A 113,794-nucleotide genomic window follows, 5' to 3' on the forward strand; every position below is an offset into this window, starting at 1 on the left:
CAACGGCCCGGAGGGTGGCGGGCAGGACGCCCGCCATAAACTGCCAGGCATCAGACAAGTGAAGAAGCCCGTCCGTCAGGACGGGCTTTTTTGCGTGTGTGGTAACTGTAAAACCGTAGGCCTGATAAGCGCAGCGCCATCAGGCAACCGGCACCGCCGGATGGCAGCTTCGCCTTATCCGGCCTACAAGGTGCGTGCTTTCTCTAACCACCGCAAAATGAAGGCAGAAATCTGCGATACATCATTAAGATCCAAAACGGGTACCGCTACGGCAAGTGGAATATCACTGGCAACCGCAATAACATGCTCATCAAGAATTAATTCTTCCTCGCTGTTCCCACATCCCTGACGAAAAAGTAAGATCTTCGCAACTGCTTCGTGTTTAAACCCTTCTACCAGCACCAGATCCAGTTTTGATGCATCCATCCGGCTCACCAGCCATGCCAGATCCAACTCTTCTTGCTCCGGCGTTTCCGTCATTAACGCCCAGCGCTGCTGACTGGCAACCAGCGTCTGTGCCGCCCCGGCTTTACGCAGCTCGTAGCTATCTTTACCCGGCTTATCGACATCCATATCATGATGGGTATGCTTAATCAGCCCTGGCCGAATACCGTGCGCACAAAGTGCTGGGATCAGTTTTTTCAGCAGTGTTGTTTTTCCCGTGCCGCTCCACGCGGCAATGGCGAGTAGCGGTATCATGGTCTCTTTTGCCATTTCGCGAGTTCCTCCGGCGTGTTGACGTTCACAAATGCCTCCTTACAATCGCTGAAATCAACGGCGTGTCCGCCTACCTGGCGCATAAAAATCATTACCCGCCGCTCGCCTGCTTGCAAATAATCTGTCAACTGGGGCTCAACGGCACGATTAATCAACGCGATCGTTGGATGATCGCGTTCTCCATCATGAACCCAAACCACGGGTGCGCCATGACGCTGCGCTGCTAAACGATCGACCAGGTTGTGGGGGATACAGGGATTGTCACAGGGACAAAACAGAAACCAGTCGCCTGCTACCTGCTGAAAAACGGAAAGCATACCCGCCAGCGGACCGGGAAAGTCAGCGATTGAATCCGGAATGACTTTCAGGCCGCTGGCCTGGTAGATATCCAGATGGCGATTAGCACTAATGACGACCGTAGCAAGTTGTGGCGCGAGCGCGTCGGCAACGTGTCGCCAGAGCGGTTTCCCGTCCAGTTCAAGCAAACCTTTATCCGCACCTCCCATCCGCCGGGCTTTACCGCCTGCTAGCACCACGCCGGTTATTACTTCATCCAGATTCACCGATATCGCCTCTTTTATTGTGGGATTGACCCTGCTACCGTGTCTGTATCAAGAATAAGGAGCACAGCTATGAAATGTAAACGCCTGAATGAAGTCATTGAACTCCTCCAGCCAGCCTGGCAGAAAGAGCCTGATCTTAATCTGACGCAATTTTTGCAGAAACTGGCGAAAGAGTCAGGTTTTGACGGCAAACTGGAAGATTTAACTGATGATATCCTGATCTACCATCTGAAAATGCGCGATTCCGCCAAAGATGCCGCCATTCCAGGGATTCAAAAAGACTATGAAGAGGACTTTAAAACGGCGCTTTTACGCGCCCGCGGCGTTATTAAAGAGTAAAACCTTGTAAGCGGCGCCACCGAAATCGTCACGAAATGATATCCTGAATCATTCGTAGTATTTTCCGGATGATGGGATGAACGACAACGCTTTTACTTTCCAGACGCTACACCCGGAAACCATCATGGATGCGCTGTTTGAACAGGGGATCAGGGTGGATTCCGGGCTGACTCCACTAAACAGTTATGAAAACCGCGTCTATCAGTTTCAGGATGAAGACCGTCGACGTTTTGTCGTTAAGTTTTATCGTCCTGAACGCTGGTCTGTTGATCAAATTCGGGAAGAACACCAATTCGCGCTTGAACTGGTGAAGGATGAGGTTCCGGTTGCCGCTCCGCTCGCGTTTAATGGCCAGACGCTGCTAGCGCATCAGGGCTATCATTATGCCATTTTCCCCAGCGTAGGCGGTCGTCAGTTTGAAGCAGATAATATCGATCAGATGGAGGCGGTAGGGCGTTATCTTGGCCGATTGCATCAGACGGGGCGAAAACGTCCTTTCACTTTCCGGCCTGACATTGGGCTTGCAGAGTATCTTTTTGAACCTCGCCAGGTATTCGAAGATGCCGCACTGATTCCCTCCGGGCAAAAAGCGGCTTTCCTGAAAGCCACTGATACTCTACTGTCTGCAGTTACCGAATGCTGGCGCACCGATTTCGCCACGCTGCGATTGCACGGCGATTGTCATGCCGGCAACATTCTATGGCGTGATGGGCCGCTGTTTGTCGATTTAGATGATGCCCGTAACGGTCCGGCGATACAGGATTTATGGATGCTGCTGAACGGCGACAAAGCCGAACAGCGAATGCAGCTTGAAACCATTATTGAAGCTTATGAAGAAGTTAGTGAGTTCGATACGGCTGAAATTGGTCTCATTGAACCTTTACGCGCCATGCGTTTAGTTTATTATCTTGCCTGGTTGATTCGTCGTTGGGGCGATCCTGCGTTTCCAAAAAACTTTCCCTGGTTAACAGGGGAAGATTACTGGCAGCGACAGACAACGACTTTTATTGAGCAGACTAAAATTTTGCACGAACCCCCTTTACAATTAACGCCAATGTATTAATCGGAGAGAGTTGATCATGAAAAAGATTTGGCTGGCGCTGGCTGGTATGGTTTTAGCTTTTAGCGCCTCGGCAGCACAGATCAGCGACGGTAAACAGTATATCACGCTGGATAAACCGGTCGCTGGCGAACCCCAGGTACTGGAGTTTTTCTCCTTCTACTGCCCACATTGTTATCAGTTTGAAGAGGTGCTTCATGTGTCTGACAATGTGAAGAAAAAGCTGCCGGAAGGCACCAAAATGACCAAGTACCACGTTGAGTTCCTGGGGCCGTTGGGCAAGGAGCTCACCCAGGCATGGGCGGTGGCGATGGCGTTGGGTGTAGAAGATAAAGTCACGGTCCCGCTGTTTGAAGCCGTACAGAAAACCCAGACAGTACAATCTGCCGCGGATATCCGTAAAGTGTTCGTTGATGCGGGCGTCAAAGGCGAAGATTACGATGCGGCATGGAACAGCTTCGTGGTGAAATCACTGGTTGCGCAACAGGAGAAGGCCGCGGCTGACCTGCAACTGCAGGGCGTTCCGGCGATGTTCGTCAATGGCAAATACCAGATTAACCCACAAGGCATGGATACCAGCAGCATGGATGTTTTTGTTCAGCAGTATGCTGATACCGTGAAATATTTGGTTGATAAAAAATAAAAAGAACGCCGGTCACTGACCGGCGTTTTTATAAGATGTTTTAATCTCTTCTATCTGTATATCTTTCTTATCCCACAGCGTATTAAGCCAACGTTGAAAACGGCGTTTGAATGTTTTGTCGTTCACGTAATCGCCGTGCAGTTCTTCATTTATGGGTTCCAGTTGCACCCGAATAACAATACGCGTCAGCCTACCGCTTAGCATATCGTAGAAGGGGTGACTATCGTTGTTTGGGTAACACAACGTAATATTAAGCAGCTTATCGAACTGTGAGCCTAAAACATTAATCGCCATTGCAATCCCGGCTGCTTTTGGCGGCAACAGATGTTGATAAGGTGAATGCGTTTGCTGACGTTTCTCATGCGTAAATCGCGAGCCTTCAACAAAGTTAACGATAGTGGTGGGATACCGACGAAACTTTTCGCAAGAGCGACGAGTTGTTTCAACATCTTTGCCGCGTCGATCGGGGTGTCGGAGCAGGTAGCTACGGGAGTAGCGCTTCATAAACGGCATATCTAATGCCCAGCACGCCAGGCCGATGAACGGCACCCAGGCCAATTGCTGTTTAAGAAAGTACTTATTCATTGGGATATGCTTGCGGAACAGAACGCAAAGCACAACGATATCGGCCCAGCTGCGATGATTACAAATCAGTAAATACCAATTTTTCTTGCTCAGCCCTTCTAACCCTTCTACATCCCATTGCAAGTGCGGATTAAGGCGTAACAGCGCTGCAAGACCAGCACACCAGCAATACATCATGAAATTGCAGAAAATGGAGACCTTGCGCCAGATACCGGGAACAGGCAAAAGAAGCTTTACCATACCGGCAATGATGATTGGTACGGAGCAAACAATAGTGACCAGGATGGTCAATACGATACTCAATGGGAGCGTGATAGCCGCGAGTATTCTCGTCATAATAAATTATTCAAAAGTTAGCCATAAACGGTGCGCGAAAAGGGCGCAAGAGGCTGATTCTATCAGAAAACGATGCTAATGATGGCGCTGAGTGAAATAGAAACACTCGTAACAACTATCCACATTATGATAACGGCATGAATCAGATAATCAGAAAAACGTGATGTTAACAACTCATTGAAAATAATGGGTAATTATTAAGAGGAGAAGGCTATCGCGCTGATTTTAAAGTAATGGTAAGAATTTACACACAAAGTTATCCACAGTTTTTTTTGCGAGCGATCCTGAAGATCGACAAAACTTTTCCGCAAATGCGGCGAAAAACTCAAGTTTTCCTCCTGTATGTGGCATCCTTTAACCATAATCTGTTAAACAGGCACGGACATTATGGTTCAGATCCCAGAAAACCCACTTATTCTCGTAGATGGCTCATCCTATCTCTATCGCGCCTATCATGCGTTTCCGCCGTTAACCAACAGCGCGGGAGAACCTACGGGCGCAATGTATGGTGTCCTCAACATGTTGCGCAGCCTGATCATGCAGTATCAGCCGACGCATGCTGCGGTGGTGTTTGACGCCAAAGGAAAAACCTTCCGTGATGAGCTCTTTGAACATTACAAATCGCATCGTCCTCCGATGCCGGATGATCTGCGTGCGCAAATAGAGCCGTTACATGCCATGGTTAAAGCCATGGGGTTACCTCTGCTGGCGGTCTCTGGCGTAGAAGCGGATGACGTTATCGGTACACTGGCGCGAGAAGCGGAGAAGGTGGGGCGTCCGGTATTAATCAGCACCGGCGATAAAGATATGGCACAGTTGGTGACGCCGAATATTACGCTGATCAACACCATGACTAACACCATCCTCGGCCCGGATGAAGTCGTTAATAAGTACGGCGTGCCGCCTGAGCTGATTATCGACTTTCTGGCGCTGATGGGGGACTCCTCGGATAATATTCCGGGCGTGCCAGGCGTGGGTGAGAAGACGGCGCAAGCCTTGCTTCAGGGATTGGGCGGCCTGGATACGCTGTACGCCGAGCCGGAAAAAATTGCCGGTCTCACTTTCCGCGGCGCCAAAACGATGGCCGGTAAATTAGCGCAGAATAAAGACGTAGCGTACCTGTCTTATAAACTCGCCACCATTAAAACGGATGTTGAGCTGGAGCTGACCTGCGAACAGCTTGAAGTGCAGCAGCCGATTGCGGATGAACTGCTGGGCCTGTTTAAAAAATATGAGTTTAAGCGCTGGACGGCGGACGTTGAGTCAGGCAAGTGGCTACAGGCAAAGGGCGCGAAACCGGCGGCCAAACCGCAGGAAACGGTCGTTATTGATGAATCGCCCAGCGAACCGGCAGCGGCGCTCTCTTATGAAAATTATGTCACGATTCTGGACGACGTTACGCTGGAAAGCTGGATTGAAAAGCTGAAAAAAGCGCCAGTTTTTGCTTTCGACACGGAGACCGACAGTCTGGATAATATCGCCGCCAACCTGGTGGGCCTCTCGTTTGCTATCGAACCTGGCGTTGCCGCGTATGTACCTGTCGCGCATGATTATCTGGACGCTCCGGATCAAATCTCCCGCCAGCGTGCTCTGGAACTGCTGAAGCCGCTGCTGGAAGATGAAAAAGTGCGCAAAGTGGGGCAAAACCTCAAGTACGATCGCGGCGTCTTGCAAAATTACGGTATTGAGCTGCGCGGTATCGCCTTCGATACCATGCTTGAGTCTTACATTCTGAACAGCGTCGCCGGACGCCATGATATGGACAGCTTGTCCGATCGTTGGCTGAAGCACAAAACTATCACCTTTGAAGACATTGCCGGTAAAGGTAAAAACCAGCTCACCTTTAACCAGATCGCACTGGAGGAAGCGGGGCGCTATGCGGCAGAAGATGCGGATGTCACGTTACAGTTGCATCTCAAAATGTGGCCTGAGCTCCAGCAGCACAAAGGCCCGCTGAATGTTTTCGAAAACATCGAAATGCCGCTGGTGCCGGTACTGTCACGCGTTGAGCGCAATGGCGTAAAAATCGATCCTGCCGTCCTGCACAAACATTCGGAAGAAATCACACTACGTTTGGCGGAACTGGAAAAGAAAGCGCATGACATTGCGGGCGAGGCGTTCAACCTGTCCTCGACGAAGCAGTTGCAGACTATCCTGTTTGAAAAGCAGGGTATTAAGCCGTTGAAGAAAACGCCTGGCGGCGCGCCGTCAACGTCGGAAGAGGTGCTGGAAGAGCTGGCGCTGGACTATCCGCTGCCGAAAGTGATTCTGGAGTATCGTGGTCTGGCGAAGCTAAAATCCACCTATACCGATAAGCTGCCGCTGATGATTAACCCGAAAACCGGGCGCGTCCATACGTCCTATCATCAGGCGGTAACGGCGACGGGACGTTTATCGTCCACCGATCCGAACCTGCAAAATATTCCGGTACGCAATGAAGAAGGCCGCCGCATTCGTCAGGCATTTATTGCGCCTGAGGATTATCTCATCGTGTCTGCGGACTATTCACAGATTGAGCTGCGTATTATGGCGCATCTTTCCCGTGATAAAGGGCTGCTCACGGCGTTCGCCGAAGGGAAAGATATTCACCGCGCAACGGCGGCGGAAGTCTTTGGCTTGCCGCTGGATAGCGTGACCGGGGAGCAACGCCGAAGTGCGAAAGCCATTAACTTTGGCCTGATTTACGGGATGAGCGCCTTCGGTCTTTCTCGCCAGCTTAATATTCCGCGTAAAGAGGCGCAGAAGTATATGGATCTCTACTTCGAACGCTATCCTGGCGTGCTGGAATATATGGAGCGCACCCGCGCTCAGGCAAAAGAACAAGGCTATGTGGAAACGCTGGAGGGACGCCGCCTTTACCTGCCGGATATTAAATCCAGCAACGCGGCGCGGCGCGCGGGGGCGGAACGCGCGGCGATCAATGCTCCCATGCAAGGAACGGCTGCCGATATCATCAAGCGCGCCATGATTGCCGTCGATGCCTGGCTACAGGCCGAGCAGCCGCGCGTGCGGATGATTATGCAGGTACACGATGAATTAGTGTTCGAGGTGCATAAAGACGACTTAGATGCGGTATCAAAACGTATCCATCAGTTGATGGAAAACTGCACGCGTATTGATGTGCCGTTGCTGGTGGAAGTCGGTAGCGGAGAAAATTGGGATCAAGCGCACTAAGCATTTAAGGAATAACGCGCTTTTTTCGTAATTAAGCAACATAAGCACGGGGGTTTTGTGATGGGTATTAGAATTCCCTATGTAAAGAATGAAAAAAAATTACGAAAAGGTCTTTCTGTGTTGCTCAAAAAAGAGTAAAGTTATTCACGTAGGGTACAGAGGTAAGATGTTCTATCTTTCAGACCTTTTACTTCACGTAATCGGATTTGGCTGAATATTTTAGCCGCCCCAGTCAGTTTATGACTGGGGCGTTTTTTATTGGGCGTAAGAAAAGTTTCGCTCGCACCGTAGGCCGGATAAGACGCGCAGCGGCGCCATCCGGCATAGCGGATGATTATTCCCCGTCCTGAATCTCTTCGACCGGTGCCAGTTCGCTAAACCAGCTATCCAGCTTCTGACGTAACTTATCCACGCCCTGCTTTTTCAGCGAGGAAAACGCTTCTACCTGCACATCGCCATTAAAAGCCAGCACGGCTTCACGTACCATATTCAACTGCGCCTTGCGCGCGCCGCTGGCCAGTTTGTCCGCTTTGGTCAGCAGAACCAGAACCTGGATATTGCTCTCTACAGCCCACTGGATCATCTGTTGGTCGAGGTCTTTCAACGGATGGCGGATATCCATTAAAACGACTAAGCCCTGTAGGCTTTGACGTTTCTCCAGATATTCCCCCAGCGCGCGTTGCCACTTGCGTTTCATCTCTTCCGGGACTTCCGCGTAGCCATAGCCCGGCAGGTCGACCAACCGTTTGCCATCTACGACTTCAAACAGGTTAATTAATTGGGTACGGCCCGGCGTTTTAGAGGTGCGCGCCAGGCTTTTTTGGTTGGTCAATGTGTTCAGGGCGCTGGATTTGCCTGCATTGGAACGGCCAGCAAAAGCCACTTCAATTCCGCAATCGGAAGGTAAATGGCGAATATCAGGCGCACTCATCACAAAATGCGTCTGTTGATAATTCAGGTTAGTCAAAGCGGTCGTCTCCGTCAGTCAAAGCATTGTGGCGATTATACCTGAACGCCAGCAAAAGACGGATTTTTCGGCGCGGCGGTGCTGTAAGTAAAAGCCATACGCTTTGTGAGACATTGACCATTGCACTTATGCGACATGACAGAGTCGTTGTCAGGCTCAAAGCCAGTTAATATAGTTAAATCATGAATTTATAGAAAGGTAATTGTCTGAAAAAAAGGGATTTGCCGTGTCGGTATCTTGTGAGTTTACCCCAAAAGAGTAAAGTAATGCACATAGCGAGGACGCTAACAGGATCAACGACTCAGGATGAGGGTCAGGAGCGCCAGGAGGCGAAGACACAGGATTGTCAGGAAGACAAACGTCCGGAGACGTTAGTAAAAGGAAATGGAAACAACATGGAATGTTCCAGGCTAAGGGAAAAACAGGGCGTGTTGATAGCCAACAGGGATGGTGGAACCCGTTAAGGGTCGTGAGTCAAGAAAAAAGGCGGCAGATTACTCTGTCGCCTTTTTTCTTTGCTTGCTTTCTGCTAGATTCCGCCTCAATTCTATACTGAATAAAACGGCTTAAAGATCTGACATCATGAAAAAACCAACCTCTGCACCGCGCAGTAAAGCCTTTGGCAAACAGCGTCGTAAAACGCGTGAAGAGTTAAACCAGGAGGCGCGCGACCGTAAACGCCTGAAAAAACATCGCGGTCATGCGCCGGGAAGTCGCGCGGCGGGCGGCAATTCCGCTTCGGGCGGCGGCAATCAGAATCAACAAAAAGATCCACGTATTGGCAGTAAAACACCTGTTCCATTGGGCGTGACTGAAAAAGTGACCCAACAGCATAAACCGAAAAGTGAGAAACCTATGCTTTCACCGCAGGCGGAGTTGGATTTACTGGAAACGGATGAGCGCCTGGATGCGCTGTTAGAACGTCTGGAAGCGGGCGAAACCCTGAGTGCGGAAGATCAAGCCTGGGTAGATGCCAAACTGGATCGTATTGATGAACTGATGCAGAAGCTTGGTCTGTCTTACGATGACGACGAAGAAGACGACGAAGAGGACGAGAAGCAGGAAGATATGATGCGCCTGCTAAGAGGCGGCAACTAACGGGTTTACACCGTGGGCTTGCCCGTCCTGCTTATAACCCTTCCGGTTATATGTTATCTGGTGTGGTTATTCGTTAAACTACAGCGATTGTCGCGGCGACAGAAATGGCTGCGCAGCCGGCTTGCCGCCCGTCATGGCGTGAAGCCGGTACGCCGTACCCGCCAGAGACGCCATCGGAAGGAGTGAGCATGTCTGAACAGCAAATAGACTGGGATCTGGCCCTGATCCAGAAATATAACTATTCCGGGCCACGATATACCTCGTACCCAACCGCGCTGGAGTTTTCTGAAGACTTCGAGGACGCCGCATTCTTGCAGGCTGTGGCGCGTTATCCTGAACGTCCGCTCTCGCTGTATGTGCATATCCCGTTTTGTCACAAGTTGTGTTATTTCTGCGGCTGCAACAAGATTGTCACCCGCCAACAGCATAAAGCTGACCAGTATCTTGACGCGCTTGAGCAGGAAATTCGTCATCGCGCGCCGCTGTTTGCAGACCGTCATGTCAGCCAGCTTCACTGGGGCGGCGGTACGCCTACTTACCTGAATAAAGCGCAAATCAGCCGCTTAATGACGCTGTTGCGTGAAAATTTCCACTTTAATACCGACGCGGAAATCTCGATCGAAGTCGATCCCCGTGAAATTGAGCTGGATGTGCTCGATCATTTACGTGCGGAAGGTTTTAACCGCCTGAGTATGGGCGTGCAGGACTTTAATAAAGAGGTGCAGCGCCTGGTTAACCGCGAGCAGGATGAAGAATTCATCTTTGCGCTGCTTAATCACGCCCGCGATATCGGCTTTACCTCGACTAATATCGATTTGATCTACGGTCTACCGAAACAGACGCCGGAAAGCTTCGCTTTCACGCTGAAGCGTGTGACGGAACTGAACCCCGATCGTTTGAGCGTCTTTAACTATGCGCATCTGCCAACGCTTTTTGCCGCCCAGCGTAAAATTAAAGATGCCGATTTACCCAGCGCGCAGCAGAAACTGGATATTTTGCAGGAGACCATCGTATCGCTTACTCAGGCTGGTTATCAGTTTATCGGGATGGACCATTTTGCCCGTCCGGACGACGAACTGGCCGTCGCGCAGCGCGAAGGCGTGCTGCACCGTAATTTTCAGGGCTATACGACCCAGGGCGATACCGATCTGCTGGGGATGGGGGTTTCTGCTATCAGCATGATTGGCGATGGCTACATGCAGAACCAGAAAGAGCTGAAGCGTTATTACCAGCAAGTGGATGAGCGGGGCAATGCGCTATGGCGTGGCATTACGCTGACCCGTGATGATTGCATTCGTCGCGATGTTATCAAAGCGCTGATTTGTAACTTCCGCCTGGATTTTAACGCTGTCGAACAGCAGTGGGGTTTGCATTTCGCTGAGTATTTTGCCGAAGATTTGCAGTTACTGTCGCCGCTGGCGAAAGATGGGCTGGTGGATATTAGCGAGAAGGGAATTCAGGTGACGGCGAAAGGTCGTTTGCTGATCCGCAATATCTGCATGTGCTTTGACGCGTATCTGCGCCAGAAAGCGCGGATGCAGCAGTTCTCGCGCGTCATTTAGCCGGGTTGCCCGGTGGCGCTGCGCTTACCGGGCCTACACGTTGCGACAACCTGTAGGCCGGATAAGCATTAGCGCCATCCGGCACATTGTCAGCTGAACAGTCCCACCAGCGCGGCACACAATACGGCGGCTAGCGCAGTTTGTGGCGTGTGGCTGTCGACCGCTCCACTCGATACCAGATTAATAATAGATTCTAACATAATGAATCCCCCCGTTTGCCGGGCATGATCATACTGAACTCATCGGAACAGTAAAGCGCAAAATAGCAGCGTTTTGCGCTCAATTATTAATCTTTACACTCGCGGGTAATACTTACTCCATTCCCAGCTCTTTCAACTTCCGCGTTAGGGTGTTTCGCCCCCAACCGAGCAGCCTGGCGGCTTCCTGTTTATGACCCTGCGTATGGCGTAACGCCGTGGTCAGTAGCGTTCTTTCCAGTTCTGGCTGCGCTTCAGAAAGCAGGTTTTGATGACCGGATCGCAAGGCGCGGTCCGCCCATTGCGCCAGTAATGTAGCCCAGCTATCCGGCGGCAGGTGGGACGGGCTATCCGGCGCCGAGGCTTCAAACAGTTCGCCCGGTAAATCCTGGATCAATACCTCCTGTCCGGCGGCCATGACGGTGAGCCAGCGGCAGGTATTTTCTAACTGACGCACGTTACCAGGCCATGCCAGGCGCGTTAACGCCGTTTCGGTTTCCGGATGTAATAATTTGGCTTCCACGCCTAATTCACGGGCGGCGACCTGCAAAAAATGGCGCGCCAGGCGCGGAATATCCTCACGGCGCTCGCGCAACGGCGGAAGATGGATACGAATCACGTTCAGGCGGTGGAACAGGTCTTCGCGGAATTTCCCTTCCTGAACGCGTCGTTCGAGGTTCTGGTGGGTGGCGGCGATAATGCGCACATCCACTTTTACCGGCGCGTACCCGCCCACGCGGTAGAACTGTCCGTCAGCCAGCACGCGTAACAGACGAGTCTGGACATCCAGCGGCATATCGCCAATTTCGTCCAGAAACAGCGTGCCGCCGTCAGCCTGCTCGAAACGGCCCTGCCGGATGGTATTCGCCCCGGTAAAAGCGCCTTTCTCATGGCCAAACAGTTCGGATTCAATCAAATCTTTCGGGATGGCCGCCATATTGAGCGCGATAAACGGCGCTTTGGCGCGTGGGCTATGGCGATGTAGCGCATGGGCGACCAGTTCTTTACCGGTTCCTGATTCGCCGTTAATCAGCACGCTAATCGAAGAACGCGACAGCCGACCAATAATGCGAAACACATCCTGCATGGCGGGCGCTTCGCCTATCATGTCTGTTGTCGGGCCGTTAACCTCGATATTACGCGGCTGCTGCTGCTCCTGATAGTGGCTAATCGCGCGCTCGACCAGAGCGACGGCTTCATCAATATCAAACGGTTTAGGCAGATAATCAAACGCCCCCTGCTGATAGGCGCTCACGGCGGCATCTAAATCGGAATGCGCGGTCATAATGATGACCGGAAGCATCGGGTGACGCTGTTTAATCTGCTTTAATAGCGCCAGCCCGTCCATTCCCGGCATTCGGATATCCGACAGCAAGACGTCCGGCGTTTTACTGGCCAGCGCAGCCAGTACTTCATTACCATTCTCAAAAGTGGTACAGGTCAACCCTGCCCCGGCGAGAGCACGTTCAAGCACCCAACGGATGGAACTATCATCATCGACGACCCAGACTATTCCTCGTTGCATAAACACCTCTATTTCCGAATCGGCAGGTAAACCGAAAACTCGGTATGCCCCGGCCAACTGGTAAATTCAATTTTGCCGGCGTGTTGATCGATAAGATTGCGGGCGATAGATAACCCAAGCCCGGTGCCGCCTTCGCGACCGCTGACCATCGGGTAGAACAGCGTATCCTGTAAATGGGGAGGAATGCCCGGCCCATTGTCTTCAACGTCTATACGCGCCGCCAGGCGATAGCGTTCGCCATGCAGCGTTAACTGGAAGGCGGTACGGGTACGCAGCGTAATTTCGCCGCCATCCGGCCCCAGCGCCTGCAAGGCATTGCGGACAATATTCAGCAGTACTTGCTCAATTTGTTCCGGGTCATGCGGCAGTTCTGGCAGACTGGGGTCGTAATCGCGGATAAGCCGGACATTATCCGGCAGTTCCATCGACACCAGCGCCACCACGCGCTCCGCGACTTTATGTATGCTCTCGGTAATGTGCATTCCCGGGTGCTGCGGCCCCAGCAAACGATCGACAAGGTTGCGTAGCCTGTCGGCCTGTTCAATGATGACTTTGGTATATTCCGTTAGCGCCGGGTCGGGCAGCGCCTTGCTGAGTAGCTGCGCCGCGCCGCGCAGGCCGCCGAGCGGATTTTTGATTTCGTGCGCCAGACCGCGCACCAGATCGCGGGCGGCGATTTGCTGCGCGTGCTGCAACTGCTCCTGACTCAGACGACGCTGGTTATCCATCGGTGCCATTTCGAGCAGTATAAAATCGTCGGGCAGACGTTGGGCGGTCAAAGAGAGAATATGCGAGCGACTATCAATCACCAGCGTCACTTCGTTATCGGTAAAGCCTTGCCCTGCCGCTAAACTTTCGCGCATCAGGTCAATGTTTAACGAAAAATAGCTCAACAGTTCAGGTAACGGCGTCCCGAACAGTTTGCGTGAGCTTTGCGCGAGCAACTGCTGCGCGGCAGGGTTGGCGTAATGGATTGCCAGCGCGTCGTCGACCACCAGCACGCTGTTGATTAACGAATTGAGGATCTGCCCAGCATCGGGCTGTATGCCGCTTGCCATTCAGCAGTCTCCTGGAAAAGGTTGCACCATTTTAGTGCATTATAGCTTTTTACCACTAAAAAGCGCGTGAGATCAGATTGTTGGTGGAGAAAAAAGCCCATCCTGGGATGGGCTGAAAGTTTCCACGGCAACTCAAAAACTCCTGACGCCTTTCACGCTGCTGCTGCGTTGGCTGCCTTCGCTTACCCCAGTCTCATCGCTATCTATGCTCCTGGGGATGTGCTCAGTTGCCGCCTTGCAGCAACGCGAAATTCGTCGGATCTTTAATATACGATTAAACGCTGTAGTACAGCTCAAACTCTACCGGGTGCGGGGTCATACGCACGCGGTCATCTTCTTCGCGACGCAGCGCAATATACGCATCGATCGCTTCATCCGTGAACACGCCGCCTGCTTTCAGGAACTCGCGGTCCAGGTCCAGCGCGTTCAGCGCTTCTTCCAGAGAACCCGCTACCTGTGGGATCTCTTTCGCTTCTTCCGGCGGCAGGTCATACAGGTTTTTGTCCATGGCTTCGCCCGGGTGAATCTTATTCTTAATCCCGTCCAGACCGGCCATCAGCAGGGCGGCAAAGCACAGATATGGGTTAGCCGCCGGGTCCGGGAAGCGAACTTCGATACGGCGCGCTTTCGGAGACGCCACCACCGGAATACGGATGGAGGCGGAACGGTTACGGGCGGAGTAGGCCAGCATCACCGGCGCTTCGTAACCCGGGACCAGACGCTTGTAGGAGTTGGTGGTCGGGTTCGCCAGGGCGTTGATGGCTTTGGCGTGTTTGATGACGCCGCCGATGTAGTACAGCGCCTGCTCAGACAGACCGGCATATTTGTCGCCAGAGAACAGGTTGGTGCCGTTCTTCGCCAGCGACATGTGGCAGTGCATACCGGAACCGTTATCGCCGAACATCGGTTTTGGCATAAAGGTCGCGGTCTTACCGAAGCGGTGAGCCACGTTATGCACGACATATTTGTAAATCTGAATTTCGTCGGCTTTTTTGGTCATGGTGTTAAAGCGGGTCGCCACTTCGTTCTGACCTGCGGTCGCTACTTCGTGGTGGTGCGCTTCAACGACCAGGCCCATCTGCTCCATGACCAGACACATTTCAGAACGGATATCCTGCGCGGAGTCGACTGGCGGAACCGGGAAATAACCGCCTTTCACGCCCGGACGATGGCCTTTGTTGCCGCCTTCGTACTTGGTAGAGGAGTTCCAGGCGCCTTCAATATCGTCAATCGCAACATGTGAGCCGGAGATAGATGCGCCGAAGCGGATGTCGTCGAACAGGAAGAATTCAGGTTCCGGCCCAAACAGGACGGTATCGGCGATACCGGTCGCGCGCAGGTAGTCTTCCGCACGTTTTGCGATGGAACGTGGGTCACGGTCATAACCTTGCAGAGTGCCAGGCTCCAGGATGTCGCAACGGATAATCAGGGTAGAGTCCGCGAAGAACGGGTCGATAACCGCAGTGGACGCATCGGGCATCAGCACCATGTCGGATTCGTTAATGCCTTTCCAGCCGCCGATAGAGGAGCCGTCAAACATTTTGCCTTCTTCAAAGAATTCGGCATTTACCTGATGAGCAGGAATCGTGACGTGCTGTTCTTTGCCTTTGGTATCGGTGAAGCGCAGATCGACAAACTTCACTTCGTGCTCGTTCAGCATCGTCAAAACGTGTTCAGCGGACATACTTGTACTCTCCCGGATTGGTCATGGTCGGTCGTCGTGGTAACGAGATCTTCAATTCTGCTGGCCGTGTCGCCGTAAAAATATAAAGCGAAATCTGTGCCAACTTTCACATTGCCCCAAAAGGCGTTATCATGCGCACCATCGTGCAAAAGGGCTGCACCACGGTGACTATGTTGCACCAAAATAGTGCTTCAATGTGAACATTAAGCACCACATTGGTGCAATAGAACGCAAGCCACCCTTTTAACGCTCCGTGAAAGCGATCACAAAGAGACTCTGCAATACTTGTTTGCGGAGGATGTTTGTGATCCTGTTTTGTAGTGCGATTAATCCGTGTACAATAACGCGCTATTTCTAATGCCTGAGGCAAAGTTGTGATCGAAAATTTGCGTAACATCGCCATCATCGCGCACGTTGACCATGGTAAAACTACCCTGGTTGATAAGCTGCTCCAGCAATCCGGTACGTTCGACGCGCGTGCCGAAACTCAAGAGCGAGTGATGGACTCCAACGATTTGGAGAAAGAGCGTGGTATTACTATCCTCGCTAAAAACACCGCTATTAAATGGAATGATTACCGTATCAACATCGTTGATACTCCCGGGCACGCTGACTTCGGTGGTGAAGTAGAGCGCGTCATGTCCATGGTTGACTCTGTGCTGCTGGTGGTTGACGCATTTGACGGCCCGATGCCGCAAACGCGCTTCGTGACCAAAAAAGCCTTTGCTCATGGCCTGAAACCTATTGTGGTTATCAACAAGGTTGACCGTCCTGGCGCGCGCCCTGACTGGGTTGTTGACCAGGTATTCGACCTGTTTGTTAACCTCGACGCGACCGACGAACAGCTGGACTTCCCGATCATCTACGCTTCGGCGCTGAACGGTATCGCGGGTCTGGACCACGAAGATATGGCGGAAGACATGACCCCGCTGTATCAGGCGATCGTTGATCATGTTCCGGCGCCGGACGTTGACCTCGATGGTCCGTTGCAGATGCAGATCTCCCAGCTGGACTACAACAACTATGTTGGCGTTATCGGCATTGGCCGTATCAAACGCGGCAAAGTGAAGCCGAACCAGCAGGTCACTATCATCGATAGTGAAGGGAAAACCCGTAACGCGAAAGTAGGTAAAGTGCTGACGCATCTGGGTCTGGAGCGTATCGACAGCGATATCGCCGAAGCGGGCGATATCATTGCGATCACCGGTCTGGGCGAGCTGAACATTTCCGACACCATCTGCGACCCGCAGAACGTTGAAGCGCTGCCGGCGCTGTCCGTTGATGAGCCGACCGTGTCTATGTTCTTCTGCGTTAACACCTCGCCGTTCTGCGGTAAAGAAGGTAAGTTTGTGACTTCTCGTCAGATTCTTGACCGTCTGAACAAAGAGCTGGTGCATAACGTGGCGCTGCGCGTTGAAGAAACCGAAGATGCGGATGCGTTCCGTGTATCCGGTCGTGGCGAACTGCACCTGTCCGTGCTGATTGAAAATATGCGTCGTGAAGGTTTCGAACTGGCGGTTTCCCGTCCGAAAGTTATCTTCCGTGAAATCGACGGTCGTAAACAAGAGCCGTACGAAAACGTGACGCTGGACGTCGAAGAGCAGCACCAGGGGTCTGTCATGCAGGCGCTGGGCGAGCGTAAAGGCGACCTGAAAAACATGAATCCGGACGGTAAAGGCCGCGTACGTCTCGACTACGTGATCCCAAGCCGTGGGCTGATTGGTTTCCGTTCAGAATTTATGACCATGACTTCCGGTACGGGTCTGCTGTACTCCACCTTCAGCCATTACGACGATATTCGTCCGGGTGAAGTGGGCCAGCGTCAGAACGGCGTACTGATCTCCAACGGTCAGGGTAAAGCGGTGGCGTTTGCGCTGTTCGGTTTGCAGGATCGCGGTAAGCTGTTCCTGGGTCACGGCGCGGAAGTTTACGAAGGCCAGATTATTGGTATTCACAGTCGCTCCAACGACCTGACGGTAAACTGCCTGACCGGTAAGAAACTGACCAACATGCGTGCGTCCGGTACGGATGAAGCGGTGATCCTGGTTCCGCCAATTAAAATGAGCCTTGAGCAAGCGCTGGAGTTCATTGATGACGACGAACTGGTAGAAGTCACTCCAACCTCTATCCGTATCCGTAAACGTCACCTGACGGAAAACGATCGCCGCCGTGCGAACCGTGGTCAGAAAGAAGAGTAATTAACGTTCTTACGGATAAAAACCCTGTCGAAATGAAAACTCGGCGGGGTTTTTTTATTCACATTGATAAAGAGATAAGGTTGCCAAAAAATCAGCAATCGCTGGCGTATTATGCCGACCAATGACAATGGTCAGTGAGCGAAGCTTTGGCAGATCTTCATCGGTTAACATCAAATTAATGAGTGTTCCTGGGTTAATTCATTGCCCCAATCAATATTAAATCGCTTATTCATTTGTTTCCCTTCTCTATAAGCATGAATACGGTAAAACGCTTTGTGAATATTATCATGGCGCTTAGGGGCAGGATATCGGGAGTCTGGTTCAGGATGAATGAGCGGGCAGAACAACTACCCGCTGTGATGCAGATTCGGAAAATAGAGGCGATAATATCAGAAGAAATACTTCGCCCCGATACGAATCTGGTTTTGCTCTCTATGGTAGGGACCCACGTTACGATCTAACCAGCGTAATTCAAAGTAGGGCAACCAGTGTTCATTGATACGATAACGGAAGGTATTAGTGATTTCCCAATGATGCTTCGTACCATTACTACTATTAAAATCATTAACGTTATAAAAATAGTGTGGTTCAAAGGTATAAGAAAATTTATCGGTAATGGTAAAATTCCAATAGTTACCGATTTCATAGCTGTCATTATTATCCAGTTCGCCATTCAAATCGGTTGAACTATAATTATTGTGATTATATCGGTTACGTACCGTAAGATTAAACCACGGGGTAAATTTATAGTTAACATCCAGATAGACGGCGCCGCCGGAACCAATGCTTTTGTCGTTTATTAACCCCCCTGGCTGAATGGTTAATTTATCTGTAGGTTTAAATAACGGATACCAGCCCTCAATCTCATTATAACCGTGCTTTAATTCATCATCACGCTGTAGCGTATAGGTATTGGTCAACATAATTCCGGCCCCCATATCGGAGTTATAGCCGACGCGCAGCATAAACTCCATTTGGTCAGACGCCAGGTTATAGGCCTCACGGTTTTCTACATAAGCGCCAGCAAAAACAGAGGTGGATATTACTGAAGTTAATATCACTAGAGTATTCAGAGATTTCATAATAAATCCATTTTTCAAATATAGGGAAGCCGCCATCCATCGGGATGGATAAAGCGGCAAGCGTCGTTTAATTATTTACAGTAGAAATACTTTGTTTATTATTAGTCGCGACAATTTGATTACCTGTTTTCTTTCGTTGGGCAATTTCCTCGATAATAAAAGCGAAACGTTGTTCATTGAGCTTATAAAAAAAGCCCATCGTTAGTGCTGCGATAATGGCAAGACCGCAAGGCCATAAAAAAATGAGCTGACGCAAACCAAGCAACGTGGTGTCACTTTGAGCTATGTTGGGGATATAACCGATTTGCGTCAGCATAATACCTGGCAAAAAGCCAGCAAGCGCAGCGGAAATTTTGCGGGAAAAGGTATAACCCGTATACACCGAGCCTTCAGCGCGAATACCCGTTTTCCATTCACCGTAGTCAACCGTATCCGGAACCAGCGCCCAGTTCAGGCTGTTGACGAAAGCGGTACCGAAGAAGGCGATACAAGAGAAAATAACAAACAGGAATGACGTTCCACCCCAGATAAAATTCAGGATATCGCCAACGGCCCACAATATCAGACCACCAAGATAAACCTGTTTTTTCCCGAAGCGTTTTACCGCAGCAGGTACTAATAAAACACCAATCAGGATACAGCCCATGCTGAAAAAACCCATCCATGACAACAAATGAATATCGTTCAGCACGTACTGAGTGTAATAAACCTGAATGGCCAGCTTGATATTAAAGGCGGCCAGCGTGCACAAATTGGCGACGCAGAGCACCAGCAGCGGCGGATTACGAAAAATCGCGCAGAAGGATTTCAATATGCTGGGTTTATGCGTGTCAGGCACGGTTTCGATATACCGTTCTTTCACCCCGCTAAAGCACCACCACATGCTGAACAGCCCGCAGACCGAAAAAATGACTGCTGCAATCAGATAACCCAGCGAAGGGGAACGGGTAAACAGCGCCTGAATGGGCATAAAACCTACGGTACAAAGAAGAAGGCCAATGGTAGCACCGCCTTGTCGCCATGCGGCGAGCTGGGCGCGCTCATGCGGATTTTTGGTAATAGCGGGTACCATCGCGCCGTATGAGCAGTTCATCAGGCTGTAGAACAGACCGAACAACATAAACAGCACCGTCGCGAAGGCTGTTTTAACGGGTAAAGTAAAGTGAGTGGCAAAGAATTGCGCAGTAGCAACCAGAGCGACCGGAAATGACGCATACAGAATAAAAGGCCGAAACTTTCCTTTTGCGCCAATATTACGGCGTGAGTCCAGCAATACGCCGGTGAGCATATCGGTAAAAGCGGTGAAGAATTTCGCCACCAGAAAGATAATTCCACCGTAATATGCAGGCATCCCGAGTTCATCGGTATAAAACTTCAGTAGATACAGCGTACCGATACACAGCATCAGATTTGAGCCGAAATCGCCCACGCCATAGGCGCATTTTTCCCGCAGGCTCAACTTTAGCGTTAGCGGATCATGATTAGACATAATCGCCTCTCAAAACGCCCCGCAGGGCGTTATATTTTATTGTTGTTAAACCGTATGTTTCCGGGCCTCAATCTCTTCCACAATTCGCACGTACATCTTCTCGTTGAGGTTGTAGAAACAGCCCATCGCAATAATGGTGATGACCGCCAGCACGCAAGGATAAATAAAGATCAACTGGCGTAGGCCTTCGACGGTGCCTGCCGATTGCACCACATTCGGGATATAACCGATTTGCGTCAGCATCCAGCCGGGGAAGAACCCTGCCAGCGCCTGGGAGACCTTACGGAAGAAGGTGAAGCCGGTGTAAACCGTCCCTTCCGAGCGGACGCCGGTGCGCCATTCACCGTACTCCACCGTGTCGGAAACCAGCGCCCAGTTCAGGCTGTTGACGAAGGCGGAACCGAAGAACGCCAGGCAGGAGAAGGCGACAAAACTGACCGAGCCGCCGCCAAAGAAGTAGTTGAGCAGATCGCCCGCCACCCATATTAACAGCCCGCCGATATAGACTTTCTTCTTGCCAAAACGCCTTACTGCGCCGGGCATCAAAAAGACGCCGATAAAAATACAGCCCATGCTAAAGAAGCCCATCCAGGAGAGGAGGATCGGGTCGTTAAGAACGTACTGTGTGTAATAAACCTGAATCGCCAGTTTGACGTTGAAGGCGCCGAGAGTACAAAGGTTGGCGATACACAGAATAAACAGCGGACGGTTACCGGCGATGGCGCGGAACGACTGCAATAATCCGGGCTTTTGCGCGTTATCGACAGGTTTCACTTCGACGTAGCGCTCTTTAACGCCGGCGTAGCACAGCCACATAAATAGCAGGCCAAACAATGAAAATAGCGTGGCGGCGAAAATATAGCTGAGCTGGGCATTGCCTTCGATCAGGTTCATGACCGGCACAAAGCCAACGGTACACAGCAGCAGGCCGAGAGTGGCGCCGCCCTGACGCCACGCGGCAAGCGAGGCGCGTTCATCCGGGTTCTTGGTAATCGCGGGCACCATCGCGCCATACGAGCAGTTCATCATGCTGAAAACCAGCCCGTACAGCATAAACAGTATCGTTGCGACGACGGTTTTTCCCGTCACCTCAAACGGTGTGCCGACAAAGTTAGCAATCGCCAGTAGCGTTACTGGAAATGCCGCGTAAAGCACGAACGGGCGGAATTTGCCCTTCGGACCAATTTTACGCCGCGAGTCGAGCATAATGCCGGTACCCATATCGGTAAATGCGGTAAAAAATTTGGCGATCAGGAAAATGATCCCGCCGTAAGTCCCTGGTAAACCCAGCACATCGGTATAAAATTTGAGTAAATAGAGGGTCCCGATATCTAACAGGATATTGGAACCTAAATCCCCCAGTCCATAGGCAAGTTTTTCTTTAAACGGCAAGCGTAGGGTTGCCGGATTCGATGATGTTTGACTCATTATTCTTCTCCATCTGCCCGCAGGTTTCCCTGCGGGCGAGCCGTATTAGATATTCCGTAAAGAAGCAAAAAGTAAAGCCCACTCGCTCTTCGCGCGATAGAAGACCGGCGGCTTGCCAATGGGCGCATCCACGGTAATTTCACCGCCGTGGTGAGCTTCGCCGGTCCAGATATTCACCCAGTGATCTTCCGGCAGATACAGCGTCCAGTCGCAACGCCCCTGCTCGTGAACCGGCGCGACCAGCAGATCCTGACCGAGCAGATATTGATATTTCAGGGTGTAGGTTGCGGCATCGTTCTCGTAGTGCAGGAATAGCGGACGCATGACCGGCAGACCGGTAGCCGCGTTTTGCGCCACCGCCTGCTTGAGATACGGTTTCAGCGTGGTAAAGACGGTGGTCATGCGGGCAAAGTGGGCAATAGTTTCCGCGTCGCCGTCAAACTGCCAGTTATCGCCGGGGCGGTTGCCTTCATGGGTGCGCATCATCGGCGTAAAGGCGCTGAAATCGCACCAGCGCAGCAGCAACTCTTTGCTGCGTTTCATGTCAAACAGGGTGGTGTAGCCGCCGATATCGCTGTGATGCAGACCATGGCCGGTCATCGCCAGCGACAATGCCGCAGGCACTACAGAGGCCAGACCATCATCAAGGCTCCAGTCAACGTTCTGGTCGCCTGCCCACATCATGGTGGAATATTTCTGACTGCCGGTGTAACCCGCACGCATAAAGAACAGGATCTCGCCGAGCTTGCCGGTCTCCTGTAGCGCTTCGTAGTTACATTTCGCCCAGAGCGCAGGCCAGGCGTTATGCATGATCTCGGCGCTGACGCCGTTGTGCAGATACGTGTCGGTCGGCAGATATTCGCCGAAATCCGCCATCCAGCCGCTGCAGCCGAGCGCGATCATGTTCTTTTTGATGACGTCTTTGAACCAGTCGTAAGCTTCAGGATTGGTCAGATCGACCACGCCGCCATAGAATTCGCCAAACTCGACCAGATAGTCGCCGCCCGTGGCGTCTTTCGCCAGATAGCCGTGTTTCGCCGCCTCAGCGCAGAGGTCTTTATCACTGGCGACGTATGGGTTGATATAAGAGAGGAACTGTACGCCTTCTTCTTTCCACTGTTTGATACGGCTATCCAGTTGCGGATAGTTGTCGCTATTCCACTTCCAGTTCCACATCACGCGCTTGCCAAAGGAGGTCATGCGGATACCGGACCAGTCCTGCGCCCAAATACCGTTCACTTTTACGCCTGCGTTGCGCATGGTATCCAGTTTTTGCTGGCAAACTTCCGTACCGCCCTGAATGCCTAGCGTGACGCCGTTGTAAACCCAGTCCGGCAGCTCCGGCTGGCGACCTAACAGCGCAGTCAGTTTTTCCAGCAGGGCGATGTAGGTGTCGGCACACTCAAAACGCAGCGTAGTTTTATCTTCCCACAGCGCCAGTTCGTGATACTCCGGCGCGCTGAAGTCGAAATTCATATAGCAGCTATTATCGACGTGGCAGTAATACTTCTGCGTGCTGACAAAGGTCGGTTGCGGGAAGAAGGTCCAGTAATAGTCGCCGCCGGCATTCTCTTTACAGTCTGCCTGCCAGGTGACATAGCTGGTTTTATTACGGCCAACGCCCTGTTCGCTGGTCCACAGCGGGAACGGCTTGCCGCGCAAATCGAAATAAGAGAACTGTTCGCCGCAGCCGTAGATATGGTCGTCTGGATTAGCCGCGAGGCGTAACCAGATACGGTTATGGTGCAGGTCGTCGTTTTGCAGATCCAGCTTCAGGCGTCCCGCCTCATCGGCGGAGATGCGAAGGGTGGCGCTAATTGTTGCGCCACGGCTGAATTGTACCAGCCAGCCGTCGGGTAGCTCGCTGACCGTGGCCTCCGTTAATGCAATCTTCTCGTTAAGTTTGTCTTTGATGCTGAAGTTGCCGCGAAACATGTCAATGTCGGCAACGCCCGCGCCAATCCACAGACAGGGATTTTCGGTGCTGTGGCGTAAAATCAGGCGCTGCTGCCAGTTAAGCGCAAAACCATCCTGTGATGTTGTCAGTTCAAAATCGGTTGACCGTTGTGGTAGAGAATTCATTGTAATCTCCGTGAATGTAGGGTAATTCGGTAATCCATTTGGGCTAGTCGCAGCCGATGGAAAAATGCAGTTGATGGATCGCTTTTGGGGCAAGATGAATCAGCGCGATCCCGGAATTAAATGCATCGGGCGGGCAGCTCATAGGCTCTACCGCGAGACCTTTTCGGCTGAGTTTTTCGCCGGTATAGATCTGTAGCCAGGGTTGATTGCTGCGTAAAAATGTAGACATGTTCTGCGTTGGGCTGGTAAGTCTGACCTCCCACTCAGCCGGGGTAGTCGCGGTCTTAACCGCATGATCAAGGCGCGTTTCGCCGAGCAGGCATGATGCGGAAAAATCCCTGCCTGCGGGCAATTCTTCGCTTGCAGGCAGTGTTAATACACAGCTATCGATGCTTTGCAGATTACAAGTCAAATAAGGATGTGCGCCCGCGCCATAAGGGGCTGATTCATCGCCAATGTTTTGCGTACGAATCAATACGCGCAGCCCACTGGCGGCATCTAACCGATAAATTACTTCCGATATCAACGCAAAGGGATAGCCGTAAGAGGGCGGCAGAAAAATCGTTAGCGACGCTTCCGTCGCCGACTGATAATTAATCTGCCAGTCTCGCCAGGCTAACAGACCGTGAATGGCGGTCTGCGAAACCGGGTCGTTAACGGCAAGCTGGAAAACCTTGCCGTTATAGGAGTAGCAGCCATTTGTCACGCGATTGGGCCAGGGAATCAATACTTTCCCCAGATGCGCCATGGGTATTTCTTCCGGTTTATGCGGGATGACCACATGGCGTCCATGATGGGTCAGTTCCGCCAGACCTGCGCCAACCGTGACAATTTTCGCCTGGTAATGGCCCGCATTAAGCTGAATAGTTTTTCCACCGCTGTGCATGGCTGCCATCCTCATGACCTATTTCGCGTTGATATCCAGGAGACCCGCCGCGACCGCTGGAGCCAGGCCCGGCGCCAGTGGCAGACGAGGAATGACCAGGCAGTGCAGCAGATGGTAAATATCTTGCTTGCCGTCCCACACTTTGGTGGTCACTTTGTTATCGGCGTCCAGCTCTTGCCACCAGGAACCATTTTCATAGTCCATCAGGTACTTAATGCAGTAGTCCCACCATTTCTGATACCACTCTTCATACTGGCTATCGCCCGTCAGGGTGTAGAGGGCGTAGGCCGTACCCATCGCTTCCACAATCGGCCAGCGCACGCGTTCACGTACGATAGGTTTACCGTCCCAGTCGACTGAGTAGACAAAGCCGTCTGCGCCATCTGGCGCCCAGGCGTCGCGGATAGTGGCATGGAACAGACCTTTCGCATCCTCCAGCAGCCAGGCGGGTGGCGTTTCGAAGCGGGCTTCCAGCGCAGCATGGAGATGGAGCATCAGACGGCCCCACTCAATCCAGTGACCTGGCGTACCGCCGTAGGCGCGGAAACGGTGGGCAGGATTATCTTTGTTGTAGTCGCGGATAGGGTTCCACTGTGAATCGAAGTGCTCATTGACGCGGTAATCACCGTTGCGCGCTACATCATGAATAATTACCGACGCGATACGCAGTGCGCGATCCAGCCATTTTTTGTCATGGGTAACGTCATAAACAATCAGGAACGCTTCGACGGCGTGCATATTGGCGTTGCCGCCACGGTAGTCTTCGGTTGTGCTAAAGGCTTCGTCCCAGGACTCCAGGCACATTTGCTCTTCTTCACTCCAGAAGTATTTCTCAATCACTTCTATGGTGTAATCCAGCAATTTTCTGGCTTCAGGGTGCCCGGTCGTGACGGCGCTGGCCGCGCCCAGCAGGGCGAAGAAGTGTTGATAACCCTGTTTAGAGGCATCTACCACGCCCTGATCGTTAACGCAGGCATACCAGCCGCCGTATTTTTTATCGCGCAGCGCGCCGTTCATGGCTTTGATACCGTGATCGACCAGATCATAAGCGCCCGGTCGGCCCATCGACGCCGCCACGGAATAAACGTGCAACATACGCGCCGTGATCCAAAGATGGGTGCCCATCTCTTCTTTGATTTGCCCTTTATTTCCCAGCCAACCGAAGCCTGTCGGCACCACGGCGTTTTTACCGAAATTAAAGATGCGGTCGGTTTCCTGCTCCAGCCAGCGGTTGTGGCTCAACGTGTTAAACCATTTCATTCTTTCATCCTCGTATTAACGACGTTTTGCCATCATTTCATCGACGATCTCGCCCAGACGTTGCAATTTAGGCGCGGAAACATCACGTAGCATCAGCTCGGTATCCGGTAAACCAATCACTGATGACCAGACCGCGCGTCCCGCCAGGAACCCGGATGCGCCAGCTTCCATGGCGACCCTGACCGCGCGAGGGAACAGTTTTTCGTCCACACCGGAAGAGAGGATGACCCACGGCATATTGATATGCCCATTCAGGCGTTGTGAGGCGGTAAGAAGATCGGAACGCGCGCCTTTGCCGTAGAGCGGCATTTCAACTTTGTAAAGATCGGCGCCGCTGTCGCCCAGCTCTTTGGCCGCATCGATAATCGCCTGCTCGCGATCGAACTTGTCGCCGCAGCGCGGCGGACGTACAACCGGTTCGATAATGCTCAGCAAACCATTGGAGTGACATAATTCATTGAATTCTTTGACCATATCCAGACGCTGCTGCGCGTCTTCGTCGCTGCGCCACAGCACCAACAGTTTTAAGGCTTTCGCGCCATCCCGTTTTACCGCCTGCGCATTAATTTTTTTATCAATGACCACGTTATCAACGGGAATACCGTTGCCCGGGATGAAATCATCCGCCGCGACGATCATGGCGCAGCTTTTAGCGACCGCGTTTTGTTCTACGGCCTGGCGATAACAGAACTGCTGATCCAGCAGAACGGCAGAGGCATACGGGGAAAGAATTTTCGCCGCATTCACTTTGAAATCCGTCAGCACGCTATCGGCAACGGGTGTTTTCGCACCAGCAGCAGCAAACATTAAACGCATCGCCTCGCGCTGATCGACAGCCAGCATGGCAAACCCGCCGGACGCTCGCGTAATGTCTTTGATGGTGTAGTTGTTCATTCAATTTTCCTTTATACAGTCGTTACTTTTTTACGTTGGCGGTCAGCCCGGCGCTGATGCGCACCTGTTCCAGGATGGCGCTCCAGTCTTCCCGACCGCGGCCTGCGGCCCGCGCCAGGTTATAAACTTCACGGGAGGCGGCGCCGAGCGGCATCGGTACGTGCAGTTGATTGGCGACATCCAACGCGATGCCAAGATCTTTGTGCGCCAGATCGATCATGAAGGCGGGAGACAGATCCCCTTTCATCACTTTATTCGGCCAGGTGGTGGTGAAATGCCCTTTGCCTGCGGCAGTGCCGCTCATCACTTTTAAAGCTACGTCGAAGGAAAGCCCCAGCGCTTCACACAGCACGGCGGCTTCGGCGGAGAGCGCATTTAGAGCAATACTCATGTAGTTGTTGATCAGTTTTACGCGAATACCCATTCCCGGGCCGCCGGTGTTGACCAGCTCATTACCCATCGCCATCAGAACAGGGGTAGCGCGCTCTACTTGCTCCGCCATACCGCCTGCCAGCAGCAACAATGTGCCGGTAATCGCGTTGTCGGATGTCCGGCCTACCGGCACATCCATCATGCTGAACCCTTTGCTCTGCATGTCGGCAATCAGCTTATCGGTTTGCAACGGATGAATAGTGGACATATCAATGACCAGCGCTTCACGGGAAAGGGTTTCACAAACGCCTTGCTCGCCAAACAAAACGGAACGAACCAGATCGCCGTTCGGGAGCATGGTGATAACAAATTCAGCGCCGATGGTTGCCTGAGCCGGGCTGCTTGCAGGTTGCGCGCCTTTGTCTACCAGACGCTGTACGGCGTCGGGATTAACATCGAAGACGCTGAGTTGATGGCCCTGCTTTAGCAGATTGCTCGCCATAGGGGAGCCCATCTGTCCCAACCCGATAAATGCTATAACTGCCATATCGTTCTCCTGAACACGGTGGTGTCATTTTTTGTCATTAATGAGCCTTTTTCTGTCTGTTTGTGATCGTATTTGTAATTTATAGTCAAAAAATTGACAGCCGTCACTTTTTAAACATTTCGTGAAATTAAAATGAGCACATCGAAAATGCTTGAGGAATGACCATGGTTCGTATTGCTTGTGTAGGTATTACCGTGATGGATCGCATCTATTACGTGGAAGGATTACCGACAGAAGGGGGTAAATATGTGGCGAAGCGCTATACGGAAGTGGGCGGCGGGCCTGCGGCGACCGCTGCCGTGGCTGCGGCGAAATTGGGCGCGCAGGTGGACTTTATTGGCCGTGTGGGCGATGACGACACCGGAAACAGCCTGCTGGCGGAACTGGAATCCCTGGGGGTAAATACCCGCTATACCCGCCGCTACACGCAGGCCATGTCGTCGCAGTCAGCGATTATGGTGGATGCCAAAGGAGAGCGGATTATCGTTAATTATCCTAGCCCGGATTTATTGCCTGACGCCGGCTGGCTTAACGACATCGATTTTTCGCAGTGGGATGTGGTGTTGGCGGATGTGCGCTGGCATGACGGCGCAAAACAGGCGTTTACGCTGGCGCGTCAGGCTGGCGTCATGACTGTTCTTGATGGCGATATTACGCCGCAGGATATTAGCGAGCTGGTGGCGTTAAGCGACCACGCCGCCTTCTCCGAGCCAGGGCTGGCACGCCTGACGGGGATGAGCGAAGCCATTGATGCGCTAAAAAAAGCACAAATGCTCACAAATGGACATGTCTATGTCACGCGAGGCAGCGAAGGCTGTAACTGGTTGGAAAAAGCGGCGGTACGCCACCAACCGGGTTTTACCGTGGAGGTAGTGGATACTACCGGCGCGGGCGATGTTTTTCATGGCGCACTGGCATTTGGCCTGGCAAGCGGATACGCCATCGAAGAGGCTGTCAGATTCGCCAGCGGCGTTGCCGCGCTGAAGTGTACGCGCCCAGGTGGCCGGGCGGGTATCCCTGATTGTGAGCAAACCCGATCTTTCTTGTCACTTTTTGTATAATATGAGCAGTAGGAAGCTTTTAGAGGAATGCTCATGAATCTTACCGAACTGACCGGTAATCCGCGACACGATCGGCTGTTAATGCTAATTGATGAGCGCGGCTATATGAATATCGATGAGTTAGCCAGTTTGTTGGAGGTCTCTACCCAGACGGTTCGCCGCGATATTCGTAAATTAAGCGAGCAGGGGCTGATTACGCGTCATCACGGCGGCGCTGGCAGAGCGTCCAGTGTGGTCAACACCGCCTTTGAGCAGCGAGAGGTCTCCTGGACGCAAGAGAAAAAAGCCATTGCGGAAGCCGTGGCTGACTATATTCCGGATGGCTCCACGATATTTATCACGATTGGAACGACGGTTGAGCAGGTGGCGCGCGCGCTGCTCAACCATAATCATCTGCGCATTATCACCAATAGCCTGCGCGTCGCGCACATTCTTTATAATAACCCTCGCTTTGAAGTGATGGTGCCGGGCGGCACGCTGCGCCCGCATAATAGCGGCATTATCGGGCCATCCGCGGCGGCGTTTGTCGCGGGGTTCCGGGCGGACTATCTCGTCACCAGCGTAGGCGCGATAGAGAGCGATGGCGCGTTACTGGAGTTTGATGTCAACGAAGCCAGCGTAGTGAAAACCATGATGGCCCACTCGCGACATATTCTGCTGGCCGCCGATCATACGAAATACCATGCTTCTGCGGCGGTTGAGATCGGCAATGTGTCACAGATTACCGCTCTGTTTACGGACGAGTATCCCGGTCCGGCATTACAGAATTTACTTCAATCCCAGCAAATCGAAGTGGTTCAGGTGAGTCCTTCGCTGGACGACGCCATTTCAGCGTGACAAGCGCCCTTGCGCCGGATGGTCGCGTCAGCGCTTTATCCGGCCAATAAAACGGCGCTGTGATGCAGGCGATATTGGGCATCGTCTGCGTTTCTATTGTCTTTTTGTTAATTGATTTATAAAGGGATACATAGTCAAACTTCTCCTTTCCCGCTACAGTTATTCATCCCCGGTTAGCAAGGAGAATGACATGCTCTACATCTTTGATTTAGGTAATGTGATTGTCGACATCGACTTTAACCGCGTATTAGGTGTGTGGAGCGATCTGAGTCGAGTACCGCTGGCTTCGCTGAAGCAAAAATTTACGATGGGCGAGACTTTTCACCAACATGAACGCGGTGAGATAACGGACGAAGCGTTTGCTGAAGCTTTCTGTCATGAAATGGCGTTATCGCTCAGTTATGAACAATTTGCGCACGGCTGGCAGGCGGTATTTGTCGGATTACGGCCCGAAGTGATTGCTATCATGCATAAACTGCGCGAGCAGGGGCATCGCGTGGTGGTGCTATCCAATACTAACCGACTGCATACCCACTTCTGGCCGGAGGAATACCCGGAGGTGCGCGCTGCCGCCGACCATATCTATTTATCGCAGGATTTGGGAATGCGTAAGCCGGAAGCGCGTATTTATCAGCACGTCCTGCAGAAAGAAGGTTTTTCCGCTGCCGATGCGGTCTTTTTCGACGACAATGCCGATAATATAGAAGGGGCCAACCAGTTGGGGATCACCAGCATTCTGGTGAAGGATAAAGCCACCATCCCTGACTATTTCGCGAAGCTGTTATGCTAAAAACCGTTCACCAAAAAGCTGGACGCCATACGCGCCCTGTTCGGGCCTGGCTCAAGCTATTATGGCAGCGTATCGATGAGGATAATATGACGACTCTGGCGGGAAACCTCGCCTATGTCTCATTACTCTCCTTAGTACCGCTTATTGCCGTCGTTTTTGCCCTTTTCGCTGCTTTTCCGATGTTTTCTGATGTCAGCATTCAGTTACGCCATTTTATTTTTGCTAACTTTATGCCAGCCACCGGAGACGTGATTCAGCGCTATATTGAGCAGTTTGTCGCTAATTCCAACAAAATGACGGCGGTGGGCGCCTGTGGACTGATTGTGACGGCATTGCTGTTGATGTACGCCATTGATAGCGCCTTAAACACTATCTGGCGCAGCAAACGCACACGGCCAAAAGTGTACTCTTTTGCGGTGTACTGGATGATCCTCACGCTCGGCCCGCTTCTCGCTGGCGCCAGCCTGGCGATCAGCTCCTACCTGCTTTCTTTACGCTGGGCCAGCGATCTGAATACGGTCATCGACAATGTATTGCGCATCCTTCCGCTGCTGCTCTCGTGGATCTCATTCTGGTTACTTTACAGTATTGTCCCAACAACTCGCGTACCGAACCGTGACGCCCTTGTCGGCGCGTTTGTCGCAGCGTTGCTGTTCGAGGCCGGAAAGAAAGGTTTCGCGCTTTATATCACCATGTTCCCGTCATATCAGCTCATTTATGGCGTACTGGCAGTGATCCCAATCCTGTTTGTCTGGGTATACTGGACCTGGTGTATAGTCTTGCTTGGCGCAGAAATAACTGTCACTCTCGGGGAATACCGAAAACTCAAACAAGCCGCAGAACAAGAAGAAGCTGACCAACCATGATTGCATTAATTCAACGCGTAACCCGTGCCAGCGTCACCGTGGAGGACGAGGTGACGGGTGAAATCGGCCCAGGACTTTTGGTGTTATTGGGTGTCGAAAAAGAAGATGACGAACAAAAAGCGAATCGTCTGTGCGAGCGCGTGCTGGGATACCGTATCTTCAGCGATGCTGACGGCAAGATGAATCTGAATGTACAACAGGCTGGCGGCAGCGTGCTGGTGGTGTCGCAGTTTACGCTGGCGGCAGATACCGAGCGCGGTATGCGACCAAGCTTTTCCGGCGGGGCTGCGCCGGATCGCGCGCAGGCGCTTTATGAATATTTTGTCGAACGCTGCCGCCAGCAGGCGATAAACACGCAAACCGGACGCTTCGCTGCCGATATGCAGGTTGAGCTGGTTAATGACGGTCCCGTGACATTCTGGCTCCAGGTATGAGTCAGCTTCCGGCGTGGCCGCGGATAACAAGAGAGAGTACGGCTATGTATCACCTTCGAGTTCCGCAAACAGAAGAAGAATTAGAACGTTACTACCAGTTTCGCTGGGAGATGCTGCGTAAACCGCTGCACCAGCCGAAAGGGTCGGAACGGGATGGCTGGGATGCGTTGGCGCACCATCAAATGGTGGTGGACGAAGAAGGAAACTTAGTTGCAGTGGGCCGCCTGTATATCAATGCAGATAACGAGGCGTCTATTCGTTTTATGGCTGTACATCCCTCGGTACAGGATAAAGGGCTGGGGACATTAATGGCAATGACCCTGGAGTCTGTTGCCCGCCAGGAAGGCGTTAAGCGCGTCACCTGCAGCGCGCGCGAAGATGCGGTTGAGTTCTTTGCCAAACTCGGATTTGTCAATCAAGGGGAGATTACTACGCCCACAACTACGCCAATCCGCCATTTTCTGATGATTAAACCGGTAGCATCGCTGGATGATATCCTGCATCGCGGCGACTGGTGCGGGCAGCTTCAGCAGGCCTGGTATGAGCACATTCCATTGAGCGAAAAGATGGGGGTGCGCATTCAGCAGTACACCGGGCAAAAATTTATTACCACGATGCCGGAAACCGGTAATCAAAATCCGCATCACACGGTGTTTGCCGGCAGCCTGTTCTCCCTGGCGACGCTGACTGGATGGGGACTTATCTGGCTGATGCTCCGTGAACGTCACCTGGGCGGGACGATTATTCTTGCTGACGCCCATATTCGCTACAGTAAACCGATTAGCGGAAAGCCAAACGCCGTGGCTGATTTGGGCTCGCTAAGCGGTGATTTGGACAGGCTGGCGCGGGGTAAAAAAGCGCGTGTCCAGTTGCAGGTTGAACTGTTGGGCGGCGAGACCGCAGGGGCAATTTTCGAAGGCATTTATATCGTACTACCTGCGAAACCGTTCGGCCCGTATGAAGAGGGCGGGAATGAGGAGGAGTAGCTGGACATATCCAACTACTCGATGAAGGCATCCGCTGGTAGTTTAAAGCGTTGTGTAAGCGCTTTAATATGATTAACCGTTAGTGCTCTGCGGCCATTTAAGATGTTGCTGACGTTCGATTTAGAACCAAGTTCGTTGGCAAGATCTGCTGCTTTGAGACCGTATTGATCCATGAGCGTTCGCAATACTGAAACGCCAGGGGGCGTTTTCTCCAGGTGTTGGTTGAGTGCTTTGAATTCCGGCGCATGTTTTTCGTATTCACTGATTCGGGCACAGAGCAATTCAAATAGTGGGTTTTCAAGATCGTCGTGGTCGACCAGAAACTCCACTAGCGCTAGTGCCCTGCGATACTCATTGTCATTTCGGTCTTCCCCCATCAGTGGGACGCTTTTTACCGCATCGCTGAAGGTATCAACGATCTTTTTTGCGCTGGTTGCATCCATCTGACGATGAGTTCTCATTCTTTATTACCCCGATAATATGCGGTCAGTTTGTCATATTCGGCATGGGAAACGATATGTTTCACAAATATCTTATGTAACCTGAAATCTATGTAGGAAATGAGTCTCAGGCTGTTACCAGAAACATCAATCACCCACCATTTATCTCTGTACTTAAAATTATCCAGTGAAGGAATATACCGCTTCATCTCTTCAGGCTGAGTGAATGTTTTTTTCTCCAGAACATTCAGCAACTCAGTGAGAGCAAGCTCATGGTTTGGATACATGAGCATCGCTTCATTGAACGGTTTTCGGCTGATAACATGCACAATGTAGTTCCATTACAAAGTTTTCAACCTGAAAACAATTTAGCGCAACGTTATCCAGTTTTCAAGTTGAAAACAAAATTGAATTTTAGGTCATTTTGCCTGTTGATGGACTTACAACACGCCAGGCCACATCTCGCATGGCGCTTCGTGCCGCTTGGCTCACGCCTCCGAGCTGGAAAAACCCGTGGATAACGCCGAGATAGCGCTGGCAAGTACATTCCACACCCTGGTCGTTCAGACGGTGATATAGCGCTTCGCCTTCATCACGCAGTGGGTCGAACTCTGCGGTGAGGATATGCACCGGCGGTAAACCGGCAAAATCTTCACGCCATATCGGACTGGCTTCCGGGTGGCGGAGGTCGGTATCCTGGAGATACATTTCGAAACCCGATAACAGCGTATCGCGGGTGATGATGTAGTCTTGCCCGTTGCTGGCATAGCTGGGGAAACTGGCAGTAGCGTCAAGCATCGGGTAGATCAACAGCAGCTTCGCCGGAGACCAGTGGGCGGTGGATTTCAGGCGTAGCGCGCTGACCAATGCCAGGTGCCCGCCTGCGCTGTCGCCAGCAAGCGTGATACGTTCACGATCGATGCCTAACTGTTCCGCGTATTGATGGACGATATTGGCCCCGCGTTCAGCGTCGTCATGAGCCGCAGGGAAGGTGTGCTCTGGCGCAAGGCGATACTGAATGGCAATCACCTTACAGCCGCTTTTCCAGGCCAGTTGCCGTAGCTGGGGGTCATGAGTCAGAAAGCCGCCGCTAACAAAACAGCCGCCGTGATAGTAGAGGATACAGGGTAGAGAACCGGATGCGTTTGGCGGCGAAACGACGCGAAATGTCATCCCTTCCAGCACGATATCTTCCGAACTCACCCGAATTTCTTTCTCACCCGCCAGCGTCGTGCTGGCAATATAGCCCGCTCTTCGGTCATCAATATTCTGCTCTCGTGAAGAGGGGCGACCCGCGGCGATAAACCCGGCGACCAGTTCGGCAATTCCTTTTTCCAGTGGCATATAACGCTCCCTTGACTGTATGTATGTACAGTTTATAACCTGGTTCGTTGGGGATGGAAAGTGGTGAAACGAGGGGATAATGATTCTGGATAGAGGTTCGCAAAAAATGGAATGCGGTTGGCGCTGGGTTTTTAATTTTTGTACTGTGAAATGATGATGCTATACGCCATTGACGTATAAATTATTTTCACTACTATAAGCCAATGGCGTATGGAGTATGCAATTTATAGAAACGGAACTCTTTACTGAAGATGTTAAAAAACTGCTCGATGATGATGAATACCATAAGCTTCAGGTTTTTATGGCTCAGCATCCAGATTGTGGTGATGTCATTCAGGAAACGGGCGGCCTGAGAAAAATGCACTGGGGAGCGCGAGGCAAAGGAAAGCGTAGTGGCGTGCGAATTATCTATTTTCATCGTAGTCAACGGTATGAGGTTCGCTTGCTTCTGATTTATCAAAAAGGCATTAAAGATGATCTCACGCCGCAGGAAAAAGCGGTACTTCGTATGCTGAATGAGAGGTGGTAGATGGATAAAGTGTTATTTGAGCGATTAACTCAAAGTATGTCTCAAATGAATGAAATCATTGAAGGGACCCGTGAGCCTTCTCGTACCTTTCATATTGATGCAATGAAGATTAAAGAAATACGGCAGGCATCTGGGTTGTCGCAATCTAAGTTTGCAGAACTGATTTCGGTCAACGTGGATACGCTGCGCAACTGGGAGCAAGGAAGACGCTCACCGACAGGGCCAGCCAAAGCATTACTTCGCGCCATTGCCAACGACCCGAGAAACGTTATACAAGCATTGCGTTATTGAGCAATGATCCGGCTAACGTAGATTGCTAGCCGGTATACCAGAGAACTTACTCCCCTTCCCCCGGGAACAGGAACGGGTTGATGGAACTGCGGGCGAAGCCCTCCTGTTCCATGCGCGCGTCCAGCACCAGCGAGGCGAGGTCGTCGGCCACTGCTTCTACTTTCGGGTCTTTTTCCTGATAGAGAATCTTCAGGTAAGTCCCGCAATCGCCGCAGCTTTCGGCTTTCACCGCAGCCTGCTCATTTTCCAGCGACCAGTAGTGTAAGTCGCGGCTCTGTTCGCAGTTACTGCATTTTACGCGCACGACGTGCCATTCGGTTTCGCACAGGTTACAGTGCAGATAACGCAGCCCCTGCGTGGTGCCGATCTGCACCATGCTGGAGACCGGCATCGAACCGCACACCGGGCAATACTGGCGCGCTTCACCGTATTCCGCGCGGGCTTTGCCTGGAATCAAGCTGGCCATTTGCGCCCAGTAAAGGGAGAGCGCGGCCCAGATAAACGGGGCTTTATCGCTGCTGACGGAGGCAAAATCCGAGGCAAACAGCGCGCTGGCCATCTGCTCCAGTTCCTGCTCTGAGGCTTTCTCCAGGTTCTCAATCACCGCCAGCGCGGGGCCACTCATCTCGGGTTTTAGCTCGGCAATTAACGAATGCAGCAGTTTTTGCCAGTGCTTATCACGCGGCAGCACGTGGATATCCAGCGGCGGTTTGCCCTGGTCGTTCGCTTCTTTAATACGTGCGGTCAGATCCATCTCCAGCGGATGGTCGTACAGCACCACTTCCTGCGCGTGCGCGATAAGCGCGGCAAAGCGCAGGTAATCGCCCAGCGGGTTATTTTCAGCCAGCTCGCGCAGACGTTCGGCGCGGCGGTTGTAGACGTTTTTGAGTCGGGGGAACAATAACGGCGGAATCATATCCGCCGTACGTTTCTCGCTCGACCCCAGCTCATCTTGCGGGATTATGCGAATACTCATTCAGTTTCTTTTTCCGTTGTCTTGCGGACTTCTCGGTACCAGCGCGGGTGATGTTTCTTCGCCCACGACTGGGTTACCCAGCCTTCCACCATCGCGGTAATGGTGCCTTTCACCCAAAGGGCGGCGTAGATATGCACCATGATAACCACAATTAACGCTACTGCGGCAAAAGAATGCAACATTAACGCGAATCGGATCACCGGGATTGAGAAAGCAGGCGCAAAGTACGGACGCCAGATAATTACCCCGCTCACCAGCAGCAGCACCAGGAAGATAATCGCCGCCCAGAATACGCATTTCTGACCGAAGTTATAACGCCCGGTGTCACCCACTTCCTCGTTGACGACGATCTTACGAATATTCTTCGCCCAAAAGATATCATCCCGATTGATTAGATTGTGGTGCCAATAACGGAAAAACATGATGATGAACGAGGCAAACATAACCACGCCCACAAACGGGTGCAGAATTCGCGCCAGTTGTGGGGTGCCCAGGATATGCATCAACCAGTTGAAGGATGGGAATAAAAAGCCCAGCCCGCTCACCGCCGCCAGCACGAAGCAGAAGGCGACGATCCAGTGGTTGATGCGTTCCGGCGCCGTATAGCGCACGATGGTGTCACGTCGTTTCATTTGCGCACCTCGTCTTTCTCTTCATGCAGGTTGTCATCTTCCTCTTCCGCGCGGTTCGGGCCGACGCCGACATAGTGGAAGACGCTGGCGGCAAAGGTCGCGGCAAAACCGAACGCGGCGAGCGGTTTCCAGACGCCTTTCCAGAACTTAACGGTTTCGCTGATTTCCGGGTTTTCCGGCAGACCGTGATACAGATTCGGCTTGTCGGCATGATGCAGCACGTACATGACATGCGTACCGCCTACGCCCGCCGGATCGTACAGACCCGCGTTGTCATAACCACGGGTTTTGAGTTCCGCCACCCGCTCGCCCGCCAGCGTTTTCATATCCTCTTTCGAGCCAAAATGAATGGCGCCGGTTGGACAGGTCTTCACGCAGGCCGGTTCTTGCCCCACGGTCACGCGGTCGACGCACAGCGTACATTTATAGACGCGGTTGTCTTCCGGGTTGAGGCGCGGCACGTTGAACGGGCAGCCAGCGATACAGTAGCCGCAGCCGATACACTGCTCGGACTGGAAGTCGACAATACCGTTAGCGTACTGAATGATCGCCCCTTCCGCCGGACAGGCCTTCAGGCAGCCGGGATCGGCGCAGTGCATACAGCCATCCTTACGGATCAGCCACTCCAGTTTGTCGTTCTGTTCCACTTCCGAGAAGCGCATCACCGTCCAGGATTTCGCGGTTAAGTCCGCCGGGTTGTCATACACCCCAACGTTATTGCCCACTTCATCACGGATGTCGTTCCACTCGGAGCACGCCACCTGACACGCTTTACAGCCGATACAGGTGGTGACGTCGATGAGTTTCGCCACCTCTTCCTGGTGGTCCCGCGCCTGGGGCGCGGGGGTGAAACCGTTAGTGGCGGAACGACGAATGATGTCTTGCGATTGATAAGCCATAGGTCGTCTCCGTTACACCTTTTCCACGTTCACAAGGAAGGATTTAAACTCCGGCGTTTGCGTGTTCGCATCGCCGACGAAAGGCGTTAACGTATTGGCGATAAAACCTTTTTTCGCCACGCCTTCGTAGCCCCAGTGAATAGGAATACCGATGGTATCGATATCCTTGCCGTCCGCTTTCAGCGTGCGAATACGCTTGGTCACCACCGCTTTGGCTTTGATATAGCCGCGGTTCGAGGAGACCTTCACGGTATCGCCATGCGCGATGCCGAGCTTATTCGCCAGTTTCTCGCCAATTTCCACAAACTGTTCCGGCTGGGCGATAGCGTTAAGCAACGCGTGCTTGGTCCAGTAGTGGAAGTGCTCGGTCAGACGGTAAGTGGTTCCGACATACGGGAACTTATCCGCTTTACCCAGCGCGTCGGCATCGTCTTTAAAGATACGGGCGGCAGGGTTAGAGATAACGTTCGGGTGCAGCGGGTTAGTGCCCAGCGGCGTTTCAAACGGTTCGTAGTGTTCCGGGAACGGCCCTTCCGCCATCTTATCGATGGCAAACAGGCGACCCATCCCTTCCGGCTGCATGATAAATGGTCCGACGTCGCTGCCGGGCGCGGCGGCGCTGTAGTCCGGAATATCCCATCCGGCCCATTTTCCGCCTTCCCATTTCAGTAGCTGACGTTTCGGGTCCCAGGGGTTACCCTGCGGATCGGCGGAAGCGCGGTTATAGAGGATGCGGCGATTAAGCGGCCATGCCCATGCCCAGCCCAGCGTGTTGCCGAGACCAGACGGGTCGGCGTTATCACGACGCGCCATCATGTTGCCTTCCGGCGTCCAGCTACCGGCGAAAATCCAGCAGCCGCTGGACGTCGTACCGTCATCGCGCAGTTGCGCGAACGAACTGAGCTGTTGACCTTTCTTCACCACCACCGCGCCGGTTGCCGGGTCGATAAGATCGGCCAGCGCTTTACCGTTACTTTCCATCGCCACTTCTTCAGAGGCGGGTTCGTATGGTTTGGTGTAGTTCCAGGTCATATTCAACACCTGTTCCGGGTTGGCGCCGCCCTGTTCAGAGTACATCTTACGCAGGCGTAAGAAGATACCGGCGAGGATTTCGCCGTCGGTCATGGCAATTCCCGGGGCGTCCGCGCCCTTCCAGTGCCACTGTAACCAGCGACCGGAGTTAACGATGGAACCATTTTCCTCGGCAAAACAGGTGGAAGGCAGACGGAACACTTCGGTCTGGATTTTTGCGGGATCAACGTCGTTCGACTCACCGTGGTTTTGCCAGAAGGTGGACGTTTCGGTGTTGAGCGGATCGATAGTCACCAGGTACTTCAGTTTGGAAAGCGACGCGACCACTTTGTTTTTGTTCGGGAATGAGGCCACCGGGTTAAAGCCCTGGCAGATATAGCCGTTGACCTTACCCTGTTTCATCATCTCGAAGTACTGCAGTACATCGTACCCTTTGTCCCACTTCGGTAGCCAGTCAAAGCCCCAGCTGTTTTCCGCTGTCGCTTTATCACCAAAGAAGGCCTTCATCATCGAGACGAAGAATTTCGGATAGTTGCCCCAGTAGTTGACCTGATCCTTCAACAATGGCTTCGGCGTATTGGCAGCCAGATAGGTTTGCAGGTCGGTCTGTTTTTCGCTCGGCAGCGTCAGGTAGCCCGGCAGACTTTGCGACAGCAGTCCTAAGTCGGTCAGTCCCTGAATATTGGAGTGACCGCGCAGGGCGTTAACGCCGCCGCCCGCCATCCCCATGTTACCGAGCAGAAGCTGGATCATCGCCATAGTACGGATGTTCTGCGCGCCGATGGAATGCTGCGTCCAGCCCAGCGCGTACAGGAACGACGCGGTTTTATCTTTTGCGCTGGTTTCTGCAATGTACTCGCACACTTTCAGGAAGTCCGCTTTCGGCGTACCGCAGATATTTTCTACCACGTCCGGCGTATAGCGTGAGACATGCTGTTTCAACAGATTCCAGACACAGCGCGGGTGTTGCAGTGTCGTATCGCGTTTGGCAAAACCGTTTTCGTCCAGCTCATAGTGCCAACTGGTTTTATCGTACTGCCGCTTGTCTGCGTCGTAGCCGGTGAACAGACCATCATCGAAGCCAAAATCTTCACGCACGATCAGGCTGGCATTGGTATAGGCCTCGGTGTATTCACGGTTGTATTTTTCGTTGGTCAGCAGATACAGCATCACGCCTGACAAGAAGGCAATGTCAGTACCAGAGCGTATTGGCGCATAGAAATCGGCCACCGACGCGGTACGCGTGAAGCGCGGATCGATCACAATCAGCTTCGCGCCGTTGTGAATTTTGGCTTCCATCGCCCAGCGGAACCCGACCGGGTGAGCTTCTGCGGCGTTACCGCCCATCACCACGACGAGGTTGGCGTTCTTGATGTCGACCCAGTGGTTGGTCATCGCACCGCGACCAAATGTTGGAGCAAGACTTGCTACCGTTGGTCCGTGTCAGACACGCGCCTGGTTGTCGACCGCGAGCATACCCAGCGCGCGGGAGAATTTTTGCGTTAAATAACCCGTCTCGTTACTGGATGCGGAAGCGCACAGCATCCCGGTGGTGAGCCAGCGGTTAACGGTAACGCCTTCGGCGTTCTGCGCCTGATAGTTGGCGTCGCGATCTTCCTTCATCAGTTTAGCGATGCGGTCAAACGCTTCTTCCCAACTGATCTGTTGCCACTTATCTGAACCCGGCGCGCGGTATTGCGGGAATTTCAGGCGGCTTTCAGAGTGGATAAAGTCCACCAGACCGGCCCCTTTCGGGCACAGCGCGCCACGGCTTACCGGATGATCCGGGTCCCCTTCGATATGGAAAATAGATGCTTTGGCGTTTTTCGCACCGTCGCCGAGGCTGTACATCAACAGCCCGCAGCCAACGGAACAGTAGGTGCAGGTGTTACGGGTTTCGCGGGTGCGCAGCAGTTTATATTGCCGTGTTTCCGCTAGCGCTACGCCGGGCGCGAAGCCCAGTGCCGCCGCCGTGGTGCCTGCCATACCGCCAGCGCAGATCTTAAAGAACTGCCTTCTGCTGACCTGCATGGTTTGCTCCTTGTTTCGACATTGTCACTTCTCTTTCACATTTCTCTATCCGAAACGCTCAGGGAGTGGTTGTTATTTTTCTTTGCGGACGGGCCCGCAAAGGTTCAGAATTGGATAAATTTTCCTCCATCCGGGAGGAGTTGTAACAGAATACCATAATGTTGGTGTGTGTGTTCTTATATGGTTAAAAGAAAGTGAACAATATACTGTCTGAAGAAGTCCTAAATGTGACTGATTTCACAACCTCACGCCAGTTGACTCTCTGGAAACGCGAGGATTTGCAGTCCCCCCAACTTGATGATGTTGCCGAGGAAGTGCCAGTGGCACTGGTGTATAACGGCATTTCGCATGTCGTTATGATGGCCTCTCCGAAAGATCTGACGCATTTTGCAATGGGGTTTTCTCTGTCGGAAGGGATCATTGACAGCCCGCGTGAAATCTATGGCATGGACGTTGTACCGTCCTGTAACGGACTTGAAGTGCAGATTGATCTTTCCAGCCGTCGATTTATGGGGCTGAAAGCGCGTCGTCGCGCGCTGGCCGGACGCACCGGTTGCGGCGTATGTGGCGTGGAACAGCTCAATGACATCGGTAAGCCGGTGCAACCGCTGCCGTTTAGCCAAACGTTTAATCTCGGTAACCTTGATCGCGCGTTAAAACATCTGAATGATTTTCAACCGACGGGTAAGCTGACGGGGTGTACGCACGCTGCGGCGTGGGTCATGCCGTCGGGTGAACTGGCGGGGGGCCATGAAGATGTCGGACGCCACGTTGCGCTGGATAAACTGCTCGGTCGCCGCGCCACGGAGGGTGAGGAATGGCGGCAAGGCGCGGCGCTGGTTTCCAGTCGTGCGAGTTACGAAATGGTGCAGAAGTCGGCGATGTGCGGTGTAGAAATTTTGTTTGCGGTTTCTGCTGCCACCACGCTCGCGGTTGACGTCGCTGAACGGTGTAATCTTACGTTGGTGGGGTTCTGTAAGCCGGGTCGGGCGACGATTTATACCCATCCGCAGCGGTTAATCGCAGACTAAAATAGTACCCTCTACATTTGCGTAAAATATATATTATTAATTTAATATATATTTTATGTAGAATGATGGTATATGAAATATATATTTTCTGGATTTTACAGCCTCTCTTAATAACGGAATGACGTGTAGTGGCGAGGCCATATTTTCGTTAAAATAAGAGAACCCCAACGTAAATATACAAAAGGCAATTAAATGAAAAGGAATTTATTATCCTCAGCGATAATCATTGCGCTAATGACCCTGGGCGCAACAGGATGTGATGACAATAATGTTAAAACCGAGGCGACGCCGGCCGCCAGCAGTCAGCCTGCGACGCCAGCGCCTTCTCAGACGCCGGAAACGCAATCTGGCGAAAGTCCAGCGCAGCCCCCAGCAGCGAAGCCAGAAACGGCAACTCAGCCCCCGGCGGCGAAACCAGAAACGCCAGCTCAGCCGGAGGTTGACGCTGAAGAAGTTTATAGTGAAAAAATGGATGTCTATATCGATTGTTTTAATAAACTTCAATTGCCCGTTCAGCACAGTCTGGCGCGTTACGCGGATTGGGTGAAAGACTTTAAAAAAGGTCCGACAGGGAAAGAGAGCCTGGTTTATGGCATTTATGGTATTACGGAGTCTTACATAACGAATTGCCAGAAAGAGATGAAACAGGTGGCCGCCTTAACGCCATTACTTGAGCCTATTGGTGGCGTTGCCGTTAGCTATATTGATAGCGCCGCCGCGCTGGGTAATACCATTAACGAAATGGAAAAATATTATACCCAGGAAAACTATAAAGATGATGCCTTTGCTAAAGGTAAGGCGCTGCATCAGACATTACTGAAGAATATTGAGGATTTTAAACCCGTCTCGGAAAAATATCATGAGGCTATTCAGGAGATAAATGACAGGCGGCAATTGACACAGTTGAAGAGAATAGAAGAAGCGGAAGGCAAAACATTTAACTATTATTCTCTGGCTGTCATGATTTCGGCAAAGCAGATCAACAAGGTTATTTCTGCCGATACCTTTGATGCCGAAGCGATGATGAAAAAAGTCGCGGAACTGGAAACAATGATTGCGCAATTGAAAGAAGTGAATACTGATGGCCGTAATTCTTCTTTCATCAGCTCTGCGGCTGATTATCAGCTACAAGCTAAAAAATATATTCGTCGCATCAGAGACAATGTTGAGTATTCTGATTTTGAAAAGAAACGGGTGCAGGACCCTGCAACAGGATGGATGGTTGCGGATTCTTATCCGGCGTCGTTGAGAAGTTATAACGAGATGGTGGATGATTATAATCGCCTGCGTTGAGTGACGGCACATTAACTGCGCGCAGGCTGGCGCAAGTGCCTATAAAATTACGCTATAACGCCAATAAAAAGCGCCGATCAGGCGCTTTTTTCGTTCATGTATTCTTCATCAGGCAATATCTGTAAAAATAGCTGACGTAAACATTAACTAAAGAGAGTTATTAGAAAAACCAGTAATCTGAAGCTATCACAAGATGTTGACGTCACGCTGGAAGGTACTGGTAGTGTAATTGAGGATCGGCATTTATATGGAAAGCATTTATCACGCCTGATGCGAAAATTCTGGGCCTCTTCAGCATAGGGCGGCCCAGCCTTCATCACTTATAGGGTGTCACGCCCAACTGTTCTGTAAGACGTTAATTAATACCCGCCAGCCGCAGCAGTGCTGTCACCAGCGCGGCGGCGATAATCACCACAATAAGCGGCATTTTACGCCAGGCTAAAAATACGGCGAAGCCAACCCCAAGAACGCGCGCCATTCCGGCAAAATGTTCGCCTTCGTAAAAGGTGGTTGCCAGCGCGACGGAGAATAGCAGCACCGTTGCCGCATCCGAGAGCAGCGCCTGTGAACGCTCAGACAGCGCCAGACGGCTGCCAAGTTTCGCGCCGCCGAGGCGCATCAAATAGGTTCCCGCAGACAGAAGAGCAATACCGATAATAAATAGCGTCATATTGCCCATTATTTTTTCCTCGCCAGTAGGCCCAGCAGCGAAAGCAACACCGGCAATCCGGCCGCCACAAAGGGAACGGCGGCAAGCGACAGCGCGGCGCCGCTGCAACCACGAATCAATGTGGTGCGGTTTTTAAACGCCGGGATCACCAGCGCCAGTAAGATTGCCGGGAATACGGCATCCAGACCAATGGTTTCTGGGGCCGGGAGCAGTTTGCCGACACCTGCGCCAATCAGTGTGCCAATCGGCCAGAATAGGGCGACGCCCAGACCGCATAGCCAGTAGGCGGCTTTACGTTGTTCGGGTGTTTTTTGCGACAGGCCGAACACCACGCTCTCATCATTCATGATATGGCAGCCGAAAAAGCTGGCGGCGCGGGAGCCAACCAAATCGCGCACCGTTACGCCAAACGGCACGTGGCGCGCATTCACCAGCAGTCCTGCCGCCGCCGCCGCTAACGGATTGCCGCCGCTGGCAACAATGCCGATAAACATAAATTCGGACGCGCCCGCCAGTACAAAAATAGAGAGGACAAACGGCACCCACAGTGGGAAACCGTAGGCCATCGCCAGTGAGCCATAGGACATGCCGACGACGCCCACGGCCAGGCACACTAAAAATATCGCTTTTATCGTGTCTCCTTTGAGACAGGAAAAATAGTGTTTCATCTTCTTTAGTCATATCGAACGAATTTTCATTATAATGAACGGAACAGATTTGCTTTACAAGACGAACATTTCGTTCGTTATAGTGAACGTTGGATGCTTTATGACACAACCTATTAGCGTCATTGCCAGAAGTCTGGTACGCGAACGCCAGCGAACCGGACTGTCGCTGGCGGAGATTGCGCGGCGCGCAGGCATCGCTAAATCTACGCTTTCACAACTGGAAGCAGGGAACGGCAACCCCAGCCTGGAGACGTTATGGTCGCTATGCGTCGCGCTCGACATTCCCTTTGCCAGGCTGCTGGAGCCGCAGGTACAAAAAACGCAGGTGATTCGCCGCGGAGAAGGCACCAAAGTCGTGGCGGAGCAGGCGCATTATCAGGCGATATTACTGGCGGCGTGTCCGCCCGGCGCGCGGCGTGATATCTATCTGCTGTTGACGCAGCCGGGGGCCGACCGGATCTCTCACCCGCATCCGCCGGGGTCGGTGGAACATATTATTGTTACGCAGGGAAAAGCCCTCGTCGGCTTAACCGAGGCGCCGGAAGAGCTGGCGGAGGGCGATTACATTTGTTATCCCGGCGACCAGGCGCATATCTTTAAAGCGCTGGAACCGGATACTCAGGCTATCCTGGTAGCGGAGCAGAATTGAAATTGCCGGATGGCGGCGTAACCGCCTTATCCGGCCGACAAAAAATAAAACCGTAGGCCCGGTAAGCTTGCGCCACCGGGCACACGACTTACTGCAGATAGAACACCTCTTTTAGCTCTGCGCTGACCGGGCTGTTATCCGGATTCGCGGGCATAACGTCACGCATATGTTTCCACCAACGCTGGCAAACGTCGGTGCTGGCCACGGCGTTCCAGCGCTCCTCGGATTCAATCTCAATGGTGGCGAACAGCAGATTGCGCTCCTGATCGAGATAAATCGCGTAGTGATGCGCGCCGTGAGATTTTAATACAGCTTCCAGCTCCGGCCAGATTGGGTTATGACGACGCTGATACTCCTCGTGCGCGTCGGCATTTACCTGCATCACAAAGGCTTTGCGGATCATAACGCCTCCAGGTACAGCTCGCGAACTTCATCGCGGCTGGCGGTGCGCGGGTTACACGGCGCGCACGGGTCGGCGAGGACTTTATCCAGCCAGCCTTCGATATCTTCTTTTGTGACGCCCAATTTGCTGAAACCTTCTGGAATGCCGACGCGTTTGCTCAGCGTACGGATAGCGTTAATCGCTTCCTGACTTGCGGCTTCGTCAGACATACCGCGCGTCTCCACGCCCATCGCCTGTGCGATGCGGGCAAAACGCGCGACGGCGTTCGGACGGTTAAAGTTCTCGACAATTGGCAGCAGGATAGCGTTGCAGACGCCGTGCGGCAGGTTGTGGGTTGCGCCCGGCTGGTGCGCCAGCGCGTGAACCAGCCCCAAACCGGCGCTGTTGAACGCCATACCCGCCAGGTACTGGCCGAATGCCATTTGCTCACGGGCTTCGAGGTTATGACCATCGTCAACCGCTTTCGGTAGCCACACATTGATTAAGCGAATCGCTTCCAGCGCGTTAGCGTCGGTGAGCGGATGCGCGCCAACGGAGACATAGGCTTCCACCGCATGGGTCAGGGCATCCATGCCGGTTGCGGCGGTCACAGACGCCGGGATTTCCAGCATGACGCTGGCGTCATCCACGGCAATATCCGGGATGATATTCGGGTCGATGATCACCTCTTTGACCTTACGGGCAGAGTCGATAATCACCGCGTTGCTGGTCATCTCTGCCGCGGTACCTGCCGTAGTATTAATCGCTACCAGCGGTACGCCGGCGTTTTTCACTTTGCCGACGCCGGAGTAGGCGGTAGATGGACCTGGGTTGGCGGTCAGAATTTTCACCGCTTTAGCGGTATCGATCGGGCTGCCGCCGCCGAAGGCGATAATGTAGTCACATTCTGCGCTCTGATACGCCGCAAAACCTTTCTGCACCAGCTCTTCTGTCGGGTTTGGGAACACCTCATCAAACAGGTGGTAAGACATTTGATGTTCATCCAGTGCGCTAAACAGGCTATCCAGCAGGCCCAGCTTTACCAGTTGACCATCGGTAACGATCAGCGCTTTGCCCCATTGCTTATTCGCCACGAGGTTCACCATATCGGCAATCGCTCCAGCGCCATGCAGGCTAATTTTTGGCAGTGCCAACATAAAGCTCATCACTATTCTCCTTAAAAAGATTCCCTGTTGCCCGATGGCGCTACGCTTATCGGGCCTACGGTAAAATGCGCACCGACCTGTAGGCCGGATAAGGCAAGCTGCATCCGGCGTTGAGTTGGGAGGTATCAGTACAGCGCTACGGCGCTGGCCAGCGGTGTCACGCCAAAACGTTTGCCGAGGGCGACCAGTTCTTCGCGCGTGATGGTCTGCTTCATACCGCCCATCGAATAGATTTTGACTAATACCTCAGCGGATTTCTCTGCGGTATCTATCAAACCGAAGGTTTCATCCAGCGTAGGTCCGCTTCCGAACACGCCGTGGAACGGCCACAGCACCAGCGAATGTTTCTGCATCTCTTGCGCGGTGGCCTGGCCGATTTCATCGGTGCCTGGCACCATCCACGGCAGAATGCCGACACCGTCCGGGAATACCACCAGGCATTCGGTGCTGCCTTCCCACAGTTTGCGGGTGATCAGCGCAGTGTTGTTTTCCAGTACGTAGGTGAGGGCGATCAGGTTAGTCGCATGGCAATGCATAATGACGCGGTCTTTGCCGTGGGTGGCTTTGATGCGTTCGCAGTGGGAGAGGAAATGCGCCGGGAGTTCAGAGGTGGGGACCGCGTCGTGGGTTAAGCCCCACAGAATGTGGTAGCCTGCGCCGTCGCTGTCGATTTTGACCACGCCTAAATTGGCTGCCGGATCGAGCTGAACGTTGCGGAAGAATTTGCCGGAACCGGTAACGATAAACGGCGTATTCGCCAGCATCGGCATGGGTTGACTTAGCGCGATATAGCGCGGTTTTTCGTGGAAATTAGCCGCAAAAGGCGCGATGTCGGCTTCATCCAGACGTAGCGTCAGGTTACCGCCATTACGTTCGTCCCACCCTTTCAGCCACGCATCAGACGTGGCTTTAATCATGCCCTGGACAAACCAGGAATCGGTAATATTTTGCATGTTCGTGTTCCCATTTATTGCCCGAAGGTTATTCGGGTCTTACGTAGGCCGGATAAGCGCAGCGCCATCCGGCAATCGTGTTTCATTTATTGCCGGATGGCGACGCGGGCGTCTTATCCGGCCTACAGATCAGGTGTCGCTGTCAGCTACGTTTGCTCAGGATCTCTTTTTCGTAGGTGCGAACGCTGTCCAGCCACTGGCTGCCAGTCGGCGTGTCGTGACGCTGGCAATACATTTCCCAGACGGCCTGCCACGGCAGAGATTTCTGCTCTTCCAGCAGCGCCAGACGCGCGGTGTAATCGCCGCTGGCCTCAAGCTGACGCAGTTGATCTGTGGGTTCCAGCAGAGCGCGCAGCAGCGCTTTTTTCATGTTGCGGGTACCGATAACCCACGCGGCTACACGGTTGATAGAGGCGTCGAAGAAATCCAGACCGATATGCACACGGTCGAACAGGTTATGACGGACGATCTCGCTGGCAATCGCCTGAGTTTCATCGTCCAGGAGTACCACGTGGTCGCTATCCCAGCGTACCGGGCGGCTGACGTGCAGCAGCAGCCGTGGCACGTAGAGCATGGCGGCGGAAATTTTGTCGGAAATCACTTCAGTGGGATGGAAGTGGCCCGCATCCAGGCACAGCGCGGTCTGACGGCTGGTGGCGTAGCCCATGTAGAACTCATTGGAGCCGACGGTGTAGCTTTCCGCGCCGATGCCAAACAGTTTGCTTTCGACGGCGTCGATGTGGTGCGCCGGGTCGAATTTCTCGCTAATGACCTCATCCAGCGCTTCCAGCAGGCGCTGGCGCGGAGCTAAACGGTCGACGGTAATGTCTTTCATGCCGTCCGGGATCCAGATGTTCATCACCGACGGCGTACCGAGCTGCTCACCAAAGTATGCCGAGACGCGGCGGCTGGCCTTGCAGTGATCGATCCAGAACTGGCGAATTTTCGCGTCGGGATGAGAGAGGGTAAAACCGTCAGCGCTCAGTGGATGAGAAAAACAGGTGGGGTTGAAATCCAGCCCCAGCCGGTTCGCTTTCGCCCACTCCACCCAGTTTTTAAAATGCTCCGGTTTGATCTGGTCGCGAGCAACCGGCGTATCCGACTCAAGATAAATGGCGTGCAGGTTCAGCCGTTTTGGGCCAGGGATCAGACGCAGCGCCTGCTCCAGATCGGCGCGCAGTTCGGTGGCGTTACGCGCTTTGCCCGGATAGTTGCCGGTTGACTGAATTCCGCCCGTCAACGAACCTTCCGGGTTCTCGAATCCGGCAACATCGTCGCCCTGCCAGCAGTGCATGGAAACCGGCAGGCGATCGAGCTGGCGCAGCGCCTCCTCGACATCAATACCTACTGCGGCGAAACGTTGTTTTGCCAGTTCCCAGGCTTGTTCCAGTTGAGTGGTCATGCGCAAAGCTCCTTTGTCTGTCGTTTGGGTTGAAACTGCGCAACGTGGCGGGCAATTTCACTATCAGGATTAGGGATATAGGTTGTCAGGTCGTAGTTAGCGCTGACGACCTGACGGAAGTCATCGACGTTGTTTAATTCGTCGAGGGTCATAAGCTGAATACCAATATTGCCAAGGGTGGAGGCTTCAACCGGCCCGGCCATCACGCGAATACCACATGCATCGGCGCACAACTGGTTAAGTAGCGCGTTTTGGCATCCGCCGCCGACAATATGCAGTTGGGTAAATTTTTCGCCGCGCAGATTTGCCAGTTCGTGCAGAATGTCGGCATACAACAGCGCCAGACTGTCGAAAATGCAGCGCGCCAGTTCGGCATCGCTGACGGGAACGGGCTGGTCGGTCTCGCGACAGGCTGCCTGGATTTCAGCGCGCATATCGTCAGGATTGATAAAGCGATCGTCATTCGGGTTAATCAGGAAACGGCAGGCCGGCAGCGCTTCTGTTTGGGCGATAAGCGCAGGCAGATCGGTAATGCGCCGTTCTTTCAGCACACGCTGGAGCAGCCACAAACCCATAATGTTTTTCAGTACCCGATAACGCCCTTCCGCGCCGCCTTCGTTGGTGATATTGGCAGCCAGCGCCTCGTCAGTGGTGTAGGGCATTTTGCTTTCAAAACCCATCAACGACCAGGTGCCTGAAGACAGGTAAGCGCTATGTTTATTTGCCAGCGGAGAGGCAATAACGGCGCTGGCGGTATCGTGGCTGGCGACGGCTACCACCGGAATACGGTTGCCCTGCGGGCAAATCCAGTCGCCGATAACATTGCCAGGGTGCGAGGGGCGACCGAACCAGCTCTTTTTCGCGCCGGTCCACGCCAGCAGGGTATCGTCCCAGTCATCGGTATTGATATTGACCAATTGGGTGGTCGTGGCGTTGGTGTATTCCCAGTTCATTTCACCGGTCAGGCGGTAGCTGAAATAATCGGGCATCAGCAGCGCATGAGCGACCTGCGCCGTTAACTCAGGCTGTTGTTTCGTCAGCGCGCGTAGCTGATAGATGGTGTTAAACGGCAGAAACTGAATCCCGCTGCGGCGATAGATTTCGCTTTTGCCGATCTGGACCAGCGCTTGCGGCATGATGCCCGTGGTACGGTTATCGCGGTAGGAGACCGGCAGGCCGACACGCTGACCTTGTTTATCCAGCAGGACATAATCGACGCCCCAGGTGTCGATGCCGATGCTGTCGATAAGAATGCCTTCATTGCAGACTTTCTTCAGACCAAGACGGATATCCTTTTCCAGACTGTCGATGTCCCAGGTGTCAAACCCGTCTGTTTTTTGTAGGCAGTTCACAAAACGGTGAATTTCACGTAGCGTCAGGGTACGGTGTTTGCTGTCGTAACGCGCCAGCATCACGCGCCCGCTGGATGCGCCGAGATCAACCGCGACACAATGGCGAAAAGTCATAATCAGGTCCTTCTTAGAGTCATTGCGCACAGTCTAAAAAAGCCCTCAAAGACCTACCTTCTCGTTACTGACAGGAAAATGAGCCGCTGGCAACAAGGCAAAGATGAACGTGATAGCGTTCACAGTTTCTACTAATAGGCCGGTGTGATGTCGTCCGCATTTCCCGCTTTTTCCCGCCTTTTCTTGAAAAAAAGACCATGTTTGCGCGCTTTAGCGTCAAAAATTTAAGGTGAGGCCGATAGCCCTTAATTACTATTCGGACATGTTGAATTCAGGAGGAAGCAACCATGACCGTACTGCATAGCGTGGATTTTTTTCCATCAGGTAAAGCGCCCGTGGCGATTGAACCCCGTCTGCCGCAAGCCGCTTTCCCTGAACATCATCATGATTTTCATGAAATCGTGATTGTGGAACACGGTACGGGCATTCATGTATTCAACGGGCAGCCGTATACCATCAGCGGCGGTACCGTGTGTTTTGTTCGCGATCACGACCGGCATTTATATGAACATACCGACAACCTATGCCTGACGAATGTACTGTGGCGTTCGCCGGACGCTTTCCAATTCCTGGCGGGGCTGGATCAATTGCTGCCGCAGGAGCAGGATGGTTACTATCCTTCGCACTGGCGGGTGAATCAGAGTGTGTTGCAGCAGGTGCGCCAGTTGGTCGGTCTGATGGAGCGCGCCGGAGACAGCATGGATGCGCCTGCCGTGGCGAATCGCGAAATTTTGTTTATGCAACTACTGGTGTTGTTGCGCCGCAGTAGCCTGATGGAAGGCGCAACCAATAACGACGCCAAACTCAACCAACTGATGGCATGGCTGGAAGACCATTTTGCGGAGGAGGTCTGCTGGGAGGCGGTAGCTGAACAGTTTTCGCTGTCGCTACGCACGCTGCATCGTCAGCTTAAACAGCATACCGGGCTGACGCCGCAACGTTACCTTAATCGCCTGCGTTTGATCAAAGCCCGGCATTTATTACGCCATAGCGATCATAGCGTGACAGAAATCGCGTACCGCTGCGGTTTTGGCGACAGTAACCACTTTTCGACTCTGTTTCGCCGAGAATTTAACTGGTCGCCGCGGGATATCCGTCAGGGACGCGATGCGATAATCCAGTAACGCGAACGCTATCAACGTTTTCGTCGCCAATATGCTGATAATTATACCCTTTAATACCGGATGGCGGCTGCGCCTTACCTGGCCTACGGCGGCGAGCGGTAGACAGAATAAGCGTAGCGCCATCCGGCAAGCATTCAACATGAGGTGCTGCGGTGGCAAATCAGTTAATCCTTTTGAAAAAAGATTTTTTTACTGATGAGCAGCAGGCCGTTACGGTTGCCGATCGCTATCCACAGGATGTTTTTGCGGAACATACGCATGAGTTTTGTGAACTGGTGATGGTCTGGCGGGGCAATGGCCTACACGTTCTTAATGAGCGCCCATACAGAATTACCCGCGGCGATCTGTTTTACATTCGTGCTGAAGACAAACACTCCTATACCTCCGTTAACGATCTGGTGCTGCAAAATATCATTTACTGCCCGGAGCGTTTGAAACTCAATGTAAACTGGCAGGCGATGATTCCCGGCTTTCAGGGAGCGCAGTGGCATCCTCACTGGCGGCTGGGCAGTATGGGAATGAATCAGGCGCGGCAGGTCATTAACCAGCTTGAACATGAGAGTAATGGGCGCGATCCGCTGGCGAATGAGATGGCGGAATTGCTGTTTGGTCAACTGGTGATGACGTTAAAACGGCATCGCTACGCGACCGACGATCTTCCGGCAACTTCCAGAGAAACCCTGTTGGATAAATTAATTACCGCTTTGGCTAATAGCCTTGAGCGTCCCTTTGCGCTGGATGCGTTTTGCCAGCAGGAACAATGCAGCGAACGGGTGCTGCGGCAGCAGTTTCGCGCCCAAACCGGGATGACGATTAATCAATATTTACGCCAGGTCCGTATTTGCCACGCGCAGTATCTGCTTCAGCATAGCCCGCTGATGATTAGCGAGATTTCGATGCAGTGCGGCTTTGAAGATAGTAATTATTTTTCAGTGGTGTTCACGCGGGAAACCGGGATGACGCCGAGCCAATGGCGTCATCTCAGTAATCAAAGCGATTAACTGGCCATGCCTAAACCGACAATATTCGCCGCGATAATAATTACCACGCAGCCGAGGCTTAATACGGCAACGGGACGGCGGCCAGCATTTTTCCACTCTTTTAGCACCAGACCGACAAGCCCCCCGCACAGCACATAGAAGCTCATGTGCAGCATCCAGCTCATGTAGTCATATTGCGCGGGAATGCGCGCGTGACCCCAGGCATAAAAAAAGAACTGTAAATACCACATCAGACCGCCAAGCGCGGACAGCAGAATATTGCTGATAATCAACGGTCTTGCCAGCGAGAAGTCGGCTTTTATCGACAGATTTTGCACTTTTGCCAGGCGGATAAAACAGAAACCGAGGTTCACAAGCGCGCCGCCGCCCATAATCACCACGTAACTCGGCAGCGCGACATAGAGCGGGTCAACGCCAAGCGCGGCAGCAGCTTCATGCATCGGTTTCGCGGCGTTCATGGCAAAAGACATCCCCGCCGAGAAAATACCGCACATCACTGCCAGCAGAAGCCCTTTCTTCAGATTGAACTCCTCCGCTTTAATGCCCATTTTGCGTTCTTTTAACTGTCCGGCGCGCGTCACAATCCCGACGCCGATCAGCGCGACAAAAACGCCAAGTAGCGTCATGCGTCCCCCTTCGGTATGGATTAACACATCGAAGTTACCGTTGATGATAGGCGTCATCAGCGTGCCGACGATAAGCGTAATGCCGATAGCGATGCCGATACCCATCGACATCCCGAGATAACGCATGGTCAGACCGTAGTTAATATTGCCGATGCCCCACATGGCGCCGAACAGAAAAACCGGTAAAAGGGTGGAGAGGTTAAACTGTCCATAATAGGCCCAGAAATCAGGCAGTAACAGAGCGCTAATTGTCCACGGCAGAATAAGCCAGGAGACGATGCCGCCCACTGACCACATGGTTTCCCATGACCACTGTTTCACTTGCTTGAACGGAGCATAGAAGCAGGCTGCACTGGCCGCCCCTATCAAATGCCAGAAAATACCCATCGTAATCGCGTTACTCATGACATGTTCCTCATTATTTTTTATGGACGGGATACCCCTTCCGTTTGCATGAGTTTAAAAATTACGCAGCCTGGTAACCTTATAACGATTGCCGCCGTTGGGTGTATTCTGGCAATCAGCACGTTAATGAAGTGATTAACTTCACGTTTTAAAAAAGTCGGAGCGCATCGTGACCGTCTGGATGATTATTTAAATCAGTGGGTAATATTGGTTTTCTAAAATACCTTCATCATAACGACACGAAACGACTTAGCTGGCAGCAATGCAAAGAAAACGCTGCGTGAGCTCACATAATGGGAATAGTCTGACTTACCGTTTGATAAAAGGGTAGTTATACAGTAATTATTTAGTTGTTTTATTTGTATTTACAATTTAAATATATTGAAATTAACGTTAGGAATCAATGAAATATAAATATAGGGAAATCCCTATATTGGCTTTGTTGATGGTGTTTTGATTTTTATGTTATATGGCGAATATAAATTTCATTTATTTTATTTTGCTTTTTGAACATTATCCCAATTTTAAATTAAAGATCTTTGCCTATATTGTCGCCATTCACATTGCGTATTATGGTTGTAACGGCCTGACATAAAACAACGTTTTAATTTTAAATTAAATGGATTCTGTTATGAGAAAATCTCTTTTCTTACTATTACCTCTTGTTGTAACAAATGCGCATGCAGTATATGTCGATGTTCGTCATGAATATCTTGATGATAGTAAAGCTAACTATGACCGTGCGTATATTTCTCATCGGTTTGCGAATGGTGTTGGTTTTGCGATAGAAGCTATCTCAAAATCAGGCGGGGATGACACCAATAAAGCGTTTAATGACCTGGAAACACAGGGCAACGAATATACGATAAGCTACCAATTTAAAACCGGTGATGTCGCCTGGCAACCGGGTTTTGTGCTGGAAACAGGCAACGGTTACTCTACCTATAAGCCTTACTTCCGCGCGACGTGGACATTAAATGAAAGCTGGTGGGTTGGCGCGCGCTATCGTTTTGAATATGTACGCCGTTCTTCTGATATCCGTGATGATGATACCATCAATCGTATGGATGTCTGGGCGGGTTATAAATGGAACAATTTTGACTGGACAATCGAAGGAATTTATAAGAAAGCCGATAAATATGATCTTTACGATGGCGGCAAAGATAATTATGAATATAACTTCAGAACTGCCTATATTATTGACCAATGGTCGCCATTCGTTGAGGTAGGTAATGTTTCCGTCAATAGCAACAGCGATGAAAGACAAACCCGTTTCCGCGTGGGTATAGGCTACACATTCTAATCATTATCCCTGTTTATTATTTATTCCCTTTTCCGGCTACTTTATAGGTAGCCGGTTTTTTTTACCTGGTGATGACCTGCGGATAATTATTATCGTGCGTTGGCCGGATAAGACGCGAATCGCCATCCGGCAACGAGATGTGCAGGAAACTATGCGCTTACATGATGCCCAGTAGACGGGGTAAGAACAGTGTGATTTCCGGAATGTAGGTAATTAATAACAGAACGCCGATAATCGCGCCGTAAAAAGGCAGCAACGGTTTAATAACGTCCTCAACTTTGACCTTACCGACGCTCGCCCCGACATATAAACCACTGCCAACTGGCGGCGTAATAGTGCCAATCGCCAGGTTATAGATCATGATAATGCCGAAATGCACCGGATCGACGCCCAGTTTAGCCATGATCGGCAGCAGAATCGGGGTAAAAATTAGAATGGCCGGACCGATATCCATAAATGCGCCGATAATCAACAAAAAGACGGTAATGACTAACAGGATAACCAGTTTATTGGCGGAAATACCGAGGATCATATCGCTCAGCGCCGCAGGAATATTGGTGATCGACATCGAGAAGGACATCGCCGAAGAGGTTGCCAGCAGGAACATGATGACCCCGGTCATTACCACTGTCTGGAGCAAAATCGAAGGCAAATCCTTAATTTTCAGCGTGCGGTAAAACACCATCGTCAGCAATAACGTATACACCACGGCAATCGCGGAGGCTTCAATGGCGGTGAAAATCCCCTGCACAATGCCGCCGACAATAATCACGATCAGCAGCAGGCTGGGAATGGCCTCAACGGCAACTTTTAGCGCCATGCCTTTTTGGACGGTGAAGAAAACCCGATAATTTCGACGCTTAGCGACCACCAGCGTGACCAGCATACAGCCAACGCCCCACAGCACACCCGCAACCAGACCGCCGGCGAACAGAGCGGCAATCGATGTTCCCCCGCTTGCCAGCGCATAAAGGATAAAAGCCGTGGTGGGCGGAATTAACATTCCCGTCGGCGCGGAGGCGATATTCACCGCGGCCGCAAAGCCGCGATCGTAACCTTCGCGCGCGCTCATCGGCACCATCACGCCGCCGATGGAGGTTGAGGCGGCAATTGCCGATCCGGAAATTGCACCGAACATCATATTGCCGACGATGTTGGTATAAGAGAGCGAGCCGGGCAGTTTGCCAGTAAACAGTTTGGCAAAATTGACCAGCCGGGCGGCAATTCCCCCGCTATTCATGATCACCCCGGACAAAACGAAGAACGGCACGGCCAGCAAGGCAAAACTGTCCAGGCTGGAGAACATTTTTTGCGCGGTGGCGAACATCGAAATATCGAAAGGCAGTACCAGCATCATGGTGCTGAAAGAGGCGATAACGATGCAGATCCCGATAGGCGCGCCCATGGCCAGTAAAACAACAAAGACGGCAATTAGCGTACAGGACGCAAAAATAGGGTCAATCATGTGATTTCTCCAGAGTGTGCTCAGTGGTATCCGTGGCGGAATGGATAGCTTTCAGGGCGTCAACGATATTCAGCAGCCCATAGAGGATGATCAGTACGCCCGCGCAGGGGAGCGCGTAATAAATTTTCCCCATCGGAATGCCCAGCGCAGGGGAGATTTGCAGCATAGAAATCGCAGAAATCTTTAAGCCGCCGATAATCAATACCCAAATGGAAAACGCGATAAAAATGACCTGCAGAATAATATCCCACCAGCCGCGAATCGTCGGCGACACCTTATCCAGTAAGAGAGTCAGGCTGATATGCTGTTTCTGACCAGCGACAAAAGCCATGCCCAGCATTGATACCCATACCAGGAGAAATCGCAGCATCTCTTCGGTAAGGGTGCTGGGAACGCCCAGAATGTAGCGGCTCACCACCTGCCAGCAGGCGATGCCAACCATTATCGCCAGCACCAGGCAACAGATAGCGCCCAGCAATAAATCAAGTCCTTTTCTGAATGTGTTCATCTTAATTTCCTGATTAGATTAATTTTTTGCTGTCTGGATACGTTGATACAGCCCGTAAAGCCGCGGCTTGTTTTTCAGACCGTCGTAAATAGGCTGTACTGCCTTCTGGAAGGGCTTTTTGTCGATCTCGTAGAATTCAACGTTGAAATCTTTTACCGCCGCCAGCCTGGTTTTCTCTATTTCCTTGTCCCATGCGGCTTTCTCAAATTCGATCGATGCCTTGATGGCGGCTTCGACGATGCGCTGCTGTTCCGGCGTCAGCTTTTCCAGCGTGAGGGTACTCATTAACAGGATATCGGGAATGCGAGTGTGCATATCGTAGGTGTAATAACGGGCGACTTCGCCGTGGCGGGCGATGGTGAGAGCGAACTCATTGTTTTCCGCGCCGTCGAGTATGCCTTGTTGTAACGAGGTATAGACCTCCGCCTGGCTCATGGCGATAGGCGAAGCGCCCAGCAGTTTGAGAGTTTGGATCGCCGTCTCACTCTGCATGACGCGGATCTTCTTCCCGCGTAAATCCTCAATGCGTTTAACCGGCGCTTTGCTCATATAAAAATTACGCGCGCCGGAATCATACCAGCCTACGCCGACAAACCCCTGTGCGGCGGTGGACTGATAAACAGGCTCCATCACCTGTGGGTTATCCATTACGCGGTAGTATTCATCGACGGTGGCAAACAGGTAGGGAAGTGAGAACACGCCGTACTCAGGCGAAAAACTCTCCATCAGCCCGGACGACACTTTAGTGATGTCGACGACGCCGACCTGCGTCAACTCCACCAGTTCGCGCTCGCCGCCAAGCTGTCCGTCCGGGAAGTACTGTACTTTGATATCGCCGCCCGTTTTCTCTTCAACTTGCTGCCCCAGGAAGTGCAACGCATCTTTTACCGGCTGGCTATTTTCAGCGTAGGCCAGGCGCAAAATGGTTTCGCCGTGGGAGAAGAAAGAGAGTGTAGAGAGTAAGGCCAACGTAGCCAGACGTATAAAACCAGGTTGCTTCATAATTCCCTCGCAATTGTAATAATTTACCGGGAATGTAATTGCATGGTGAAATTATAACCTTCTTGATTTTGCCACCGATGACAAAATTTGGCACCAAAAGAAAGATTTTGAAACCCTGTTTCACATTTCATGATTTCCAGGAATTCATCAACAGGCGGTTTCGGTTGGAGGCGTAAAAAACGGTTTTTTTCAGCGGATGCCGTAACGTTTATAACCCTGGAAAAAGTACGGCATTGATAATCATTTTCAATATCATTTAATTAACTATAATGAACCAACTGCTTACGCGGCGTTAACACTGTGCCGCTCGACAATAATGGAGATGATTATGAGTTATACACTGCCATCCCTGCCGTACGCTTATGATGCACTGGAACCGCACTTCGATAAGCAGACGATGGAGATTCACCACACCAAACACCATCAAACCTATGTCAACAACGCTAACGCGGCGCTGGAAAACCTGCCTGAGTTTGCTGACCTGCCGGTTGAAGAACTGATTACTAAACTGGACCAGGTGCCAGCGGACAAAAAAACCGTGCTGCGTAACAACGCCGGCGGCCACGCTAACCACAGCCTGTTCTGGAAAGGGCTGAAAAAAGGCACCACTCTGCAGGGCGACCTGAAAGCGGCTATCGAGCGTGACTTCGGTTCCGTTGACAACTTCAAAGCTGAATTCGAAAAAGCAGCAGCAACCCGTTTCGGCTCCGGCTGGGCGTGGCTGGTGCTGAAAGGCGACAAACTGGCTGTGGTTTCTACCGCAAACCAGGATTCCCCGCTGATGGGTGAAGCCATTTCCGGCGCTTCCGGCTTCCCGATCCTGGGTCTGGACGTGTGGGAACACGCTTACTACCTGAAATTCCAGAACCGCCGCCCGGACTACATCAAAGAGTTCTGGAACGTGGTGAACTGGGACGAAGCAGCAGCGCGTTTCGCCGCTAAAAAATAATTTGCATTGCACGTCTGTAGAAGCGAGTCTGATGACTCGCTTTTTTTGTATCCGCGTAAGGAGCAGCAGATGCATTATCCGGTTGACGTGTTTATTGGCAAAATTCGTGACTATGACGGCAGCCGCCCGAGCGCTATCGCCAAGGTGCAAATCGACGGCGAACTTATGCTGACCGAGCTGGGTCTGGCAGGCGATCAGCAGGCCGAAAAGAAAATCCATGGCGGCCCCGACCGCGCGCTATGCCATTACCCCCGCGAACACTATGCTGATTGGATTCGCCAGTTCCCCGAGCAGGCGACGCTGTTTTGCGCCCCGGCGTTTGGCGAGAATCTGTCGACGAACGGAATGACCGAACACAACGTGTTTATTGGCGATATCTACCGCTGGGGCGAGGCGTTGATCCAGGTCACTCAGCCGCGCTCTCCATGCTTTAAACTTAATTTCTACTTTTCCATCAGCGACATGGCCCTCCTTATGCAGAACAGCGGAAAAACCGGCTGGCTGTATCGGGTCATTGCGCCAGGTAAAGTCTCCAGCGATGCGCCGCTGGAACTGGCGTCGCGTCTGAGCGATGTCTCGGTTCATGAAGCGGGTGTTATCGCCTGGTCTATGCCGTTTGATGACGAACAATATCATCGGCTGCTGAGCGCCGCCGGGCTGTCGGCGAGCTGGAGCCGCACCATGCAGAAGCGTCGTTTGAGCGGCAAAATTGAAGATAGCGCCAGACGGCTGTGGGGTGATAAAACTCCGCCAAAATGAAAGGAAGGGTTATGACTGAAGCTGAAAATGCGGTGGCGATCGTAAAAGAATTTTTGGTGGCCTCGATGATTCCTGATGCTGAACGCGCCGCAACGTATATGCACCCGGAGGTGAAAATTACCTTCACCGGAGGCCGGGCGATGGCGGGCGCGGCAGATATCGCGCAGTTTAATGGCGCTCGCTACAAGTGGGTGAAGAAGGCGCTGGGCGAGTTTGATGCGGTGCAGCATGATGATTACGTTGTGATTTATTCCAACGGTACGTTGTATGGCGAATGGCCCGACGGTCGCCCGTTTGCCGATAACCGCTTTATCGACCGCTTCGAAGTGCGCGATGGCAAAATTACCCGGATGGACGTGTGGAATGACAGCGCCGAGTGGATTTTAGCGCCAGACATTTCCCGGTAAATCTTGATGGCGAGATAAAAAATCGGCCTGCATTCGCAGGCCGATGGTTTTTAGGTTCGCTTGTACAGCGGTAGCCACAGCGTGAGCCGCAACCCACCCAGTGGGCTATCGTCAGCCTTCACCCAGCCGCGGTGCTGCTGCATGGCGCTTTCAACAATCGCCAGCCCCAGCCCGGTGCCGCCAGACTCGCGGTCGCGCGCCTCATCAGTGCGATAGAACGGACGGAAGATCTGCTCACGGTCTTCAGGGCTGACGCCCGGCCCGTCGTCATCGACCGTGATCGTAATACCGTCTTTATCCACCGAGAAGCCGACTTCAATCTTCGTATGTGAATAGCGCAGCGCATTACGAACAATATTTTCCAGCGCGCTTTCCAGCGCGTTTGGGTTGCCATAGAGCGGCCACGGCCCCGGCGGATAATTTACCGTTAACGACTTGCCCATCTGTTCGGCTTCAAAGGCGGCGTTATCCAGCACTTCGCCCCATAGCTGATTGGCTTTCATCGTTTCGCTGACCAGCGCGTTTTTCTGTTGGTTACGCGACATCACCAGCAGGTCATTGATCATGCTGTCCAGACGCTGCGCTTCGGTTTCAATACGCTCCAGCTCTTTGCTTTCGCCGCCACGACGACGCAGCAGCGCGGTACCCAGTTGCAGGCGCGTAAGGGGCGTTCGCAGCTCATGGGAGATGTCTGACAGCAAACGCTGCTGCGAGGTCATCATCCGTTCCAGCGCCGTCACCATCTGGTTAAAACTGGCGCCAGCGGCGAGGAACTCCTGCGGACCCGCCTCCAGTTCCGGATGCTGACGCAGGTTGCCTTGCGCCACTTCATCAGCCGCGTTTTTCAACTTACGCGCCGGTTTCGCCAGACTCCATGCCAGCCATAGCAAGAGCGGCGAACTGACCAGCATCGTGACAATGAGCAACAGAAGCGGGCGGTCAAACAGCAGATTAATAAAATCGGATTGCGAACTGCTGGCCGGTCGAATCAGGTAAAGCTGGTAATTATCCTCTCCGTCGCGAACGGAGAACGGCCCCACCATCTCTACGCGGCCATATTTTTTCTTCTGCGGATGATCGGCGTTATCCGCTTGACCAATGAAGTTACGAATGATCTGCATTTCGCTGCGTTCAGCGCCGATCACGCGTCCTTCAGAGGTCACCAGTAATAACCGCTGTCCAGGCGGCGCCCACTTATCGATCGCGCGGAACAGGCGACGCCACCACATCAGGTCGTTGGGTGGATCGTTCGCAAGTTCAGCTTCTACATGTTGCTCTATCATCAATCCCTGGCGCTGCTCGCTGTCCAGCAGCTCGGTCATCTGGCGTGAATCGAGCTTGGGCAACATCAGGACCAGCATTAGCACCAGCGCCAGCGTCAACCAGAAGATGGCGAAGATGCGCGCGGTTAAACTTCCTATCATGAAGCGGAAACCATCAGATAGCCGCGACCACGCAATGTTTTAAACCACGGGTGACCGTCTTTGCGTTCCGGCAGTTTGCGGCGCAGGTTAGAAATATGCATATCAATAGCGCGATCGAACGGCGTCAGGCGCTTGCCCAGCACTTCCTGACTTAAATGTTCACGGGAAACCACCTGGCCGAGGTGTTGCGCCAGCAAATAGAGCAGGGTGAACTCCGTACCGGTCAGCTCCAGCGTTTGGCCATCGAAACTGGCTTCCTGGCGGCCCGGATTAAGGCTTAGCGCATCGACTTCCAGCGTCGGCGAGCCGTTGTCGCTGCTCTGCTGCTGTTCGCTCCAGTGGGAACGGCGCAAAATAGCCCTGATGCGCGCTACCAGCTCGCGGTCGTTAAACGGTTTGGGCAAATAGTCGTCCGCGCCCAGCTCAAGGCCGAGAACGCGATCCAGCTCGCTGCCGCGCGCGGTCAGCATAATGACAGGCGTCTGGTGTGTCTGGCGAAGCGCTTTCAACGTATCGATACCGTTTTTCTTCGGCATCATGACGTCAAGCAAAAGTAAATCGATGCTGTCATCCAAAAGCTCAAGCGCCTGCTCGCCGTCGTGGGCCACCAGGACATTAAAACCTTCCATTTCGAGGAGCTCTTTTAACAGGGAAGTCAGCTCTCGGTCATCATCAACTAACAGGATTTTATTCATTGTTTACGTACCTCCGAGGCAGAAATTACGTCATCAGGCGTCGCTAATCCATGACTTTACGTTGTTTTACACCCCCTGACGCATGTTTGCAGCCCGAATCGTAAACTGTCTCTCGTTGAATCGCGACAGAAAAGATTTTGGGAGCAAGCGATGCGCAAAGTTACCGCTGCTGTTATGGCCTCAACGCTGGCATTCAGTTTTTTAAGCCACGCAGCTGAAGTTGTTACAAGCGATAACTGGCACCCCGGTGACGGGGCCACGCAGCGTAGCGCGCAAAATCATATGTTTGACGGCATAAGTTTAACCGAACATCAGCGTCAGCAGATGCGAGATCTTATGCAACAGGCAAGGCACGAACAGCCTCCTGTTAATGTTAGCGAAATGGAGACAATGCATCGGCTTGTCACCGCAGAAAAATTTGATGAAAGCGCTGTGCGCGCTCAGGCAGAAAAAATGGCGCAAGAGCAGGTTGCCCGCCAGGTCGAAATGGCCCGCGTGCGTAACCAGATGTATCGCCTGTTAACGCCGGAGCAGCAAGCGGTTTTGAATGAAAAGCATCAGCAACGAATGGAGCAACTGCGCGACGTGGCGCAATGGCAAAAAAGTTCATCGTTGAAATTATTGAGTAGTAGCAACTCACGTTCCCAGTAACAACCCTGTTTTCCTTGCCATAGACACCATCCCTGTCTTCCCCCACATGATGTGGGGGTTTTTTTTATCAATAACTTACATCAAACCTTAAACAAAAACAGCACCTTACAAAAAGCTGGAAGGAACCTGAACGACTTGAGATTCCCCAGAGTGTGGACACAATGTGGACACTCTGAGGACGATTTTATATTAAATCGACGTTCCACCCGCAAGCGGATTCAGTGCGACAGCATTTTGCAGATAATCTGGCGACAAATGCGCATAGACCATCGTTTGTTGAATGCTGGCGTGTCCCAGTATTTGTTGTAAGGCAATTATGTTCCCCCCGTTCATCATAAAATGACTGGCGAAGGTATGGCGCAAAATATGCGTTGCCTGGTTCGGCGGGATGTCGGGTTTGACCATCCGCAGAGTCTTGCAAAACTTCTCATAATCCACCTTAAACAGTTTCGCGCTGGCTTCCTTCCTGATCATCTTTTCCAGTTCTGACGAAATGGGAACTGTTCGTTTTTTCCCGTTCTTCGTTTTAAGGAATGTGACCCGGCAGTTTGCTATCTGCGAAGGTTTTAGCGTTGCTAGTTCTGACCACCTCCCGCCAGTGCTAACCCCCAACAATGCAATTAATCGGGCATCACCTGTTAAGGCATCCAGCAGGCTGGCTATTTCGGCTTTCTCCAGGAAGGTCATTTCTGGGTTAGCCTCGGCCAGCGGCGGCAATCCATGTACTGGATGTGCTCCGACAAACTCTTCCAGCTGAATCAGCTTTGTGAACATGCCGGAAAAACGGTACATATCCCGGTTAATTGTTGATGGGCTGATCCCCTCGCGAAGTCTTGCGGAACGGTAATCCATCAACATTCTTTTGTTCATCCTGCTAACCGGAACATCACCCAGCCCGCTGATAGTTTTGAGCAGGTGATTAAATTCCTTTTGGCCGTGTTCATGATTCTGACCGTGATACTTCCACCATAAATCCAGCAGTTCTTTTAGCGTGCGGCGATCTGCTCGCTGTCCAGCCCATTCTTTCTGGTTCGCGTTTGCCAGCGTATAGCGTTCAAATGCGACCGCCTCAGCTTTCCTTTCAAACTTCCGGCGAATGCGACGTCCTTCGCGCCCGCGCGGTCTTATGTCCACTTCATAGCGACCATCATCGAGCTTCTTAATTGACATAAGAAAGCCCTCCGGCGCATAGATCACTATCTTGGTAACAAATAGTGAAAATGTAATGTTTATAGAGCGTTAACCAGTCTGTTTCTCGGATTGGTCTGATTTTGTTACATCTGGCCCAATGTGTGCGAGGGCCGGTGCGATTTGACCAGCTTGTGGGGCTGTCTTATCGGTCATTAGCCATAACGTGTATTTCTGTAGTTGCGGTGTGTTTGTTGTCTGCAAAACCACCTGAATTCCCGGTTCGGCATGTCCCCCTTCATAATTTTTTACTGTGCCTAGTGCTATCCCGCTGATTTCACAAAATTTTGCTTGAGTTAACCCTTCGGCTTTTCTGATTGCCCTTAATTTCTGGCCCATTTTCATTTGACTTGGTTGCATATTAGTGACTATATTCTCGCAAAAGGTTTGTACTTTGTGACCTTTTCAGGCATGAATCCACCTCGTCAGGAACGTCCCTAAACGGTCTGCAAGGAGTTGGATCTTCTGAGACTAGCACGAACTGACCTGCACGCCGAGATTTCGACGGGTCATTCATCGGAAAAGAGTAGGGGTATGTGATGGAAGCTAATGATTACGTGATCCAGTACCCACTGGACGCGGTGCATACAGACAAGTTCGCCGAACTTCTCGGTAAACCAAAAACCGCTGTCGAAGCGATGGCAAAAGCCAATAAGCTGCCATTGATCGAATTGCGCGACCCTTCAAAACCTGCCGCTCGCGCTGGTGATAAGTGGGTTTTCATTCCTGAGTTTAATCGTGGTGTTCGTGAGGCGTTTTATAACCGCCCAGTAGAACAGCGCGATGCTTGGCTTTTATGGATGGGGTTATAGGTGGCAATTATGAAAACACAAAGATTCTTGATTGCCACCGAAGGCACATTCGATGGACGCCAAATTAGTGCGGAAGCCATTCGCTCTGTTTTGGCTAATTTCATTGCAGGCGGCATGACTCTTCCGGTTGTGTATGACTTCTACGATTGGAGTCCTGCTTTAAGTGAAGTTGTCGCCCTGGCCGTCGATTCTGATGGAGAGAAAATGCACCTTTATGCAGAGGTGTTTGCTACCGAAGAACTTCAACAAATGGCCGCGCGGCATGTCGATTACTTTCTGGTTCCTGCCATTCTCAGCATTAATGAATGTGACACAACCGCGTGTTTAGTCTCTGTTGGTTTAACGAAAGATCCACTAATACCCGGTCTGGATAAAATGCAGTTTTGTTCGGCTAACCATTCCTACCGCGTTTTTTCTAAACCCAAAAATGAGGGTGGTATTTGCAGTCAGCAGAAAGTAAATGCCGGAAAAAAAATGCATCTGGCCCGTTATTACCATCATGGCGCACATGCCGGAAATGTTCGTTATGAGATTGAGGGATGGGGAATGAACAGCCCCGTAAGAGAGGCTGAAATTAAGCGTCGATTACATGAGTTTATTTCGAATCTGCAAGTTGATTAGCGAGATTTTTAAAGTCAGCGCTTAAAACATTCAGGTCAGCAATTGCTTTAAGGGTTGGATCCTTCAATGGGTCGAAGTTTTCAGAGAAAGAATTCATCGTTTTAAGGTGTGTTTCTTTCGCGCTTCCTTCAAGGGCAGCTGCAATTGAACAGACCATGAATTCAATAGCTACCAGGCGATCATTAACTGAATGTTTTGTGCGAGAGGCTTTTGCTTCTTCGAAGAACTCAGCAATTTCTTGTTTGTTCATCTGTATTCCTTTGCGTTGGTAAAAGTTATGCCTGATTCACCGCTCAAAGTTTCACAGGCATAGCGATGTTAGCACAGGAAACACGCGCCGGGCGTGGGGTTATATCCCGGCACTTTTTCAATTTGACGGAGATCAACATGGACTTAACACAATGCCCTTCACTAGCCAGCCTGCTCACCCACGGCCAGCAGATCACCCACCGTCAGCATCAACGCGGCTGGATTGAAACCCCGGACGGGCGTTTCTTCCAGCCTAAAGCGGCAGATGTTCAATTTGTTAAAAACTGCCGTTTACCGTTTATGTCGCGCCCGCGTAATAAGCGCCGCTGGTTTTCCCGCTTAATGGGCATCTTTGCGTAGTTTGGGGAGGTGGTTATGTTGATGGATAAGACAGGACAACAGCCGGGCCGCCGCAAGTTCTTAGAGCAACGGGCGCGGCTGCAAGCCAGTTTGAACGCTTCACGCGTAAATGACACTGCAACCCGTTTTAACCGCCTGGATGATGCCTGCAAAAAGGTGATTTTCATCCTGGCAAACGATGCGTCCAGATACATAGCCGGAATGCCGAAACTGACCGCCAAACAGTTGGGTTGCACTTATGAAAATCTAACTGAAAAGGAGCAAACGTGCCTTTTGATGGGCATTAAGCGCCTTTCAGAATTTGCAGCATCAATGCCGTGGGAATTTGAGGACTACGCCGCACCACGCGCCGAAATTCAGGCGATACGCGACAAACCACCCGCGCCAGATAACGCAGTCAATTAACAATTAACTACCTACAAAAAAGAAACAGGCGCTAACGCGTCGGGCTTCTTGCACCCTGGAGAAAGTAAAAATGATTCGATCTCTCGTTAAATGGCCCGGTGGTAAAGGCCGCGTTATGTCTGATTTGCTGCCGATTCTGCCGAAAGCCGATTGTCTGGTGGAACCGTTTGTCGGTGGTGCTTCTGTTTTCCTCAATACTGAATATCGCCGTTATATCTTGGGTGATATCAACCCAGATTTAATTAACCTGTATCGCCAGATAACCCGCTGGCCTGATGCGGTGATCGACGCTGCTCGCCCGCTGTTTAAAGTGTACGGCGATAAAGACGGCTATAAGTGGATCCGCGGCGATTTCAACGCCCGCGCCCATGACCTTCTGTCATCGCGCAATGTGTTTGAGGATGGACCGGACACGGGCAAGATTCTTCGTGCAGCACAATTTCTTTACCTGAACCGTCACGGATATAACGGCGTAGTACGCTACAACCAACAGGGTGGATATAACGTTCCCTTTGGGCGACACAAAACCCCGCCTTACTTCCCGGAAGAACAGATCCGTTTATTCTCTGAAAAAGCTAACGACACGAAAGCTATTTTCGTGTGCTGCGATTTCCAGAGCACGTTAAAAATCATGATTGGTAGTGACGCGGTTATCTACTGCGATCCGCCATACCTGCCAGCAAGCGACACCGCTAATTTCACCCAATACCACACCGCCCCGTTTGGCATTAAAGAGCATCGCCAGTTAGCTGCCGCCCTGCTGGATATTAACCGCCTTACTGGTTCGCCGGTGATCTTGTCCAACAGCGACACCCCAGCTACCCGCGAGATTTATCACTCTTTCAACTTCCAGGAAATCAGCGTTAACCGTTCTGTCAGCGCGAACGCCATTACCAGAGGGGCCGCCAGTGAAGTGATAGGCGTGCTGCCTGTCTGTGATGGCTGCGGACGCTATGAAGGTGGTCACTGTGCGAAATGTTGCCCAGGTATCGCCGCATGTGAGGAGGGATGGTCGTTTGATTGTCGAGGCAATTGCGATATTTGCGAGCCGTCCGATAACCCGGAAACGTGGTAATAGCGAGGCATCCAATGTCTGACGCCGCTTTTGCATGGCCCTGGAACGCGCCGCGCCCAGCCGTTGGTCTGTACACCTACGAACCGAAAAAAATCGCCCCGCTTGCCGGGGCGGTGGTGCATCATCCTGCCGTAAAAAAACACATCGATCACATCTTCAAACGCGCCGGTTACAACCCCGACGACGTTCGCGACCGTGACGCGCTGATCCAGTCGCTGGACAGGTACGAACCGTGCGGCCTGCCACTGGCCGCCCAACAAAATATCATCCGGCAGGAAAGTGCAGCCGCCAAAGCAGCGGCGGCTACCTGGGCCAATACGCCGGAAGGTGTCGAAGCGCGTTTGTTGTCTGAGCCGTTCTTCATTCGCGAAGTCTGGCGCAAAAAAATTGAATGGTTACGGGCCAACCGTGAAACCAGACACACCAATGATTTTCTTATGGGGACCGTGAAAAAATCATTGCTGCGTCTTGATGTTGTGCGCACAAGGCAAGGCGTTTCGCCTGATATCACCGGCGAACTGGCCGCGTACTGGTTCGGGCGCTGGCAACGGCTGGCTGATTTCACAAAGCGGGAAGCCCTAAGCGCCGCTAATGAGATCGCCAGCCGCATGGCTGAAATGCTGGGGACGGAATGCGAAGCCCTGGGACGGAATGTTTCAGACATGAACGTCGAAGAACTGGACTGGCTTTATTGCCACCTGGGCCGCGAAATGCTGGCGCTTCGCATTGTGCCGCCTGCATGGTATGCGCCGTGGGAACGCGAGCGCATATGCACGGCCATTTTGCGTATGGCTTCGCCTGACTGGTGGGGGCGCAAAATCTGGCGCCTGCGTTGTGACTGGCGCGAAAACCAGCTGCGTGCTGTTGGTGCGGTAAATAAAAAAGCGCATCCGTATATCAGCGCATCAAGCCTGATGGAATGGCAGGAACAGCGACGTAAAAACCGTAATTTCTTCAAAAGTCATGAACTGGTAGACGAAGACGGCAACGTTTCGTCGCTTGAGGACATGATTAACAAATCCACGTCTAACCCTGCAATTCGTCGTCATGAGCTTATGGCCCGTATGGCTGGCGTGGAGCTTGTCGCCCAGAGTCGTGGCGATGTTGGCATCTTCCTGACCATCACTTGCCCGTCGAAATATCACGGCAATATTGCGTCCGGCCACCATAACGCAAAATGGAACTACGACACGGTTGCACAGGCGCAACGCTATTTATGCCGTGTATGGAACCGGGCAACCGCCAAACTGAAACGCGAAGATTTGCGCCCTTATGGCTTCCGCGTCGCCGAGCCGCATCACGATGGGACACCACATTGGCACGCGTTGCTATTTATGCCACAAGAGCAGGTTAAAGCCACGGTTGCGATCCTTCGCGCCTACTTTATCGCGGAAGACCGCGACGAGCTGGGCCGTAATACCGGTGCTCGTTTCAAGTCAAAAAAAATGGACCCACGGAAAGGGTCAGCAACGGCGTATATCGCCAAATACATTTCGAAGAATATCGACGGCCACGCGCTGGCCGGTGAACTGGACGACGAAAGCGGCAAGCCGCTGAATGAAACAGCCAAATATGCAATGGCCTGGGCGTCACTTCACCGCATCCGCCAGTTTCAGCCAATCGGACAGCCGCCCATATCGGTTTACCGCGAGCTGCGCAAACTGAGCAATCAGATCACGACCCGCCAGAAAATTGACAATACCTTCAAGCGCGGTGCGCCGTTGCTTGTGGATCCTGCAATGGATGCGGTTTGCGCCGCTGCCGATGTCGGATGCTTTGCTACCTACATCATCCGCCAGGGTGGTGTTTTGATCCCGCGTGAAAACTATGTCGTCCGTCTGGCCTATCAGCCAGCTGATGAAATGAATGCTTATTGTGAGATCCCCGAAAAGGTTTTTGGGGTCTGGTCGCCGCGTCTGGGTGATGCCTCCCGTATTTGCACCCGTCTGGTTAAGTGGAAAATCCGCGCCAAATCTAAAGCCGCCACCGGGGCCAAAAACGGCCCCGGTTTGGGGGTTGACCTTTTGCCGTCGCCAACCGGCGACGCTTGGAGTTCTGTCAATAACTCTACGGAAGACGAAAAAATCACCGATTTTTCACTGTCAGAAATGGCTGTGCCAGCTGATGGAGAGTTAAAGACAGAAGATTCAGACGATAAAATCGTCGATTTTGAAAATATGGACCAGCCAACGCGGCGCAAATTGATGCGGCGACTACGTGAAACACCATTCAAAAGGCGGCAAAGCGGATCACCTTATGAGCCAGGGAGCGAATTAGATGTTGCCTGGCGTTCTGCCGTTGAAAAAACCGAGGCCAGATCGGCGGCTGATAAAGCCAGGCGGGCAGCGCTTGCCCCTGCGGTTGCCAGTCTGCTGGCTGATGCGGAGTTGTGTTCGGTTGAGATTTCGGAGATTCAGGCCGTTTCGCTGTTAATGGGGAGCCGTCTGGAGATTGGCGGCAAAGTTTATCGGGCCAGTGCTGGCGGCCAGTTGATAACGCGTCAATTACCCGATGAGTCACGGACGGTGAATAAATTATGGGACCGTCTGCGGGATAACCACGGCATTGATGCCACGCGCCTGCGGTTTGATCCGGTCGGAGAGTATCAAAAAATGCTGGCGGGTGTGGAAAGAAGTCACTCAAAAAAATGAATGCAATCCTGCAGGCCGTTGCAACTGGTTGTGTCGGCTTGCAGGATTCTGCGGGTGCGGGCGGCAAAGAGCCTGCCTCAAGGACATTTTGTTAACGGTTTCTTTTTCTGGATTTTTTCTGTTCCTTTCTTTTAGCTTTTATTTTTTTTGCATCTTTCCTTGAGTGCTTAGTATTTAAAGAAGAAAATAACTTATCTCTATTTAAAATGCTGTAAGTAGGTTTTTTAATCTGGTGAACATATTTCCTACCATGTATCTTTTCGAGATGGATTTCATCGAATACTCGTGATTCAGATATATCAAGAAAAACGTTAGAGTTTACTTCTTTATTAATGAAATCGAAACCACCATAATTTAAGTACGCTCCTGCATATTCAAGTTCATCACATGCTGTTGCTTTGCCGTGTATTTTTATTCTTTCATGAATGTAATTTAAGAAATAGTCATGATCCAAATCTATTTCCTTAAGGCAATCAAAATAAAATTTCAGGTCTTGAATACAAATAACCCAAGGGTAAGGTTCATCTTCTTTTTTTTCTAACATTAAAGTTAAATTTGTAGCAAGCATTCCGAAATCATCTTTAGTGACACATATACAATATATATTGTCATAGTCACAACGATTTATGGTATATAATAAATTACCTTTTTTATCATATAATGGTGTTTTTTCATTATTAATTATTAAATTTCTTAAGTTATTTGCTTGCTCAGATGCACTTTGTATTCCTGATTTCCGTTTGAAATCATCTCTAATTCTAATGTATGCTCTGGCTGGTTCTCTCAATGGAGCGCGGCGTGGTGATGCTTTCGCCTCTACAATAAGAATGGTTTTATTATGGAAAATAATTAGATCATGTTCATTATGAGATTTGTTTGTTTCAAATACACTCTCAAGTATTGTAGTTGATTCAGGGAAGAAATCTCTAAAGGTGCAAAAAGTTTCATGTTCTAGCCTGTTGTCTCTGGCTTTTCTAAATTTATCATTGTATTTTGACTCTTTAAAAAACTTTTCAAGATTAAGTATGATAGCTTCATAAGCTGCGTTAGCAGAAGGGAGCATATAATCCAGATTATTTACAGTTACTATCGGTTTATATGAAAATGGATTCTCATCAGTAATGTATTTAATTTCAGGTGAATTTCCACGCTCAGTAACGAAAGTTTTTATAAAACTATCCACGATATCGTCACCAAGTTTATATCTTATTGAATCAAATCTGAATGATACACTCCCATTGTAGAAGTCATAATATTCTTGTGCTAAATGCTTTGTACGCTCCCTCAGGTCATCCATGTATGATTTAAAATCTTCAACTTTTTCGAAATTATTTTCTTTAAACCGCTCATGTTCATTTTTTAATGTATCCATGATTTCACGGTATCTATCATATTTGCTCTGAATTAGCTCACCAATGAGATTTAAAATTTCCACCATTTCATGGTGATCTAAGCCAAAATATGTTTTTATTTCATTTTCGAAACCATCGAAGTAATTTTTTATGATCTCTTTGAAGTTTTCAGTGGAAACTTTTAATCCTTCAAAGAAATAGTTGGAAAACATTGGCATAGCAACTTCTCTAACTTTATGCCATTCATCTTCTAATCCAGATTTTAAATCATCTTTGGTTGGAAAGTACGCCAGCATATATTTTGTAAAAATATCATTTAGGATCTCTACAGTTTGTTTTATCTTACCATCAACATTATCAGTTGGCTCGGTTGGTTCAACAGACGCACATGCAATCCCAAAAAGATATAAGATTTGTCGAGCGGGTGATTGTAGTTCAATTTTTTGACCTAATGTGCCAAACTTGTACATTTCCCAAAAGGAGTAGGTTGCTAAAGTGTTTGTATCTAAATCTTTAACAACTTCTTTTAATTTTTTTATCCTCGAATCTAAATCAATATATTTTGAATTGCTCATTATATTTCCTTATAAATATCACATTTAAATAAAGACACTCAGTGATTATAGGTTAATTAATATGGTTGTTTAGCAAATCTAAAGCGAATTGTCTTTCGTCTGGCTTGAGCCGGTCAATCAGAAATTTAACCAGCTTGTTGCCGGTCAGCCCGCTGGGGCTGAGGGTATGTGAAAACTGGGCGTTAAAAACGAAGGTGTGGCCGCATTCAACTTCCGTGCAGGCGCAGTATAAATCGGCCAGCTTTTTATCTTTCCAGTCTGATTTGCGAATGATGGCCGGTGAGCCGCATTCAGGACATTTAATTTTAAAAACTCGCATGTTCACCATCCCGCACGCCATTGCTAACAATGGGGGTGATTTTAACTTAATTGCGCTCATTTTTCGCCCTTTTCGGCGGTGATTGCCGGGATATCTATATCAAAATGCAGGTGCAAATGTGGGGGGATCTCTGGGTCATTGTTGACGCCGTTCATTAGCTTGCGCTGCAACGGAATAACTTCATCCTTGCGATAGGTTGCGCGGGCCGTTTCAGGATTACCCATTATCGCGCCGTTGGTCGGGATAATACCCGCCAGACCTGCGGGGAAACGGTGAGCGGTAAAGATATCCTGCGCGGTGATCCCTTTGATGTTGGCAAATTCATCCTTTGCGCTGACTTCGCCCACTGGCATGATTTTAACCCCTTCCGGGTCGCCTTTCGGGATGTTGATAAACATATTGCGGAAGTTACCCAGCCCTTTGGACTGGGCGATCTTCTCTTTGATTTCGTTTTCCATTTCCAGCGTCAGATTCGGATCGCTGGTATAGAGAATAAAGCCCATGTGCGCCCCGTTATTGTAGTAACGGCGCCGGAAGATGGTTGCCTCACTGTTGAGTAACACCGAATGGATGCCGCCGATATAGTCAGGCAGGCCATACACCTGCTGGCGAGGGTCGTACATTTTAAAGAATACGATGTCTTCCGGGTCATAGATAAGCGCTGGCCCTTCCTGCAGGACAGCAAACGAGCCGTCTTTCCGGCAGCGCAGATACAGCGACGGCAGCGGTAGCAGGTCGATCACTTCCCCGAATACGTTACGAATTTTCAGGATAGCGACGTCACCAAACAGCAGGTAATCAAAGACAGCCTGTTCGACCTGGTCCGGCGTCAGGCCGCCGCCGATGTAGCCACCGGCCACCATATTGCGCCGCGCATACAGTACCCCGCCGTGCTGGCCGTTAAGGTTCGGCAACTGGGCCAGCGCCAGGCGATCAATCGGAAGTCGCCAGTGGTCATACTCATTGTCATACCAGATATTGTGATAATCCGTGCCGGTCGTCAGGATGGGTTCGGGTTCGCCAAATGTGATCACGCTTCCGCGCCCTGGCGTGAAGGTTTCAACCTTGTTGCCGATCATGGACCTGAATTTTTTATTATTACGCTGTTTCTTTGTCATGCTGCTTTCCCAAAATACCAGCCCGATGGGCGGTCATATTCGTGATCGATAGGTTCGTTAATTACGGCGTGCGAGATAGCGAAGAAAACATCTGCATGGCCGGTCGCGTCTGAACGTTCGGCAACAAACGTCAGCGCGTTGCCGCTGTTGGTTGTCGTGCGCCGGATAGCCATAAAGCTGGCCGGAATTTCGACGCGCTCCTTGTTCGTTTCGTCTACGGCGTCTTTTGCCCATTCGATGCGCTTACGCTCGACAACGTCGATCATCTTCATCACCAGGCGGTTTTTGCTTTCGACGCTGTAAAGAATTGGTGTGGCTTCGCGTGGCGCAAATTTGCTGACAAGGTCATAAACGCCTTTACCTATGCCGGTTGTATCGATCCCGATGTAAGTGATGTTAAAGCGGCGCATAAGCTGCTTTATCTGGTCGGCCTGCCAGCTGAAGTTAAAACCCTGCCATTGCCAGACGGCCAGCACGCGGAAGCGCTCGCCGTCCTCTATAGGGGGCGCGATTAACACAAATGTTGAGTTGTCGCCGGAGCGCGACGGGTCAAAACCTGCCCATACTTCGCGATTGCCGAAGGGCCGCGCAGCAGTCAGATCAAAGTCGCCCCATGTGGCCCGGTCCACTTCACAGCCAACAAGTGCGGAGAACTTGAAAACCGCGTCTTTACTGTCAACAAACTGGCACATGTAGAGCATGGCGAACGCGGTCGGGCTGTATTTGTTGCGCAGCCGTTCAATATCGACAAGCGCACCGAGGCCACCTTCGATAGCGTCTTCCATCGTGATGATGTAGCGCCAGATCTGATCCGGGCAGAGAATGCCCTGGCGCATGTCGCTTTCGTTCGGGAACTTCACGCCTTTGCGTTTCGGGTCGTCCCCGCGCCAGGCTTCGCCAGTCCAGACCGGGTAAGCCTGGTGCGTTTTCGCGCTGGGCGTCGAAAAGTAGGTCGTGCGGTATTTGTTATGCGTTGCCATTGCGCTGGCAACTTCATGCAGGCGCGTGAATTTCGGGATCCAGAAAACCTCATCGCCATACAGGTGGCCGTTAAAGCCCTGCGCAGTGCTGGCGTTCGTGGACAAAAAGCGCAGTATTGCGCCGTTACTGAGGCGGATATTTTTACCCGTAAGCGTCACGCCGAAATGGTTCTGGGCGATCTGGACGATGTATTCGCGGAAGATTTCCGACTGGGATCGGCTTGCAGAGAAAAAGACCTGGTTATCACCGGTAATGACGGCGTCTTCGAATGCTTCCCAGGCGAAATAATAGGTCATACCCACCTGGCGGCTTTTCAGAATGAAGCGCCAGTCTTCGCCTTTATGTTCGCGGCAGTGCAGCTGGTACTCGAAGAGATGTTCCCGCGCCCAGGTGTCGAGCATTTCCGCTGTAATACCGGAAACGTCGTTTTTCTTATACCGGCGCTTTCTTTCCCCTTGTTCCCCGCCTGCGCTGCTGAGGCAGTACCCTTCACCATCATAAGCCGCTTTCTGGGCCTGAATTTCTGCCAGCTTTTCGGCGTGCTTGTTGCGCTGCGCCATGAGTTTCACATGGTGAGCAATCAGATCGCGCAGTTCTTCCAGTTCCAGCGCTGTTTTTTTCTCGCGGCGGGAGAGCTGGTCGATACGGCGGGCGATGACATTTTCCACCGATTCAACAGGCAGCAGTGATGCCCACTTCCCGACGTCAGCCCAGTGGTAAATTGTACGCGGTGGAATATTCAGTTCCTGCGCAATATCTTTCGGCGTCCAGCTTTTTATATAAAGCGTGCGGGCCGCTTCTTTTAATTCATCGGAATATTTAGCCATGCGGCTATTATGGCGAGATTATTTTGCAGAATTGATAATTAAATATCGGTAAAAAGTGGCTATCCAGTTATAACCGAATACATAAGAAATAAAGCGGTCGCGCTGTTTTAATCAATTCGCAATACTGACCACCACAAACGAATCATTGTTATTAAATTCATTATTAAAGGTCAGTTATGCCGCAATCTCATTACCGCACGGATTGGCTATGTATTGCCACATCTGGAAAGGCTGTGGACGGTCGCACCATTGAACCGCAATGGTTGATTGATGCGGCAGAAACCTACACCCGCAAAACCTACACGGCCATGATTTGGCCGCACCATCCGCAATGCGATATCAGCGAGCGTGAATTTACCTGCAATCTGGGGGAAGTGGACGCGCTGAAAGTGGAAACGGAAGGTGATGTCACGAAGTTATATGCCCAGTTAATCCCGAATCAATTTTTAATTGAAGCCAATCGGCAGGGGCAAAAGTTATTTACGTCAGCAGAATTTGTCACTGATTTTGCTGGCAGCGGTCGTGAATATCTTTTTGGACTGGCTGTGACGGATATTCCGGCAAGTCTGGGAACGGAAAAACTTAAATTCGTTTTAGCCGGTGAAGAAAAGGACGCCGAGCGCGGGAGTCTGGAAACATTCAGCTTAGGGAAATTACAGACAAGTAAACCAGATAAAAAAGATTCTTTCTGGTCGCGTTTATTTTCGGCCAGTAAAGATTTTACGCCAACGCCAGAGCCAAACACTGATAAGCCCACCGAGGGCGACGGAGAAAAAATGGAAGAATTAAAAGCGCTCATTCAGCAAATGCTGGATCTGCTTAAAAGCGGTAAAGACGCCGCAGCGGGTGACGCTGACACGGTTGATACGCCAGAACAGGCCGCCGATGTGGTGGCAGATGTTGCCGCCCAGATCGCTGATGCTGCCGACGAGGTGGCCGAGCTGGCACAGGACGTTATCGAAAACCCGGAAGACGAAGTCAAAGCGGAAGAATTCAGCGCCGCCAAAGCTAACCTGGCAAAAGTCATGAAGTCATTCAATGTGACGCCAGCGAAGCGCCCACGCGCCAGCCGTCGCCGTGACTTTTCCGCCCGTCGCCAGCCAGCTGGCAACCAGATGGACAACCTTGCCACGCAGCTGACTACCGTCCTGACCAAGTTGTCAGCGATGGAAAACGGTAATACGCGCCGCCCTGGCAGTGCGCCAGGCGGAAGCAAAGAACCGTTTGAATTCATGTAATCGCCAACTTTTTCAGGAATAAGAGATTATGCAATTAACCCCAAAAGCAGAGCAGATGCTGCGTAAGTTTACTGCTGGCCTGGCAAAAGCTAACGGCCAGGTGGACACGTCGCGCTACTTCTCGCTGACCAATCCGAAAGAAACCCAGCTGCGCAATGCTCTGCTGCAACAATCTGAGTTCCTGCGCCTGCTGCCTAACGTGCTGGATGTGGATCAGATCACCGGCCAGGTGGTCAGTACTGGTAAGTCGGGTATTTATACCGGGCGCAAAAAGGATGGTCGTTTCTCTCGCCCCCTGGGTGTTACCGGGAATGAATACAAGCTTGTAGAAACGGATTCCGGTTCGTATCTGCCTTACTCCCTGTTGGTTGTCTGGGCTAACGCGGGCAGTGAAGAGGAATTCTTCCAGCGTATTCAGGCATTCAGCAACGAGTCATTCGCGCTGGATATGCTGCGCGTGGCGTTTAACGGTACAAGTGTTGCAGACGACACCGACCCGGAAACCAACCCGAACGGCGAAGACGTTAACATCGGCTGGCACCAAATCGTTAAGGCCCGTTCGTCTGAACAGATTATTTCTGATGCCGTCACTATCGGCGCGTCGGGTGCTGACTTTATTGGTCTGGATGCGGCAGTCACTGACCTGGTACACACCTGCATTTATGAGCCATTCCGCAATGACCCGCGCCTGGTTGTGCTGGCTTCCGCTGACCTTATCGGCAACGACGCCACCACGATGATGAATAAGATTGATCGCCCGACTGAGAAAGTCGCCGCGCAGCTTATTGGCCGCCAGATTGCTGGCCGTACCGTGTACACCCCGCCGTTTATGCCGGAGGGCCGCCTTATCGTCACCACGCTGGACAACCTGCATATCTACACCCAGCAGGGGACACGTAAGCGTAAAGCGGAATGGAACGACGACCGCAAGCGCTTCGAGAATAACTATCTGCGCATGGAAGGTTACGGCGTCGAGCATGATGAGCTGTACGCGGCATTCGACAAAATCACCCTTGCGACCGGCGAAGTTGCACCAGGAGGGGGCGCGTAAAAATGGCTATGACCCCGTGTCAGCGACACCGAGCACGCGTGAAAGCCGCAAAGGCGCTAGATAAGTGCGAAGCCCTGACGGCATCGCCGGTCAGCTTTCACATTCAAATGCTGGAGCTGGAAAAGGATGTTGAACGGCTTCGTAGTCTGACGCGTGCAGAGCGCATGGACATGAAGCGCGATGTCCTTTTGCCGCGCTGGATGCCGACCGTTGAAGCATATCTTGCCGGTGATGCCCGCTTTGCCAATCCGGCCCTGGTTTACTGCGTGATCTGGCTGTTCGATACGGGGGAAATGGGCAAGGCGCTGGACTGGGCTGACGTGGCTATCAGTGAGAACCAGGCCACGCCGGAAAACTTCAAAAGCAACCTGCCCGCCTTTGTGGCCGATACGGTGCTGGGGTGGGCGATCATGCAGGCGGAAGCCGGTCACAGCATCGAACCCTATTTCAGCCGCACGTTTGAAAACATCCGCGAAAAGTGGCGTTTGCACGAAGACATTAACGCGAAGTGGTTCAAGTTCGCCGGTCTTTACCTGCTGCGCGACGAGAAGGGCCAGCCGCGTGCCACTGCCGTGGATGATGTGAATACGCTGGAACAGGCCGACGCCCTGCTGGCCCAGGCGGCGGCGTACAACAAAAACGCCGGAGTTAAGACCATGCGCGAAAAAATCCGCGCCCGGATTAACGGCCTGACCCAGCTTTAACGACTCCCGCAAGCCGGGACGGGCGCGGGGGAGGCATCAACCATAAGGTTGTTGGCCGTGGAACCCGTCAGCCCGTTTCTATTGCAAAACCGAGGTGCGCCAATGAGTGGCCCAAGTTTCAGTATCAGCGGTAAGCCGGTGATGGTGACGCCAACAGCGATCACCAACGGCGTGACGTTCTGGCCCGATCTCGATCTGGCCGAGTTTCAGAAGGTGCGCACGCTGCCCGCTGATCTGCCGCCAGAAACCGCAGGCGTGGCCCTGCTGGCTGCTATTGCGGAGGTAAACGACGCGCTGGCCGACGTGGTGACGTACTGGAACGCGAAAGCCTGCGAGCGGGCCGCAGATGTACCGGGTGCAAAGATGGGCGACGAAAGCCAGTTAACAGCCCAGTACAAAAAAGCGGTCTACGCCCGCGCAAAGGCCGATTTACTGGGGGAGTTCGCCACCATCGGGCGGCGTGAATCGCATCCGGGGCAGGAAAGCCAGGACACCCGCGCCAGCCTGCTGGCCGAGGCGGCCAACGTGATGCGAAACATGCTGCGACAACCACGCGTTGGGGTGCATCTGATATGAGCCAGCTTGAAAGTCTGACGGCGTTTATTACGGCAAATCTGCCGCCTGATGCCATGCAGATGTTTTCCAGTTCAATGGAGGATTGCGAGCTGGTACGCAACGCCAAAGCACTGGGGAACAACCAGCGCCGGATCGGAGTGCTGACTTACACCGCCCGTTTGTCGTGGGATGACTTCCCCTACCGCAAATATTCGCCGGGGCTGATTTATGCCCTGGTGCTGGCCTGGGTGGATGAGTTCGCCAACGAGCTGCGCGACGAGCTGAAGTTAGCCGATCCCACCGTGGACCCGGAGTTCGACGACGAAGGGTCATGCATTCTGGATGTGGTTGTCCCGCTGGTTGATCCGCTGGTCCTGCGTGAAGTGGAAAAAGGGCCGATCCCCTTCAAGGGTAAGAAATGGGACATCGTAAATCCCGAAATCTGGGAGGCGTCGCAACTGGAATTTATTGTCCAGCGTGGTGACGCGTCGTGATCCGTGGGGAGCTGAACCAACAACAGCTAAAGCAGATGCGGGAAACGCTGGCAAAAGCTGACCTTCCCCCGCGTAAGCGCCAGCGCCTTTTATGGCGTATTGCAAAGCTGGGCATTGTCACAGCGGCAAAACGTCACCAGCGCCAGCAGGCGGCCCCGGACGGTACGCCGTGGGAGCCGCGCAAGCGTGGCAAAGGGAAGATGTTAAAAGGGCTGCCCAAACTGCTGGCCGTGCGTGAAATGCCGGAGATTCAGGGGGTAAGAATTTACCTCAAGGGCGGGAACTACCGGAACGGGACGAAGCCCATTGCGGCGGGTCTGGTCGGCGCGGTCCAGCAGGACGGCGCAAGGATCCAGATGAAAGCCAGTAACGCCCCGCGCAAGCCGCAGGCTGACAAGCCAGCGCTACCGAGACAGGCCAAGCGCCTGCGGGCGCTGGGCTACAAAACCCGCAAGGGCAAGCGCTGGGTTAAGCCGTCCAGCAAGCAAATCATGGAAACCATGAGCATGGCCCAGGCGGGATTACTGATTCGAAAACTGAAAGGCACACCCTCAAAACGCACATGGACCATTGATATTCCAGGGCGCGTTTTTCTGGGGGTGAGCAACGACGAATTTAACCAAATTATTGCGCGGCAAATGCAGGCAATCGGCTTCGGCTGGGACATCAACGCGCAGCAAATCAGGGGGTAAAAATGACCTGGCCGAATGTCAACGTCAGTCAGAAAAACCGCTTCAACGGCACAACGAACGACGTCGAGCGCGTCATCCTCTTTGTGGGTTACGGCGACACTAACATCGGGAAAACCCAGTCGCTGAATACCGGCAGCGATCTGGATAAAGCCCTGGGAGACAAAGACAGCCCGTTAAAAAATATGGTGGCCGCAGCGGCCAATAACGCCGGTCAGAACTGGTTTGCTTACGTGCATGTGCTGGCAGAGCCAGACAAGGACGCCGAGGGCTACAAACCAGATGAAGACTGGATGAACGCGGTCAAACAGGCCCAGAGCGTGGCATCCGTGGAAGGGGTTGTCCTGACATTTGATACCGCCGACGCAGCCACCATTAACCGCGCAACGGAAATGCGCGTCACCTTACAGGCCAGTTTTGGGCGTTTTATCTGGTTTGCCCTTGCTGTGGGCGGGCCGGAAAAGGACGAAGCGTGGAGCGACTATGTGACGCGCCTGGCAAAACTCCAGGACGGTATTGCATCGCCTGGGGTGCAACTGGTCCCGCGTCTGTGGGGCAACGAACCCGGCGTCCTGGTTGGTCGCTTGTGTAACCGTTCGGTGACGGTGGCAGACAGCCCCGCCCGCGTTGCAACCGGTGCAGTCACCGCGCTGGGGCGCGATGGCCTGCCGGTCGACGGGACGGGGGCCGAGATTGATCTGGCCGTGTTGCAGTCTTTGCAGGCGAACCGCTACAGCGTGCCGATGTGGTATCACGATTATGACGGCATCTACTGGGCTGACGGTCGCACTCTGGACGTTGAAGGCGGTGATTATCAGGTGATTGAAAACGTGCGCGTGGTTGATAAAGCCTCCCGCCGTGTCCGTCTGCGTGCAATCCCCAAAATTGCCGATCGTTCGCTGAACAGCACACCGGGCAGCATCGCCGCGCATGAAACCTATTTCGGCAAGCCGCTGCGTGAAATGGCGATTTCAACCCAGATCAACGGCATCGAATTTCCGGGCGAAGTGAAGCCACCAAAGGACGGTGACATCACCATCACCTGGACCAGTAGCGAAGCGGTACAGATTTACCTTGTGGTTCGACCATATGAGAGCGCGAAAGAAATCAGCGTCAGCATCGAACTGGACACCTCACTGGAGAGCTAATCAATGACTGAACGTATCAGCGGCGGATCGTTCGATGTGAACTACGACAGCATCATGATTCACGTAGAAAACGCCACCGTCACCATTACGGACAACAGCGCCGTTGCGCAGTCGCGTGGCATCCCTAACGGCCACACGAAAGGGTCCGTTTCGGCGGATGTGGAAGTCGAAGTCGATTCCCAGAACTTTAAAAAGTTTACCGCTGTGGCCCGCGCCGCAGGTTCCTGGCGGGCCATTCCGGCAAAGGACTTTTTGTTCTATGCCAACGCCGGGGACGACGAAGAAAAAATCGAGGTGTTTGGCTGTGTTCCGACGCTGTCCGACATCGTCAACATCAACCCCAACGAGGCCAGCAAAACCACGAAGAAAATTAAATTCATGGTGACAAGCCCGGACTTTGTCGCGATTGACGGCGTGCCGTACCTGTCAGCCCGTGATACTCGCGATCTGAAAGGCTGACACGATGATGAACGGAGAAACGTCACTGCTTGAAAAACTGTTGCTTATCGGGGCCGTGATCGGTCTGGGGCAACTGATGGTCAGTAATGAGCGAATCACAACCCGCCTGCTGGTCGGGCGGATGATTCTGGGATCTGCGGTCGCACCACTGGCCGCAATCCCGCTGCTGAAATTCCCCGATATGCCGGAACTGGTCGTCATTGGGCTGGCCTGCGCCCTGGGCATTCTGGGAAGTGCGTTTATTGAGGCGGGGTTAAAGCGCTGCCTGGACATGTATATCAAGCGATGGGGGAGCAAGCGCAATGAAACTGAGTGAAAAACAGCAACTTTTCACGGTGATGATCGCCAGCCTGATTCATTTTGCCGAAGAAAAGGGCTATCGCCTGACGTTTGGCGAAGCGTACCGCACGCCGGAACAGGCCGCGCTTAACGCAAAAAAAGGGAGCGGCATTGCTAACAGCCTGCATACCCAGCGCCTGGCGGTGGATTTTAACCTGTTTATTGACGGCGAATACCAGACCGACAGCGCCGCATATCGCCCACTGGGCGAATACTGGGAATCTATCGGCGGATCGTGGGGTGGCCGTTTCAGTAAGCCGGACGGGAACCATTTCAGTCTTGAGCATAACGGGGTGCGCTGATGCGCAATTTGCTGGGTCTTTTGCTGATTCTGGTCGCTGCAATGTCAGCGGGCTGGCAGGCGCATGACTGGCACGACGCAAAGCTGCAACTCGCTGCCAGTGAAGCGGCAGAACAAACACGCCAGATTGTCGTTGAAGTGACGCAACAGTCTGGCGAAGCGCTGGAAGCAAAACTCGCGGGGCTAAAAGCCAATGAAAGGCACACGGAACGGGTTATTCGTACAGAAATCATTAAGCCGGTTTTTAGCAACGTTTGCGCTTCTGATGATTACGTCCGGTTGTTCAACGAAAGTGCAGATCAAGCCGAACGAGAATTATCAGGAAAACCAGCTGACACTTTGCCCGGTCACGCTGCCACGTCTGGCCGGACCGACCGGAAATGACTTTGACGCGGCGCTGACAGCCTACCGGCAGATGTATACCGACTGCGCCGCCCGACATAACGCCCTGGCGGGCATCATTCGACAACGTAAGGAATTAGCACAATGAGTAAACCGAAAAAAATCGCCCTGACCGTGGCGGGCGTAAATCTGAGCTTTGAGCCGAATAAAACCGCGTTTAACAACCTGCTTAACGAAATGACCATGACCAATAAGGTTGCCCCTATGGTGACTTATCTGGGCCGAATTGTTGATGCCGAGTGTAAAGAGTCGCTCAACAAGCTGATGGAAGATTATCCGGGTTGTGAAATGCAGATCGTCGAGAAGGTTAACGAGATTTACTCCCCAAAACTTGAGATCGAAGTAAAAAACTGACGGCGCGGGTGGCGGCCATTCGCAAGAATGCTCTTGAGCAATACCTTGCCCTGCGCCGCTACTACCTCCCGCACGAAGCCGACGACGAAGAAAGCATCGCCCGCGCCCTGTGGCTGGACGAATATTTCGCCCAGACCCGCGCCAGCAAGACGGCGGAAGGGATAGCCATCGCGTTTAACGGAAACTGATATGAGCCACCTGGATTTTACCCTGAGCCTGATCGATAAGCTGACGCGGCCATTAAAAACGGCCCAGTCTTCGCTGTCCGGCTTTGCTGAAAAATCGCAGGCGTCTTTTACAAAAATCGGGATCGGTGCGGCGGCTGTCTGGGGCGTGGCACAGTCCATCGCGGGCGTGGTGGGTCCGGCGTATGAGATGAACGCCGCACTTGCAGAAGTGGGTTCCAAAGGCGTGGCAGAGGATGCGCTGAAACGTCTGTCCGGCGAAGCCATGCGATTCAGTATGCGTTACGGCAAAGGGGCCGTTGATGTGGTCCGGTCAAGTTACGCGATGAAAGGCGCAATGGCGGGCCTGTCCGATATGGACCTGCCCCGCGTCACCATCGCGGCCAATACCCTGGCGGCAGGCGTCAAGGCCAGCGGCGAAGAGGCGGGCGAATACATCGGCGCAATGGCGTCACGTTTCAACGCGGAGTTGTCCAGTCTGGGCCATGTGCGTTTTGCCGAAGAACTGGCAGGAAAAACGGCGTACATGGTGCAAAACTTCGGCGTGAAAATGCAGACCATGCAGGAGCTTATCGAGGGGACGAAAAGCGCCGGTGCTGACTTTGGCGTCAGCCTGGATGAACAGTTCGCCGTACTGGGTACGCTTTCGCGCACGTTGGGTACTGAGGCCAGCGGGATCTACGAGCAGTTTTTACGCAGTGCCCCGGCTGCCGCTGAAAAGCTGGGTATGAGCTTTGTCGATGCCACCGGCAAAATGCTGCCGATGGGCGACATTCTGCAAAAACTCCAGAGCAAATACGGGCAGAGCATTGAAGGGAACGTCAAGGCACAACAGGCGCTGGACGCCGCGTTCGGTGGTGGTGCTGACGTTATCAAAAAGCTGTACGGCCAGCAGGATAAATTAAACCGCAGCATCACCGAGCTGGGCAGAAATGACGGGATGAAACGCGCCCAGGAAATGGCCGAACGAATGGCCGAGCCGTGGGAGCGTATCAAAGCGACATTCTTTGCCATTCGCGTGGCGATTGGTAACACGCTGATCCCTATCCTGTCGCCGCTGATGAACCGTATTGCCGACGTGGGGACTAAATTTGCCCGCTGGCTGGATATGTTCCCGAATATTGCCCGCTGGCTGGGTTACATCACCCTGGGCGTGCTGTCCTTCGGGCTGGCCGGGGCGGCGGTCAATATCGTGATGGGGGTCTTTGGCTTCACCATGACGGGGCTGGCCGCAATCGCTAAGGTGCTGGGTGGCGCATGGAAACCCCTGTTATGGACGCTCAACCTGTTGCGTCCGTCCCTGCTGACAACGCGCATTGGCCTGGCTGCATTGTGGATCCAGTCAAAATTGCTGGCGCTGTGGACGGGTGTCTGCCGCATCGCGCTGGCTGCATGGAATATCGCGTTAAAGACCGGGGCCATTGCCATGCGGGTTTACGGTGTGGCGACCATGTTTGCCGGAGCGGCAATGCAATTCCTGATGAGTCCGATCACCCTGATTATTGCCGGGCTGGCGCTTCTGGCCGTGGGGGTCTGGTACGTCATCACTCACTGGAAAGAACTGGCGGCAGCGATCATGAATACGGCGGCTTTTGCCTGGGTGATGTCAGTCGCGGAACAGGTAGGCCAGGTGTTTGCGCGGGTCTGGCAGTCCATCACTGACGGCTGGGCCGTGGTGGTTGATTTCTTTGCCGGTCTTTCCCCGCTTGCCACCTTTGAAGGGTTCGCACAGATCATCGGCGGGGTATTCAGCAAACTTTTTGACGTCCTCAAAAGCACCTTTGCGTCTACCTATAACTGGATTGTTGAGAAGTTAAACAAGATCCCCGGCGTCAATATCGACCTGAAAACCGTTTCACCACCGGCAGCGGCTGCCGTTCCGGCAAACGCGGTCATTCCAGACAGTGCTGCAGGTTCGTCGAAGCTGAACAGCCCGTCCGTGCTGACGGGGAACCGAATTAATGCAGACATCCCACGCGGCGGCCTGATGAGTCAGGTTAAAACCGACCGCAAAACCACCGTGGATAACCGTAAATCGTGGGGCGATACCTACATCAACGCCCCCAATGGAATCACCCCGGCCCAGCTGGCTGAATGGCAGGAGCTTAACGCAGGATGAGTACCGAACCGTTATACATCGACCTTTTGATCACTGACGGCGATTTCACGCTGGACAGCGGCAACGAGCCGCGCCGTTGCGATAACCGCGACAGCATCACCCAGGACATTATTCACAGCATTCTGGAAAGCGGTATCACCACCCGTCTGATTGGTGAACGTAGCCCGACAATGCGCGGTGACGTGCTGACGCAGCTGTCCTTACTGGTAGAAAGCGACGAACGTCTGGTCCCCGGCACCATAGTGATCACCGAAGAAACCCTTTCGCGATTGTATGTCACGGCGGAAACCTACGATTTTGGCCCTGTCGGTACAGAGGTTAACTATGACTGAGAAACCCGACGTTGATTTTGAAAAAGTGCTGAATGACAGCGGGATGCCCGCGACAGAGGCCGAAATTACGGCGGCATTTAAAGCCACCGTGCAGGCGGAAGGGTTCGTCACAAATACGTCGAGAATGTCACCTTTCTGGCGGCTGATTTCGAAAATTGTCACCACGCCGGTGTTATGGCTGCGGGCGGCGCTGATCGATGTGGTTCTGCGCAATATGTTTGTCGCGACGGCCACCGGTCCCATGCTGCGCCTGCTGGCCTGGGCGGTCCATATTGTGCCTAAACCGGCCAGCGCTGCCGCTGGCGTGCTGCGATTCTACAAGCTGAACGCGGCGGATGTGGTCGTCGTGCCTGCCGGAACCCTGGTGCAAACCGAGCGTATTAACGGCGTGGTTTACGTGCTGGCGGTGAATGAAGACGTGACGCTGCCAGCCGGGGTTGAAAGCGGGCTGGTTCCCGTCACGGCGACCGGCACCGGCAGCGGCTATAACCTTGCGCCCGGCTATTACCGGATCTTACCCGTTGCGGTGGCTGGGATCGCCAGTGCGGTCAATGAGGACGAATGGCTGATTACGCCAGGGGCTAACGAGGAAAGCGACGACGAGCTGCGCGACCGCACCCGCAACCAGTTTAATCTGGTAGGCAATTACCATTCTGACGCTATCTACCGCAGCATGATTGCCAGCGTGCTGGGCCTGAGCGTTGATCGCATTTACTTTTTGCACGATGCCCCGCGTGGGCCGGGTACGGCAAATGCTTACCTGTTACTGGACAGCGGCGAAATATCACAGCCCTTTATTGATGCGGTTAACGACTATGTGAATACCCAGGGCCACCACGGACACGGTGATGATCTGCAGTGTTATGCCATGCCGGAAACCAGCCACACCCTGGCGGTTACGGTCTACGTCAAAAGCGTGGAAAACATGGAGGCGGAAGACCTGAGCGCGTTAAAAACCGGTATTACCGACCTGATTCGTTGCGCGTTTCGCGAGAACGCCAATTACGACGTTAAAAAGACGCAGCCCTATTCGCGCTATTCCTTTTCGAATCTGGGCCGCGAGATCCACAAGGCTTTTCCGGTTGTCGATTCACTGCATTTTTCACTGACGGATATTGTCAGCGAACTGTCAGTCCCGCGCCTGTCAGGGTTAACGGTGGAGATTGAAAATGACTGAGTTTTCAAAGTTGCTTGCCGGTCTGAAATTGCCGTCGTGGCTGAACAAAGGCGACCCCACCAGGCTGCTGCGGGCCTGCGTGAAGTTCTGGTCGCAGGTGTACGGGTGGATCACCTGGCCGTTAAAGCAGTTTGACCCGCTGGTCTGCCCCGAACCGCTGTTAAACCTGATTGCCTGGGAACGCGACATCGATCGGTTTAAGGGGGAACCGCTCGACATCTTTCGCAAACGGGTGAATTACGCATTTATCAATGCGCAGCAGGCTGGAGAGGTGGCGGGCTTTATTGCCATTTTTGAGCGACTGGGGATTGGTTACGTTGAATTACTGGAACGACAGGACGGACTCGACTGGGACGTGATCGTCGTTCGGGTGACAAACAGCCAGATTGCGGAAAATGGCGATCTCCTGCTGGAAATCATCCGCAAATACGGGCGCACATGCCGCCGTTACCAGTTTGAAGTGATCACCGCCCTGCCGCTGAATATCAATATTGGCTGGTATCAGGGGGAATATATTTGCTGGCCTGCCACCCTGGGTGATGTGAATAACCAGCCAGAAGCAACATACAGCGCAAGTTTGAAGTAGAGGAAAGACCTATGTCACAGGCTGTTATTACAAAAGCATTTACAGAGTGGAAAGCCCAGCAGGCAATTAATAATCAGCCCGTCACGCTGGATGAATTTATTTTCGCGTATATTCCGGGACTGGATGCTGATAAACCGATTGATAATACCGAGACAATGCCCGCAGCGGATAAAATTGTTGATCGCCTGCCGGTAAGTAAAACCGGCGTTGTGAATGAAAATTCTGTCGTTTATTCCGTCACGCTGGGGGCGGATGTGGGCGATTATAATTTCAACTGGATCGGGCTGGCAAATAAAGCCACCGGCACACTGGCGATGATTATTCACGCCCCGACTCAGCGCAAAATTAAAAATGCGAACGGCCAGCAGGGAAACGTGTTGGTTCGTTCCATGCTGATGGAATACAGCGGAGCCAGGGAAGCAACAGAAATTACCACCCCGGCAGAGACATGGCAGATTGATTTCACTGCCCGCCTTTCGGCAATGGATGAACGCCAGCGCCGCGAAAATATCGATCTGTATGGTGCCGCGGCATTCTTTGATTCGGGTTATCTGGTCGCAAAGTCCGGTAATCAGTTCTTTGTCACAAAAGGGGTGGGATACGTCGCCGGGTTACGCACTGAATTGCCCGCAGACCTGAACATCAACGCATCTGCGAAGCCGACAAAAGTCTGGCTTGATGTCAGCTGGACCGGGACGTTAACGAGCGAATGGGCAGTACAGAGCAAAATCACCGTTGCCGCAGATCTTGCCGATTATGTGCTGGGCGGTGTACAGCATTATGTCTTTGCGGTGGCGAGTATTGATGCTGCCGGAAATATCACAGACCTGCGCCCGAAAGGCACGCTTAACGACCAGGCGGCCAGCAATGCGCTGAGTGAGCATGAAAAATCGCGCAATCACCCTGATGCATCAACCGATGAAAAAGGATTTGTGCAGTTAAGCAGTGCAATAGACAGCGATTCCGAAAAGCTGGCCGCCACGCCAAAGGCAGTAAAAGCGGCTAATGACAACGCAGATAAGCGACTGGTTAAAGACCAGAACGGCGATGACATTCCGGACAAAAGTTTATTTGTGCGTAATATCGGAGCACTTCCTGCCAACGGTACGGCTGTTGCAGCGAACAGACTGGCATCACGCGGTGCGCTTCCGGCACTGACTGGTGCGACAAGAGGCAGCGATAGCGGCCTGATAATGGGCGAGGTTTACAACAATGGCTATCCAACACAATACGGGAATATTTTACGTCTGACCGGAACCGGTGACGGGGAGATATTGATCGGATGGAGCGGGGTTAATGGTGCTCCTGCGCCTGCATATATTCGCAGCCACAGAGATAACGCCGAGGCTGAGTGGTCCGAATGGGCAATGCTCTACACCACACTAAACCCGCCACCGGATTCGCATCCAGTAGGGGCGGCGATTGCATGGCCGTCTGATGCTACTCCAGCCGGTTACGCCCTGATGCAGGGGCAAGCATTTGATAAATCTGCTTACCCGTTACTGGCTATAGCGTATCCGTCCGGTGTCATCCCTGACATGCGAGGCTGGACAATCAAAGGTAAGCCCGCCAGCGGGCGGGCTGTACTGTCTCAGGAAATGGACGGTAACAAATCGCACAGCCACGGCGCGCGGGCGCTGGATACCGATCTGGGAACGAAAGGCACGTCGTCATTTGATTACGGTACGAAATCGACCAATACCACGGGCAACCATACTCACCAGTTCGGCGGTTATATCAATTCATACTGGGGAGATTCCAATCACACCTCATTTCAGCCTGGAGGTGGTGCGTGGACACAGGCCGCTGGCGACCATGCGCATACAGTTTATATCGGAGGACACGAGCACACGATGTATATAGGTCCACACGGACACGTCGTTATTGTGGACGCAGACGGTAATGCGGAAACCACAGTGAAGAATATCGCGTTTAACTATATTGTGAGGCTGGCATAATGACTTTTAAAATGAGCAGCAAAGCGCAGACAATTAAAATTTTCAATCTGCGTTCAGATACAAACGAATTTATTGGGGCAGGTGATGCATATATTCCGGCAAATACAGGATTGCCCGCGTACAGTACAGATATTGCACCGCCAGCAGCGAAGGATGGATTCGTCGCTGTATTTAATTCTGAGTCAGAAAAATGGTCACTTGTTGAAGACCATCGAGGGAAAGTTGTCTACAACATCAAAACGGGGGAAGCCATCACAATTAACCAGCTAGGCGCACTACCTGATGATGTTGTTTCCATTGCGCCCGAAGGCCATTTTGTGAAATGGGACGGGAAAAAATGGGTACACGACACGGAGGCGGAAAAAGTGGCGCAGGTTACTCAGGCGACGCAGCAAAAAGAAGGTCTTCTGACGCTGGCTGCATCAAAGATTGGACCGCTACAGGATGCTGTTGATTTGGGTATTGCGACAGATTCGGAAGCGGCGCTTTTGCTGGAGTGGAGAAAACACCGCGTTCTGATCAATCGTATTAATCCTGCCGATGCGCCAGATATTAACTGGCCGGAGGTTCCGGGCGATGTGGCGTGAATCGGTTGTAAAGATTGCTGACGATATGGTGGCGCTGGCCTGTTCCATTGTGCCAGCGCATCCTTGGGTTTACGGGCTGGGACAGAACACGGATTCAGGCGGTTATCTCAGTCCGGCCAATGCGATGGGATACCTTGCTAAAAAGCTGTTATTCGCTGGCGGTCGCGGTGATGTTATCGTCATGATGGTGGCGGAGAATACCCATGATACTTTTATGCAGGGGCTGAATAAACTGTCCACCGTATTTCCGGCCCCCGCATTTACGCAGGTAAGCCGCATGGCAGCCGCCGCCGCAGAACTCAGCACGGTAAAAATGCAGTTGCCGGTTAAAGACGATGTATTGCCTGCCAGTGCGCCGTTATCAGTCTCAACCAACCGGCTGGCGCTGAATGCCCAGCGTGTTGCCGCCGCGCAGCTGGCCGCCGCAGTCAGTACCACCACAACAGATCTAAAAAATCAGATTACGGGATTTATTCAGGAACGGGCCGGTTTGCTGTCCTCACTCAGCCAGGGACTGGAAGACTTGAAAGCCGCCAGTGCGAATATTTTTTCATTCAGTTACAGCGGGAGTTATGCCGTTGCTGCCGCTGAATTGTTGAAAGGCATCCCGCAAACAACGGCAGTGCATACCGCCGCGATGATGTTTATCGGGGATTCGTTATCTGACTTAGGGAAGATGCTACATGAGCCAGACCGCATTACTCGCGCTTGATGGTGAAGGGATCGCCATGCAGAACATGCTGGTTTCACCTTCCATGCAGTTTCAGGAAAAGGACCAGTCGGGCCAGACATCGAGCACGGCCAATGCTGAACAGGGTATCAAGGCCAAAGAGTTGCGTGTGTCGGGTCTGGTGACATTCGACGACGAAGCCGTTTTACAGCGGCTTTTCCAGTTGGCATCCGCAACCGAAGCCAGCGGAGCACTGAAAAAGTACCGCGTCGCCAATGCGACGGCAACGGCTATTAATCTTCGTGAAGCCACGTTCACCGGTCAGATTGATGCCGTACCGCAGGAGGATCGTCTTGCCTGGCAGGTAAGTTTCACCCTGCGTGAAAAAGGCAGCGTCCCGGAAAAACGACAGGCCAGAAAAGGTAACGCGACGGCCAGCACGAAGCAAACGGGGTCAAAGGGCGCGGGTTCGGCTGCCGGTGCTGATGAGCCAGCCGACAAAATGAGCTGGTTTGAAGAAAAGGTCTTAAAGCCGGTCAACGATGCGCTGGGGTAATTAAACGATGAAACCAATTAAACGCCTGTACCTTTCCACTGATCCGGTCCATCTGATTGACTGCAATATCGTGCTGGAGCTGAACGCGTGCGGTCGGGGGTTTATTACTGCGGGGACAGAGACAGATTACACTGGCAAAATGGTGCGTATCGATGTTGGCTATGATGGTCTGGTCCTGCGCTGGTTTACCGGGTATGTCGAACGGTCACAGCCTGCTGATAATGGAACATGCCGGTTGTTCGTGCGTGAGCTTGTCGGCATCTTTGATAAATTGTGGCCGTGTTCTTTCCAGCATCCAACGCTTCGCCAGATTACTGACTGGATAAGTGAGCAAAGCGGGCTGACCGTCACAACGCCGGTCGGCGCTGCTTATGCAGATAAACCGATCCCCCACTTTACGCATAGCGGCACGGGCTATCAGCTTCTTGCCAGTCTGGGCCGCGCATTTACAGTGACGGATTATCTTTGGTATCAGCTGCCGGACGGGGATGTCTTCGTCGGCGCTGCGGAGCATAGTCTTTTTGCGGGTAAACCAGTAGAGATCCCGCACGAATTTAGCCAGGCATCGGCAGGCGGCAATTCAATGGTTGTGCCGATGATTCAGAGCCTGCGCCCTGGTGCTGAGGTGAACGGCCAGCGGTTGAACCAGGTCCGGCTAAATAACGACGATATGGCAATCACCTGGCAGCCCCGCAACAAAGCCAACGGCCAGCCGTTGCAAAAATCACCGATTCAGCGGCAGATTGAAAACGCATTCCCGGAGCTGGCAAGCGGCCTGCATCTTCCAAAGTTCGCCAGGGTGGAAGCACCAAGCGAGGATGTTTCACGGGGAAATATTGCCGATCCATTCCGCCCGCGCTATGCCGTGGATCTCCAGCTGCTTGACGAAGACGGCAAGCCTGCCGCAAATACGCCGGTTTATTCTGCCGTTCCACTACCTGTACCAATGGCGGGCAGTGAGTCGGGAATGTTTCAGTTTCCGCCCCCTGGCACGCTGGTTGAAGTAGGATTCGCGGAGGGGCGGCAGGATAAGCCATTTGTGCGCCAGATTATGGCGGAGGGTCATAACCTGCCAGCAGTTAAACCCGGCGAGCAGTTGCAGCAACAGCGCGATGGTGTATCTCAGCGCGTGACGGTTGCCGGAGACTGGGAACGCCAGACAGACCAGACAATCCGCGAAAACTCCATGATTCGCGAAGTCACCACCGACGAAGAGATCCGCAAAGTGGTTGTCCGTGAAACTACGGTCCAGGCAACGGATAAAACAACCGTGCTTGGCACGGCCACACTTCTGGCCGGGGCGGTCGTTCATATCAGCGAGGGGGATTACAGCGTCGGCACATCCGGCAACCTGACAGTAACCTGCAGCAAGGACAATTCCGTCAGTGTTGGCCGGAACGTGAAACGGGACGTCGCGGGCAATGTTACAGACGACGTTAAAGGGAATGTCACGTCAAACGTCAGCGGCGCACTGACTGAAAAAATCAGCGGCATCCGCCGAAGCGTGGCCCAGGCGCAACAGCTGATTGCCCCGGTGGTAAAACTGGGAAGCGAAGAGATTAACGTCCTGACACTACTCACCGACACCCTGGACGTGGTGAGGGAACTGGCAGAGACTGCCGCGTCACATACTCACCCCAATACGGGGGCCAGCGGGCAGGCTGCGCAGTTCAGCGCAACGGCCACTAAAACCGACAAATTGAAAAGCAAATACGGTCCCCTGATAGCCTGACAAAAAGCGGCATAACCGCACACCTAACCAGACACCACAGAACGCGCCACAGCAGGCGCAAATATTAAAGGCCGCCACCGTGCGGCCTTTCGTTCGTTCGTTCAACAGCGGCCCACAGCGTAAGCGACAGCAGGCAGACGGAAGTGGATCCAGGACGGAAACGGCGCTACACCACACCCGCCTGCGCTATTTGGATCTAAAAAATTTTGCAAAAGAAATTTTGAGCAAAGCACCCCGCCAGCCTGCGCCACTGATGGGCTTTTGCATCCTGCGGGCGTTTGCACGCTGCGCAAATATTTGCAGCTCTTTGCAAAAGTCGCCGCGCCGCCAGGCGCTAACCGACTGGATAACATGATGTTTTTAAAAGGATCGTTTTAGTTTCCGTGACGATCAAAATGATTCGAGTGCATCCGGTGATTTTTGGGCGCGGATATGTCAAAGCCTTACGAGGCACGGGATGGAGGCTGATTGCTTCGATTCATGGTCTTGCAAAACATGGCGCAGCAGAATGAAAAAAAGATCTAATGCGGAATGAAAAAAACCCCGCAAAAAAGCAGGGGTTTTTGGGTGCGTTTGATAGACGCGGTCCTCGATGTGTGGACGCTTTGTGGACACTGAAAGAAACAAATCCTTATGTTTCTAATGATTACAGGGAAAATGAAATCACCATCCCTGTCTTCCCCCACATGATGTGGGGGTTTTTTTTATCTCCAGTTTGTCATTCTGTTATTAGCTTACTGTTTTAAACCATCCGTTATACTACCGGCAGAAGATAGCGGGAGTATTTATGAATCAAACCTATGGACGGCTGGTTAGCCGGGCGGCTATCGCGGCAACAGCGATGGCATCAGCGTTACTTTTGATCAAAATTTTTGCGTGGTGGTATACGGGATCGGTGAGTATTCTGGCGGCGTTGGTGGACTCGCTGGTGGATATTGCCGCGTCATTGACGAATTTGTTGGTCGTGCGTTATTCGCTGCAACCCGCAGATGATGAACATACGTTTGGTCACGGTAAAGCGGAGTCGCTGGCGGCACTGGCGCAAAGTATGTTTATTTCCGGTTCGGCGTTGTTTCTGTTTTTGACCAGTATCCAGAATCTGATTAAGCCGACGCCAATGAACGACCCCGGCGTGGGGATTGGCGTTACCGTCATCGCTCTGATATGCACTATTATACTGGTCACGTTTCAGCGCTGGGTGGTACGCAAGACCCAAAGTCAGGCGGTACGGGCGGATATGCTTCATTATCAGTCTGATGTTATGATGAACGGAGCGATTCTTATCGCGCTTGGATTATCCTGGTACGGTTGGCATCGTGCGGATGCTCTGTTTGCGTTAGGTATCGGCATCTATATTTTGTATAGCGCGTTGCGTATGGGGTATGAGGCGGTGCAGTCATTATTGGATCGCGCGCTGCCCGATGCGGAACGACAGGAAATTATTGATATCGTGACGTCATGGCCGGGAGTCAGCGGCGCGCACGATCTCCGCACGCGGCAGTCAGGGCCGACCCGCTTTATTCAGATTCATTTGGAAATGGAAGATAATCTGCCGCTCGTTCAGGCGCATTTAGTGGCTGAACAGGTAGAGCAGGCGATTTTGCGGCGTTTTCCGGGTTCAGATGTCATTATTCATCAGGATCCCTGTTCAGTCGTCCCCACGGAAGGCAAGAAGTTCGAGCTTGTATAATTGATTGTTAAAAAGTGAGCCAGGCCAGCATTTTGTGTATAAATTACCGCCATTTGGCCTGACCTGAATCAATTCAGCAGGAAGGGATTGTTATACTATCTGTATATTCGTTGGATCGTTTCGAAGTGCGAAATCGGCTTCCGGCAATAGATTTCATTTTGCATTCCAAAGTTCAGAGGTAGTCATGATTAAGAAAATCGGTGTGTTGACAAGCGGCGGTGATGCGCCGGGCATGAACGCGGCAATCCGCGGTGTTGTGCGCGCAGCGTTGACGGAAGGGCTGGAAGTCATGGGCATTTATGACGGCTATCTGGGCCTGTATGAAGATCGTATGGTTCAGCTTGACCGTTACAGCGTATCTGACATGATCAACCGTGGCGGTACTTTCCTCGGTTCCGCCCGTTTCCCGGAATTCCGTGACGAAAATATTCGCGCTGTCGCGATCGAAAACCTGAAAAAACGCGGTATCGATGCGCTGGTAGTTATTGGCGGCGACGGTTCTTATATGGGTGCAAAACGTCTGACTGAAATGGGCTTCCCGTGCATCGGTCTGCCAGGCACTATCGATAACGACATCAAAGGCACCGACTACACTATCGGCTACTTCACTGCTCTCGGCACTGTAGTGGAAGCGATTGACCGTCTGCGTGACACCTCCTCTTCTCACCAGCGTATCTCTATCGTTGAGGTGATGGGCCGTTATTGCGGCGACCTGACGTTGGCGGCGGCTATTGCTGGCGGCTGTGAGTTTATCGTGGTGCCGGAAGTTGAATTTAATCGCGAAGATCTGGTGGCGGAAATCAAAGCCGGGATCGCGAAAGGGAAAAAACACGCTATCGTCGCTATTACTGAGCATATGTGCGATGTTGACGAACTGGCGCACTTTATTGAAAAAGAAACGGGCCGTGAAACGCGTGCGACGGTGCTCGGCCACATTCAGCGCGGTGGTTCCCCGGTACCTTACGATCGCATTCTGGCTTCCCGTATGGGCGCGTATGCTATTGACCTGCTGCTGGAAGGCCATGGCGGTCGTTGTGTCGGTATCCAGAACGAGCAGCTTGTTCATCATGACATCATCGATGCGATTGAAAACATGAAGCGTCCGTTCAAAAGCGACTGGATGGAGTGCGCGAAAAAACTGTACTGATTGTTTTTGCGCGCCTGATGGCGCTACGCTAATCCGGCCTACAGGTTGCAGAAACGTGTAGGCCGGATTAGGCGCTAGCCGCCATCCGGTAATCCCTCAGATTTATTCCTCGAAGTTATAGCCAATCTTTTTTTATTCTTTAATGTTTGGATCTCTTTCTGGCACGCTTTGCTCATCACAACACAACATAAGCGAGTCGGGCGATGAAAAAGTGGGGCGTGGGATTCACATTATTGCTGGCGTCAACCAGCATTCTGGCAAAGGATATTCAGTTACTTAACGTATCGTATGATCCAACGCGTGAGCTGTACGAGCAGTACAACAAAGCGTTTAGCGCGCACTGGAAGCAGGAAACCGGCGACAACGTCGTGATCCGCCAATCGCACGGCGGTTCGGGTAAACAGGCGACTTCCGTCATTAACGGCATTGAAGCCGATGTCGTGACGCTGGCGCTGGCTTACGATGTGGACGCTATTGCTGAACGTGGTCGTATCGATAAAAACTGGATCAAGCGTCTGCCGGATAACTCAGCACCTTACACCTCCACCATCGTTTTCCTGGTCCGCAAAGGCAATCCAAAACAAATTCATGACTGGAACGATCTGATTAAACCCGGTGTGTCGGTGATTACGCCAAACCCGAAAAGCTCCGGCGGCGCACGCTGGAACTATCTGGCAGCATGGGGCTACGCCCTGCACCACAACAATAACGATCAGGCCAAAGCGCAGGACTTTGTCAAAGCCCTGTTTAAAAACGTTGAAGTGCTGGACTCCGGTGCGCGTGGCTCAACCAATACTTTCGTTGAACGCGGTATCGGTGATGTGCTGATCGCCTGGGAAAACGAAGCGCTACTGGCGACGAATGAACTGGGTAAAGATAAATTCGAGATAGTGACCCCGAGTGAATCTATTCTCGCAGAGCCGACCGTTTCCGTGGTCGACAAAGTGGTGGAAAAGAAAGACACCAAAGCGGTAGCGGAAGCGTATCTCAAGTATCTCTACTCGCCGGAAGGGCAGGAGATAGCAGCGAAAAACTTCTACCGTCCGCGCGATGCTGACGTGGTGAAAAAATACGACGATGCGTTTCCGAAGCTGAAGCTTTTCACCATTGACGAGGTGTTTGGCGGCTGGGCGAAGGCGCAAAAAGATCACTTCGCTAATGGTGGTACGTTCGACCAAATCAGCAAACGCTAAACCGTTTATAAACCCGGTAACGTATTATGTTACCGGGTTTTTTCTTTGCCACAATTTTGCGTTACTCTTCCCCGTCTATGGGTCACAGGGAACGCATAACATGAAAAAAACAGGTTACTTTTTACTGGCGGTGATAGTGATTGTTGCCGCGGCGGGCGTCGGTTACTGGAAATTTTCCGGCAATCCTGATGCATTACGGGAAATCGTGCTTGAACAATGCCTGCCCGATCAGTTACAGCATCAAAATCCAGCGCCTTGCGCGGAAGTCAAACCTCGCGCCGGCTATGTCGTCTTTAAAGATCGTCACGGTCCGTTGCAATATTTATTGATGCCCACCTACCGTATCAACGGTACAGAAAGCCCGCTATTGCTGGAACCCGCTACGCCCAACTTTTTCTGGCTGGCCTGGCAGGCTCGCGGCTATATGAGTAAAAAATACGGGCATGATATTCCGGATAGCGCAGTCTCGCTGGCGATTAATTCGCGGCTTGGTCGTTCACAGGACCATTTGCATATCCATATTTCTTGCATCCGTCCTGACGTTCGGGAACAATTGGATAACGATCTCACGCGCATCAGCACTCGTTGGCTTCCGCTACCGGGCGACCTGATGGGGCATGAATACCTGGCGCGCCGGGTAACCGAGAGCGAACTGGCGCAGCGTAGTCCGTTTATGATGTTGGCGGAAGAGGTGCCGGAAGCGCGCGATCATATGGGACGCTATGGGCTGGCGGTGGTACGCCAAAGCGATGGCTCTTTTGTCCTGCTGGCGACCGAGCGTAATTTACTGACCTTCAACCGCGCATCGGCGGAAGAGATTCAGGACCATAGTTGCGCCATTTTGTCTTCCCGCTGATTTTCGTTCCACCCCCTGCTCATTATCTTATTGATTCTTATCCCGGTTTAAAACTGGGGTAAGATCGTGTCTATAAAAATATGTGAAACCGATCAAAAGATATAAAGGTATACCTTTATATCTTTTTGTGGTTAGTTACACTCTCTTCATAGCCTCCATAGATTGTCTGGTGGATGGCTTATATAAAAACGTTTTTATTTCATGTAGTGACATCATTAATTGTTCACCAGATTTGCGCTGTTAAGCGTAAAGGAATATCAACATGAAACTTTCTATCGTGGAAAAAATCGGCTTCGGCGCGGGAGATATGGCGATAAACGTTGTGATTATCGCCATGCAGCTGCTCCTCGCCTATTTCTATACCGATATCTACGGCCTGAGCGCCGCTGATGTTGGCGTACTGTTTGTGGTTGTGCGGATGATTGATGCCATTATCGATCCGGCCATGGGGGTTCTGACCGATAAACTGAACACGCGCTGGGGGCGTTACCGCCCGTGGCTGCTGTGGTTTGCCATTCCTTTTGGCTTTGCCGTTTATTTGATGTTTATTACGCCTGATATGGCTTATATGGCCAAACTGGCATGGGCCTATGGCACCTATATTCTTATGACCCTGGTCTATACCGCGATCACCATTCCCTATATTTCGATGATTGGCGTGATTACCAGCGACCCCGTCGAACGGTTAAGCGCCAACGGTTATCGTTTTGTGATGACCAAGATTGCCGCTTTCCTGGTGACTATCGTCGTACCGATGCTTGCCGTCTGGCTGGGGCAGGGCAACAAGGCGCTGGGCTATCAGTTTTCGATGGGGCTGATGGGGGCGATGGGCGCCCTGCTGTTTATCTTCTGTTTTCTTACCACGCGTGAACGCAGCGAGCCGGAAATTACCTCGCTATCGGTGGGGAAACAGTTTAAATATCTGTTACGTAACGATCAGTGGATTATTCTCGGCGTTGTTATTCTGCTGCTGATGTGCGGTTATGTTATTCGCGGTTCCGTTGCCGCTTATTACGCTAAGTATTATCTGAACGGCGGAGATAACCTGATTTCACCCTTCCTGACTACCGGCGTCATCGCTTCAATTTTAGCGATGATCGCCACCACCTGGATAACCAAGTTCTGGGACAAAATTAAGATGTTCCGCTACACCCAGATTATTACCTTTGTCCTGAGCGCGCTGATGTATTTCTCCGTCGGGCGTGAAAATCTTGTCCTGGCGTTTGCGTTTTATTTTCTTATTAATTTCTTCTGCGATATGCAAATGCCGGTGTTCTGGTCCTCTATCGCCGAAGCGGTGGATTACGGAGAAAAGAAAACCGGTCTGCGCGTTTCCGGGTTGGCGTTTGGCGGCATCCTCTTCTTCCAGAAGTTTGGGATGGGGATCGCGGGCGGGATACTTGGATTCCTGCTGAGCCACTTTGGCTATCAGGCCGATGTTGAACAGACCGCACGTTCGCTCACCGGTATTGCGCTGATGATGACGCTCATTCCTGCTCTGTTCCACCTTGCGGTTGGACTGCTTATGAAAAAGTATCTGATTAACAACGAATATTATCGTGATATTCAGCTTGCCCTGGCGCAGAAACAGGCATAAGGAGGCGCAAATGAAGGCCATGAATAAGGTTTGGGTTATCGGCGATGCTTCCGTTGATCTGGTGCCGGAAAAACAGAACAGCTATCTGAAATGCCCCGGCGGAGCGTCGGCGAATGTGGGGGTATGCGTTGCCAGGCTGGGCGGAGAGTGCGGTTTTATTGGCTGTCTTGGCGACGATGACGCCGGCCGTTTCCTGCGCCAGGTTTTTCAGGATAACGGTGTGGATGTCTCTTTTCTACGCATGGATCCGGCCCTGACCAGCGCGGTGCTGATCGTCAACCTGACGGCTGATGGGGAGCGCAGCTTTACCTATCTGGTGCATCCGGGGGCTGATACCTACGTTTCGCCGCAGGACCTGCCGCCGTTCAGGCAGCACGAATGGTTTTACTTCAGTTCAATTGGCCTCACCGACAGGCCCGCTCGCGAGGCGTGCCTTGAGGGAGCGAGAAGAATGCGTGAAGCGGGTGGTTACGTACTGTTTGACGTCAATCTGCGCAGCAAAATGTGGGGGAATACTGATGAAATCCCTGAACTGATCGCCCGCTCCGCCGCGCTGGCTTCTATCTGCAAAGTCTCGGCAGATGAGCTGTGCCAGCTCAGCGGGGCCAGCCACTGGCAGGATGCGCGTTATTACCTACGCGATCTGGGCTGCGACACCACCATCATTTCGCTGGGGGCCGATGGCGCGCTGTTGATTACCGCCGAGGGGGAGTTCCATTTTCCCGCACCGCGCGTCGATGTCGTCGATACCACCGGGGCAGGCGATGCTTTTGTCGGCGGCCTGCTGTTCACCCTTTCCCGCGCAAATTGCTGGAACCATGCCCTGCTGGCGGAGGCCATCAGCAATGCCAATGCCTGCGGCGCCATGGCGGTAACGGCAAAGGGCGCAATGACCGCTTTACCGTTTCCCGACCAGCTAAACACTTTTCTGTCCAGCCATTCGCTGGCACAAGCCATGACCGTGAAATAAGGAGTCATCATGCACGTTGATCAAAACAAAATACTGGGATGCCTGGTGGGTGCCGCCGCCGCGGACGCGATGGGAGCCGCGACGGAAGTACGCACCCAGCAGCAAATAAAAGACTATTTTGGCGGCTGGGTGACGACCTTTCAAAAACCGCCTGCGGACACGTTTGGCCGCTGCAACGAAGCAGGGATGTGCACGGATGATTTTATTCAGGCGAAGTACATTATGGACGCGCTGCTGCGCCATCAACGCCAGGTCAGCGACGAGGCGATGCGCGAGGCTTTTCAGCAGTGGCTGGATTACCCGTACTACGCCAACTTTACCGGCCCGACGACGCGTGCGGCAATGAAGGCAATATTCAATGATAACCGTGCCTCTTTACAGGGTGAGCTGGAAGGCGAGAAACAGTCGGTACAGATTATTAATAAGGGTAACGCGGAGGCAACGAACGGCGCCGCCATGAAGATTTGGCCAGCGGCGGTGCTGCATCCGGGTGATATTGACGCGGCGATTGACTGCGCGCTGCAGATTTGCCGCTTTACCCATAATAACGTGCTGGCGATGTCCGGCGCAGCGGCGATGGCGGCGGCAACCAGCGAGGCGTTAAGAGCGCAGACCAACGCAGACAGCATTATTGCCGCCGGTATTTACGGTGCGCAAAGAGGCTATCTGCTGGCGCAGGAGCAAGGTGCGATGATGGTGGCAGGTCCTTCCGTTGCCCGACGCATTGAGCTGGCCGTGGATATCGGTAAACGTCATCGCCATTGGGAAACGGCGGTGGTGGAACTTGCTGATATTATTGGCTCCGGACTGCACGTGAGTGAAGCGGTGCCGGCGGCCTTTGGCCTGTTCGCGTGTTGTCCGAATTCTGCCGTAGATGCTATTATCTCCGGCGTTAATATCGGCAATGATACTGATACTGTCGCCACCATGGTTGGGGCGATTTCCGGCGCATTCCATGGCGTGGAGGCTTTTCCCGCCGATTATTTAACGACTTTGGATCGTATGAATCATTTCGATTTGGCAGAACTGGCCAGGCAAATCGCAGGGTAGCGACTTCACCCTGCCGGGGACGGTAAAACGTCCCCTGCTGGCGAAGACGTGAGGTGCGCATCTTGCAGGTTGATAAAACGAGCTTTACTCCGCTTTATAAGCAACTATTTTTTATCATCTGTCAGCAGATCCAGAACGGGTCTTTGCCTTTGGGCAGCCAACTACCGACGCAAAAAGAGATCGCCAGAGCCTACAACGTCTCGCTGATTGTGGTTAAACAGGCCTGGAGCGAATTAATCAATGCGGGCATTATTTCGTCGCAGCGCGGGAGTGGTTCGGTGGTGTGCTCGGTGCCGGAAGGCGTGAGCTACGGGCACACGTTTCGCGGTATTACCCGCGATCTCCAGGACGCCAGCGTGGCGATTGAGAACCGTATTCTGGAAATCGCGCCGCGCCGCGCGCGCGACGCTCAGGCAGACGGCTTGAGCCTGCCCGCACAGCATCACTATCTCTATATTTCGCGTATTCGTTGCCTGAATAACCGTCCATTTAACCATGAGAAAATTTATCTCGATCTTAGCTTCTTTCCCGATCTGCAACTCACACCGCAGGCGCTGGAGCATACGTCGCTTTATTCGTTATTAAACGTCACAAGCGACTCGGCGATAGAAAAAGTTGAGGCGATTTTACCTTCCGCTGACCTGTGCGAAAAATTGCAAATCGCCGCCAATAAACCGCTGTTATCTGTCGCCAGACAGACGTTTCAGGCCGGGAAGGACAGCCCTTTTGAGTATTGCCGCTATTATGTGCTGTCTGAATACTTTGGTGAAATTCATTATCACTGATTTGTCCGCTTAATCCTGCGATAACCTCACTATATCTGGCGTTTACCTGCCTGACTGTCCGTCGTATTCTTGCTGAAAAAATCGTCAGGAGACAGGTATGTCGCTCTGGTTGTCCCATCCTCTGTTCCTCCCTTTCATCATCGTTGGCGTTACTATCCTTCTGTGGGCGACTTCGCTACTGCCGGAGTTTATGACCGTACTGCTATTTTTTGCTGTGGCGATGGGACCAGGGAAAGTTCCTGCGCGGGCGGGGATGCTGTGATGTATCGCGCTGGCGGGGGTACGCCAAAGCGATGGCTCTTTTGTCTTGCTGGCGACCGAGCGTAATTTACTGATCTTCAATCGCGCTTCTGCCGAGGAAATTCAGGATCATCAGTGTGATATCTTGAACCAACAGGTCATCAAATGACAGCTTGATATTGCATTAACGAATGCCGTTTGGAGGCCGGACAAGGCTCTCGTGGCGCTATCCGGCAAAATCTGGCGATGGCGCGGGCGTTACCAGGCCGGTGGATCCGCGGGGTGGCTGTCATTTTCCAGATGCGGCGATTTAATAAACACGCCTTTCCAGGGTTTATCGCCGTTATTAATGAGATAATGCGCCTCCCCAGGTTCGCACTGTAAAACATCTCCAGTTTGCAGGATATGAGGTGTTCCTTCCAGATACAGGCACACTTCACCGCTTAGGGTATAAAAAATCTCACAAGCGGTATTATGGCGATGGTTAGGGAATGACTGCCCTGGTTGTAGTATAACGACGCCCATATCGCAGCCCGGCCCACGGATTAAGTATTTAGGGCCATTATCGCCAAAGCGGTATTCATGATTCTTCTCATTCGTTTTTTGCATGCTTATTCTCCTGTTACAGGCCTGGCGCTTTCCAGAGGGATGTCGTTAAGCCACCATCGACCAGCGCGCGTTGATCCTGATAAACGGCCTGCCATTTTTCTCTGGCCTGCTGGTAGACAGCGAAATTTTCAGGATTAGGTTTATGCTCCCGATCCCAGCGCACTAGCTTTTCTCCCGTTTCCGCCAGCGATGGCCAGATACCCACGCCAACGCCTGCGGCAATAGCGCACCCTAGCGCGGTAGCTTCTTTGACGACAGGTACGTGAACGGTGAGTCCCGTAACGTCGGCAAGGATTTGGCTCCATAATTTGCCTTTAGATCCTCCGCCGGCAAAAACCAGCGAATCGGCCTGTACGCCGGAAAACGCGGCAATTTGCTGTAAATTGCAGGCGGAAACAATGGCGGCATTCTCTTCCAGCGCGCGAAATAGGGTCGCTTTATTACACTTTTCAGGATCGATAGACAGATTGATAAACGACGGCGCGGCGTGGTACCAGCGTTTAAAACGCATAACGTCAGAGAAGATGGGCATCACACCGTGCGCGCCGGGAGGCACCCGGCTGGCCATATCTTCCAGCAGGGAATACGCATCAATACCTAACCTTTCAGCGATTAGTTTTTCCTCAGCGCAAAAGGCGTCGCGGAACCAACGCATCGTTAACCCAGTAAAAAAGCTAATAGACTCGGTTTGTACCATACCGGGGATCACATGAGGATTGATGCGAACGTTCATGTTTGGGTCGGTGACCGGCGCGGGAAGATTGACGACCTGTTGCCAGAAGGTTCCTCCCAGCACGGCCGTTTGCGCCGGGCGTACGACGCCCAGCCCCAGACAGCCTAACTGCACATCGCCGCCGCCAACGATGACCGGCGTACCCGCTTGCAAGTCGCACTGTTCAGCCGCTTTCTGTGAAATGTGACCGAGCAGCGTCCCGGTTTCTTTTACCGGCGAGAGAATGTCAGAACGCAGGCCCGCCATCTGTAACAGGCTACGTTTCCAGTTGCGGGTCACCAGATCCAATAACCCCGTCGTGCCTGCGTTGGAGGGATCGACCGCCAGTTCGCCGCTGAGCATAAAGGCCATCCAGTCGCTGATCATAGTGACGGTTGACGCGCGATGATAAATATCCGGACGATGGTGGGCAAGCCAGAGCAGACGCGGAATAGCGCTGAGCGCCAGCGTTTGCCCGGAGCAACGATAAACTTCCTCCTCAAAGGTGTTATCGTGCAGCTCTTTTAATTCACTGACTTCGTGCGCCGCGCGGGCGTCAACATTAGCGCAGGCCCAAATTGGTTCGCCGTTACTGTCATAAATAACAATGCCTTCACGCATCGAACAGGCCGATACGGCAGCGATAGCCGTTGCAGGGATGGCGGCTTTCTGTAGTGCCTGACGGATACACTGGCAAGCCAGTTGCCAGTTTTTGGCAAGATCAAACTCCATCGAACCAGGCACATCCGGCACGGCCAGATGCTGCCATTCCGCTTGACCGACAGATATTTGCTTTCCTTGTAGATCAAAAATTACTGCTCTGACGCTACCGGTACCGGCGTCAAGAGCCATCAGGTAATGTCCTGATTCAGTATGGGTACAGAGTCGAGCCATTTTTTTATCCTCGGCTATTTTTACATCGTTACATAAAATCCTGTCAGTTATTGTTTATTGAATTGAGGTAAGTGTTGTTTTATTTTTTATTTTTCAATAAGTTGAATTATTTTCCCTGCGGTTTTCTGATCGGTAACCAGCGCATTGATATAGTTACCGCGCATAGCGGCAATAATAGCTTCTGCTTTTTGTTCGCCGCCGGCGACGCCAATCACGGTTGGGATCGTGGAAAGTGAATTTAACTTCAGGCCAATTAATTCGTTATGGATTTTGATGTCTGGAATAATTTCGCCATGAGCATCAAAAAAATAGCCCAGAATATCGCCTACTGCGCCTTTGCGGCCAATCATGAGTTGTTCACCCTGAGTGATATAGCCGGATTTTAAGATACTGGCTTGATCTTTCTGGTTAATTGCCCCAATCCCCACGATGGCGGCATCGGCAGCTTGCGCTGTGAGCATCACATCCCGCACGCTATTTTCATTGCGCAGCGTGCAGGCAATTTCCTGCGATGATGCGCGCAGCGGCGCGGGCATAATACTTACGCTACAAGCGGCATCAAGCTGGCCTATTCCGGTCATATACGGCCCCACGCCGCCGGATAACGTGACCAGTCGGATTTGTTGCGCCGAGATAAATCCGCTGAGGCGTTTTAATGTGGTCATCGTGGCTTCGCCAAAGCCGACGGCCAGCAGTTGCTGTGGCCGCAGAGACTCCATCAACATATGGGCGGCGCCGATTCCTAAGCGCAGACCAATATCGGCATCGGGTAATGCCGGCAGCACGCGGATATTCTGCAATGCGAAGTGGTTGCGCAAGGCATTTTCATACTCAAGACACCCTTCGAAGCGGGAGTTGATTTGTACGCGAATAATACCGGACTGATGCCCTTTCTCCAGCAGACGAGAAACCTTTAGCCGGGTTAGCCCCAGACGCTCGCTGATTTCACTCTGCGTCAATCCATCGTGATAGTAGAACCAGGCAATACGCGCCACCTGCTCTTCTTCGCACATTCCATAATCAGATACCAACGTATTATCGCTCATTGTCATAACCTGGCTTTACTTTGAACATTTCTAAATCATTAACACAATTGTTCAGTTATCACTCCGAAATAACCGTGATTAACGCCACAAAAACGCGTCAAATCTGAACATTTATCATCTAAAAATTCATTTATTCAGAAAACGTGATCTGGATGAGAGTTTTTTGACCAAATAACTACTACCGTTTTGAACAATTTCTTTTTCAAAAAACATTTGTTCAGTCCCGTCAGTCAACATTGAGGGAGCGGAGGCAACATGCAAATCAGTCACAATACTGCATCCCCTCTGATTTGTGTGCAGAACATTTATAAAAGTTATTCCGGCGTCGAAGTACTAAAGGGAATTGACTTTACTCTGCATGCGGGAGAGGTGCACGCATTGCTTGGCGGCAATGGTGCGGGTAAATCAACATTAATGAAGATTATTGCCGGTATAGTCCCGCCAGATGGAGGGACTATCGATATTGCTGGTGTGCGTTGCAGTCATTTAACGCCTCTGAAGGCGCACCAGTATGGCATTTACCTGGTTCCCCAGGAGCCTCTGTTATTTCCGAGTTTATCTGTGCGGGAAAATATCTTGTTTGGCTTGCAGGGACGCCAGGCCTCCACGGAAAAAATGCAGCAGCTATTAAAGGCGATGGGATGCCAACTCGATCCGGCGAGCGCTGCGGGTACGCTTGATGTTGCAGACCGCCAGATCGTTGAAATTATGCGCGGCTTGATGCGCGACTCGCGAATCTTAATTCTTGATGAGCCCACGGCGTCGTTAACGCCAGCCGAAACTGACCGGTTATTTACGCGTCTGCAAGAGTTGCTGAAAAAGGGTGTCGGAATTGTATTTATTTCTCATAAGCTACCAGAAATTAGACAGTTAGCTCACTGCGTTAGCGTGATGCGTGACGGTAAAATCGCATTATTCGGAAAAACGCATGACCTTTCTACCGACGAGATTATTCAAGCTATCACCCCGGCAACGCAGGGCGTCAGTCTTTCCGCGAATCAAAAGTTGTGGCTGGAATTGCCTGGCAGCCGCCCGCAGAACGAACGCGGCGCGACGGTATTAGCGCTGGAGTCGCTGACGGGCGAAGGTTTTATGAATATCAACCTTGAGGTGCGGGCAGGCGAAATACTTGGTCTGGCCGGGTTGGTCGGCGCGGGACGCACAGAACTGGCTGAAACGCTGTACGGTATTAGACCGGTCAATGCGGGGCGGATGCTGTTCAATGGTGAAGAAATTAACGCCCTGACAACCCAACAGCGGTTGCAGCTCGGCCTGGTCTATTTGCCGGAAGATCGGCAGTCATCCGGGCTGTATCTTGACGCATCCCTGGCATGGAATGTCTGTTCGCTGACCCACAACCAAAAAGGATTTTGGATAAAGCCCCAGCGGGATAACGCCACCCTTGAACGTTACCACCGCGCGTTAAATATCAAACTCAATAATGCCGAACAGGCGGCGCGTACTTTATCCGGCGGTAACCAGCAAAAAGTATTGATTGCCAAATGCCTGGAGGCCTCTCCGCAATTACTGATTGTCGATGAACCGACCCGCGGTGTCGATGTCTCCGCCCGCAGCGATATTTATCAGCTGTTGCGCAGTATCGCGCAACAAAATGTCGCGGTGCTGTTTATTTCCTCCGATCTGGAAGAGATAGAGCAGATGGCCGATCGCGTATATGTCATGCACCAGGGGGAACTGGGGGGGCCTGCGTTATGCGGCGAGGAAATTAACGTTGATACCATCATGCACGTTGCGTTTGGCGAACATGGTGCGTCGGAGGCAACATGTTGAAATTCATCCAAAATAACCGGGAAGCGACGGCGCTGCTGGCAATAGTCTGTTTATTCGTGTTTCCTGGCGCGCTGGATAGCCAGTATTTGAGCGTGCAAACGCTGACAATGGTTTTCAGTAGCGCGCAAATTTTGATGCTGTTGGCGATTGGCGCGACGATGGTAATGCTCACCCGCAATATTGATGTATCGGTGGGCTCGACGACAGGAATGTGCGCGGTATTGCTGGGAGTGATGTTAAACGCCGGCTATAGCCTGCCGGTCGCCTGCCTGGCCACACTAATATTAGGAATTGTCGCCGGATTTTTTAATGGCGTACTGGTTGCCTGGTTGAAGATACCCGCCATTGTCGCCACGCTGGGAACGCTGGGCTTGTATCGTGGGATCATGCTGCTATGGACAGGGGGGAAATGGATTGAAGGATTACCCGCAGGCTTAAAGCAACTCTCTGCTCCGGTGTTTCTGGGAATTTCCGCAATCGGCTGGTTTACCCTGGTGTTAGCGCTGCTTATGGCCTGGCTCCTGGCGAAAACCGCCTTTGGCCGCAATTTTTACGCCACCGGCGATAACCTGCAGGGCGCCCGGCAATTGGGTGTCCGTACCGAGATGGTACGCATCATGGCATTTTCACTTAATGGCGGTATGGCGGCATTGGCTGGAATCGTGTTTGCCTCGCAGATTGGCTTCATTCCCAATCAAACCGGCACGGGGCTGGAAATGAAAGCCATCGCGGCCTGCGTATTGGGGGGAATTAGCCTGTTAGGCGGGTCAGGCACGGTCATCGGCGCTATTCTCGGCGCTTATTTTCTTACGCAAATCGATAGTGTGTTAGTGCTGCTGCGTATCCCCGCCTGGTGGAACGATTTTATTGCTGGCCTGGTATTGTTGGGCGTACTGGTATTCGATGGGCGGCTGCGTTGCGCATTACAACGCAATCTGCGCCGCCAGAAATATGCCCGTTTTATATCACCACCCACTCCACTACAGGCGGAAGCAAAAACGCACGCACAACAGAATAAAAACAAAGAGGTGGCATGATGAATCCATGGCGACGCTATAGCTGGGAAATTGCGCTGGCAGCCTTATTGATCTTTGAAATTCTGGCTTTCGGTCTGATTAATCCACGTTTATTAGATATTAATGTCTTACTTTTTAGCACTAGCGATTTTATTTGTATCGGTATTGTCGCTTTGCCGCTAACAATGGTTATTGTCAGCGGTGGCATGGATATTTCATTTGGTTCTACAATCGGGCTATGCGCGATTACCCTGGGTGTGCTGTTTCAGCTTGGTATGCCGCTACCTTTAGCGATTATTATTACCCTACTACTCGGCGCAATATGTGGACTGATAAATGCCGGACTTATTATTTATACCGGTGTAAACCCGTTGGTGATTACCCTGGGAACCATGTATTTATTTGGTGGTAGCGCATTATTGTTATCTGGTATGGCTGGCGCCACGGGTTATGAAGGTATTGGTGGATTTCCCACAGCGTTCACTGACTTTGCCAATATTTCATTTCTTGGTATTCCCATGCCGCTTATTTTTTTTCTTGTGTGCTGTCTGTTTTTCTGGCTGCTCATGCATCGTACGCATATGGGACGCAACGTTTTCCTGATTGGCCAGAGCGCCCGTGTTGCGCAGTACAGCGCGATCCCGGTGAATCGCACGTTGTATACCGTGTATGCCATGACCGGATGCGCCTCCGCGATCGCCGCCGTATTACTGGTTTCTTACTTTGGCTCCGCACGTTCGGATCTGGGCGCCTCTTTCCTGATGCCGGCTATTACGGCGGTTGTGCTGGGAGGCGCCAATATTTATGGCGGCTCCGGGTCGATTATGGGGTCCGCGTTGGCGGCGCTGCTGGTGGGATTTTTACAGCAGGGGCTACAGATGGCCGGAGTGCCGAATCAAATTTCCAGCGCATTGTCCGGTGCGCTTCTCATTGTTGTTGTCGTTGGTCGTTCCGTCAGTTTGCATCGTCACCAAATCCTTGAATGGTACTCACGCCGTCGCAATGCGCATCAGGCATGATTTCCTTTTGAAATTTATGGAGAAAAAAATGGCAAGACACAGCATTAAAATGATCGCCTTACTCACTGCGTTTGGTCTGGCATCTGCGGTAATGACCGTTCAGGCGGCAGAGCGGATTGCTTTTATTCCCAAACTGGTTGGCGTGGGCTTTTTTACCAGCGGCGGCAATGGCGCGCAGGAAGCGGGAAAAGCGCTGGGTATTGACGTAACTTACGATGGCCCTACAGAGCCCAGCGTCTCAGGCCAGGTTCAACTGGTGAATAACTTTGTCAATCAGGGGTATGACGCCATTATCGTTTCTGCCGTTTCGCCTGATGGCCTGTGCCCGGCGTTGAAGCGGGCAATGCAAAGAGGCGTGAAAATATTAACCTGGGATTCCGATACCAAGCCGGAGTGCCGTTCTTACTATATCAATCAAGGGACGCCAAAACAGCTCGGCAGCATGTTGGTAGAGATGGCCGCTCATCAGGTGGACAAAGAGAAAGCGAAAGTCGCTTTCTTCTATTCCAGCCCAACGGTGACCGACCAGAACCAGTGGGTAAAAGAAGCTAAAGCCAAAATTAGCCAGGAACATCCGGGGTGGGAGATAGTCACTACCCAGTTTGGCTATAACGATGCCACGAAATCGCTCCAGACGGCGGAAGGTATCATCAAAGCGTATCCCGATCTGGATGCCATCATCGCGCCTGACGCTAACGCTTTACCTGCTGCGGCACAGGCGGCGGAGAACCTTAAACGCAATAATCTCGCGATTGTTGGTTTTAGTACGCCGAATGTAATGCGCCCTTATGTTCAGCGCGGCACTGTTAAAGAGTTTGGCCTGTGGGATGTCGTCCAACAGGGAAAAATTTCCGTATATGTCGCCAACGCGTTGCTGAAAAATATGCCAATGAATGTCGGTGATTCACTGGATATTCCCGGCATCGGCAAAGTCACCGTTTCACCTAATAGTGAGCAGGGATATCACTATGAGGCAAAAGGTAACGGCATTGTGTTATTGCCGGAGCGTGTCATTTTCAACAAAGACAATATCGACAAATATGATTTCTGATAACTGTTATGTATCGACGGAGTAAAGAATGGCTGATTTAGATGATATTAAAGATGGCAAAGATTTTCACACCGATAAACCACAAACTAACACTTTGTTCGCATTAAAAGGCTGTGGCGCGCTGGATTGGGGAATGCAGTCCAGACTGGCGAGGATTTTTAATCCCAAGACCAGAAAAACGGTCATGCTGGCCTTTGACCATGGATATTTCCAGGGGCCGACAACCGGACTTGAGCGTATTGATATCAATATTGCGCCGCTCTTTGAATATGCTGATGTCTTAATGTGTACTCGCGGCATATTACGCAGTGTGGTACCTCCGGCAATCAATAAACCAGTCGTTTTACGCGCGTCCGGGGCGAATTCTATTCTCACTGAATTAAGCAATGAGGCGGTTGCGGTGGCGATGGATGACGCTGTGCGGTTGAATAGCTGTGCTGCTGCCGCACAGGTTTATATTGGTAGTGAGCATGAACATCAGTCGATTAAAAATATTATTCAACTGATTGATGCCGGGTTACGCGTCGGGATGCCAATAATGGCAGTAACCGGGGTGGGTAAAGATATGGCTCGCGACCAGCGTTATTTTTCACTGGCAACGCGTATCGCTGCGGAAATGGGGGCGCAAATTATCAAAACGTATTATGTCGATAAAGGTTTTGAGCGTATTGCGGCAGGTTGTCCAGTGCCGATTGTCATCGCCGGCGGTAAAAAACTGCCTGAACGTGAAGCATTGGAAATGTGCTATCAGGCGATTGACCAGGGGGCTTCTGGCGTAGATATGGGGCGTAATATATTCCAGTCAGAAGATCCGGTAGCCATGATTAAAGCGGTACATGCTGTCGTTCATCATAACGAAACAGCAGAGCGTGCTTATGAGCTGTTTTTGAGTGAGAAAGGTTAAATGAGATCGCTTCCCCATCTTTTACCGATGCGAGGAGATGGGGATGACTGTTATTTTATTTGGAATAATCAGGGGGTTAATGATGCACGTTACGCTGGTTGAAATTAACGTTCATGATGACAAGGTTGAACAATTTATCGATGTTTTTCGGCAAAATCATCTGGGCTCAATTAAAGAGCCGGGTAACTTGCGTTTTGATGTTCTGCAGGATCCGCAGGTGCCTACGCGATTTTATATTTATGAAGCCTACGTTGATGAACAGGCCGTCGCTTTTCATAAGACAACGCCACACTATAAAACTTGCGTGGAGCAGCTTGAACCGTTGATGACCGGTCCGCGGACAAAAAAAGTTTTTATGGGTTTGATGCCTTAAGGAGCGCTCATGAACAGCCAGTTTGCCGGATTAACGCGCGAAGCATGTGTGGCATTGTTAGCGTCATATCCGCTTAGTGTGGGTATTCTGGCAGGGCAGTGGATTGCGTTGCATCGCTATCTGCAACAGTTGGAAGCGTTAAACCAGCCGCTGTTGCATTTGGATTTGATGGATGGTCAATTTTGCCCGCAGTTTACCGTTGGGCCATGGGCAGTTGGGCAACTGCCGCAAACCTTTATCAAAGATGTTCATTTGATGGTAGCGGATCAATGGACGGCGGCGCAAGCCTGCGTGAAGGCGGGCGCACACTGCATCACGCTTCAGGCTGAAGGCGATATTCATCTGCATCATACGCTAAGCTGGCTTGGTCAGCAGACCGTGCCCGTTATCGGCGGTGAAATGCCGGTGATCCGGGGGATTAGTTTATGCCCGGCAACGCCTCTGGATGTCATTATCCCCATTCTGAGCGACATCGAGGTTATTCAACTACTGGCAGTGAACCCTGGATACGGCAGTAAAATGCGCTCCAGTGATTTGCACGAGCGCGTGGCGCAGCTTCTCTGTCTACTTGGTGATAAACGCGAAGGTAAAATTATCGTTATTGATGGGTCGTTAACGCAGGATCAATTGCCTTCGCTGATTGCACAGGGCATCGATCGTGTTGTTTCTGGTAGTGCGTTATTTCGTGATGATCGGCTGGTTGAGAATACGCGGAGCTGGAGGGCGATGTTTAAGGTTGCCGGGGATACTACTTTCTTACCCTCCACAGCATAAATGCCGGATGGCGGCTTTACCTTATCAGGCCTACATAAGCACTCGGCTGGTAGGCCTGATAAGCGCAGCGCCATCAGACATTGATTGGCAATTAAGCCTGTTTAGCAGCTTCTGCTGCTTTCACGATCACCGCGAAGGCGTCAGCTTTCAGAGAAGCGCCGCCTACCAGTGCGCCGTCGATGTCCGGCTGCGCGAACAGTTCGGCTGCGTTGGAGGCATTAACAGAACCGCCGTACTGGATAATAACCTGTTCAGCGATTTTCGCGTCAGCTTTAGCAATGTGGTCACGGATGAATTTGTGCACTGCCTGCGCCTGCGCAGGAGTTGCAGATTTACCGGTACCGATCGCCCATACGGGTTCGTAAGCGATAACCGCGCCTTCAAAGGCTGCCGCGCCCTGCGTTTTCAGTACCGCGTCGATTTGGCGTGCGCACACTTCTTCTGTTTTGCCCGCTTCGTTTTCCGCTTCGGTTTCACCGATGCACAGTACCGGCGTCAGACCTTGCTCTTTCAGTACGGCGAATTTTTTGGCGATCAGCTCGTCAGATTCTTTGTGATAAGTACGACGCTCGGAGTGGCCGATAATAATGTACTGCGCGCCGATATCCTTCAGCATTTCAGCCGAAGTTTCACCGGTGAATGCGCCAGACAGATTCAGATCAACGTTCTGCGCGCCCAGCATAATGTGGCTACCGGCAGCAGCGCGTTTCGCCAGATCGATATACATTTCCGGCGGAGCGATTGCCACGTCGCAGCCTGCTACGCCCGTCAGTTCTTTACGCAGGTTAGCCACCAGTTCGTTTACCATGTGGCGGCTGCCGTTCAGTTTCCAGTTACCCATCACTAAAGGATGTCGCATTTCATTTCTCCACGCTTAGTCAGCGAATTAAGGAAGATGGCCGCTCGTCAGAGCAGCATGGTCTGTGAAACAGTATAGAGATTCATCCCCGGAAAGGCTTTGCTTTTTGTCATCAATTCGCCCCTTCCAGATTTTCAGATAACGCCAGCTTAATCG

The 113,794-nt window shown here is 52.2% G+C and carries 117 protein-coding genes and 4 pseudogenes (1 of these 121 cut by a window edge); 71 read left to right on the forward strand and 50 right to left on the reverse strand.

What is annotated here, in order from left to right; genetic code table 11:
- Positions 1–183: 183 nt before the first annotated feature.
- On the reverse strand, positions 184–699 hold the full coding sequence (gene mobB / locus ACLJPE_RS19435) for a molybdopterin-guanine dinucleotide biosynthesis protein MobB (protein ID WP_023892294.1): 516 nt from the start codon (positions 697–699) through the stop codon (positions 184–186).
- The gene (mobA, locus tag ACLJPE_RS19440; protein WP_001631527.1) at positions 696–1,280 is read right to left on the reverse strand and encodes a molybdenum cofactor guanylyltransferase MobA; all 585 of its coding nucleotides are present in this window, start codon (positions 1,278–1,280) and stop codon (positions 696–698) included. The genes mobB and mobA overlap by 4 nt, the downstream gene beginning before the upstream one ends.
- A 69-nt stretch (positions 1,281–1,349) precedes the next feature.
- On the opposite strand from mobA, the gene ACLJPE_RS19445 reads away from it, so the two are divergent.
- The 3 genes from ACLJPE_RS19445 to dsbA all read left to right on the forward strand — a co-directional run bounded on the left by ACLJPE_RS19445 (position 1,350) and on the right by dsbA (position 3,322).
- Positions 1,350–1,619, forward strand: a complete 270-nt coding sequence (locus ACLJPE_RS19445; RefSeq protein WP_000649858.1) for a YihD family protein — start codon at positions 1,350–1,352, stop codon at positions 1,617–1,619.
- Between the two features lie 76 nt (positions 1,620–1,695).
- On the forward strand, positions 1,696–2,682 hold the full coding sequence (locus tag ACLJPE_RS19450; RefSeq protein WP_000999264.1) for a serine/threonine protein kinase: 987 nt from the start codon (positions 1,696–1,698) through the stop codon (positions 2,680–2,682).
- Positions 2,683–2,698: 16 nt separating this feature from the next.
- Complete coding sequence (gene dsbA / locus ACLJPE_RS19455; protein ID WP_000725364.1) at positions 2,699–3,322, forward strand: thiol:disulfide interchange protein DsbA; 624 nt, start codon at positions 2,699–2,701, stop codon at positions 3,320–3,322.
- A gap of 12 nt (positions 3,323–3,334) precedes the next feature.
- Here the strand turns inward: dsbA and ACLJPE_RS19460 are convergent, their stop codons facing one another.
- Complete coding sequence (locus ACLJPE_RS19460; RefSeq protein ID WP_000196891.1) at positions 3,335–4,243, reverse strand: acyltransferase; 909 nt, start codon at positions 4,241–4,243, stop codon at positions 3,335–3,337.
- Between the two features lie 387 nt (positions 4,244–4,630).
- Between ACLJPE_RS19460 and polA the strand changes: the two genes are divergently transcribed.
- Positions 4,631–7,417, forward strand: a complete 2,787-nt coding sequence (gene polA / locus ACLJPE_RS19465) for a DNA polymerase I (RefSeq protein WP_031602244.1) — start codon at positions 4,631–4,633, stop codon at positions 7,415–7,417.
- Between the two features lie 334 nt (positions 7,418–7,751).
- On the opposite strand, the gene yihA is transcribed toward polA, so the two are convergent.
- Entirely contained in the window at positions 7,752–8,384 is a 633-nt protein-coding gene (gene yihA / locus ACLJPE_RS19470) for a ribosome biogenesis GTP-binding protein YihA/YsxC (protein WP_000183327.1), read from the reverse strand.
- A gap of 239 nt (positions 8,385–8,623) precedes the next feature.
- On the opposite strand from yihA, the gene ACLJPE_RS19475 reads away from it, so the two are divergent.
- From ACLJPE_RS19475 to hemN, 3 genes are all read left to right on the forward strand, one after another.
- On the forward strand, positions 8,624–8,848 hold the full coding sequence (locus tag ACLJPE_RS19475; RefSeq protein WP_001541209.1) for a hypothetical protein: 225 nt from the start codon (positions 8,624–8,626) through the stop codon (positions 8,846–8,848).
- 118 nt (positions 8,849–8,966) lie between these two features.
- Positions 8,967–9,482, forward strand: a complete 516-nt coding sequence (gene yihI, locus ACLJPE_RS19480; protein ID WP_000743292.1) for a Der GTPase-activating protein YihI — start codon at positions 8,967–8,969, stop codon at positions 9,480–9,482.
- 188 nt (positions 9,483–9,670) lie between these two features.
- Positions 9,671–11,044 (forward strand): oxygen-independent coproporphyrinogen III oxidase, encoded by a 1,374-nt coding sequence (gene hemN / locus ACLJPE_RS19485; RefSeq protein ID WP_000003520.1) that lies wholly within the window; start codon positions 9,671–9,673, stop codon positions 11,042–11,044.
- An 89-nt stretch (positions 11,045–11,133) separates the two neighbouring features.
- Here the strand turns inward: hemN and ACLJPE_RS19490 are convergent, their stop codons facing one another.
- The 4 genes from ACLJPE_RS19490 to glnA all read right to left on the reverse strand — a co-directional run bounded on the left by ACLJPE_RS19490 (position 11,134) and on the right by glnA (position 15,508).
- A complete protein-coding gene (locus ACLJPE_RS19490) occupies positions 11,134–11,244 on the reverse strand; it encodes a YshB family small membrane protein (RefSeq protein WP_001578131.1) in 111 nt (36 codons plus the stop codon).
- 112 nt (positions 11,245–11,356) lie between these two features.
- Positions 11,357–12,766, reverse strand: a complete 1,410-nt coding sequence (glnG, locus tag ACLJPE_RS19495; protein WP_001188782.1) for a nitrogen regulation protein NR(I) — start codon at positions 12,764–12,766, stop codon at positions 11,357–11,359.
- Positions 12,767–12,774: 8 nt separating this feature from the next.
- Positions 12,775–13,824 carry a nitrogen regulation protein NR(II) gene (glnL, locus tag ACLJPE_RS19500; RefSeq protein WP_000146192.1) on the reverse strand — a complete coding sequence of 350 codons (1,050 nt, stop codon included), beginning with the start codon at positions 13,822–13,824 and terminating at the stop codon, positions 12,775–12,777.
- Between the two features lie 274 nt (positions 13,825–14,098).
- Complete coding sequence (gene glnA / locus ACLJPE_RS19505) at positions 14,099–15,508, reverse strand: glutamate--ammonia ligase (protein ID WP_001271699.1); 1,410 nt, start codon at positions 15,506–15,508, stop codon at positions 14,099–14,101.
- 374 nt (positions 15,509–15,882) lie between these two features.
- Here glnA and typA point away from each other — a divergent pair, with 374 nt between their 5' ends.
- Positions 15,883–17,706 (forward strand): ribosome-dependent GTPase TypA, encoded by a 1,824-nt coding sequence (typA, locus tag ACLJPE_RS19510; protein WP_000572064.1) that lies wholly within the window; start codon positions 15,883–15,885, stop codon positions 17,704–17,706.
- Positions 17,707–17,760: 54 nt separating this feature from the next.
- Here the strand turns inward: typA and ACLJPE_RS19515 are convergent.
- From ACLJPE_RS19515 to yihU, 10 genes and pseudogenes are all read right to left on the reverse strand, one after another.
- A pseudogene (locus ACLJPE_RS19515) lies at positions 17,761–17,832 on the reverse strand (hypothetical protein); the annotation flags it as partial.
- A pseudogene (locus ACLJPE_RS19520) lies at positions 17,833–17,939 on the reverse strand (cytoplasmic protein); the annotation flags it as partial.
- Between the two features lie 156 nt (positions 17,940–18,095).
- Positions 18,096–18,788, reverse strand: coding sequence for a porin OmpL (gene ompL / locus ACLJPE_RS19525; RefSeq protein ID WP_000838829.1), 693 nt, complete (start codon positions 18,786–18,788; stop codon positions 18,096–18,098).
- 67 nt (positions 18,789–18,855) lie between these two features.
- Complete coding sequence (locus ACLJPE_RS19530) at positions 18,856–20,277, reverse strand: MFS transporter (RefSeq protein WP_000064888.1); 1,422 nt, start codon at positions 20,275–20,277, stop codon at positions 18,856–18,858.
- Between the two features lie 45 nt (positions 20,278–20,322).
- Positions 20,323–21,705, reverse strand: a complete 1,383-nt coding sequence (locus ACLJPE_RS19535) for an MFS transporter (RefSeq protein WP_000084245.1) — start codon at positions 21,703–21,705, stop codon at positions 20,323–20,325.
- 45 nt (positions 21,706–21,750) lie between these two features.
- A complete protein-coding gene (locus ACLJPE_RS19540; protein ID WP_031602024.1) occupies positions 21,751–23,787 on the reverse strand; it encodes an alpha-glucosidase in 2,037 nt (678 codons plus the stop codon).
- Positions 23,788–23,830: 43 nt separating this feature from the next.
- Complete coding sequence (locus ACLJPE_RS19545) at positions 23,831–24,688, reverse strand: aldose-1-epimerase (RefSeq protein WP_015406200.1); 858 nt, start codon at positions 24,686–24,688, stop codon at positions 23,831–23,833.
- A gap of 3 nt (positions 24,689–24,691) precedes the next feature.
- Positions 24,692–25,933, reverse strand: coding sequence for a sulfoquinovose isomerase (gene yihS, locus ACLJPE_RS19550; RefSeq protein WP_031602025.1), 1,242 nt, complete (start codon positions 25,931–25,933; stop codon positions 24,692–24,694).
- A 15-nt stretch (positions 25,934–25,948) separates the two neighbouring features.
- Positions 25,949–26,827, reverse strand: coding sequence for a sulfofructosephosphate aldolase (yihT, locus tag ACLJPE_RS19555; RefSeq protein ID WP_001067413.1), 879 nt, complete (start codon positions 26,825–26,827; stop codon positions 25,949–25,951).
- Positions 26,828–26,849: 22 nt separating this feature from the next.
- Complete coding sequence (gene yihU, locus ACLJPE_RS19560) at positions 26,850–27,746, reverse strand: sulfolactaldehyde 3-reductase (RefSeq protein WP_031602026.1); 897 nt, start codon at positions 27,744–27,746, stop codon at positions 26,850–26,852.
- Positions 27,747–27,910: 164 nt separating this feature from the next.
- Between yihU and ACLJPE_RS19565 the strand changes: the two genes are divergently transcribed.
- From ACLJPE_RS19565 to fabY, 6 genes are all read left to right on the forward strand, one after another.
- Complete coding sequence (locus ACLJPE_RS19565) at positions 27,911–28,807, forward strand: sugar kinase (protein WP_001528888.1); 897 nt, start codon at positions 27,911–27,913, stop codon at positions 28,805–28,807.
- 33 nt (positions 28,808–28,840) lie between these two features.
- Complete coding sequence (locus ACLJPE_RS19570) at positions 28,841–29,644, forward strand: DeoR/GlpR family DNA-binding transcription regulator (RefSeq protein WP_039514532.1); 804 nt, start codon at positions 28,841–28,843, stop codon at positions 29,642–29,644.
- A gap of 190 nt (positions 29,645–29,834) precedes the next feature.
- Complete coding sequence (gene yihX / locus ACLJPE_RS19575) at positions 29,835–30,434, forward strand: glucose-1-phosphatase (RefSeq protein WP_000965695.1); 600 nt, start codon at positions 29,835–29,837, stop codon at positions 30,432–30,434.
- A complete protein-coding gene (locus tag ACLJPE_RS19580) occupies positions 30,428–31,300 on the forward strand; it encodes a virulence factor BrkB family protein (RefSeq protein WP_000921423.1) in 873 nt (290 codons plus the stop codon). Before yihX ends, ACLJPE_RS19580 begins: the two co-directional genes overlap by 7 nt.
- The gene (gene dtd / locus ACLJPE_RS19585; protein ID WP_000560969.1) at positions 31,297–31,734 is read left to right on the forward strand and encodes a D-aminoacyl-tRNA deacylase; all 438 of its coding nucleotides are present in this window, start codon (positions 31,297–31,299) and stop codon (positions 31,732–31,734) included. Before ACLJPE_RS19580 ends, dtd begins: the two co-directional genes overlap by 4 nt.
- A gap of 44 nt (positions 31,735–31,778) precedes the next feature.
- Complete coding sequence (gene fabY, locus ACLJPE_RS19590; RefSeq protein WP_001518251.1) at positions 31,779–32,720, forward strand: fatty acid biosynthesis protein FabY; 942 nt, start codon at positions 31,779–31,781, stop codon at positions 32,718–32,720.
- Between the two features lie 14 nt (positions 32,721–32,734).
- Here the strand turns inward: fabY and ACLJPE_RS19595 are convergent, their stop codons facing one another.
- From ACLJPE_RS19595 to ACLJPE_RS19605, 3 genes are all read right to left on the reverse strand, one after another.
- Positions 32,735–33,181, reverse strand: coding sequence for a type II toxin-antitoxin system HigA family antitoxin (locus ACLJPE_RS19595; protein ID WP_001259009.1), 447 nt, complete (start codon positions 33,179–33,181; stop codon positions 32,735–32,737).
- Positions 33,178–33,489: a type II toxin-antitoxin system HigB family toxin gene (locus ACLJPE_RS19600; RefSeq protein WP_000558166.1), complete on the reverse strand. Its 312-nt coding sequence runs from the start codon at positions 33,487–33,489 to the stop codon at positions 33,178–33,180. Before ACLJPE_RS19600 ends, ACLJPE_RS19595 begins: the two co-directional genes overlap by 4 nt.
- A gap of 85 nt (positions 33,490–33,574) precedes the next feature.
- Positions 33,575–34,504: an alpha/beta hydrolase gene (locus ACLJPE_RS19605; RefSeq protein ID WP_001631559.1), complete on the reverse strand. Its 930-nt coding sequence runs from the start codon at positions 34,502–34,504 to the stop codon at positions 33,575–33,577.
- Positions 34,505–34,721: 217 nt separating this feature from the next.
- Here ACLJPE_RS19605 and ACLJPE_RS19610 point away from each other — a divergent pair, with 217 nt between their 5' ends.
- Together ACLJPE_RS19610 and ACLJPE_RS19615 are read left to right on the forward strand one after the other, a co-directional pair.
- Positions 34,722–35,033 (forward strand): hypothetical protein, encoded by a 312-nt coding sequence (locus tag ACLJPE_RS19610; RefSeq protein ID WP_023205205.1) that lies wholly within the window; start codon positions 34,722–34,724, stop codon positions 35,031–35,033.
- Positions 35,034–35,324 carry a helix-turn-helix domain-containing protein gene (locus tag ACLJPE_RS19615; protein WP_000362050.1) on the forward strand — a complete coding sequence of 97 codons (291 nt, stop codon included), beginning with the start codon at positions 35,034–35,036 and terminating at the stop codon, positions 35,322–35,324.
- 46 nt (positions 35,325–35,370) lie between these two features.
- Here the strand turns inward: ACLJPE_RS19615 and fdhE are convergent, their stop codons facing one another.
- The 4 genes from fdhE to fdnG are packed head-to-tail and all read right to left on the reverse strand — an operon-like array spanning position 35,371 to position 40,894.
- Positions 35,371–36,300, reverse strand: a complete 930-nt coding sequence (gene fdhE / locus ACLJPE_RS19620; RefSeq protein ID WP_000027730.1) for a formate dehydrogenase accessory protein FdhE — start codon at positions 36,298–36,300, stop codon at positions 35,371–35,373.
- The gene (gene fdoI / locus ACLJPE_RS19625) at positions 36,297–36,932 is read right to left on the reverse strand and encodes a formate dehydrogenase cytochrome b556 subunit (RefSeq protein ID WP_023205206.1); all 636 of its coding nucleotides are present in this window, start codon (positions 36,930–36,932) and stop codon (positions 36,297–36,299) included. The genes fdhE and fdoI overlap by 4 nt, the downstream gene beginning before the upstream one ends.
- On the reverse strand, positions 36,929–37,831 hold the full coding sequence (gene fdxH, locus ACLJPE_RS19630; RefSeq protein ID WP_000331361.1) for a formate dehydrogenase subunit beta: 903 nt from the start codon (positions 37,829–37,831) through the stop codon (positions 36,929–36,931). Before fdxH ends, fdoI begins: the two co-directional genes overlap by 4 nt.
- A gap of 12 nt (positions 37,832–37,843) precedes the next feature.
- Positions 37,844–40,894 (reverse strand): formate dehydrogenase-N subunit alpha, encoded by a 3,051-nt coding sequence (gene fdnG / locus ACLJPE_RS19635; protein WP_077248424.1) that lies wholly within the window; start codon positions 40,892–40,894, stop codon positions 37,844–37,846.
- 194 nt (positions 40,895–41,088) lie between these two features.
- Here fdnG and fdhD point away from each other — a divergent pair, with 194 nt between their 5' ends.
- Positions 41,089–41,925 (forward strand): formate dehydrogenase accessory sulfurtransferase FdhD, encoded by an 837-nt coding sequence (gene fdhD / locus ACLJPE_RS19640; protein ID WP_001059743.1) that lies wholly within the window; start codon positions 41,089–41,091, stop codon positions 41,923–41,925.
- A gap of 192 nt (positions 41,926–42,117) precedes the next feature.
- The gene (locus ACLJPE_RS19645; protein WP_039514534.1) at positions 42,118–43,218 is read left to right on the forward strand and encodes a YiiG family protein; all 1,101 of its coding nucleotides are present in this window, start codon (positions 42,118–42,120) and stop codon (positions 43,216–43,218) included.
- Between the two features lie 355 nt (positions 43,219–43,573).
- On the opposite strand, the gene ACLJPE_RS19650 is transcribed toward ACLJPE_RS19645, so the two are convergent.
- Both ACLJPE_RS19650 and ACLJPE_RS19655 read right to left on the reverse strand, forming a co-directional pair.
- Positions 43,574–43,897 (reverse strand): AzlD domain-containing protein, encoded by a 324-nt coding sequence (locus tag ACLJPE_RS19650; protein WP_000527675.1) that lies wholly within the window; start codon positions 43,895–43,897, stop codon positions 43,574–43,576.
- Entirely contained in the window at positions 43,897–44,556 is a 660-nt protein-coding gene (locus tag ACLJPE_RS19655; RefSeq protein ID WP_024154909.1) for an AzlC family ABC transporter permease, read from the reverse strand. The genes ACLJPE_RS19650 and ACLJPE_RS19655 overlap by 1 nt, the downstream gene beginning before the upstream one ends.
- Positions 44,557–44,656: 100 nt before the next feature.
- Here ACLJPE_RS19655 and ACLJPE_RS19660 point away from each other — a divergent pair, with 100 nt between their 5' ends.
- Positions 44,657–45,205: a helix-turn-helix domain-containing protein gene (locus ACLJPE_RS19660; RefSeq protein ID WP_001517951.1), complete on the forward strand. Its 549-nt coding sequence runs from the start codon at positions 44,657–44,659 to the stop codon at positions 45,203–45,205.
- Between the two features lie 88 nt (positions 45,206–45,293).
- On the opposite strand, the gene rhaM is transcribed toward ACLJPE_RS19660, so the two are convergent.
- The 5 genes from rhaM to rhaB form a co-directional block, all read right to left on the reverse strand.
- Positions 45,294–45,608, reverse strand: coding sequence for an L-rhamnose mutarotase (rhaM, locus tag ACLJPE_RS19665; protein WP_000619473.1), 315 nt, complete (start codon positions 45,606–45,608; stop codon positions 45,294–45,296).
- The gene (fucO, locus tag ACLJPE_RS19670; RefSeq protein ID WP_024154910.1) at positions 45,605–46,753 is read right to left on the reverse strand and encodes a lactaldehyde reductase; all 1,149 of its coding nucleotides are present in this window, start codon (positions 46,751–46,753) and stop codon (positions 45,605–45,607) included. Before fucO ends, rhaM begins: the two co-directional genes overlap by 4 nt.
- A 125-nt stretch (positions 46,754–46,878) precedes the next feature.
- Entirely contained in the window at positions 46,879–47,706 is an 828-nt protein-coding gene (rhaD, locus tag ACLJPE_RS19675) for a rhamnulose-1-phosphate aldolase (RefSeq protein ID WP_024154911.1), read from the reverse strand.
- A 142-nt stretch (positions 47,707–47,848) separates the two neighbouring features.
- Positions 47,849–49,108, reverse strand: a complete 1,260-nt coding sequence (locus tag ACLJPE_RS19680) for an L-rhamnose isomerase (RefSeq protein WP_000211472.1) — start codon at positions 49,106–49,108, stop codon at positions 47,849–47,851.
- Complete coding sequence (gene rhaB, locus ACLJPE_RS19685) at positions 49,105–50,574, reverse strand: rhamnulokinase (protein ID WP_000143965.1); 1,470 nt, start codon at positions 50,572–50,574, stop codon at positions 49,105–49,107. The genes ACLJPE_RS19680 and rhaB overlap by 4 nt, the downstream gene beginning before the upstream one ends.
- Before the next feature lie 287 nt (positions 50,575–50,861).
- Here rhaB and rhaS point away from each other — a divergent pair, with 287 nt between their 5' ends.
- Together rhaS and rhaR are read left to right on the forward strand one after the other, a co-directional pair.
- On the forward strand, positions 50,862–51,698 hold the full coding sequence (gene rhaS, locus ACLJPE_RS19690; protein ID WP_001636299.1) for an HTH-type transcriptional activator RhaS: 837 nt from the start codon (positions 50,862–50,864) through the stop codon (positions 51,696–51,698).
- 152 nt (positions 51,699–51,850) lie between these two features.
- On the forward strand, positions 51,851–52,699 hold the full coding sequence (gene rhaR / locus ACLJPE_RS19695; RefSeq protein ID WP_000013292.1) for an HTH-type transcriptional activator RhaR: 849 nt from the start codon (positions 51,851–51,853) through the stop codon (positions 52,697–52,699).
- Here rhaR and rhaT read toward each other — a convergent pair.
- Positions 52,696–53,730 (reverse strand): L-rhamnose/proton symporter RhaT, encoded by a 1,035-nt coding sequence (rhaT, locus tag ACLJPE_RS19700; protein WP_000063541.1) that lies wholly within the window; start codon positions 53,728–53,730, stop codon positions 52,696–52,698. The genes rhaR and rhaT overlap by 4 nt on opposite strands.
- Before the next feature lie 619 nt (positions 53,731–54,349).
- On the opposite strand from rhaT, the gene ACLJPE_RS19705 reads away from it, so the two are divergent.
- A complete protein-coding gene (locus ACLJPE_RS19705; protein ID WP_000378721.1) occupies positions 54,350–55,033 on the forward strand; it encodes an oligogalacturonate-specific porin KdgM family protein in 684 nt (227 codons plus the stop codon).
- A 157-nt stretch (positions 55,034–55,190) separates the two neighbouring features.
- Here ACLJPE_RS19705 and ACLJPE_RS19710 read toward each other — a convergent pair whose 3' ends face one another.
- From ACLJPE_RS19710 to ACLJPE_RS19720, 3 genes are read right to left on the reverse strand one after another with little or no spacing between them, the layout of a single operon-like run.
- A complete protein-coding gene (locus ACLJPE_RS19710) occupies positions 55,191–56,498 on the reverse strand; it encodes a TRAP transporter large permease (protein WP_000566799.1) in 1,308 nt (435 codons plus the stop codon).
- Entirely contained in the window at positions 56,491–57,006 is a 516-nt protein-coding gene (locus tag ACLJPE_RS19715) for a TRAP transporter small permease (RefSeq protein ID WP_001091413.1), read from the reverse strand. The genes ACLJPE_RS19710 and ACLJPE_RS19715 overlap by 8 nt, the downstream gene beginning before the upstream one ends.
- Positions 57,007–57,024: 18 nt before the next feature.
- The gene (locus ACLJPE_RS19720; protein WP_000812816.1) at positions 57,025–58,008 is read right to left on the reverse strand and encodes a TRAP transporter substrate-binding protein; all 984 of its coding nucleotides are present in this window, start codon (positions 58,006–58,008) and stop codon (positions 57,025–57,027) included.
- 328 nt (positions 58,009–58,336) lie between these two features.
- Between ACLJPE_RS19720 and sodA the strand changes: the two genes are divergently transcribed.
- The 3 genes from sodA to ACLJPE_RS19735 all read left to right on the forward strand — a co-directional run bounded on the left by sodA (position 58,337) and on the right by ACLJPE_RS19735 (position 60,123).
- Positions 58,337–58,957 carry a superoxide dismutase [Mn] gene (gene sodA / locus ACLJPE_RS19725; protein WP_000122632.1) on the forward strand — a complete coding sequence of 207 codons (621 nt, stop codon included), beginning with the start codon at positions 58,337–58,339 and terminating at the stop codon, positions 58,955–58,957.
- 69 nt (positions 58,958–59,026) lie between these two features.
- Positions 59,027–59,716: a 6-hydroxyaminopurine reductase gene (yiiM, locus tag ACLJPE_RS19730; RefSeq protein WP_031602029.1), complete on the forward strand. Its 690-nt coding sequence runs from the start codon at positions 59,027–59,029 to the stop codon at positions 59,714–59,716.
- A gap of 11 nt (positions 59,717–59,727) precedes the next feature.
- On the forward strand, positions 59,728–60,123 hold the full coding sequence (locus ACLJPE_RS19735) for a nuclear transport factor 2 family protein (RefSeq protein ID WP_000133441.1): 396 nt from the start codon (positions 59,728–59,730) through the stop codon (positions 60,121–60,123).
- 50 nt (positions 60,124–60,173) lie between these two features.
- On the opposite strand, the gene cpxA is transcribed toward ACLJPE_RS19735, so the two are convergent.
- On the reverse strand, positions 60,174–61,547 hold the full coding sequence (gene cpxA / locus ACLJPE_RS19740) for an envelope stress sensor histidine kinase CpxA (protein ID WP_000580402.1): 1,374 nt from the start codon (positions 61,545–61,547) through the stop codon (positions 60,174–60,176).
- On the reverse strand, positions 61,544–62,242 hold the full coding sequence (cpxR, locus tag ACLJPE_RS19745) for an envelope stress response regulator transcription factor CpxR (RefSeq protein ID WP_001033731.1): 699 nt from the start codon (positions 62,240–62,242) through the stop codon (positions 61,544–61,546). Before cpxR ends, cpxA begins: the two co-directional genes overlap by 4 nt.
- Positions 62,243–62,392: 150 nt before the next feature.
- Here cpxR and cpxP point away from each other — a divergent pair, with 150 nt between their 5' ends.
- Positions 62,393–62,893 (forward strand): cell-envelope stress modulator CpxP, encoded by a 501-nt coding sequence (gene cpxP / locus ACLJPE_RS19750; RefSeq protein WP_001233463.1) that lies wholly within the window; start codon positions 62,393–62,395, stop codon positions 62,891–62,893.
- A gap of 189 nt (positions 62,894–63,082) precedes the next feature.
- Here the strand turns inward: cpxP and ACLJPE_RS19755 are convergent, their stop codons facing one another.
- Both ACLJPE_RS19755 and ACLJPE_RS19760 read right to left on the reverse strand, forming a co-directional pair.
- Positions 63,083–64,063 (reverse strand): tyrosine-type recombinase/integrase, encoded by a 981-nt coding sequence (locus tag ACLJPE_RS19755; protein ID WP_039514538.1) that lies wholly within the window; start codon positions 64,061–64,063, stop codon positions 63,083–63,085.
- Positions 64,064–64,132: 69 nt separating this feature from the next.
- Complete coding sequence (locus ACLJPE_RS19760; RefSeq protein ID WP_000781725.1) at positions 64,133–64,426, reverse strand: helix-turn-helix domain-containing protein; 294 nt, start codon at positions 64,424–64,426, stop codon at positions 64,133–64,135.
- A gap of 194 nt (positions 64,427–64,620) precedes the next feature.
- Here ACLJPE_RS19760 and ACLJPE_RS19765 point away from each other — a divergent pair, with 194 nt between their 5' ends.
- Together ACLJPE_RS19765 and ACLJPE_RS19770 are read left to right on the forward strand one after the other, a co-directional pair.
- Positions 64,621–64,893, forward strand: a complete 273-nt coding sequence (locus tag ACLJPE_RS19765) for a Cox family DNA-binding protein (RefSeq protein ID WP_000387892.1) — start codon at positions 64,621–64,623, stop codon at positions 64,891–64,893.
- A gap of 9 nt (positions 64,894–64,902) precedes the next feature.
- On the forward strand, positions 64,903–65,514 hold the full coding sequence (locus ACLJPE_RS19770; protein ID WP_131590566.1) for a hypothetical protein: 612 nt from the start codon (positions 64,903–64,905) through the stop codon (positions 65,512–65,514).
- On the opposite strand, the gene ACLJPE_RS19775 is transcribed toward ACLJPE_RS19770, so the two are convergent.
- A complete protein-coding gene (locus ACLJPE_RS19775) occupies positions 65,489–65,764 on the reverse strand; it encodes a hypothetical protein (RefSeq protein WP_023230952.1) in 276 nt (91 codons plus the stop codon). The genes ACLJPE_RS19770 and ACLJPE_RS19775 overlap by 26 nt on opposite strands.
- A gap of 137 nt (positions 65,765–65,901) precedes the next feature.
- On the opposite strand from ACLJPE_RS19775, the gene ACLJPE_RS19780 reads away from it, so the two are divergent.
- The 4 genes from ACLJPE_RS19780 (at position 65,902) to ACLJPE_RS19795 (ending at position 70,254) form a co-directional block, all read left to right on the forward strand.
- Positions 65,902–66,123, forward strand: a complete 222-nt coding sequence (locus ACLJPE_RS19780; protein ID WP_001656632.1) for a phage filamentation protein Fil family protein — start codon at positions 65,902–65,904, stop codon at positions 66,121–66,123.
- A gap of 21 nt (positions 66,124–66,144) precedes the next feature.
- The gene (locus ACLJPE_RS19785; RefSeq protein ID WP_170317524.1) at positions 66,145–66,528 is read left to right on the forward strand and encodes a hypothetical protein; all 384 of its coding nucleotides are present in this window, start codon (positions 66,145–66,147) and stop codon (positions 66,526–66,528) included.
- Between the two features lie 70 nt (positions 66,529–66,598).
- Positions 66,599–67,603: a DNA adenine methylase gene (locus tag ACLJPE_RS19790; protein WP_052322957.1), complete on the forward strand. Its 1,005-nt coding sequence runs from the start codon at positions 66,599–66,601 to the stop codon at positions 67,601–67,603.
- A 14-nt stretch (positions 67,604–67,617) separates the two neighbouring features.
- Positions 67,618–70,254 (forward strand): replication endonuclease, encoded by a 2,637-nt coding sequence (locus ACLJPE_RS19795; protein WP_039514543.1) that lies wholly within the window; start codon positions 67,618–67,620, stop codon positions 70,252–70,254.
- A gap of 91 nt (positions 70,255–70,345) precedes the next feature.
- On the opposite strand, the gene ACLJPE_RS19800 is transcribed toward ACLJPE_RS19795, so the two are convergent.
- From ACLJPE_RS19800 to ACLJPE_RS19815, 4 genes are read right to left on the reverse strand one after another with little or no spacing between them, the layout of a single operon-like run.
- Positions 70,346–72,181: a hypothetical protein gene (locus ACLJPE_RS19800; protein WP_039514547.1), complete on the reverse strand. Its 1,836-nt coding sequence runs from the start codon at positions 72,179–72,181 to the stop codon at positions 70,346–70,348.
- Between the two features lie 52 nt (positions 72,182–72,233).
- The gene (locus tag ACLJPE_RS19805; RefSeq protein ID WP_077917731.1) at positions 72,234–72,509 is read right to left on the reverse strand and encodes an ogr/Delta-like zinc finger family protein; all 276 of its coding nucleotides are present in this window, start codon (positions 72,507–72,509) and stop codon (positions 72,234–72,236) included.
- Positions 72,510–72,556: 47 nt separating this feature from the next.
- On the reverse strand, positions 72,557–73,618 hold the full coding sequence (locus tag ACLJPE_RS19810) for a phage portal protein (RefSeq protein WP_039514554.1): 1,062 nt from the start codon (positions 73,616–73,618) through the stop codon (positions 72,557–72,559).
- Positions 73,615–75,426 carry a terminase large subunit domain-containing protein gene (locus ACLJPE_RS19815; protein WP_039514557.1) on the reverse strand — a complete coding sequence of 604 codons (1,812 nt, stop codon included), beginning with the start codon at positions 75,424–75,426 and terminating at the stop codon, positions 73,615–73,617. The genes ACLJPE_RS19810 and ACLJPE_RS19815 overlap by 4 nt, the downstream gene beginning before the upstream one ends.
- A gap of 176 nt (positions 75,427–75,602) precedes the next feature.
- Here ACLJPE_RS19815 and ACLJPE_RS19820 point away from each other — a divergent pair, with 176 nt between their 5' ends.
- From ACLJPE_RS19820 to ACLJPE_RS19975, 32 genes and pseudogenes are all read left to right on the forward strand, one after another.
- Positions 75,603–76,664, forward strand: coding sequence for a GPO family capsid scaffolding protein (locus ACLJPE_RS19820; protein ID WP_039514560.1), 1,062 nt, complete (start codon positions 75,603–75,605; stop codon positions 76,662–76,664).
- Between the two features lie 28 nt (positions 76,665–76,692).
- A complete protein-coding gene (locus tag ACLJPE_RS19825) occupies positions 76,693–77,715 on the forward strand; it encodes a phage major capsid protein, P2 family (protein WP_039514562.1) in 1,023 nt (340 codons plus the stop codon).
- Positions 77,716–77,717: 2 nt separating this feature from the next.
- A complete protein-coding gene (gene gpM / locus ACLJPE_RS19830; protein WP_039514565.1) occupies positions 77,718–78,419 on the forward strand; it encodes a phage terminase small subunit in 702 nt (233 codons plus the stop codon).
- A gap of 102 nt (positions 78,420–78,521) precedes the next feature.
- Positions 78,522–78,995, forward strand: a complete 474-nt coding sequence (locus ACLJPE_RS19835) for a head completion/stabilization protein (protein WP_039514569.1) — start codon at positions 78,522–78,524, stop codon at positions 78,993–78,995.
- Complete coding sequence (locus ACLJPE_RS19840) at positions 78,992–79,468, forward strand: phage tail protein (protein WP_000080428.1); 477 nt, start codon at positions 78,992–78,994, stop codon at positions 79,466–79,468. Before ACLJPE_RS19835 ends, ACLJPE_RS19840 begins: the two co-directional genes overlap by 4 nt.
- A 35-nt stretch (positions 79,469–79,503) precedes the next feature.
- On the forward strand, positions 79,504–80,160 hold the full coding sequence (locus tag ACLJPE_RS19845) for a hypothetical protein (protein ID WP_410966020.1): 657 nt from the start codon (positions 79,504–79,506) through the stop codon (positions 80,158–80,160).
- A 2-nt stretch (positions 80,161–80,162) separates the two neighbouring features.
- Positions 80,163–81,305: a DUF2586 domain-containing protein gene (locus ACLJPE_RS19850; RefSeq protein WP_023243545.1), complete on the forward strand. Its 1,143-nt coding sequence runs from the start codon at positions 80,163–80,165 to the stop codon at positions 81,303–81,305.
- A 3-nt stretch (positions 81,306–81,308) separates the two neighbouring features.
- Positions 81,309–81,764 carry a phage protein gene (locus ACLJPE_RS19855; RefSeq protein ID WP_000140062.1) on the forward strand — a complete coding sequence of 152 codons (456 nt, stop codon included), beginning with the start codon at positions 81,309–81,311 and terminating at the stop codon, positions 81,762–81,764.
- A 4-nt stretch (positions 81,765–81,768) separates the two neighbouring features.
- Positions 81,769–82,080 (forward strand): holin, encoded by a 312-nt coding sequence (locus tag ACLJPE_RS19860; RefSeq protein WP_000980879.1) that lies wholly within the window; start codon positions 81,769–81,771, stop codon positions 82,078–82,080.
- On the forward strand, positions 82,067–82,405 hold the full coding sequence (locus ACLJPE_RS19865; protein ID WP_039514573.1) for a M15 family metallopeptidase: 339 nt from the start codon (positions 82,067–82,069) through the stop codon (positions 82,403–82,405). Before ACLJPE_RS19860 ends, ACLJPE_RS19865 begins: the two co-directional genes overlap by 14 nt.
- Entirely contained in the window at positions 82,405–82,788 is a 384-nt protein-coding gene (locus ACLJPE_RS19870) for a hypothetical protein (RefSeq protein ID WP_001245146.1), read from the forward strand. The genes ACLJPE_RS19865 and ACLJPE_RS19870 overlap by 1 nt, the downstream gene beginning before the upstream one ends.
- A gap of 102 nt (positions 82,789–82,890) precedes the next feature.
- Positions 82,891–83,160 (forward strand): putative phage tail assembly chaperone, encoded by a 270-nt coding sequence (locus ACLJPE_RS19875; protein WP_039514577.1) that lies wholly within the window; start codon positions 82,891–82,893, stop codon positions 83,158–83,160.
- Positions 83,161–83,168: 8 nt separating this feature from the next.
- Positions 83,169–83,348: a DUF6890 family protein gene (locus ACLJPE_RS19880; protein WP_000719046.1), complete on the forward strand. Its 180-nt coding sequence runs from the start codon at positions 83,169–83,171 to the stop codon at positions 83,346–83,348.
- A 1-nt stretch (position 83,349) separates the two neighbouring features.
- The gene (locus tag ACLJPE_RS19885) at positions 83,350–85,464 is read left to right on the forward strand and encodes a phage tail tape measure protein (RefSeq protein ID WP_039514580.1); all 2,115 of its coding nucleotides are present in this window, start codon (positions 83,350–83,352) and stop codon (positions 85,462–85,464) included.
- Complete coding sequence (locus tag ACLJPE_RS19890) at positions 85,461–85,796, forward strand: DUF2590 family protein (protein ID WP_001656607.1); 336 nt, start codon at positions 85,461–85,463, stop codon at positions 85,794–85,796. The genes ACLJPE_RS19885 and ACLJPE_RS19890 overlap by 4 nt, the downstream gene beginning before the upstream one ends.
- Positions 85,789–86,973 carry a baseplate J/gp47 family protein gene (locus ACLJPE_RS19895; RefSeq protein WP_000136917.1) on the forward strand — a complete coding sequence of 395 codons (1,185 nt, stop codon included), beginning with the start codon at positions 85,789–85,791 and terminating at the stop codon, positions 86,971–86,973. The genes ACLJPE_RS19890 and ACLJPE_RS19895 overlap by 8 nt, the downstream gene beginning before the upstream one ends.
- On the forward strand, positions 86,966–87,559 hold the full coding sequence (locus tag ACLJPE_RS19900; RefSeq protein WP_000134369.1) for a phage tail protein: 594 nt from the start codon (positions 86,966–86,968) through the stop codon (positions 87,557–87,559). The genes ACLJPE_RS19895 and ACLJPE_RS19900 overlap by 8 nt, the downstream gene beginning before the upstream one ends.
- Positions 87,560–87,570: 11 nt before the next feature.
- Entirely contained in the window at positions 87,571–89,517 is a 1,947-nt protein-coding gene (locus ACLJPE_RS19905; protein ID WP_039514586.1) for a phage tail protein, read from the forward strand.
- Positions 89,517–90,104 (forward strand): tail fiber assembly protein, encoded by a 588-nt coding sequence (locus ACLJPE_RS19910; RefSeq protein ID WP_000143183.1) that lies wholly within the window; start codon positions 89,517–89,519, stop codon positions 90,102–90,104. The genes ACLJPE_RS19905 and ACLJPE_RS19910 overlap by 1 nt, the downstream gene beginning before the upstream one ends.
- A complete protein-coding gene (locus ACLJPE_RS19915; RefSeq protein WP_039514590.1) occupies positions 90,094–90,816 on the forward strand; it encodes a hypothetical protein in 723 nt (240 codons plus the stop codon). The genes ACLJPE_RS19910 and ACLJPE_RS19915 overlap by 11 nt, the downstream gene beginning before the upstream one ends.
- Positions 90,788–91,330, forward strand: a complete 543-nt coding sequence (locus ACLJPE_RS19920) for a hypothetical protein (RefSeq protein ID WP_000083770.1) — start codon at positions 90,788–90,790, stop codon at positions 91,328–91,330. The genes ACLJPE_RS19915 and ACLJPE_RS19920 overlap by 29 nt, the downstream gene beginning before the upstream one ends.
- Before the next feature lie 7 nt (positions 91,331–91,337).
- The gene (locus tag ACLJPE_RS19925) at positions 91,338–93,062 is read left to right on the forward strand and encodes a hypothetical protein (protein ID WP_000802618.1); all 1,725 of its coding nucleotides are present in this window, start codon (positions 91,338–91,340) and stop codon (positions 93,060–93,062) included.
- A gap of 787 nt (positions 93,063–93,849) precedes the next feature.
- A complete protein-coding gene (gene fieF / locus ACLJPE_RS19930) occupies positions 93,850–94,752 on the forward strand; it encodes a CDF family cation-efflux transporter FieF (RefSeq protein ID WP_001077322.1) in 903 nt (300 codons plus the stop codon).
- Between the two features lie 184 nt (positions 94,753–94,936).
- Positions 94,937–95,899, forward strand: a complete 963-nt coding sequence (gene pfkA / locus ACLJPE_RS19935; protein ID WP_000591793.1) for a 6-phosphofructokinase — start codon at positions 94,937–94,939, stop codon at positions 95,897–95,899.
- 203 nt (positions 95,900–96,102) lie between these two features.
- Complete coding sequence (locus tag ACLJPE_RS19940; RefSeq protein WP_000758713.1) at positions 96,103–97,092, forward strand: sulfate ABC transporter substrate-binding protein; 990 nt, start codon at positions 96,103–96,105, stop codon at positions 97,090–97,092.
- Between the two features lie 100 nt (positions 97,093–97,192).
- Entirely contained in the window at positions 97,193–97,948 is a 756-nt protein-coding gene (locus ACLJPE_RS19945; RefSeq protein WP_000750757.1) for a CDP-diacylglycerol diphosphatase, read from the forward strand.
- A gap of 262 nt (positions 97,949–98,210) precedes the next feature.
- A complete protein-coding gene (locus ACLJPE_RS19950; protein ID WP_000777307.1) occupies positions 98,211–99,545 on the forward strand; it encodes an MFS transporter in 1,335 nt (444 codons plus the stop codon).
- A 10-nt stretch (positions 99,546–99,555) separates the two neighbouring features.
- A complete protein-coding gene (locus ACLJPE_RS19955; RefSeq protein WP_023217248.1) occupies positions 99,556–100,515 on the forward strand; it encodes an aminoimidazole riboside kinase in 960 nt (319 codons plus the stop codon).
- 9 nt (positions 100,516–100,524) lie between these two features.
- The gene (locus tag ACLJPE_RS19960; RefSeq protein ID WP_000557882.1) at positions 100,525–101,565 is read left to right on the forward strand and encodes an ADP-ribosylglycohydrolase family protein; all 1,041 of its coding nucleotides are present in this window, start codon (positions 100,525–100,527) and stop codon (positions 101,563–101,565) included.
- 62 nt (positions 101,566–101,627) lie between these two features.
- The gene (locus ACLJPE_RS19965) at positions 101,628–102,350 is read left to right on the forward strand and encodes a GntR family transcriptional regulator (protein WP_001535809.1); all 723 of its coding nucleotides are present in this window, start codon (positions 101,628–101,630) and stop codon (positions 102,348–102,350) included.
- 97 nt (positions 102,351–102,447) lie between these two features.
- Positions 102,448–102,573 (forward strand): annotated as a pseudogene (locus ACLJPE_RS19970) (hypothetical protein); the annotation flags it as partial.
- Positions 102,574–102,618: 45 nt separating this feature from the next.
- Positions 102,619–102,759 (forward strand): annotated as a pseudogene (locus tag ACLJPE_RS19975) (CDP-diacylglycerol diphosphatase); the annotation flags it as partial.
- Between the two features lie 89 nt (positions 102,760–102,848).
- On the opposite strand, the gene ACLJPE_RS19980 reads toward ACLJPE_RS19975, so the two are convergent.
- From ACLJPE_RS19980 to lsrR, 3 genes are all read right to left on the reverse strand, one after another.
- Positions 102,849–103,199 (reverse strand): cupin domain-containing protein, encoded by a 351-nt coding sequence (locus ACLJPE_RS19980; protein ID WP_001173080.1) that lies wholly within the window; start codon positions 103,197–103,199, stop codon positions 102,849–102,851.
- Positions 103,200–103,212: 13 nt separating this feature from the next.
- On the reverse strand, positions 103,213–104,805 hold the full coding sequence (gene lsrK, locus ACLJPE_RS19985) for an autoinducer-2 kinase (RefSeq protein ID WP_023217246.1): 1,593 nt from the start codon (positions 104,803–104,805) through the stop codon (positions 103,213–103,215).
- Positions 104,806–104,891: 86 nt separating this feature from the next.
- Positions 104,892–105,851 (reverse strand): transcriptional regulator LsrR, encoded by a 960-nt coding sequence (gene lsrR / locus ACLJPE_RS19990; protein ID WP_001283049.1) that lies wholly within the window; start codon positions 105,849–105,851, stop codon positions 104,892–104,894.
- 255 nt (positions 105,852–106,106) lie between these two features.
- On the opposite strand from lsrR, the gene lsrA reads away from it, so the two are divergent.
- The 7 genes from lsrA to ACLJPE_RS20025 all read left to right on the forward strand — a co-directional run bounded on the left by lsrA (position 106,107) and on the right by ACLJPE_RS20025 (position 112,779).
- A complete protein-coding gene (lsrA, locus tag ACLJPE_RS19995; RefSeq protein WP_001167248.1) occupies positions 106,107–107,642 on the forward strand; it encodes an autoinducer 2 ABC transporter ATP-binding protein LsrA in 1,536 nt (511 codons plus the stop codon).
- Positions 107,636–108,679 (forward strand): autoinducer 2 ABC transporter permease LsrC, encoded by a 1,044-nt coding sequence (lsrC, locus tag ACLJPE_RS20000; protein WP_000911133.1) that lies wholly within the window; start codon positions 107,636–107,638, stop codon positions 108,677–108,679. The genes lsrA and lsrC overlap by 7 nt, the downstream gene beginning before the upstream one ends.
- Complete coding sequence (gene lsrD, locus ACLJPE_RS20005) at positions 108,676–109,677, forward strand: autoinducer 2 ABC transporter permease LsrD (protein ID WP_000981826.1); 1,002 nt, start codon at positions 108,676–108,678, stop codon at positions 109,675–109,677. The genes lsrC and lsrD overlap by 4 nt, the downstream gene beginning before the upstream one ends.
- A gap of 28 nt (positions 109,678–109,705) precedes the next feature.
- The gene (gene lsrB / locus ACLJPE_RS20010; RefSeq protein ID WP_000090739.1) at positions 109,706–110,728 is read left to right on the forward strand and encodes an autoinducer 2 ABC transporter substrate-binding protein LsrB; all 1,023 of its coding nucleotides are present in this window, start codon (positions 109,706–109,708) and stop codon (positions 110,726–110,728) included.
- Positions 110,729–110,756: 28 nt separating this feature from the next.
- Positions 110,757–111,632: a 3-hydroxy-5-phosphonooxypentane-2,4-dione thiolase gene (lsrF, locus tag ACLJPE_RS20015; RefSeq protein ID WP_000774146.1), complete on the forward strand. Its 876-nt coding sequence runs from the start codon at positions 110,757–110,759 to the stop codon at positions 111,630–111,632.
- An 82-nt stretch (positions 111,633–111,714) separates the two neighbouring features.
- Entirely contained in the window at positions 111,715–112,005 is a 291-nt protein-coding gene (gene lsrG, locus ACLJPE_RS20020) for a (4S)-4-hydroxy-5-phosphonooxypentane-2,3-dione isomerase (RefSeq protein WP_001543603.1), read from the forward strand.
- 9 nt (positions 112,006–112,014) lie between these two features.
- A complete protein-coding gene (locus ACLJPE_RS20025) occupies positions 112,015–112,779 on the forward strand; it encodes an epimerase (RefSeq protein WP_023137067.1) in 765 nt (254 codons plus the stop codon).
- Between the two features lie 91 nt (positions 112,780–112,870).
- On the opposite strand, the gene tpiA is transcribed toward ACLJPE_RS20025, so the two are convergent.
- A complete protein-coding gene (tpiA, locus tag ACLJPE_RS20030) occupies positions 112,871–113,638 on the reverse strand; it encodes a triose-phosphate isomerase (protein WP_001216339.1) in 768 nt (255 codons plus the stop codon).
- A gap of 112 nt (positions 113,639–113,750) precedes the next feature.
- On the reverse strand, positions 113,751–113,794 hold the 3' portion of the coding sequence (locus ACLJPE_RS20035) for a YiiQ family protein (protein ID WP_000802241.1). 553 nt of this gene lie beyond the right edge of the window; 44 of the gene's 597 nt are visible here — the last part of the coding sequence; the start codon falls outside the window, past its right edge; its stop codon occupies positions 113,751–113,753.

The sequence above is a fragment of the Salmonella sp. SAL04196 genome (genome assembly GCF_046550835.1).
Lineage (GTDB): Bacteria > Pseudomonadota > Gammaproteobacteria > Enterobacterales > Enterobacteriaceae > Salmonella > Salmonella enterica.

Coding starts and splice junctions, on each gene's coding strand:
- mobB (WP_023892294.1), bottom strand. CDS start 699: ATGATACCGCTACTCGCCATTGCCGCGTGGAGCGGCACGGGAAAAACA.
- ACLJPE_RS19445 (WP_000649858.1), top strand. CDS start 1,350: ATGAAATGTAAACGCCTGAATGAAGTCATTGAACTCCTCCAGCCAGCC.
- ACLJPE_RS19450 (WP_000999264.1), top strand. CDS start 1,696: ATGAACGACAACGCTTTTACTTTCCAGACGCTACACCCGGAAACCATC.
- dsbA (WP_000725364.1), top strand. CDS start 2,699: ATGAAAAAGATTTGGCTGGCGCTGGCTGGTATGGTTTTAGCTTTTAGC.
- ACLJPE_RS19460 (WP_000196891.1), bottom strand. CDS start 4,243: ATGACGAGAATACTCGCGGCTATCACGCTCCCATTGAGTATCGTATTG.
- polA (WP_031602244.1), top strand. CDS start 4,631: ATGGTTCAGATCCCAGAAAACCCACTTATTCTCGTAGATGGCTCATCC.
- yihI (WP_000743292.1), top strand. CDS start 8,967: ATGAAAAAACCAACCTCTGCACCGCGCAGTAAAGCCTTTGGCAAACAG.
- hemN (WP_000003520.1), top strand. CDS start 9,671: ATGTCTGAACAGCAAATAGACTGGGATCTGGCCCTGATCCAGAAATAT.
- ACLJPE_RS19490 (WP_001578131.1), bottom strand. CDS start 11,244: ATGTTAGAATCTATTATTAATCTGGTATCGAGTGGAGCGGTCGACAGC.
- glnG (WP_001188782.1), bottom strand. CDS start 12,766: ATGCAACGAGGAATAGTCTGGGTCGTCGATGATGATAGTTCCATCCGT.
- glnL (WP_000146192.1), bottom strand. CDS start 13,824: ATGGCAAGCGGCATACAGCCCGATGCTGGGCAGATCCTCAATTCGTTA.
- glnA (WP_001271699.1), bottom strand. CDS start 15,508: ATGTCCGCTGAACACGTTTTGACGATGCTGAACGAGCACGAAGTGAAG.
- ompL (WP_000838829.1), bottom strand. CDS start 18,788: ATGAAATCTCTGAATACTCTAGTGATATTAACTTCAGTAATATCCACC.
- ACLJPE_RS19530 (WP_000064888.1), bottom strand. CDS start 20,277: ATGTCTAATCATGATCCGCTAACGCTAAAGTTGAGCCTGCGGGAAAAA.
- ACLJPE_RS19535 (WP_000084245.1), bottom strand. CDS start 21,705: ATGAGTCAAACATCATCGAATCCGGCAACCCTACGCTTGCCGTTTAAA.
- ACLJPE_RS19540 (WP_031602024.1), bottom strand. CDS start 23,787: ATGAATTCTCTACCACAACGGTCAACCGATTTTGAACTGACAACATCA.
- ACLJPE_RS19545 (WP_015406200.1), bottom strand. CDS start 24,688: ATGAGGATGGCAGCCATGCACAGCGGTGGAAAAACTATTCAGCTTAAT.
- yihS (WP_031602025.1), bottom strand. CDS start 25,933: ATGAAATGGTTTAACACGTTGAGCCACAACCGCTGGCTGGAGCAGGAA.
- yihT (WP_001067413.1), bottom strand. CDS start 26,827: ATGAACAACTACACCATCAAAGACATTACGCGAGCGTCCGGCGGGTTT.
- yihU (WP_031602026.1), bottom strand. CDS start 27,746: ATGGCAGTTATAGCATTTATCGGGTTGGGACAGATGGGCTCCCCTATG.
- ACLJPE_RS19565 (WP_001528888.1), top strand. CDS start 27,911: ATGGTTCGTATTGCTTGTGTAGGTATTACCGTGATGGATCGCATCTAT.
- ACLJPE_RS19570 (WP_039514532.1), top strand. CDS start 28,841: ATGAATCTTACCGAACTGACCGGTAATCCGCGACACGATCGGCTGTTA.
- yihX (WP_000965695.1), top strand. CDS start 29,835: ATGCTCTACATCTTTGATTTAGGTAATGTGATTGTCGACATCGACTTT.
- ACLJPE_RS19580 (WP_000921423.1), top strand. CDS start 30,428: ATGCTAAAAACCGTTCACCAAAAAGCTGGACGCCATACGCGCCCTGTT.
- dtd (WP_000560969.1), top strand. CDS start 31,297: ATGATTGCATTAATTCAACGCGTAACCCGTGCCAGCGTCACCGTGGAG.
- fabY (WP_001518251.1), top strand. CDS start 31,779: ATGTATCACCTTCGAGTTCCGCAAACAGAAGAAGAATTAGAACGTTAC.
- ACLJPE_RS19595 (WP_001259009.1), bottom strand. CDS start 33,181: ATGAGAACTCATCGTCAGATGGATGCAACCAGCGCAAAAAAGATCGTT.
- ACLJPE_RS19605 (WP_001631559.1), bottom strand. CDS start 34,504: ATGCCACTGGAAAAAGGAATTGCCGAACTGGTCGCCGGGTTTATCGCC.
- ACLJPE_RS19610 (WP_023205205.1), top strand. CDS start 34,722: ATGCAATTTATAGAAACGGAACTCTTTACTGAAGATGTTAAAAAACTG.
- ACLJPE_RS19615 (WP_000362050.1), top strand. CDS start 35,034: ATGGATAAAGTGTTATTTGAGCGATTAACTCAAAGTATGTCTCAAATG.
- fdhE (WP_000027730.1), bottom strand. CDS start 36,300: ATGAGTATTCGCATAATCCCGCAAGATGAGCTGGGGTCGAGCGAGAAA.
- fdoI (WP_023205206.1), bottom strand. CDS start 36,932: ATGAAACGACGTGACACCATCGTGCGCTATACGGCGCCGGAACGCATC.
- fdxH (WP_000331361.1), bottom strand. CDS start 37,831: ATGGCTTATCAATCGCAAGACATCATTCGTCGTTCCGCCACTAACGGT.
- ACLJPE_RS19645 (WP_039514534.1), top strand. CDS start 42,118: ATGAAAAGGAATTTATTATCCTCAGCGATAATCATTGCGCTAATGACC.
- ACLJPE_RS19650 (WP_000527675.1), bottom strand. CDS start 43,897: ATGGGCAATATGACGCTATTTATTATCGGTATTGCTCTTCTGTCTGCG.
- ACLJPE_RS19655 (WP_024154909.1), bottom strand. CDS start 44,556: ATGAAACACTATTTTTCCTGTCTCAAAGGAGACACGATAAAAGCGATA.
- ACLJPE_RS19660 (WP_001517951.1), top strand. CDS start 44,657: ATGACACAACCTATTAGCGTCATTGCCAGAAGTCTGGTACGCGAACGC.
- rhaM (WP_000619473.1), bottom strand. CDS start 45,608: ATGATCCGCAAAGCCTTTGTGATGCAGGTAAATGCCGACGCGCACGAG.
- fucO (WP_024154910.1), bottom strand. CDS start 46,753: ATGAGCTTTATGTTGGCACTGCCAAAAATTAGCCTGCATGGCGCTGGA.
- rhaD (WP_024154911.1), bottom strand. CDS start 47,706: ATGCAAAATATTACCGATTCCTGGTTTGTCCAGGGCATGATTAAAGCC.
- ACLJPE_RS19680 (WP_000211472.1), bottom strand. CDS start 49,108: ATGACCACTCAACTGGAACAAGCCTGGGAACTGGCAAAACAACGTTTC.
- rhaB (WP_000143965.1), bottom strand. CDS start 50,574: ATGACTTTTCGCCATTGTGTCGCGGTTGATCTCGGCGCATCCAGCGGG.
- rhaS (WP_001636299.1), top strand. CDS start 50,862: ATGACCGTACTGCATAGCGTGGATTTTTTTCCATCAGGTAAAGCGCCC.
- rhaT (WP_000063541.1), bottom strand. CDS start 53,730: ATGAGTAACGCGATTACGATGGGTATTTTCTGGCATTTGATAGGGGCG.
- ACLJPE_RS19705 (WP_000378721.1), top strand. CDS start 54,350: ATGGATTCTGTTATGAGAAAATCTCTTTTCTTACTATTACCTCTTGTT.
- ACLJPE_RS19710 (WP_000566799.1), bottom strand. CDS start 56,498: ATGATTGACCCTATTTTTGCGTCCTGTACGCTAATTGCCGTCTTTGTT.
- ACLJPE_RS19715 (WP_001091413.1), bottom strand. CDS start 57,006: ATGAACACATTCAGAAAAGGACTTGATTTATTGCTGGGCGCTATCTGT.
- ACLJPE_RS19720 (WP_000812816.1), bottom strand. CDS start 58,008: ATGAAGCAACCTGGTTTTATACGTCTGGCTACGTTGGCCTTACTCTCT.
- sodA (WP_000122632.1), top strand. CDS start 58,337: ATGAGTTATACACTGCCATCCCTGCCGTACGCTTATGATGCACTGGAA.
- yiiM (WP_031602029.1), top strand. CDS start 59,027: ATGCATTATCCGGTTGACGTGTTTATTGGCAAAATTCGTGACTATGAC.
- ACLJPE_RS19735 (WP_000133441.1), top strand. CDS start 59,728: ATGACTGAAGCTGAAAATGCGGTGGCGATCGTAAAAGAATTTTTGGTG.
- cpxA (WP_000580402.1), bottom strand. CDS start 61,547: ATGATAGGAAGTTTAACCGCGCGCATCTTCGCCATCTTCTGGTTGACG.
- cpxR (WP_001033731.1), bottom strand. CDS start 62,242: ATGAATAAAATCCTGTTAGTTGATGATGACCGAGAGCTGACTTCCCTG.
- cpxP (WP_001233463.1), top strand. CDS start 62,393: ATGCGCAAAGTTACCGCTGCTGTTATGGCCTCAACGCTGGCATTCAGT.
- ACLJPE_RS19755 (WP_039514538.1), bottom strand. CDS start 64,063: ATGTCAATTAAGAAGCTCGATGATGGTCGCTATGAAGTGGACATAAGA.
- ACLJPE_RS19760 (WP_000781725.1), bottom strand. CDS start 64,426: ATGAAAATGGGCCAGAAATTAAGGGCAATCAGAAAAGCCGAAGGGTTA.
- ACLJPE_RS19765 (WP_000387892.1), top strand. CDS start 64,621: ATGGAAGCTAATGATTACGTGATCCAGTACCCACTGGACGCGGTGCAT.
- ACLJPE_RS19770 (WP_131590566.1), top strand. CDS start 64,903: ATGAAAACACAAAGATTCTTGATTGCCACCGAAGGCACATTCGATGGA.
- ACLJPE_RS19775 (WP_023230952.1), bottom strand. CDS start 65,764: ATGAACAAACAAGAAATTGCTGAGTTCTTCGAAGAAGCAAAAGCCTCT.
- ACLJPE_RS19780 (WP_001656632.1), top strand. CDS start 65,902: ATGGACTTAACACAATGCCCTTCACTAGCCAGCCTGCTCACCCACGGC.
- ACLJPE_RS19785 (WP_170317524.1), top strand. CDS start 66,145: ATGGATAAGACAGGACAACAGCCGGGCCGCCGCAAGTTCTTAGAGCAA.
- ACLJPE_RS19790 (WP_052322957.1), top strand. CDS start 66,599: ATGATTCGATCTCTCGTTAAATGGCCCGGTGGTAAAGGCCGCGTTATG.
- ACLJPE_RS19795 (WP_039514543.1), top strand. CDS start 67,618: ATGTCTGACGCCGCTTTTGCATGGCCCTGGAACGCGCCGCGCCCAGCC.
- ACLJPE_RS19800 (WP_039514547.1), bottom strand. CDS start 72,181: ATGAGCAATTCAAAATATATTGATTTAGATTCGAGGATAAAAAAATTA.
- ACLJPE_RS19805 (WP_077917731.1), bottom strand. CDS start 72,509: ATGGTGAACATGCGAGTTTTTAAAATTAAATGTCCTGAATGCGGCTCA.
- ACLJPE_RS19810 (WP_039514554.1), bottom strand. CDS start 73,618: ATGACAAAGAAACAGCGTAATAATAAAAAATTCAGGTCCATGATCGGC.
- ACLJPE_RS19815 (WP_039514557.1), bottom strand. CDS start 75,426: ATGGCTAAATATTCCGATGAATTAAAAGAAGCGGCCCGCACGCTTTAT.
- ACLJPE_RS19820 (WP_039514560.1), top strand. CDS start 75,603: ATGCCGCAATCTCATTACCGCACGGATTGGCTATGTATTGCCACATCT.
- ACLJPE_RS19825 (WP_039514562.1), top strand. CDS start 76,693: ATGCAATTAACCCCAAAAGCAGAGCAGATGCTGCGTAAGTTTACTGCT.
- gpM (WP_039514565.1), top strand. CDS start 77,718: ATGGCTATGACCCCGTGTCAGCGACACCGAGCACGCGTGAAAGCCGCA.
- ACLJPE_RS19835 (WP_039514569.1), top strand. CDS start 78,522: ATGAGTGGCCCAAGTTTCAGTATCAGCGGTAAGCCGGTGATGGTGACG.
- ACLJPE_RS19840 (WP_000080428.1), top strand. CDS start 78,992: ATGAGCCAGCTTGAAAGTCTGACGGCGTTTATTACGGCAAATCTGCCG.
- ACLJPE_RS19845 (WP_410966020.1), top strand. CDS start 79,504: ATGCGGGAAACGCTGGCAAAAGCTGACCTTCCCCCGCGTAAGCGCCAG.
- ACLJPE_RS19850 (WP_023243545.1), top strand. CDS start 80,163: ATGACCTGGCCGAATGTCAACGTCAGTCAGAAAAACCGCTTCAACGGC.
- ACLJPE_RS19855 (WP_000140062.1), top strand. CDS start 81,309: ATGACTGAACGTATCAGCGGCGGATCGTTCGATGTGAACTACGACAGC.
- ACLJPE_RS19860 (WP_000980879.1), top strand. CDS start 81,769: ATGATGAACGGAGAAACGTCACTGCTTGAAAAACTGTTGCTTATCGGG.
- ACLJPE_RS19865 (WP_039514573.1), top strand. CDS start 82,067: ATGAAACTGAGTGAAAAACAGCAACTTTTCACGGTGATGATCGCCAGC.
- ACLJPE_RS19870 (WP_001245146.1), top strand. CDS start 82,405: ATGCGCAATTTGCTGGGTCTTTTGCTGATTCTGGTCGCTGCAATGTCA.
- ACLJPE_RS19875 (WP_039514577.1), top strand. CDS start 82,891: ATGAGTAAACCGAAAAAAATCGCCCTGACCGTGGCGGGCGTAAATCTG.
- ACLJPE_RS19885 (WP_039514580.1), top strand. CDS start 83,350: ATGAGCCACCTGGATTTTACCCTGAGCCTGATCGATAAGCTGACGCGG.
- ACLJPE_RS19890 (WP_001656607.1), top strand. CDS start 85,461: ATGAGTACCGAACCGTTATACATCGACCTTTTGATCACTGACGGCGAT.
- ACLJPE_RS19895 (WP_000136917.1), top strand. CDS start 85,789: ATGACTGAGAAACCCGACGTTGATTTTGAAAAAGTGCTGAATGACAGC.
- ACLJPE_RS19900 (WP_000134369.1), top strand. CDS start 86,966: ATGACTGAGTTTTCAAAGTTGCTTGCCGGTCTGAAATTGCCGTCGTGG.
- ACLJPE_RS19905 (WP_039514586.1), top strand. CDS start 87,571: ATGTCACAGGCTGTTATTACAAAAGCATTTACAGAGTGGAAAGCCCAG.
- ACLJPE_RS19910 (WP_000143183.1), top strand. CDS start 89,517: ATGACTTTTAAAATGAGCAGCAAAGCGCAGACAATTAAAATTTTCAAT.
- ACLJPE_RS19915 (WP_039514590.1), top strand. CDS start 90,094: ATGTGGCGTGAATCGGTTGTAAAGATTGCTGACGATATGGTGGCGCTG.
- ACLJPE_RS19920 (WP_000083770.1), top strand. CDS start 90,788: ATGAGCCAGACCGCATTACTCGCGCTTGATGGTGAAGGGATCGCCATG.
- ACLJPE_RS19925 (WP_000802618.1), top strand. CDS start 91,338: ATGAAACCAATTAAACGCCTGTACCTTTCCACTGATCCGGTCCATCTG.
- fieF (WP_001077322.1), top strand. CDS start 93,850: ATGAATCAAACCTATGGACGGCTGGTTAGCCGGGCGGCTATCGCGGCA.
- pfkA (WP_000591793.1), top strand. CDS start 94,937: ATGATTAAGAAAATCGGTGTGTTGACAAGCGGCGGTGATGCGCCGGGC.
- ACLJPE_RS19940 (WP_000758713.1), top strand. CDS start 96,103: ATGAAAAAGTGGGGCGTGGGATTCACATTATTGCTGGCGTCAACCAGC.
- ACLJPE_RS19945 (WP_000750757.1), top strand. CDS start 97,193: ATGAAAAAAACAGGTTACTTTTTACTGGCGGTGATAGTGATTGTTGCC.
- ACLJPE_RS19950 (WP_000777307.1), top strand. CDS start 98,211: ATGAAACTTTCTATCGTGGAAAAAATCGGCTTCGGCGCGGGAGATATG.
- ACLJPE_RS19955 (WP_023217248.1), top strand. CDS start 99,556: ATGAAGGCCATGAATAAGGTTTGGGTTATCGGCGATGCTTCCGTTGAT.
- ACLJPE_RS19960 (WP_000557882.1), top strand. CDS start 100,525: ATGCACGTTGATCAAAACAAAATACTGGGATGCCTGGTGGGTGCCGCC.
- ACLJPE_RS19980 (WP_001173080.1), bottom strand. CDS start 103,199: ATGCAAAAAACGAATGAGAAGAATCATGAATACCGCTTTGGCGATAAT.
- lsrK (WP_023217246.1), bottom strand. CDS start 104,805: ATGGCTCGACTCTGTACCCATACTGAATCAGGACATTACCTGATGGCT.
- lsrR (WP_001283049.1), bottom strand. CDS start 105,851: ATGAGCGATAATACGTTGGTATCTGATTATGGAATGTGCGAAGAAGAG.
- lsrA (WP_001167248.1), top strand. CDS start 106,107: ATGCAAATCAGTCACAATACTGCATCCCCTCTGATTTGTGTGCAGAAC.
- lsrC (WP_000911133.1), top strand. CDS start 107,636: ATGTTGAAATTCATCCAAAATAACCGGGAAGCGACGGCGCTGCTGGCA.
- lsrD (WP_000981826.1), top strand. CDS start 108,676: ATGATGAATCCATGGCGACGCTATAGCTGGGAAATTGCGCTGGCAGCC.
- lsrB (WP_000090739.1), top strand. CDS start 109,706: ATGGCAAGACACAGCATTAAAATGATCGCCTTACTCACTGCGTTTGGT.
- lsrF (WP_000774146.1), top strand. CDS start 110,757: ATGGCTGATTTAGATGATATTAAAGATGGCAAAGATTTTCACACCGAT.
- lsrG (WP_001543603.1), top strand. CDS start 111,715: ATGCACGTTACGCTGGTTGAAATTAACGTTCATGATGACAAGGTTGAA.
- ACLJPE_RS20025 (WP_023137067.1), top strand. CDS start 112,015: ATGAACAGCCAGTTTGCCGGATTAACGCGCGAAGCATGTGTGGCATTG.
- tpiA (WP_001216339.1), bottom strand. CDS start 113,638: ATGCGACATCCTTTAGTGATGGGTAACTGGAAACTGAACGGCAGCCGC.